This window comes from Litoribrevibacter euphylliae (assembly GCF_042646085.1).
Taxonomy (GTDB): Bacteria; Pseudomonadota; Gammaproteobacteria; order Pseudomonadales; family Litoribrevibacteraceae; genus Litoribrevibacter; species Litoribrevibacter euphylliae.
Genome location: NZ_JBHRSZ010000002.1, coordinates 1 through 115,343 on the forward strand (window position 1 = coordinate 1; position 115,343 = coordinate 115,343).

The window sequence follows — 115,343 nt, forward strand, 5'->3', positions numbered from 1 at the left end:
TTATCTCCTATGGAATAGCCAGAATGGCTATAGATAAGTGTGAGTTATGAGTGGAGTTTGAGTGAGAAAATCGGACTAGAAAGCTGCCGCGAAGCGGCTTAGTTCAACAGTTAATTCTACGACACGATGTCGCATATCCAATTTAACTTTTTTACCACATTCAATAGTAAAAAAGCTTTTATTTCAATACCTTATACAAGCAGCACTAATTCATGACTTATAGAATGCGACTCAGAGTCGTGTTTCATAGATTTCATTGCTTAATATCATCAATGAATTCAACACGTTAGAGAATTCTTTCTGGATATGCGTCAGCATGTCGTATATCCAGAAGTAATTGACTTTCATACCCTTGCTAAATACTGTTTTTATATACAGCAAGGAAGCATCATGAAAGATATACCAAAACCCATTCCAGAAAAGCCAATTCGCTTTATTGATCAACTTCGTTTCTTTATCAGAAAACGTGGCCTAGCCTATAAAACTGAACAAACCTACATAACCTGGACCTTAAAGTACATTCGTTTCCATAACCGCCAACATCCTGCCCGCCTTAATGAAGCTCACATAGAAATGTACTTAGATCATTTAGCACTCCAACTTCGTGTCGCACCGAATACGCAAAGAACTGCGTTGAATGCTCTGGTATTTCTGTATAGAGAGTTTATGGGCAGAAGTATGGAGAATTTGAACTATCAATACACCCGGCCAAAACGTCGGTTACCCACGGTATTTTCACGTGAGGAGGCGTTAAGCGTTATTGATAATCTGGAAGGCTCTTATAAATTAATGGCGCAGCTGATGTACGGCAGTGGTCTTCGTATTTCAGAGTGTTTACGTCTTCGAGTAAAAGATCTCGATTTTGGTATGAAAACCTTGATTGTCAGAGAAGGTAAAGGAGGAAAAGATCGAACTACTCTCCTACCTGAGGTTTTATACGATGCTCTGAATGATCAAATTGAGAAGGTCAGGCTATTACATGGTGAAGATTTAACAGCAGGTTTCGGAGACGTTTACATGCCGAATAGATTGAGCATTAAATACCCTAGCGGCGCTAAATCCCTTGAATGGCAGTATCTTTTTCCAGCGAATAATCGCTCTAAAGATCCCAGATCCGATAGGATGAGAAGACACCATGTAATTGATCGAACAGTGCAAAGACGAGTTAAACAAGCCATCATCAAAGCAGGCATTCATAAACACGCAAATTGCCATACATTTCGCCACAGTTTTGCAACCTCACTGTTACAGCAAGGTTATGACATTAGAACCATCCAGCAACTTCTGGGACATGCAAGTTTAGAAACCACAGAAATCTATACACACGTAGTTAATCAAGGGGCTTATGGCGTAGTAAGTCCTCTACAAAGATAACTCATAACTTGTATTTTCAAGACACAAAAAACCCCAGCCGAAGCCAGGGTTTCTTTAAAGCAATAACTAATTAATTTCTTTCGAAATTACTTAGCTGCTTTGAACTTCAAGCGGTAAGCGTGAAGTAGAGGCTCGGTGTAACCGCTTGGCTGCTCTTTACCTTTGAAGATAAGGTCAGAAGCTGCCTGGAATGCGATACCGTCGAAGTTAGGCGCCATGTTGATGTACGCTGGGTCACCAGCATTCTGACCATCAACGACTGCAGCCATACGCTTCAAGCTTTCTTCAACTTGCTCTTGAGTACAAACACCGTGCTCTAACCAGTTAGCAACGTGCTGAGAAGAGATACGCAGAGTTGCACGGTCTTCCATCAAGCCAACGTTGTTGATGTCAGGTACTTTAGAACAACCAACACCTTGGTCAACCCAACGAACAACGTAACCCAGGATACCCTGACAGTTGTTGTCAATTTCGTTTTGGATTTGCTCAGGTGTCAACGCCTTAACTTCTTCCTCGGTCATTAGAGGAATCGTTAGGATGTCGTCTACGTTTGCGTGCTCGCGAGACTTAAGCTCGTTCTGAACAGCAAATACGTCAACCATGTGATAGTGAATCGCGTGAAGCGTCGCAGCCGTTGGAGACGGAGTCCAAGCAGTGTTAGCACCTGCTTTAGGATGGCCGATTTTCTGCTCCATCATCATGCCCATTTCATCAGGGATAGGCCACATACCTTTACCGATTTGAGCACGACCTTGAAGTGCAGTTTCAAGACCAGTATCTACGTTCCAGTCTTCGTATGCGTTGATCCAAGTTTGCTGCTTCATCACAGTCTTAGGAACGAACGGACCAGCCAACATAGAAGTGTGAATCTCGTCACCAGTACGGTCTAGGAAACCAGTGTTGATGAATACAACACGGTCTTTCGCAGCACGGATACACTCTTTCAAGTTAACGGTAGTACGACGCTCTTCGTCCATGATACCCATTTTCATGGTGAACTCAGGAAGACCTAGCGCCTTCTCAACACGACCGAACAGCTCGTTAGAGAACGCAACTTCTTCAGGGCCATGCATCTTAGGCTTAACGATGTTTACAGAACCAGTGGTTGAGTTCTTGAATGGGCTGTTGCCTTTCAAGTCATGGATCGCAATCAAGGTAGTAACCATGCCGTCCATGATGCCTTCTGGGATTTCAGAACCATCTTCAAGAAGGATCGCAGGGTTAGTCATCAAGTGACCAACGTTACGAACGAATAGCATTGAACGACCTTTCAAAGAGAAAGTGTTGCCGTCAAGGCCAGTGAACTCACGATCCGGGTTCATAACACGAGTGAACGTCTTGCCGCCTTTAGAAACTTCTTCAGCAAGGTCACCTTTCATTAGACCTAACCAGTTACCATACGTGATCACTTTATCTTCAGCGTCAACAGCAGCAACAGAGTCTTCACAGTCCATGATGGTAGTCAATGCAGATTCCATCACTACGTCTTTAACGCCAGCAGCGTCAGTAGAACCAACAGGACTGTTTGCATCAAATTGAATTTCTAGGTGTAGACCGTTGTTTTTAAGAAGGATAGACGTTGGCGCTGTAACATCACCAGTGTAACCCACTAGCTTCTCTTCTTCTTTCAGGCCTGAAGTAGAACCGTCAGCCAAAGTAACAACCAACTTACCAGCTTCGATTGCGTACTTGGTAGAACCAACGTGTGAACCGTTCGCTAGAGGAGCTGCAGTGTCTAGAACGCCACGAGCGTAAGCGATAACTTTGTCACCACGTACTTTGTTATAACCTTTACCTTTCTCAGCACCGTCTTCTTCAGAGATAACAGTGGTGCCGTATAGAGCATCGTATAGAGAACCCCAACGAGCGTTAGATGCATTCAATGCGAAACGCGCGTTCATTACAGGTACTACAAGCTGAGGACCCGCCATTTCAGCAATTTCAGGTTCAACGTTTGCAGTCGTTGCGTCGAAGTCTTCACCCGCTTCTACAAGGTAACCGATCTCTTGTAGGAACGCTTTGTATTCAGCGAAGTTAAGAGGCTGACCTTTACGCTCAGTGTGGTATGCGTCGATTTTCGCTTGAAGATCATCACGCTTTGCTAGAAGTGCTTTATTCTTTGGAGCCAATTCGTTAGCAATTGCACTGAACTCTGCCCAGAATTTTTCTTGGTCAACGCCAGTTCCTGGAATCGCTTTTTCGTTTACGAAATCATAAAGCTCTTTAGCGACTTGAAGGCCGCCAACCTGGATACGATCAGTCATGTTTCCCTATACCTTTAGAGTTAATTCGATGAACCGCGCAGAACGGAATCTTTATTCACACACACGATTAAATCGTCATCTGTGTCAAAAAAGCATCGTTTTAAGTAGTAATGAAATATTTTGAATTCAAAACCACGGAAAAATGGTGCGGCGTATTCTACGTGATTTTTTCAGCTTTTTCATGTGTTGTTTGAGATCAATTCGCCGCTTAATCAAGTATGATAGGCCTCTGAACCACAATTTCGCAGTAGGTAAGCTCGTTTTGACAGATACTTCCCCACAAACACCGACCTCTGAAACACTTCGATACGGTCATCAAGATACCTCTTATAAAGCAGCCGGTGAATTTGAAGGCATCAAACAACTGGTTGACCACTTTTACGATGCCATGGAAACCCTACCGGAAGCCAAAACCATTCGTGAAATGCATCCAGTAGATTTGACAGAATCCCGTGACAAGCTGACACGTTTTCTATGCGGTTGGCTAGGCGGGCCAAAACTATTCAGTGAAAAATACGGGTCTATTCGAATTCCGGTCGCGCATCGCCATCTAGAAATCGGCCCTGCAGAGCGTGATGCCTGGTTGCTTTGCATGAAAGTCGCTGCCGACAAACAAGACTATGCCAAAGACTTTAAAGACTATCTCTTAAAGCAACTGTACGTCCCTGCAGAGCGCAGCAGGAATCGAGACTGATTCCTGCGTTTCTTACAGCACTCATCAAAGCACTTCTTAGAACTCTTTTTAAAGTACGTCTTAAAACACATCTTAAAGCACTTCTCAAAACACCCCTTAAAACTTAAGCAAAGCACGTTTCACTCCCCCAACCTCCAAGCGTTTTTACCATAAATTCGTGTCTCTGAGCACAAACACCAAAATTTTTTAGAGTAAACATTCTACTTAACATTCAATAAGTTAGGGATTATTAGGGATTATTAATTAGGTTTTTAAGCCTCCCTCCACCACCATCACCCTCATCGCAAAAACACGACCTCAACTCACAAACAGGTCTCCGGCTTTTGCACACAAATACCTGATTTGTTTTGACGTCAGAACAAGGGCTGACTGGCAAAGCAAATCTTTCATTTTTTGATTAATAAAGGAACGTCGGGAATGGTAAAACAACCTAAAAATAACCTATCTCAAGTTTTTACCGCGTTAAGACAAAAGCGAGTAAACAGCAAACAGAACACAAAACTAAAACTGTTTGCAGCATTAGGGCTACCTATGGTGGCTTTGTTTGGCTGCTCAGACGACTCATCCAGCTCAGGCGGTTCGGATGGCGTTGTTGAAGAAACATTTGTTCCTTATGAAGTCTCTGCCTTACCGATGCCAAATGACGGTTATGGTTATGACTACGATGGCACCATCTCACTTCCAAGCGAGCGAACCATTGATCAACCGTCAGCAGAAGAATTTGAGAAATACTACCAAAGCTATGAGACATCGGTAGGTGCCTTAGATGGCTGGGGCATGTCAAACGTCATCAAGGTGCCTATTGCCAACCGCAATACTGAAGAGCGCTACCCGCTTGATCAGAACTCGTTGAAAAACAACGTCATGCTGATCAAAGAAGACGGGACGAATCAAGCAAATGAGCCCGTCGAGATCGAAGTCATTTCTACCGGAAGCGAGATCGAAATCAAACCATTAGCTGCTTTGGATGATGAAAGCGTTTACTTCATTGCCGTCAGCGACCGAGTTTTAACGCAAGACGGACTGCCACTAGAAGCAGACAGTAACTTCACACGCATTCGCGTAGCTGATGCAAACGAGCTACCTGAAAAAGAACAAGCTATTCAGCAACAAATTTTGGCCGCTGAGAACGCCTTTAATACGGCAGGAGGTGTCGGCAGCCTGGTTTATGCAACGCAGTTCACCACACAAAGTGTGCACCCGATCCTGCAAGCCATGCGCAATAACATCAGCGAATCCACCGTTCAAATGGTAGGTGCAAGCTACGGAGAACTGCAAAATTTATCCGACAGCAAAACCAAATACGACACCTACAGCACGACGCTAAAATTACCTTCCTATGTTCCCTTTGTGGATTCTCTGGATGGAGAAGACGACAACGGAGTTAAAGAAAGCTGCAACATTGATCCTTACGATCCAATCCCGAATTGTCCAGATCTCTATAAATGGATGCAATCCAGCGACGGAGAGCATCTGACAAAAGACAACCCAATGCCAGCTGAAGTTGCGTCTATTGAAGTCCCTGTTCTCATATATTCTCCCGCAAATTGGGCAGGAGAGCCTTTGCCTGTCGCCATGTTTGTTCACGGCATCACAGGTAAAAAAGAAAATGCCAGCACTATGGCAAAAGACTTTGCCAAGAAAGGTTACTTGGTGGTCGCCATTGACCAAATCTATCACGGTGAGCGTGCGCTAAAAGCAGAGAATAAAGATGCAGAAGGTAATGACATTATCATCAGTGCTGCAACTGACAGCTCATACTTTGTGAACATTACATCGCCATTAACACTGCGCAGCAATCTACATCAGGCCATTATTGATCAGTTGAGTTTGCGCTATGCACTTGAAAATACAGAATGGGCGAACACTAGTGATTATGGTGTGCATTTAATTGGCCAATCATTAGGCGGCATTATGTCTGTTATGGTCGGCGAGCAATCTCAGGATTTTGGTGAAGGTAACGAAGGATTTGCCTTTGAAACTGTTAACTACGTGGTTCCGGGTCAAGGCTTAACCGGCATTATGTTGGAATCCAATCATCTGGGTGAAGAAACCAAGCATAAGATCAAGAAATCACCGGACGTTCAGCGCGGCATTGCAGAAAGCGTCATACCTGAGCAATGTACCACCGAATCTACCAACGAAGAATGCATTACCGCATTGAATGAGTTTGTTGAAGTCGAGCAAAATGCCGAACTGGTCGCCATGCTGGAAGATGAAATCTACAGCCTGATTCTGCCTGGTTTAATCCAAGGCGTACAAACCACCATCGACAGTGGTGACCCAGCAAACCACACGCAACAACAGCGTGAAAATCAACAACTCACCTCTCTGATTCAAGCTAAAGGTACGTGTGGCGACGATGGCTGCCAAGTAGGCGAGTACATGCCAGACTTCGTAATCCCCAATAGCAGCCCTAACAATCCATTGGTCGGGACGGAACCACTTATTAAAGCGCTAGGCCTGACAAAGATTGTTCCTGAAACACAGACAGATAATGAAAACATTGCCGCGCCAGCGGGTGAACCAGGCATACGTGGTTACATTAATGCCACGGTTGGCGGCCACGGGACTTATCTATTCCCATACGAAGGTCCTATGGATGAAAACGGAGCCCCATCCATCCCAACAGGTGACACCATGGATCACGTATGGAGCGCAACGGATACTCAACAATCTGCAGTAGCTGAAATGGTCGATAGCCACGGTCAAAACGTCATTATCAAAGATCCAACCACAGTTGAGGGAGGTGAATAATCATGAACAAATTTAAGTTATCACTGGGTTATTTCTCAATCTCCAGCGCTATGCTACTGGCGTCACAACAAGGTATGGCCGCAGGCTTTCAGTTGAACGCCCAATCCGCCACCGGTTTGGGCCGCGCCTTCGCGGGGGATGCAATCATCGCGGATAACGCTTCGGTCATATCAAGAAATGCGGCGGCCATGTCGCTATTTGATAGCGCTGAAGTATCATTCGGTGGTGTCTATATTGATTCCAGCGTAGATGTGCCTGAAGCCACCTACACGCCTATCTCAGGAAATTCAGTAGAAACCAGTGCGGAAGATATCGGCGGAAGCTCTATTATCCCCAATTTCTACTATGTACAGCCGTTGGAAGGTACGAACTGGACCGTAGGCGCTGCGGCTTACTCAAACTTCGGTACCGATGTGAGTTTTGACAGTGATTTCATGGCCCCTGAATTTGGCGGAGACACCAGCTTAAGCAGCGTTAACCTGGGTTTTTCCGCCGCCTATCGTATCAATGATCAACTCAGCGTGGGTGCAGGTCTGGACATCATTCACGGCTCTGGTGAGATCTACCGGGGTGATGGCTTACTGGATATCGAAGCCGATGGTGAAGCACTTGGTTTTAACGTTGGCCTGGCGTATGAATTCGATGAGAACAACCGCATCGGTCTGTCTTACCGGTTCAGCCCGGAGCTAGAAGCCAATGGCGACGTTAACATGGGTGGAGACACTGCCGATAGCGTTAACATTCCACTTCCAGACATGATCGAGCTGTCTGGTTACCACAGACTGCAACCTGAGTTTGCCCTACACTACAGCTTGCAATACGTGCGCTGGTCGGAGTTTGATGCCCTAACGTCCGACGGTTTGGATTCCAGCATTAAGGAATACCAATGGCAAGATGCAGGACATGTCTCCGTGGGTGGTACCTACTATATAGACCCTAAATGGGAACTTAGAGCAGGCTACATGTACGACATGGCACCAACGGATGAACTGACGTCGCTGTCCATTCCGGATTCAGATCGTCATTGGATTTCTGCCGGGGTAAGCTATCTTCCGACAGAAAATTCTACGATTGATTTGGGTGTGAGCTATATTGTGGGTGAAGACGGTGACATCAATGAAACCATGGAAATCATAGATGGCGCTCCGGCACACATGCGAGCCACTACAGAGGTTTCTGCTACCACCGTTGGTTTACAGTACAGCTATAAGTTCTAACCACTAGATTCTAATCGTACAAAAATCGAATTTATAGAAGGTTAAAACGTGCCCGTGATGCGAGTTGCGGGCACAAACACACTGTTTGGATCACTGAAAACCACAACACCTTTCAAAGCGCCTTCTGGTGAAGTCAACAAAGTCATGCTGGTATATGGCTGCTCTCCAAAGGTTCGATTCGGGGTTTTGATTTTTTCCGCATCATACACCGCCAAACTGCCCTTCATTTCGACATCAATGTCCATTTCTACAGGCACTAAAAGAATTCGATCAAAGAGTTTTATGTATAGCGCCTTGGTATCGATCTTGTATCGTTCCTCGCCCTTTTCCAGCCGAGTCTTAGACAGGTAAACACCACCTTCACACATAGCGAAGGAATTGGATTTCGGAAAAGTGATTTCAAACTCGCAGGAATATGAATCCCAGGCAACCCACGAAACAAAGGTCGCCATCACCAGAGAAAACACAATAACGGCAGAGAGTAATTTATTAATCATTTGATAATCTCCCCGTCTTCTGAATACGCTTTGACTCTTCCCTCTTTATCTATCAACACCAGCCAGGCACTCTTTTTAGACAAACTTGTTTTCAACGAGCTTTCTTTCAAGGAACCTTCTTTCAACAAGCTCAACTGCTTAAGTGCTTTTCGCTCGCTGATTTCTGACCAACACATTTGATCTACTGATACCGCAAGCCCCAGCTCTTTTTGTTCTTCTTCGCTCAGGCTTCTGCATTGTGTGAAATGGTATGCCCAGTTGAGATAAAGAGCGGCACCCAATGAAAGGCAAATCAAAAACACCAACAATCCAATTTTTAGATAGTGCTGTCTGGAAGAGGCTCTTTGATCAAACTCTGAAGCTTGATCCACCTTCTCCCAATCCAACTCGTCTTCAGCAGGATTTTGAAGTTCTTGTAAGGCAGTTCGTTCTTCCGGAGACAGGAGCTCTTCTTTAGAAGAAATCCCTCGTTCTGAATTAACCTCAGCAGAGTCATTCGATGACGCCTCGCCGATGGAAACCGCACTCACCTCTGGCGCTAATGCCAAACGATAGCCGACGCCCTTTGCGGTAATGATTTCAATATCGGTCTCGCTGACTAATTTAAGAAGCTTTCTCAGCTTGGCAATCGTAACACTGATGGCACTTTCGCTGATCACAGGTCGCTGCCAAACCTGTTCTGTGATGGTGTTTTTATCAACCACATCAGGCGCCTTGTTAAGCAACAAGCGTAGCAGCTCGTTTTCTTTATGCCCAAGCGTATGTTTGCTTCCATCAGCAGCAGTGATTTCAGCCTTGATCAGATTAATGCTGCCACCAGAAGCAAATGAGAAAATATCCATAAGACCCTTGCTGAAGTTTTCCTCTGAAGTTCTAAAGAGCTCCAGATCCATTTAATTATTATTAGCGTTCTTCAAACATCAAAATTTCGAAAAAGTTCATTTCGTGAACCTATTCTTCAATAACACACTCACTAGCGAGGTTAAGCATCTTCAACTTTGAAGCCGTCACTAAACAAAAAATAGAGGCCACGATAATCGAAGGCAGAATGGTGATTAGAATGTGCTGCGTACCTATCCACCAATGCACTGTTACTAAAAAAACAGCCACCGCAATCGCTGTAATAAAAGATGGAAGAACGACTTTTAACCAGCCCGACACCTTGATTGTTTGGTAAAGAAACGTCACAGCAATAACAATAGATAATGTAAGAAAGAAGCTCGAAACTCCTTGAGCGAACGCTGAATTAAGCCCGTCAGACCACTCATCACCAGAGTTAATATAATAGGCCCAACTGCCATAGATAAAACACGCAAGCAGCGCAGAAATAAGCTTGTACTGAAGACTGGTCTGTTTCATTTGAATTTTTATTCTGTTTAACAACCGATTAATAAAACTGCCCAAGATTACATCACAAATAATCTAGCTGCACCAATGAGTTGCAATGGACGCACTACAAGAATGCATATTCCCAACAAGCCGGTAAAATTTGTCTATAATCACTTCAATATATCAATCTCATTGCAACAATTCTTCTGATATACTGTTGCGCGCAAACAAAAAGACGTAAAGAAAGAAAAGGCTCTATGAGAATGGAATGGCCACAAGCCGTTCATCTATTGAGCTCCCTGATTTCTCAGCCATAAGCAATTCAGGACGAAGAATGACAAACGAAAATTCGAAAATCATATATACAAAAACGGATGAAGCTCCGGCTCTCGCAACTTACTCCCTTCTACCAATTATCCAAGCGTTTACTCAAGCCGCTGGTGTTAAAGTAGAAACGAGAGACATCTCTCTAGCAGGACGCATCATCGCAGCCTTCCCCGAAAATCTTACCAAAGACCAAATTCAAAGCGACGATCTAGCAGAATTAGGCGAGTTAGCAAAAACACCAGACGCTAACATTATTAAGTTGCCTAATATCTCTGCTTCAATTCCGCAGTTGATCGCAGCTATTAAAGAACTTCAAGCACAAGGCTATGACATTCCTGATTATCCGAAAGAAGTGGAATCAGAGTCAGAGAAAGAAACCCAGGCACGCTACAAAAAAATCCTTGGTAGTGCGGTAAACCCGGTATTACGTGAAGGTAATTCAGACCGTCGCGTTGCTGCGCCTGTTAAGCAATACGCTAAGACTCACCCTCACTCAATGGGTGCTTGGAGTGCAGATTCAAAATCACACGTTGCGCACATGGATGCAGATGACTTCTACGGAAGTGAGCAGTCTGTCATCATGCCTGCAGAAGACGATGTAAAAATTGAATTCGTCGCTCAAGACGGTTCCGTGAAGGTTCTTAAAGAGTCAACGCCACTACAAGCTGGCGAAGTGATTGACTCTTCACGTATGAGCGCCAAAGCGTTGCGTGCGTTCTACGAGAAAGAAATCGACGCTGCGAAAGAAGAAGGCGTTCTTTTATCACTTCACTTGAAAGCAACCATGATGAAAGTTTCAGACCCTGTGATGTTTGGTCACGCGGTATCTGTTTACTACAAAGACGTGTTTGCTAAATACGCTGAGCTGTTTGATGACTTGGGTGTTGATCCAAGCAACGGCATTGGCGATGTGTACGCAAAAATCAAAGACTTGTCTTCCGAAAAGCAGAAGGCAATCAAAGCAGACATCAAAGCGGTTTATAAGGTTCGCCCTGAGCTTGCAATGGTTGATTCAGACCGTGGCATCACCAACCTTCACGTTCCGAATGACGTAATCGTTGATGCCTCTATGCCTGCATGTATTCGCTCATCTGGTCGTATGTGGGGCCCAGACGGTGGTCTGCAAGACACGAAAGCAATGATTCCTGATCGTTGTTATTCGCGCATTTTTGAAGAAACCATTCAATTCTGTAAAGAAAACGGTGCTTTCAACGTTCAAACCATGGGTAACGTATCTAACGTTGGTTTGATGGCTCAGAAAGCGGAAGAATACGGTTCACACGATAAGACCTTCATTCTTGAAGAAGCCGGTCAAATCCGTGTTGTAAATAAAGCCGGTGAAACCTTGATGTCCCACGACGTTGAACAAGGTGACATCTGGCGTATGTGTCAGACTAAAGACGCTCCGATTCAAGATTGGGTGAAGTTAGCGGTTAACCGTGCGAAAGCAACCGGCCAGCCTGCGATCTTCTGGTTAGATGAAAACCGTGCACACGACGCAAACCTAATCAAGCTGGTTAACCAATACCTGCAAGACCACGACACCAACGGTCTGGACATTCAAATCAAGTCACCGGTTGAAGCCATTCGCTACACTCTTCAACGCGTTAAAGATGGTGAAGACACGATCTCCGTAACAGGTAACGTACTTCGTGACTATCTGACAGACTTGTTCCCTATTCTTGAGCTGGGCACCAGTGCCAAGATGCTTTCTATCGTTCCTCTTCTTGCAGGCGGTGGCTTGTACGAAACAGGTGCGGGTGGTTCAGCACCTAAACACGCGCAACAATTGGCGGAAGAAGGTCACCTTCGTTGGGATTCCTTGGGTGAATTCCTGGCCCTTGCTGTATCACTGGAAGACCTTGGTCGTAAAACCGGTAACCAGAAAGCCGTCGTTCTAGCTGAAACGCTAACGAATGCAACCAGCCACTTCCTTGAGCGTGACAAATCACCTCAGCGTGAAGTTGGTGGTCTGGATAACCGTGGCAGTCATTTCTACCTTTGCTTGTATTGGGCTCAAGAACTTGCTCGCCAAGAGAATGACTCTGAGCTGAAAGCTGTGTTTGAAGAAATGAAAGAAAAGCTGACTGATGACCGTGAAGACATCGTTCAGGAATTCAGTAAAGCACAAGGCAAATCGGTTGAACTTTACGGCTACTATCATCCAGATGATTATGTAGCGGCTAAAGTGATGCGTCCAAGCCCTAGCTTTAATAAGATCATCAACGCGATGATTAACAGCTAATCTGTTATTTCAGATGTGCTTTTAAGAAGTAAACAAAGCCGGCTTAGTTGCCGGCTTTTTTATGTCGCCTACGGCTAAATTGCGCCTTGAGAAGTAAAGGCAAGCCTACAAAAATTAGTCTTCTTTATTCTCCCAGGTAATGCCGATTCTCTTAAAATAGCTATCCACAAAATCTGCCACGTTTATCTTCTGAAGCCCTTCGTTAAATATCTTGAGAAGCCTTTCCCCTTACTCTGTCTTCTGGAAGCAAATATACAGCTTTTTATTCTCTAGCAATTGCGAGTTCATCTGAACGTCGTTCCGATAGAACCGCAAAGATTCGTCAGTCAGCAATAAATAATCAAAAACAAAAGGATCGATCACGGCGAGCGGAATCCGCTTCCCCGCAACTTTACGAATATTCTGCGCATCACTGGTTACTTCCTGGGCTGGCTGATTACCTTCAGCAATGGCGGTATCCAACGCTTGTGTATTGACGTAATCCCGAACCACACCCAGAGAGTATGCTTGTAAATCTTCAAGACGCTGCCATTCAACAGGATTACTGACATGCTCTATGAGCCCAAGCGGGCTGTCTCCGATCTCATTACTGAAATACAGCGTGTCCGCCAACTTTGGCGAATAATATTCCGGGAAATAACCGGCGTAGCGGCTGTTTTTATTAGTGCCGTTATAGACAGCACGTGACCATGGGTAAAAGTCGACAATCAACTCATAGCCCATATGTTTGAACGCTTGCTTGGCAAGCGCAATAGAAGCACCGCCATCAGGTAACTGTTCCCCTGAATATGGCGGCCACTCTAAAGACGTAAGATGAACGAGTTTCTCATTGGAATCAGTGGTTTTAGTGTCAGAATTCACAAACCCAGAGAACAAAAGCACGCCAACAAACAGCGTATAGAAAACAGCGTTGCTTCTGATCATAAGCTTGCACTCCACTTCAACTCCTAAAACAGCTCATCCATGCGTTTAGGTTTTCAAGTATGTACAAGTCGCTAAAAACTACAACATTTTAATGCGACTGCGATCATCCAGAGAAAAAGCAGCAATCAAAGAATATTGTAAGAAAGGCAAGCAGGTAGTTAGGTAATCACGAATAAACGCCTGTAGGTCTTCCAGAAAGTCTTCGGACAGTTCTCCACGAAATGCCGGCAAGACCACCGTCACTCGGTGTTTACCTTCCTGTGTTTTGGTTTCATCGGTTACTACAATGGTCAAGCTGGCCTCTTCGGCCTTCCATTCAAATAAACAGAACATGGAAGAATCCAACACAGTGTCGTTAAACATGGAAAAGGCTTTATCAGCACATTGAACAACCGCGCTCTTAAATGCATCAAACCCTTCATCTTGAATTACCAAGGTATGCTGCTGTTGTTCGTTCTCAAGTTGATCAATTGTCCAGTTCACAAAAACTCCTGTGCATATCACTGTCTATAAAATCGTGTAGTAAAAGTCATATTGAATACAGCGAGGCCCTTTAGCTAACACGATCAGTTAGTCATTCGAAATCAAACGCGGAGTGTACTAATAATTGTCAAAAATTGCTTGTGAATGTCTGGAACAAACTAAAGAAACCGCTAAAAGCGGATAAATAGAAACCAAGATCCCAAAAGGCAGAAGAGAACGAAAGCCAGCCTAGTAGGTAGAAGACTCACACTACTTAGCAAGCAAACGCTGATACACTTCAAAAATGGTCGGATCTACTTCATTACTAAAGCAGCGGGTATGAACAAACTCACCATCTTTTTCATAGATACTTGAATTAAAAATAATGTGTTTGATGCCGTTTTTTCCCTTCACCTTATAGGGGTAGTTTTCCAACGTAGACATAGAGTTCAGAAAAAACATCAGCTGTTGAAGACTCCCCTCATCCACCTCAAACTCCGACACATGATGACCAATATATTCATCACGTTGATAACCAAGCGTCTCTAATTCCTGAGCATTGGCATAAATGATATAGCCATTGTTATCGACACAATGAATACCTACATTGGCATTTCCAACAAGAGCTTCGAAGTCTTCAAACTGAGCCATTACCTAGTTTCCCAAAAAGCAGAATTAAGGAACCTCCGAACCATAAAGTGATCAGATATAAGGTAATAGTAGTTCATATTCCATGGCGGTTACCTGTCGTTCAAACAAACGAACCTCAGACCATTTGCAGGTCTGATACATATCGACAAACTCTTCACCAAACCAATCCGTCACCCGAGGATCTGCCGCCATCGCTCGCAATGCGTCTCGTTGATTATCTGCAATATGGGCATGGGACTGATCATAGGCATTTCCCGTGACTGCTTCAGGCGGGGTCATGCTTTTCCGGATGCCTTCTACGGTACCCGCCAACACGGTCGTCACAGCCAAATATGGGTTGGTATCGGCACCCGAAATACGATGTTCAATACGGGTAGATTCTTTACCGCCAGACGGAATGCGAATAGCAACCGTACGGTTATCCAGCCCCCAAGTTTTAGAGGTTGGAGCAAAGGCTTCCGGCGCTAAACGACGATAGCTGTTCACGTTGGGGCACAACAATGCTTGCGTTGAATCCGCCATATCTAACAGTCCAGCAACCGCATTCTGCAATAGCGTATTCGTTGTGGGATCATAGGCCGCAAAGACATTGTTTCCATCCGCATCCATCAAGCTCAAATGAATATGAAGGCCATTTCCAGACTCTTCTATGTATGGCTTGGCCATGAAAGATGCTTGCATCCCGTATTTCTTCGCCACACATGAAATCACGCGTTTCAATAGCACGGCCTGATCTGTCGCTGCCAGAATGTCTTCGCCGTAATTTAGATTCACTTCAAATTGGCCCGGCGCATATTCAGCAATCACAGTATCAGCAGGAATGTTTTGAATCTGTGCCGTGGCGATGACATCACGAATAAAGAAGTCATAATCGTCCAAATCATCCACCGAATAGACTTGTTTAGAGCTCATCCGACGATCCGTGCCAGGAATTAAAGGCGGCTGCACCTGACCTTTTTCATTGGTTTGAGGATCAATCAGATAAAACTCAAGTTCCAACGCAATACCTGGCGTATAACCTAGCTCTTCAAAACGTTTCACCGCGTTCACTAGCACTTGCCTTGGATCGGCAAAAAACGGCGTGCCATCCGTTTCATACATAGAACACAATACTTGAGCGCGATCTCCGGTTTCATGCCACGGCACAATACATAAGGTATTTGGTACGGGGAAACAAAGCCGATCGCAATCGCCTACATCCATGCCCAAACCGCTCTCTTCTACAGTGGTTCCGGTAGCATCCAAGGCCATTACAGAGCCCGGAAGATAAAAGCCTTTTTCATACACTTTGGATAACAGACTTCGCTCAATGCGTTTTCCGCGAATTACACCGTTAAGATCCGCAATGAGCAATTCAATCGTTTCAACCTCTGGATGCTTTAATAGAAACTCCATCGCTTCATCGGATGCAGATGACGCGCCCTCTTGTAGAACCGTCTGTGCACTTTCCTGAAAATCTTCTTGTGAACCTTCTTGAGAACGACTCATTACATCTAACCCCATTCAGTGAGTTGTGCTTATACACTTTAAAGCCTTTACGTAATGGCTTATGCCCTTACGCTTCTGAAATATTCTGACTCAGTAGAAATTATGGCAAGCCAGAGACCTCTGATTTATGCCAAACCACCCATACACAAATACTTCACTTCCAAGTACTCGTCCAAACCATACTTACTGCCTTCACGACCCATGCCCGATTCTTTCATACCACCAAAAGGCGCAAGCTCTGTCGAGATAATGCCTTCATTAATACCGATCATGCCGTAATCCAACGCAGTAGCCACTTGCCATACTCGTGCTATGTTTTGGCTATAAAAATAGGCAGCCAATCCATAAGGCGTGCTGTTCGCAATCTCAATAGCCTCTTGATCCGTACTGAACTTAAAGATTGGACAAACAGGGCCAAAGATTTCTTCCTGAGCGATGGACATCTCTTGATTCAACTCAGTCAGTACGGTTGGTTGATAGAAAGAGCCGCCTAATGGATGAGGCTTACCACCAGTAAGAACATGCGCGCCCTTCTCCACTGCATCACTTACTAAGCTTTGAACCTTATCGACTGCCGCTTGATTGATGAGCGGGCCTTGTTGAACACCGTCATCCATACCATTGCCAACGACCATTGCCGCAGACCGTTCCGCCAAACGTTGTGCGAATTCATCATAAACATCTTCATGAACAATAAAGCGATTCGCACAGACACAGGTTTGACCGGTATTTCGATATTTGGATGCCATGGCACCCTCAATGGCTTTGTCCATGTCCGCATCGTCAAACACAATAAACGGCGCATTGCCTCCCAGCTCCATCGACACACGTTTCACCGTATCGGCACTTTGTTTCAGCAACAGCTTGCCAACCCCTGTCGACCCAGTGAAGGAAATCTTACGAATAAGAGGATGTGTACTCAGTACTTCGCCAACCTCTTTTCCTTGAGATGCCGTCACAACATTAAACACACCACTTGGCATGCCTGCCTGCTCCGCCAATTCAGCTAACGCCAAAGCCGTTAATGGCGTCGCTTCGGCAGGTTTGACCACCACAGTACAACCTGCGGCGATGGCCGGAGCACATTTACGAGTAATCATCGCTAACGGGAAATTCCAAGGCGTAATGGCACTGCATACACCCACGGGTTGCTTCTGAACCAGAATTTTTCGGTCAGCGAAGGGCGCGGGGATCAAATCGCCATACGCTCGCTTCGCTTCTTCGGAGAACCACTCCACAAAAGACGCACCATAATTGACCTCACCCACCGACTCCGCCAATGGCTTGCCACATTCTTTTGTCATTAACTCGGCAATGGCTTGCTGATGATCAATGATCAGGTCAAACCACTTTCTCAAAATTTGGCTTCTCTGTTTCACTGTGGTTTGAGACCAGCCTTGAAACGCCTGATGCGCTTTTAAAACGGCCTGTTCAGTATCTTGAGCACCGCAATCTGGTACCTCAGCTATCACTTCCCCCGACGCAGGATTCAGCACCTGATAACGTTTGCCTGAAATCGCTTGCGTCCAGCAACCATCAACATAACAAGCCTCTTTAAATAGCAAATCGTGATCTTGAGAAGTTGGCACGGTAATGGCTCCTATAACGGGTTAATCAAGCTAGAGATGTTCAATTATTCAGTTCATTTTTAGATGATTTGTACAGAATTTTGAACTACATTTGTAAAATATTTTGCAAAAAAGCGTTTGAAATATTTTATATCACTGTAGTATAAGTTAAACAATCCTTAAACAAAGATAAGCATTTAAGGGTTACAAAAATCATACGTCTGAGACCAAGTAAAAGCGTTGTGAGCGCAGGTTAGACAAGCGCGTTAGTTTTTACACAGTCTCGAATTGAGGCTTTATGAGTGACTATAAAAACGATCAAAAATTAAAACCGTTAGTGGGCGTTGTCAGTGATGTTCAAATCATTGGCCCACATATGTTTCATACCTCGGGCGACAAATACCTTCGTGCGCTCTCCCAAGCAGCTGACGTCATTCCCGTCATCATTCCTTGTCTTCAAGATGATCAAGATATCAAACAGTGGACTCAACGCCTCGATGGTGTTTTTCTGACTGGTGCCTACTCTATGGTCGATCCGAAACACTATGGCGAAGACAAAATCGATAAGCCGTACGATTACGATTCACAACGCGATGCATTAAGTTTCCAGTTGATTCGTTCCATCATTGAAGCAAACCTGCCTTTACTGGGAGTTTGTCGAGGTCTTCAAGACATCAACGTCACCATGGGCGGTTCTTTGTATCAAGCCGTTCAGGAAGTCCCGGGTAACAACGATCATCGTGAAGATAAAGAGCAGCCGTTAGAGGTGCAATACAGTGACGTCCACAACGTCAATGTCACTCAAAATGGTTTGCTGCATAAGATTACCGGCCGTACGCAGATCAAAGTTAATTCCCTTCACTCACAAGGCATTCATCAGGTTGGTGAAGGGTTAACCGTCGAAGCAAGAGCCGATGATAATTTAGTCGAAGCAATCAGTATTGATCAGATGAAGTTCGGGCTTGCAGTGCAATGGCATCCTGAATGGAAAGTAGCTGAGAACCCAATTCAACGAACGATTTTTGAAGCCTTTGGCAAAGCGTGCCGCGCACAGTAGCCAATAAGAGGTATAAAGAGTACTCGCATGAAAAACATAACGAAGTGGCTTAACGACAATAAAATAACAGAAGTTGAGTGTATTACCTCGGATCAAACGGGAATCGCCCGAGGAAAGATCATGCCAACGTCGAAGTTCATTGCAGAAGGCGGTATTCGTCTGCCGGAAAGCGTATTATTACAAACCGCAACCGGTGACTACCCAGACGAAGAGCTCTATTACAGCCTACTCGACCCCGCTGACATCGACATGGTATTGAAGCCCGATGAAAACGCCATGTTTACTGTACCTTGGGCACAGGAACCTTCCGCTCAGGCTATCCATGATTGTTATGACGCCATGGGCAATCTGATTGAGCTGGCGCCTCGTGCGGTGCTGAAAAAAGTCCTTTCTTTATATAGCGCCAAAGGCTGGCAACCGATTGTTGCGCCAGAAGTTGAGTTCTATCTGACAAAACGTTGTACCGATCCAGACTTACCACTCGAACCACCGGTGGGTCGTTCCGGTCGTCAAGAAAGCGGACGCCAATCTTTCAGCATTGATGCCGCAAACGAATTCGACCCGATCATTGAAGACATCTATGACTGGTGTGAAGACATGGGGCTCGACATTGATACCGTGATTCATGAAGAAGGTGCGGCACAATTAGAGTTTAACTTCCGACACGGCGATGCACTCAAACTTGCGGATCAGGTCTTTGTCTTTAAACGCACCGTCCGCGAAGCGGCATTGAAGCATAAGATAGGCGCCACCTTTATGGCCAAACCTATCTCCGGTGAACCAGGCAGCTCAATGCACATTCACCAATCGCTGACTGACCTTAAAACCGGTAACAACCTCTTCTCTAATTCTGACGGCTCCGCATCTACTCTCTTCTTAAATTACATCGCCGGTCTTCAAACCTACATTCCACAGATGATGCCGATCTTCGCGCCAAACGTGAACAGCTATCGACGCTACCTTCCGGGAGCGGATGGCAATGCGCCAGTAAACATTGATTGGGGTGAAGAAAACCGAACGGTTGGGTTACGCGTGCCTTCGGCAGCGCCCAATGCGCGACGCGTGGAGAATCGTTTACCGGGTGCCGACACCAACCCGTATCTGGTATTGGCAGGCAACCTTCTGTGCGGTTACCTAGGCATCGTGAATGACCTAAAACCAAGAAAACCGGTGCAAGGTCGTTCAGGCAACGAAGCAGACGACAGCATGCCATTTAACTTGGAAGCAGCACTGGATGCGATGGACGAATGTCAGGAAATCCGCGAAATACTCGGCGACCAATTCGTCGATGGTTTCATCGGTACTCGTCGCGCCGAATACGAAGGCTTTAAGCGAGTGATCAGTTCTTGGGAACGTGAGTACCTGTTAAGTGCAGTGTGATGAGTTTTTAAACTCAGCACATCGCTCCCCGAACCGAAATAAACATAACAATTCATAAACCGAGCAGTGAGTTAAAAGTGATAGCATGAACTCAGTAAATGAATCAGTGAAAAACGACGCCACGACCGACCAAGCGTCGGCTCAGAACTCAGTGGAAGGTCAATCTCAGATTCAACAGGATGCCAGTAATCACATTCTTCATCCCTTTGTTGATAATCACGCCCTGAAAAACAAGGGGGCGCGGATTATGTCCAAAGCGGATGGGGTTTACGTGTGGGACGATCAAGGAAAACGCTATTTGGATGCCTTCGCAGGCCTATGGTGCGTCAACTTAGGTTACGGACGAAAAGAGCTGATTGACGCCGCCTCCAAGCAAATGGCCACCCTTCCTTACTACAACTTATTCTTTAACACGTCGACCCCATCAACAGTACAGCTTGCTAAAGCCATTGCCGAAATCGCACCCGATCACATGAACAATGTGTTCTTTACGGGATCTGGCAGCGAAGCCAACGATACTGTGTTCCGCATGGTTCGTCGTTATTGGGATGTCAAAGGTCAGCCGAACAAGAAGATCTTCATCGGTCGACACAATGGCTATCACGGCTCCACCGTTGCCGGCACCAGTTTAGGCGGCATGAAGCCCATGCACAAACAAGGCGACCTTCCGATCCAAGGCATTGAACACATTCGTCAACCTTATTGGTTCGATGAAGGTGGCGATCTGTCCCCGGATACCTTTGGTTTAATTGCTGCAAACGCACTCGAAGAAAAGATTCTCGAAGTGGGCGCTGACAATGTCGCGGCCTTTATCGCTGAACCGATTCAAGGTGCTGGAGGAGTGATCATTCCACCCGCGACTTATTGGCCTGAAATCCAGCGCATCACCAACAAATACGACATTCTGCTGGTCGTCGACGAAGTGATTTGTGGCTTTGGTCGAACAGGCAATTGGTTTGGTTGTGACACGCTCAAGATCAAGGCCGACTTGATGCCAATCGCTAAAGGCTTATCTTCTGGCTATTTACCCATTGGTGGCGTGATCATTTCTGATCGCGTGGCGGATGTATTGAAGTCGGAAGAAAGCGGTGACTTCCTGCACGGTTTCACCTATTCCGGTCATCCAACCTGCGCTGCCGTAGCGCTGGAAAATATTCGAATCCTGAAAGATGAAAAAGTCATCGAGAACATTCAACAACAAACCGGCCCTTATTTGGCGGAACAACTTCAAACGCTGGCGGATCATCCGCTGGTAGGTGAAGTAAGAACGCTGGGCATGCTCGGTGCCATTGAATTGGTTCAAGACAAAGCCACACGTACGCGTTATCCGGGCGATGGCAAAGTCGGCGGCATCTGCCGCGATCACGCCTTAGATCAAGGTCTGATCCTAAGAGCGACCGGCGATACCATGCTGTTATCTCCTCCATTAGTCATTACCAAAGAAGAAATCGATAAAGTCATCGAAATGACTAAAAATGCACTGGATAAGACATTGAAAGATATGCAATAAATAGCGTTATTGATATAACACGTTTTAAATCCTTCAAAGGCTGTCACCACCAGCCTTTGATAACAATAAAAAAAGCGATCACTACAATTATTTCCATTAGGAAGAGGAATCACCATGAAAGTAATAACCAACACACTTAAAGGAGCAGCACTGGCAACCGCCGTAGCAGGTACGCTATCAGCTACCAGTGCCTTTGCCGCAGAAAAAACCGTCAAGATCTACAACTGGTCGGACTACATTGCGGAAGATACGATTCCTAAATTCCAGGAATCAACGTCGATTAAAGTCAGCTACGACGTATTCGATTCCAACGAAGTTCTGGAAGCCAAAGTGCTTTCCGGTCAATCGGGTTATGACATTGTGGTACCAACCTCAGATTATTTGGCTCGCCACATCAAAGCTGGCGCTTACCAGAAACTGGACAAGTCCAAGATTCCTAATTGGAAAAACCTTGATCCAGAGCTCATGAAAAACCTCGAAAACTACGATCCAAGTAATGAATACGGCGTTCCTTATCAGTGGGGCACCACAGGTATCGGTTACAACGTCGCCAAAGTGACCGAAGTATTAGGTGAAGACGCCCCTGTCGACAGTTGGGATTTACTGTTCGACCCTAAACACACTGCAAAACTAAAGTCGTGTGGCATTGCCATTCTTGATTCAGGAAGTGAAGTATTGCCTCTGGCCCTTCAGTATCTAGGCCTGGATCCGAACAGTAAAAAAGCGGGTGACTATAAAAAAGCACAAGAGTTGATGCTCAAAATCCGTGACGATGTCACCTACTTCCACAGCTCTCGCTATATTTCTGATCTCGCCAATGGCGACATCTGTGTGGCAATCGGTTGGTCCGGCGATGTTTTCCAAGCTGCAGCCCGTGCGGAAGAAGCTGAAAACGGCGTTGAAGTTGGCTACAGCATTCCAAAAGAAGGCACGGCAATGTGGGCTGACATGATGGCCATTCCCAAAGATTCAAACAATGTCGAAGAAGCCCATGCCTGGATCAACTATGTTTTGGAACCTAAACCTGGGGCCGACATTACTAACTACGTTTGGTATGGCAGCCCTAACCTAGCCTCGAAAGAATTCATCGACCCTGAAATTCTGGAACACCCAGGTATCTACCCACCAGCCGGTACGAAACTGTTCACCTTCGAAGTTCTGCCTCAGAAAATCGAGCGTGTGATGAACCGTACTTGGACGGCAATCAAAACCGGAAGTTAATAAGACTTGAGTGAAACTGTATCCCTCATCAGCCTCACTCACGCTTATGATTAGTTATTAATTCGCGCTGCCTGGATCATTGAAGTCTCCCGGTAGCGCAGATTCAAAGACTTCACCAAATTCCTCACAACGATACACGAGGCATTTATGTCTTCTGCGGTAGATACGAACAACTCAAACGGAGCGAATGGCAATCACAGCCACACGAATGGAAGCGTGTCTCCAAACGGTAATGGCAAAGCAGGTAATGGAAAGACACCTCGCTCAACGCAGGAAGTATTGCTTTCCATTAAGAACATCACTAAATACTACGAAGAAGCCCTGGCGGTTGATAACGTCAGCCTAGACATTTATAAGGGCGAGATTTTTGCTTTATTAGGTGCGTCTGGTTCGGGTAAATCCACATTACTCAGAATGTTGTCCGGTTTTGAAAAACCGACGTCAGGACAAATTTGTTTAGGCAATGACGACATCAGTTTCATGCCGCCCAATGAGCGTCCATTTAATATGATGTTCCAGTCCTATGCCCTGTTCCCTCATATGAGTGTTGAAAAGAACATTGCCTTTGGTTTGAAACAAGATGGTATGCCCAAAGGTGAAATCGCTGATCGTGTCAGCGAAATGCTGAAACTGGTGCACATGGAAAAGTTTGCGCATCGCAAGCCGCATCAGCTGTCGGGCGGTCAGCGCCAACGTGTTGCCCTCGCTCGTTCGTTGGCAAAACATCCAAAGCTATTGCTATTAGATGAACCCATGGGCGCTCTGGATAAAAAGCTCCGTACCGAAATGCAGTTGGAAGTGGTCGACATCATCGAACGTGTGGGTGTGACCTGCGTGATGGTAACGCACGATCAAGAAGAAGCCATGACCATGGCCGATCGCATCGCCATTATGGACGAAGGTTTCATTCAGCAAATTGGTTCGCCCATCGATGTTTACGAAAGTCCGCAAAATCGTATGGTGGCCGAGTTCATTGGTTCGGTGAACATCTTTGAATCTGACATTGTGGTGGACGAAGAAGACCACATGAAGCTGTGTTCTCCGTCTCTCGACTCACAAATCTATGTGGGACGTGGTGTGTCTACGGGCATCGACGAAAAGACCATGTTGTTTGCTCTTCGCCCGGAAAAAACCTTCTTATCAAAGGCCAAACCAAGCCAGGAATGCAACTGGTCGTGCGGCCGTGTGGATGACATCGCCTATCTGGGTGGTCATACGGTTTACTATGTGGAACTGAAAGACGGCAAAGTCATTCAATGCTTCTTAGCGAACACCGAACGTCGTGCTGAACGCCCTCAGTGGAACGACCAAGTCTATGTCTACTGGACCGAAGATGCGGGCATGGTGATGCGCTTATGAACATCAAACAATCCATCCAAAGGCTTCCACAAAAGCTGCCTAAAGGTCGGCACTGGGTAATCTCAGCGCCTTATTTATGGTTGTTAATCTTCTTCATTTTGCCTTTCTTTTTCGTGGGCAAAATTTCGGTCTCTGAGGCGGAATTAGCCATTCCTCCTTACACTCCGATGTTTTCGTGGGAAGAAAACCAACTCAACGTGACCTTCAATTTTGGTAACTACCTTTGGTTACTCGAAGACCCGATTTACGTTCAAGCCTATTGGAACTCCATCAAGATGGCGTTCTGGTCGACCGTATTTTGTCTCTTGATTGGCTTTCCGATGGCCTACGCCATTGCCAAAGCGCCGAAAGAACAACAAGCAGTGTGGTTGCTGTTGGTGCTTTTACCAAGCTGGACATCCTTCCTGATCCGAGTGTACGCCTGGATGGGGTTACTCAAGAACAATGGTCTGATTAACAGCGGTTTAATGTGGCTGGGCATCATCGACGATCCGATTCAGATGATTAATACCAACTTTGCGGTGTATCTCGGCATTGTCTATTCCTATCTGCCATTTATGGTGCTTCCGCTCTATGCAAACTTGGTGAAGCATGACGATACGCTATTGGAAGCGGCCAGTGATTTGGGCGCAAACAAGCTGACCTGTTTCTTCAAGATCACGCTGCCTTTGTCATTCAACGGCATTGTCGCGGGTTCCATGTTGGTGTTCATTCCTGTTGTCGGTGAATACGTGATTCCTGAATTACTTGGCGGTACGGAAACCATCATGATCGGTAAAGTGCTCTGGCAGGAATTCTTCAATAATCGTGACTGGCCTGTGGCCTCGGCATTAGCTGTAATCATGATTGCGATTCTGATCATACCGATTACCTTATTCCACCGTTATCAGAATAAGGAGGTGGGCCAATGACAACCTCAACTGACAAGCGCGGGTCATTTAGCTTTAGTTCGTTTAGCTTCACGACCTTTAGTTTCACGAAATTCATGTTCTGGGCTGGCATCGCCTTCCTGTATCTGCCGATGCTGGTACTGGTGGTGTACTCCTTCAATGAAAGCCGTTTGGTAACGGTGTGGGCAGGATTCTCCACCAAGTGGTACTTCGAACTGTTTGAAGATCAGCAGATCATGAATGCGGTTTGGCGTTCCGTTGAAATCGCTTTCTTCTCTGCTACTGCAGCCGTTGCCTTGGCGATCTTTGCGTCTATCGTGATGGTTCGCATTAAACAATTCCGAACCCGAACTTTGTTCACCGGTTCCATTACCGCACCTTTGGTAATGCCCGATGTGATTATCGGTTTGTCGATGCTGCTATTGTTCGTCGCCATGGGCCAGCACATTGGTTGGCCTGCGGAGCGAGGCATGCTTACCGTTTGGATTGCGCACACGACCTTCTGTTTGGCCTATTCGACTGTGGTGATCAGCTCCCGTTTGATGGAAATGGATCGCAGCATCGAAGAAGCCGCGTTGGACTTAGGAGCCAACCAGCTTGAAGCCTTTGTCAAAATCACCTTGCCGATCATCTTCCCTGCAATCTTATCGGCCTGGCTACTCTCCTTCACCTTGTCACTGGACGACGTGGTGATTGCCAGCTTCGTGACTGGCCCTGGTGCTACGACCTTGCCGATTGAAGTGTTCAGCTCGGTTCGCCTGGGTGTCACACCGAAAATCAATGCGTTAGCGACACTAATTATTCTTGCGGTGATCATCGTATCTCTCGCCACTTGGTTTGCCACCAAGCGCATTAATGATCGAATGAAGCAATCAATGGCCAACTAACAGCTAATGGCCCACTAACAACGAATGGGCCACTAAGGAAAGGGAGTGAAACTGATCTACTTGTGAGGTTTTCACTCCCCTTTCCTGTCTGGGATTTAGTCTTGTGCCTCAACCAGTTCAAACGCAGTAGGTGACATATGAGTTCCGATTTTGATCAATACAGTAATGGTGATCTCGCGTTCACACGCGAATCGCCCTACGGCACGGTCATTGAAGCCATGTATTCCGGCGCCACCAGTTTCATGCGCCGTAAATACACCCGAGATTTAACCGGTGTGGATGTTGCGGTGGTCGGTATTCCATATGACTTAGCAACCTCCAACCGCCCTGGTGCGAGATTTGGGCCTCGTGCCGTTCGAGCCGCGTCTACTCAGCTTTCTTGGGCCAGACCTTGGCCCTGGACGTTCGACCCGTTTAACCGTTTACACGTCATTGACTATGGCGATTGCGTGTTCGATCCCGGCAGGCCGGAAGACGTGGCGGTGGACATCGAACGCTTCATCAGTCGTTTGGTCGATAACAATGTGATTCCGTTGAGTCTCGGCGGTGACCACTTTGTGGCCTACCCCATCTTGAAAGCCTTGCATAAAAAACACGGGCCAATCTCTTTGATTCACTTTGACGCCCACACGGATACCTGGGCTGATGAAAAAGGCCGTATCGACCACGGCACCATGTTCTATCACGCCGCCAAAGAAGGCATTGTTAGTCCGTCTCATTCTGTGCAAATGGGGATTCGGACCCAGAACATGCAAACCCATGGCTACAACGTGTTTGATGCCTTGTGGCTGCATAAGCATGGCGCGGACGAAGCCGTTGCCCGCATTCAGGAAATTGTCGGTAATAATCCCTGTTACATTACCTTCGATATTGATTTCTTAGACCCAAGTTATGCTCCTGGCACAGGGACACCCGTGTGTGGCGGATTTGATACGGCCACCGCGATCAAGATTCTTTATGGCTTAACCGGTCTGAATCTGATCGGCTGTGACGTCGTGGAAGTGGCACCACCGTATGATCACGCAGAAGTCACAGCGTTGGCGGCAGCAACCATCGCCACCAACTTACTGTGCTTATTAGCGGAAGGAAAAGAAGACCGCGTGTAGTGGTTGCTAATATAAGTTAATGATAAGAATTGAGGATCAAGGCACACTTAGTCCATGTCCTCGATCCTTAGCCCCGATCCTTAACCCGCATACGCACTCAATGCTACAGCGTTATTAGCACTTCGCTCAAACGGATCAACCATGCCTCCTTCTTTGAAGGTTAATCCTTCAGCAGACACTTTTTGAGCTTGCTTAGACGAGCTCAACAACCATTCGCCGGCCATCTGCTCACTCATACCACTGTCAATCTTCTGAGCCCACTCTTGAGTCAGTCGGTATAACTCTTTGAACATGTAAAAGTTCTGAGTTTGAACCAGCCCTTGCTGAAGATCTCTATCCTCTTTAAACAGCTGCTCAATCTTTTCTTTATCAGGATGATCGTTCTTAACGTAAACATTACCTTCATAATCAAAGGCCAGATCTATTTCCTGGGACGTATCAATGCCTGCTTTTGCAAACGCATTGGCAAGTTTCTCTTCGTACTCGGCTACATCATCCGCATTAAATAGCTCGATCGACGGAAGTCCGTTCAGTGTATTGCTAGTCGTTTCCTCTTCCTCTTGAGGAGCAACAACGGTTGAATACACTCGCGTCATATCTTCATATTTGGCAACCGCACGCGCTTGAGCTGATGTTTGGTCAGTTGCATTGGCAGATAAAGACACTTTGTCTTCTGCAACTTGGGCAGCAGTATTAACGTGTTCCTGCTGACCTGTTGCTCCCTGATTTTGCCCCGTTTGAGTAACGCTGTTTACTTGCGAAGCTTGCTGAGATGTCTGAACTCCATTCTGAATCTGCATGGCACCCTCGATATGGTTAATATGGTTATTGGATACGTAAGTTTTAAAGGATGTAAGCAATAAGCAAACAAGGCACCAAAACCGAAAAAACCTAATCGTTTTAGTATGGTACGGAAGATTTGAATGCTAAAAACAGAAGATAACGGAAAGGAATCGGAGGGATATTGCCACCCTGAAAGCGGCAACTAAATATCTGAATTCAGGTGTTAATTCTAAACAAGAAGAACAAAAACCGATGGCGACCACCCGCCATCGGCTTTTACTTAAGAAGCACAATTACAAATCTGATCTCCGTAGTAATCATTACTGTAATTGCACTCTTTTTGTTGATTTGATGTTTGAGAATCCTGGGGCATCGCTGGCTACCTCAATTAGTACATAGGGTTTACAAGAGCTTGTTAAGAGCCTTTTTTAAGAGCTATCGCTTTCTTAAAAAACAAGACTAAATGACACCATCTAAAGAATAAAATTAATTATCATTCTTTACTTTATAGTAAAAAGCTATGACAAAAAGGACGTTGTACAAACGCCCTTCTATTCACATCGAACGGTTTGAAGGGTTGCAGGCTGTCTGCTTAGAAATTCGCGGGTGTGGTCACAGAGACCAGACGACATTCCTCATCGAACGGGTTGTCAAATTTGTGCGGGCGAGATGACTCAAAATAATAGCCCTGACCGGGTTCTAGAACGTAGGTTTCACCATCCACCGTCAGCTCAACCTTGCCGCTGATGATGTATCCAGCTTCTTCACCTTCATGAGTGTATGGGTCGTCCCCGGTATTAGCGCCTGGTGGGATACATTCAACCAGCACCGTCATTGCACGGTTAGGAAAGCTCTTCCCGATCAATTTCCAATCCATTTTATCCACCGATGAATCCAGAAACTCATCTTGGGTGTAGACCACGGGAATATCGGTTTTGGAGGCTTCTTCAGAATCGAAGAATTCTAATAAAGAAATAGGAATACCTGACAGTACCTTTTTAAGAGAACTCACACTGGGGCTGACGCTGTTTTTCTCAATCATGGAAATGGTTGAATTAGTCACACCGGCACGCTTGGCCAGCTCACGTTGCGACAAGCCTGCTTTGGCTCGAACTTCTCTTAAACGGCTACCTACATCCAATGGTGTATTCCTCTCTTCATCAATGCTAAGCGCTGCGATTGAAAGACTGCGTTTTCACGTACGGATATCATCCACTCAATCCTAATCGCAAAATTACTTTATTTAATAGCCGCGTAGTATATCAGCTTGGCCATAGCGAGTAATCAAAATACAAAACGGTTTGTACGATATTTTGATCAGCATCATCCTCTGCCTCTCTTTTTGAGACTAGACAGCAAAGTCGAAGTTGTAAAATATTAAAAACAGTTTGATTAATATATAAAACAAACTTATGGTTAGAACTATCAATAAAATTACGAAAAACACCTTACTTTGTTCGTAGGTCAGTTATGCTCAACCCTAAAACGCACAGCACCGAACATCCAGACTCTTATTACTTTGCCAGTGCCAAGTACCCTAACCGCTATCCACAACTGACAGAACACATTAAAACCGATGTCTGCGTCATTGGTGGTGGCTTTAGTGGTGTTAACACGGCACTGGAGTTAGCCGAACGAGGCTACAAAGTTGCGCTGATCGAAGCCTATCGCATTGGTTGGGGTGCTTCCGGGAGAAATGGTGGGCAACTGATTCGCGGCATTGGGCATGGTCTTGATCAATTCAAAAACAGTATCGGCCAGGAAGGCATCGACGCCATTAATCAGATGGGTTTTGAAGCCGTAGAAATCGCTAAAGCGCGAGTCAAAAAGTACGACATTCAGTGCGATCTAAAAATGGGTTACTGCGATCTGGCCAACAAACCAGCCCATCTTAAAGATTTTAAAGAAGACAAAGCCTGGTTAGATGAAATCAACTACCCCTACGAAACACGCTTGTTATCCAAAGACGAAATGCACGAGGTGGTCGGTTCAGACAACTACATCGGCGGCTTAATTGATATGGGCAGCGGTCATGTTCATCCATTAAATCTCGTCACGGGTGAAGCCGATGCGGCCTTAAAATTAGGCGTTCAAATCTTTGAACAGTCGCCAGTCACGGAAGTCATCAAGGGCTTCCCGAACGTAGTTAAAACAGAATCCGGCCAAATCACTGCCGATCTTCTAGTAATCTGTGGTAACGCCTATGTGGCAGGTCTGGATAATACTCTGGAAGGCCAAGTGTTACCGGCGGGCAGTTATGTGCTGGCAACGGAACCCTTGTCTGAAGAAATGTGGCGCAAAGTCCTTCCCCAAGACATGGCGGTTTGTGATCAACGCGTCGATCTGGACTACTACCGTTTGAGTGCCGATAAACGACTCTTATTCGGAGGGCTTTGCACTTACTCCGGCCGCGATCCAAAATCCATTCAAAGCAAGCTTGGCCCGCACATCACTAAAGTCTTTCCGTATCTGGAAGGCATCAAAATTGATTATGAATGGGGTGGCATGATTGGCATCGGCGCCAACCGTTTACCACAAATTGGCCGCCTGGCCCCAAACGTTTACTACGCGCAGGCGTATTCCGGTCATGGAGTGAATGCCACGCACATGGCAGCCAAGCTGATTGCCGAAAGCATTCATCAGGAAAGCAATCGTATTGAAGTGTTCGAGAAGGTGAAGCATATGCGCTTCCCCGGTGGCCGACGATTCCGCTCGCCAATGTTGGCGATGGGGATGCTGTATCACCGAATGATGGATCTGTTTTAAGATCCATCACTGCTCTAGGGAACCCCTTACATCTGAACCGAATGAAAACTAATGCACTTGCTTAGCGTCTTGCGGTGGTAACCACTGCAAGAGATTCGTTGATGCGACTTGGTGAGCAATGTCTTCTGGCAGCGCATCAAGGAAAGGCCGGAATTTATCCATATACTTGTTCAAGTTATTAAAACGCCCTACAACATCGGACCCAATCACAAATCGGTCGGGGTACGCTTTAACAACATCCAGCCATACCTTTTTCGGCGCGCCTTTCTCATCGTACAAGTAATCCACCAACGTCCAGGACAGCAAGATGTTGAGATTTTCGTACTCGCCTAACAAGTCATTAACCAACTCAGGCACTCCCTTGAGAGTTTGACGACGATCTATGGCGGCACTCACACCCGCGTGAGCCCAAATAAATGTAGTATCCGGGCTAGACTCCAAGGCATCTTTCAACTCTGGTAGGAATATAAAGTCGGGCTCACGAGTGGACGTTAAATTACTGTGCAATAACACCGGTAAATCATGCTTTGCCGCTAACGCATAGACTCTTAATAATGCCGTATGATTCGCTAATGGTTTCTCGCCGTCAGTCAAAGAGGTTAACTCATCATGACGGGTAAACACCTCACCTATCCCTTTCCAAAAACCAGGATCACGCTTCAACAAACGTTCGATGTGCTCCACCGCATTAAGATCAGTCGGGTTAAACCCGGTGATGAACGGATAAAATCGCTTTTGATCTTTCTCAGAAACAGACTTCACCGCATCATAGACCAACATATCGGTGGCGGAATACCAATAGACAGATGCATCATCACTGGCGTAGAAACGAGGTCGCTTAGGTTCATTGCCTGCCCACTTTTTGGTTACTGCAAACCCGGTTAACAACGCACTCCCTATGTTTGCCTCATCCATATTCTTCAATAATAAAGCCATTCCATCGCTCCGCTGCTGAGGGTCGAAGTAATGAAGCTCTGCATCCAAAAACTGATAGTCACGCGCTTGAGCAGGCTCCCATAACAGCGTCACAGACAATAAGCCTGCAACCACACTGGCAGCCAACGACTTACAAAGAAAATACTTAGACGAAAAGAACTTACTCACAACACCTTCCATGTTAACCCTCTATGAATAACTTACTGCACTGCTCTTGCAGAAAGGTACTTTGCTCTAACAGCACACCAATGAAATGCTACTTTGTGACAGGCAACCACTGTAAAAAGTTCGTCGACGCTACTTGATGAGCAACGTCTTCTGGCAACGCATCAAGGAAAGGCCTGAATTTATCCATATAGGCTTTCAGTAAGCTAAACCCACCAACCACATCGGAACCAATCGCAAATCGATCCGGGTATGCTTTCACTACGTCAAGCCATGCGTCATTAGGCGCACCCTCTTCATCATAAAGCTGATCCACCACCGTCCAGGACAGCAGGATATTAAGATTCTTATGCTCACCCAACAACTTAGTCACTAGCTCAGGAAGACCTTCCACTTTTTGGCGTAAATCAATGGCGCTGCTCATACCCGCGTGAGCCCAGATAAAGGTCGTATCGGGATTCGAGCGCAACGACAATGTTAACTCAGGTAAATAAATAAACTCTTTCACATAAGGCGAAGTGATGTTGCTGTGCAGCAACACTGGTAAATCGTATTGAGCGGCCAATTTATACACCCTCATCAATGCTGGGTGATGAGCTATCGGACGCTCCCCTTCAATCATGGCCGACAACAAATCATGGCGGGTAAAGACCTCACCGATTCCTTTCCAGAAACCAGGGTCTCGTTTCAATAAACGTTCGATGTGATCTACGGCGTTTAAATCCGTCGGATTAAACCCGGTAATAAATGGGTAAAAGCGAGATTGTTCGCTCTCAGGTAACGACTTTACGGCATCATAAACCAGCATATCGGTAGCGGAATACCAATACACTGGCGAGTCGTCTGAACCGTAAGCCAAAGGCCGACGAGGTGAAGAGGAAGCCCACTTCTTGGTCACAGCAAAGCCGGTGATCATGGCTTTTTCAATGCTCGCTTTTTCCATATTCTCCAGCAGAAAATCCATGCCATCGGTCGCTTGCTTGGCGTCCTGGTAATGAATCTCGGCATCAAAGAATTGATAGTCTCGCGCCTGAGCTTTCTCACTTAACAAAGGCATAGCTAATAAAGATGCAGCCAATAGACCACCAACTAAGTTAAGACTCAGAGAGTTGCGAAAACCATACTTAAAAGAAAATGACTTACTCACGAAACATTCCATGTAGATTCTTAAAAAGAACTTACTCTACTGAGCCTACAGAGATTTGTCACTGTCAGGGGGCCATTCTCCGGGTTTTGGCGTTCACGCTTTACAGGTTAAGCCCTCGAATATTTAGTCCTCGAACGTTTAACCCTCGAACACTTAATTTTCGCTTAATACTGAAATCCGAGCTGAATCCGTACTGGGGAAATCAGGGTCCACATAGATAAACATGCGGTTAATCAAGCCACCCGAGAATTCAAACACACTGCAAAAGCGCCCTTGAGATACCTTGCCATCCGGCCATACGGTTCCGTCAGCCATCACCCCGGATTCCTGCCCTTCCACCACCAACATATTCCCAGCTTCGATAAAATTGAAGTTGGCAATGTCATGTTGAATCTGACTCAACGACGACCCTATTCGTTCACCGAAACGAATCAAACTCTGCTTCCCTTGATGAGTGCCAAACTTCGGAAAAAAGAAACGAACATCCTCTGAAAACAACGCCAAGTAACTCTCATCACCTGCATCAATTTTTTCAAAATATTCAATCGCACGTTGAACATTGGGGCTTAGCTTTTCTTGTTCCATCATGGTTCTCTCCTTATTACATACAAGACAAATGCCGAACAAATACAAAGTAAATAGTATGGAGAGATCTAAAGTGCATAAGTTCCAATTTAAACTAACTAGCTGCCCTAAAGTTTGCCGTATGACCAATATCTTCCAGCCATAAGCTATTCCTTGATACCATACTGCCCTTACGCAGAAGGAATCCTTTGCAGCAAGCGCATAGAAGTTAATATCAAGTCTTCTAAGCAGGCTCGATTCTTCAAAACACAAACACGTATATTCTGAGGTTGTTATGTCTGATCTGATTCCTGTTATCCTTGCCGGTGGATCAGGCACTCGTCTATGGCCCCTTTCTCGTAAGAGTTATCCGAAACAATTTCAGCGTTTACTCTCTGAACATTCCCTGCTTCAAACCACACTTGCCAGAGCATCTGCACTGACACAGCAAGCGCCAATCGTGGTTTGCCATGAAGACCACAGATTCACCACCGCTGAACAACTCCGAGAAGTAAACCTGGAACACCAAGGCATACTTTTGGAACCCGAAGGGCGTAACACTGCACCTGCCATTGCAGTCGCTGCACTTCACGCCTTGAGCTTGACCGATGACCCAACCTTACTTGTTATGCCTGCTGATCATCACATTGAGTCTATTGACGCCTTTACTGAGTCAGCGCAATTGGCCGCACACCTAGCTCAAAATGACCGTTTGGTTTGTTTAGGCGCCCGCGCCACCAAAGCGCACACCGGCTATGGCTATATTGAACTGGGAGAGCAAATTCAAGACTCGGCCTTTACCATAAACCGATTTGTTGAAAAGCCCGATCAAACCGCCGCAGAATCCTACCTGGAGCAAAGTAACTTCCTTTGGAATTGTGGCATTTTCGTATTCAAGGCAAAGGCGTATTTAGACGCACTTAAAGAACTGGCACCAGACGTTTTAGCCTCAAGCCAGAGTGCCTATCAACAAGCACAGCATGACTTGGATTTCATTCGATTAGACCAACACGCCTTTCAGAGCAGCCCGAATATCTCCATCGATTACGCAGTGATGGAACACACCTCCGTTCCTACCAACACGTTGAGAGGCGCAGTTGTTCAGCTGGACACAGCTTGGAGTGATATTGGTGACTGGAACGAACTCTGGCAAACCAGCGATAAAAACGAAGATGGCAATGCCCTGTTCGGTGACGTAACCGCGCAACAGACTCAAGATTCACTGATCCACGCACATCACCGCCTTGTGACCACAATCGGCGTCAAAGACCTGATCATCATCGAAACCAGCGATGCCGTTTTGATTGCTGATAAAGCCTTTACTCAACAACTCAAGACGCTGATTGAACAACTAGAAGACGATCAAAGAACCGAGCTATTGGCGCACAGCGAAGTCTCTCGCCCTTGGGGCAAATACGACGTGGTAGATCTCGGCCACGGCTATCAAGTGAAGCGCATCACCGTAAACCCACAACAACGCATCAGTATGCAACGGCATCAGCACCGTGCCGAACACTGGGTGGTGGTCTCCGGCACCGCCAAAGTCACGTTAGAAAATAAGGTCTATACGATCAACAAAAACGAATCCACCTTCATCCCGGTTGGTGCTATCCATTGCCTGGAAAACCCAACGGACACCCCGCTTGAACTTATCGAAATTCAATCCGGGGAGTATTTGGGAGAAGATGATATTGAGCGGTTTGAGCACAAAATATAAGCTGCCTATGCGGCAGTGAATTGTCGGACTTTTGGACCTCTTGACTAGCCTATTTTCTAAGCTGCCTGTTCGGCAGTGAAGTTCCTCACCAGCTTTTTAATTGTTTCGTCCACTTTCTAAGCTGCCTGCTCGGCAGTGAACTTTTTCGACCAAAAGTCCGGTGTCGGACTTTTTTTCTAAGCTGCCTGTTCGGCAGTGAAGGTCGCCGTGAGGTTGAGTCCACGGTAAATACTTTTCTAAGCTGCCTGTTCGGCAGTGAACATAACATTCGAAATGGGCGACTCCGATGCGCTTTTCTAAGCTGCCTGTTCGGCAGTGAAGACACCAAGACCCAAATGATATGCACCATAATATTTCTAAGCTGCCTGTTCGGCAGTGAACTTTGGCAGTTTGATACGGTGCAGCATTACCCTTTTCTAAGCTGCCTGTTCGGCAGTGAAGCCTGGGCGGTGGTTGCTGGCGCATCATAATCATTTCTAAGCTGCCTGTTCGGCAGTGAAGAGCGAAGAGTTATGCGAAGGACTAAGAATCCATTTCTAAGCTGCCTGTTCGGCAGTGAAGGATTGGATCACATTGAAGAGGTGCTAAAGAATTTTCTAAGCTGCCTGTTCGGCAGTGAAGCCTGCCTGCAATTTGGCAAACGCGATCCATTCTTTCTAAGCTGCCTGTTCGGCAGTGAAGCCGCCATAGCAACGCCCCCGGCAACTAACAATTTTCTAAGCTGCCTGTTCGGCAGTGAAGTGGGGATTGACGACTGATCAGCTGCTAGGTGATTTCTAAGCTGCCTGTTCGGCAGTGAAGTTACCGAATCTCTGAAGAATCAGGTTCTTGAATTTCTAAGCTGCCTGTTCGGCAGTGAAGGTTTGACGGTGTACCGTCATCAATACGCCCCTTTTCTAAGCTGCCTGTTCGGCAGTGAAGCCCCCTAATCCAACAAAAGGGGCCGCAATTAATTTCTAAGCTGCCTGTTCGGCAGTGAAGATGATGTGCTTGCGTTGCTTAACGGTCAAATATTTCTAAGCTGCCTGTTCGGCAGTGAAGGCCACCGTGGAGACGGGCAAGCCGATCTATAATTTCTAAGCTGCCTGTTCGGCAGTGAAGGCCACCGTGGAGACGGGCAAGCCGATCTATAATTTCTAAGCTGCCTGTTCGGCAGTGAAGTTCTGCAATGCTTGCTCCATCCTCCCTTACTCTTTCTAAGCTGCCTGTTCGGCAGTGAAGTTGGTGCCGTGCATGTACAGCAAGGTCGGCAATTTCTAAGCTGCCTATTCGGCAGTGAAGGCAAATAGGTGTTAATTAGGTTATTAAACACGTTTCTAAGCTGCCTATTCGGCAGTGAAGATCAATTGAATGATAAGCGGGACACCCTGTTATTTCTAAGCTGCCTATTCGGCAGTGAAGTCATTACGAGACTTAATAACTCCATCTAACTCTTTCTAAGCTGCCTATTCGGCAGTGAAGTGTATCGTGCGGGTGAATCCTCTTACTGCTTTTTTCTAAGCTGCCTATTCGGCAGTGAAGGTGTCCGGTACGGTTGGTAGTGCTTTTACTGATTTCTAAGCTGCCTATTCGGCAGTGAAGCCGCCGAACATACGAATTACCTGATCTTCCGTTTTCTAAGCTGCCTATTCGGCAGTGAAGTCTGATTATGCAATCGCCCGTGGTGCTGCTACTTTCTAAGCTGCCTATTCGGCAGTGAAGCTTGTGTGTTTACTTCCTGCCGTGTCGGGGTGTTTCTAAGCTGCCTATTCGGCAGTGAAGCTGGCGGTATGGCGACACTACGTTGTCCTATCTTTCTAAGCTGCCTATTCGGCAGTGAAGTTGAGTACTACTCGCCTCAGTTTTTGGCCGAATTTCTAAGCTGCCTATTCGGCAGTGAAGAAATCCTAGTGTTTGATCCGATGCAATCCAAATTTCTAAGCTGCCTATTCGGCAGTGAAGGTAGCGTCTTCAAACTGGATTTTCCTGAAAACTTTCTAAGCTGCCTATTCGGCAGTGAAGTGTAGTTTAGAGCAAAAAAATTTAGCTACAACAATTAACTAGGTAGTTTTCATCAAAAACACCAAAAAATCACTCAAGCTGTAACTATCTGTATTTACTGAATTTTTAAAGAGCTTCAAATTTTTGGTATTTTTTAGGTCAAAGTTTCATTTACCCAATCTTCAATGATTAAGGAATCAACCCGCTTAAACTCTCTAATATTGTTGGTCACTAAGATGCAGCCAGCCGCTAAAGCGTGGCCTGCAATAGCAATGTCGTTATTACCAATGGGCGTACCAACCTCATTAAGTTGTTTTTTAACCTGCGCTGATTGATCGACGGCTTCAGAATCCCATGGAAGAATTGCATCTAACCGTTTAACAAATTCATCGATCCACTGCGTATGTTTGGGAGAGGCTTTCTTACTAACTGCGCCATAGCGCATTTCTGAATAAGTAATTGCTGAAATAACAACTCGATGCTTTTCAGATACCTGTTGCAGCTTTCTAAGAACTTCAATTGGGTGCTCCCGCATTATGAAACTGCAAATACAGGTATCCAGCATGTAGGTTAGTTTCATCTAGAATCGTCCTTGATCTTCGATTATATCTTCACGCTCAACCAGAAAATCTTCATCGGCTTTCTCTGTTTCAGCAAGAGAAATCCAACTTGGTTTTGAAGGTCGAAGGGTAATCGTATCCCCTTCTTTGATGATTTCCAGGTCACTTACACCTTCATATTCCATATCTTTAGGAAGGCGCACCGCCTGGTTTTTACCATTTTTAAATATGGACACCGTTCTCATGATCATCCTCCTGTTCCCGCGCAGCCAATTGTTCAATATTTAGACTACGCCCAATAAAGGCATATGTAAAGCATATGCAAAAAAGCAAACCCGTCTAAGATGACGGGTTATAGGGTCACTAGATTGAATGTTTAGAACCAGGGAACGGTCGCGACCAACTCATCCTGCTTGGAACTCAAACCATAGCAATTGAATGTTCCAAGGACAGGAGCTTTTGCATCAACTTTCTCGATAAAGAGAGGAAATCGACCGCTTGTTTCCGGGGTTCGCTTTTTTGTTTGCTGACTTTCAAGCCAAATGAAGGGCAGCTTGGAGTCTGCCTTATCTGAAATTGCTTTAAGCTTCTCCAGGCATTCTTCAAAATCCAAGCCAAACTTTTCAGACTGATGTTGAGCTTTATTTATCAAGGATGAAGCACGGCGCCCCTCACCTTTAACGTGTTTACGCTGAAAACTCACATAGCTTTCGATATCTTCAGGCACACTTTTAACAGACGTTACATGTGCATAGTCTGTATAGCGAGATAACCAGTCAGAGATATTAAGTTGTTCTAACTGCCCAGATGAAGAAGCCAACAGACGGAGTTTATTGCCTAACGGAAAGGGTTTTGCTCCATACCCTGGAATGGAAAGCGCCACAGCGGATTCGTTTTCTCCTGTTTTATGCTCCACCAGCACCAGGTGTATCTGCTGATACACCTTTTGCCAAAGGAAGCCGAGGCTGATTTCGGCGTCGGGTAGAAGGGTTATGTCTATGTAATATTTCATAGTGCCACCTACTCAGATTTCTCACCATACACACCACCTCGGATAAGGTTGGCAATCACATAATGTTGTTGATCCAGCTCTGGTTCTTGGGCCTTCAACACCCAATTATCCAATAAGGTATAGAAATCCATCTTTTGCTTTGGCTGTCTGTAGGCTTTGCCCTGGCTTGTAACAGAGCCGAATGGCTCAACAGAGATTGCTCCGACATGTTCAGCCTCAGGGAACCAAGTATCGATGGTTCGGATGGCATTGCCTATTTTCTGAGAGTGCATCGCTGCCGTTTCATTTACTTGATACAAGGTTTTACTCTTTTTGTCTTTCGCGGTTCCACTGTCCAGCACCAACTCTTGAGACGGAAAGACTTCTTGCCCCTGACCTAATTTCACAAAAGCTTTCACGGTTACCAAAGAGAAGTCCTGACCTGACAACCCCTTTTCAATAACGCTGCTAACTGCATCCAAATCAGATGAAGACTGATCAAACGCCGAAAGTTTGAAGTCATACCCATTAAACTTCCATGCATTTCCAGACTCAGCTTCGTTTATATGAACTTGAATGGACTCTGCACCCACACGGTTACGCCATAAAAAACGACCATTTGCTAAGTTCGTTGCATACCGCTTAGCCAGTTCTGAAAAGCCTTGCTGTTCAATGTAGTTGTTTACTGTTGTTTCTAGGGCTAAACGATAGTCCTGGCTGTTACAGGTTGATGGCTGTTGCACACTTCCCAATACGCGCAAAGTAAACTCCACTTTCAACGTATCGTGCTCGAATGGCAAAGCAGCACTATCCACTTTCTGTAGATTCGGCTTTTGAACTTCCTGATCCAGCTTGGCAGGGTCAGACATGATCGCGTTTTTTTGTCGATTGGAAATGGTGCCTCGCACCGACTTTTCCTGAATCGAAATCCCTTGCCAATTGGCTTCATTCTTAATGTCATTCCAGTTCCCCGAAAACATTAAAGCGTCCGAATTAGAAAGTTTGCGTTCGAATGCTAATACTGAAGCGGTTTTTAAGTTGCTCATGGTCATAATCCTTTATTAAACGTTAGGCAATTTCAGTTAAGTTTGAATCTTGAGATGTATAGTCGTTCTGGCATAAGTACCACCCTTCTTCAGGCTCAGTACTGTAATACCAAAGCAACTCATTTAAATCGTTAATGCGATGAGGGCTTAGCCACTCACCCAAGGTATAGACATACTCGACAAATCGAACCGGTGTTTCTTCATCACGGCTGCGAGCAACGCTTCCCGCTTGATAAAGAGGCGACATGGCTTTGTAACCGACAGGTATTGGTTTAATCCAACCTTTATACGGCCGCTGCAAGGGTTGCCCTTCTCCATCAAAGTGGAGCATTGAGTTACCCAGCCACGTAGAAAAAGCAGGATCAGAATCCCCAGCAAAATGCTGTTGTTGGTCAACCAACAAATCAGTGCGAGCGACCAGTGCAAAGCCTGGCAAGAAGGTACGCAACCAGAAGTTCACTTGCTCTTGCCGTTTTTCCTGTTTTTCATGAAGAGAAACGACACGGCTTGCAGCAAGTTGTTTAATTGTGCCGCCCGCCAAACGCTGAGACAAAACAATGTTCTTAATAGCTTGTTCAAGCGCTTTATACTCAGACTCATTCATTGGCGGCAGTTCTTCTATGCCAATGATTAGACTTACCGTCATATGGGCACGCCCTTCTTCCACAAAAGAAGGTGTTTTGGCTTCTTTGGTCAACGGATTCCGGGTTAAAGAAAATACATGTTCTGAATATGTAGCAGCTTGTGTCGTCTGTGGCGACAGATCGTGACATATCACTGCACAACCACTTAGACGAAGTGGAATTTCCAAATCTAAGCGCTCAGATACCTTTCGCTCTAGAGAGTGCATGAATCCAAGAAAATGAGTGATCGCTGGAAAACCCCAGGTTTGGCCAGCAACAGCATTGGCATTTTCCACCTCTATATTGCGAAGTGCGATAAATCCATCCATTAGAAATACTCCTTCCTAGCACGTTCCGTCAGCCGCAGCTCCTGAGCCACATACACCTTCCATTGGGCATGTTCCACATCCCCTGGATTTAATGTTGAACTTCGCAATGTATTGTTGAGCCAAGTTGCAAACTTATGAGCCACTTGGTCATGCCACTTTTTAGCCTCCATATCTTGACGAAATTTTTCATCGTAAGCGGCTCTACCTGGATCTAACCAAAGTTGCTCATCCAGAGAAAGCTTACACTCAGGGTGATCTGTCCACCCGGCTGGTTGACTATGTAAGTTTGCAGCAAACAGCAAAAGAATATCGACGATCTCTTCAACGCCCGCTTGCCGTGCTTGTCGAATATCAAAAGTAGATGGATTTAAAAACACTTTTTCCAGGTAGGCTTTTAGACGATGAGCTGCTTTGGCTTTTTTGTAGGCTCTACGTGGGAAAGCCGATTTAAAAACGGATTCGGTGTTATAGGGTAACTTTTCAATCTCCGCCCACAAGGGTGGGCGGTTATCTAACAAGTAGTTTTTGCCATAGCGCTGAGAGTTTAATTGGGAGATATTTTGAGGCTTTGTGCCGCCGTAGGTCTGAACAGCAAGATGAGGGAATCGGCTATGCCCATTTGCTTTAAGTTCTTCATCCTTACTGAACTGAACTTCTCTTAGTTCACGACGCACATCATATACTTTTTGAGCAAACGCACTGGCAAACAAAGGGGAAAGTAAGTGATATTGGTGTGAATGATCACTATCGGATTCACCTGTATTAATAGGCCAATAGACTTGTTTCGCCAACTTGTGGGAACTGAGTTCTTTAGAAGCAACGGCGTTTTTGAGCCCTGCTAACCAAGATTCTGCCTGATCCTGATCGACGGCTATGGAAAGAAATGGAGTAACGTTACCAGCCAGTACACAGTCGACTAATTTATTGCCTTCATGGTCCAACATAAGCAGCTTCCCAACATCAAGGGCCGCAGCATTCCCCACAATATCGAGCGCTGGGGTCTTGATTGAAGCAGTAGACACATAGCCTGTACGGGTATGTCTATACTCTTCAGCCAAGTACACATTACTACCCTTGGCATCGCTATGTAAGAACTTAATGGCATGTGTAACAAACTGAATTTGCCCCGCACGATTAGCTGCATCCGTTAGCCAGTTCACGGGTTTGAATTTTTCTTTCTCATCCCTCAGTTTATCTTCTAATGCTTCCAATTTGCTTTGATCGGCACTATCTGAAGCCTGAAGTTTACTAATATCCTTCTCCAGCTTTTCCAACTTATCGTTGGCCCGACTTTGGATATAGTCGAGTATCTTTTCGGTTAGCCCTTGAGCTTCCATTCTCACCTCGTTATTTATTTCAAATTTATTTGTGATTACCACACACCAAATTGCTTGAGCATAATTAGAAGCCCAATAACTGTACTGACCCCAACCACTTGAACTGCAACTGCCCAGCTCTTTTCACCTGCCTCAAGGCTAACTTTTACACCTAAAACATCAGATCTTTTCTTTTCCATGACCCAAAGTACCCAATCGCGTTTTTGGTTATAATACAACCAACCACACCCCCTATCAACACATACATACACTTCATACTAAATAGGTTAAATAAAAAGTCAGATAATTTTTAGTTGATTTTGATTCTCTCATCACATACCTTCCTGAAAACTGCCACACAGGCAGCTTAGAAATATTTAGCATGTAGCGTATGCTACTCTTTACTGCCGCGTAGGCAGCATAGACACCAGAGCCCTTCTTTAAAGGCTCTGGTGTACTCCATATCTCTCTGAATACTGCCATTGTTTCGTATCTTTTAAATTTCGTAGACTAATCGCGCCAAAGGTCATGCAATTTATTAAGCGGTCTTTTTCCTGAGCATCGTTACCTATGCGCTGCTCAATCAAAATTGAATAACTGTTGGTTGCCCAGAAAGACACGCTAGATAAAGCCCTCCCTTCTTCCAAATCAAATGCCATATCAAAAAGCGCCCCCGATGGTTTATGCTCACCGCTGGTATGCCATGCATGAAAAACAGGCTGATCACTCTCATCCTCCAAATTAAGAAAGTAATCCGTTGATGGCATCGAAACACGAAACCGGGTTTGCCCCTGTAACAGATAGGTATGATGACAAGGCTTCTCCCACCAAATACTGGCACCAAGAGAATCACGCCGATTAATGAGTACTTCATTCAAACGCTGATGCTCCAAATCCACTAGGCGGTTGTGAATATCCAGCTCTTCGCTTTTATTGATCCGAGGAATTGAGCGAATTGTTTCGTAATGCTCTGGTAGTAAAACGGCATTGAGATCGTGACTGCTCAGTTTTAATGTTTCTTTCTCAAACCCTGGCCGACAAAATGCAACGTCACCGGGTTTGTTCAGCGCTCGGTAATTGGTATTCAAAAGAACAAGGTTGGCTTCAGTCGCTGGTATACGTCGATGACGATTAATTCGGCCAGCAAACTGAATAATCGACCGCATGGAGCTGGGTTCTGCAATTCCCCAGGAGGCATCCCAGTCCCGCCCCACTTCCATCACGCTCGTACCTAACACAATAAAAATATGATGCTGAGCATCAGAATGTTTCAAAGCCTGATGAATCTCAGAATGCTCCCACAACGCCTCTGGGTTATGACGATCAAAAACTCGATCTAATACATGTTCCATCGAAGAACGGACAATCAATGGTTGTTGCCCATGATAAACACATAAGTGAAGCTGATACCCTTTCTTGACTGGTTGCTGAGCAATATACTTTGCTAACGCCACCAACGGGTTAATATTCGCCATTCGCACCAATCCCAAACTAAGGCTCTTCGTACCCTCGTTATTGCTTTCCTTATGGATATCGTGCAACTGATAAATACAGTCTAAAACCGTATTCCCCATTGACCGAATAACGTCACTGGCTTCAGTGGTAGTAATCGGAACATTGACCAACTTGGATCGCTGGGTCACTTCCGCTTTTAATAACTCTTGAACACGGTCATCGATAAACTCTTGATGACAAGACTTGAACGTTTCTGACGATGAAACGTTTGAGCCTGTGCTTTGAAACTCATCAAACCACGCACAACAGACTTGATCCGTTTGTTTGCCCCTTGCTTGATTAAAATGCTGACGCCCTTCTCTGTAACTATCAAACAAGGCATGTACAGTATCGGGCGGCAAAGTAGCGGAGGATAACAACACTCGCGCACCTAGCATTCCAGCCCAGTTCACCATGCGTGTTAACGCCCAAGTATCTTCAACATCAAAATCATCAGGCTCATCCAGAATCAGATCAGACGTCAATAAGCGCAACATAGGAGCAATCTGTTTGCCACCGCGCTGAGCCTCAGTAGCCGGCATTAGATGATCTATTGTGCTAACCAAAATTGGCGCGTTGAGTAATTTCTGTAATTTAGGGCGATTAGCTAACCAAGGCTCTAGCGGGCCATCAGATTGGTAGCCGTTATAGATCACATTTTGGTTAAGCTGCAAGATATCCGTTTCTGACTCTGAACCCGTATCAATAGCTTTGTCTTGAACATATTCCGCCTGATTTTCATCATACAATTGCTTAACCGCTTGAGAGCCTATCAATACTGCAAGCTCCTCATCAGTCACTCTAAGCCGAGATTTTAACGCCTCGCCTGTTTGTAGAGTTAACGCTCTTAAACCCAGAGCAATACTGAATCGGCACCCTGCCTTACGTGATGACAGCCCATACATAATTTTGGCATTAGCCAGCGTTTTGCCCTTGCCAGTAGAAGCCATGTTTACACCAAAGAAACCGTTTTCTTCAGACTCTTCAGCCAGTGACACAGCTAAATCAGATGCTTTGTTCTGCCACTTAAATGGTTTTGCCTTACTTCGCTCTTCTAAGGCACGTACCTTATTCAGCGAAGGCAAACTTACTTTCAAGTCTGGCAAGGCATTAACAAACTTGAGTGTATTTCTCTGAACACCAATCAAATGTTCATCTAACTTTTGTTTAAACTGCCCTGTGTCTCTATCCGTGTTCGCATAGATAGAGTAATTCTTATCCTGATCCTCTGGGTTAGCATCCTGCGAAGAATAATGGTGATCGGCCAACATCAATGATAAGCGAGACAAGTGCAAAGTGAACTTGTCATTCAGATAATTAGCATCGGCAGTCAAAATCAAATACCGCAACGTCCTGTCGGAGATCTTTCTGGCCTGAACACACCAATTTAAGCTTTTAATTGGCGAACGATTGTTAACATCCCACACCTGTTTAAAGTCCGACTTTCTCCAGCCTTCTTTTTCACATTGGGGCGAGTTCCAGCTCGATTTCAAATACTTAGTAAGATGAAAGTCTGTATGTTTAAACGGAACAGATGATTCTTTCCTAGTATCTTTACGTTGCGGTAATTTATGGTGAGTCAGAATTAACCATGCAACCGTTTGAGCCATCGGAGGTAATGTTTTAAATGGGCTTGGCTGTGCTTCCTCAGACGAATCCTGAATCAGCTTATTCCAAATACCCTTTTCATCCGACGGCTGAATCAGACTTAGCTTTTCTAACCAACATCGATCATTCAAACTGTCGCCTTTCTTAGACGACATCACAAAGGCTTCAAACATCCTCAATGAAACCCACTCATGACGATAAGGTTCTGACACTGGCGTTTTTTGAGTAGCGTCGATCTTCTTCTGGAATAACTTATTTGCCTTTCCAAAGTCATGAAACAACGCAGCAATTGAACTAAGTAACCGAATAGCCTCCAAGGTATGCCATTGACTTTCTACTGGGTGAACTTCTTTGTCTGTTGTGTTTACAGGCACTCGGCCTACCTCATCAAATTTGTCTCTCTTCCCCACCACCCACAGCAAATCACTTCTCGAACGCGACCGAACCCAATGGCAGCTCACCGCTGTACTTTTACTGGCCGTTTTTCTCAATAGTTTCTTAACCGCATCCAAGCCTTCTTGGGTAATCACCGTTTGCCAGGTGTTATCACCAATTCGATCAGCGAAGGCATCCAATACTCTGCGGGTTTTCTTGAGTGCATTCTTTTCGCATTGAGAAACGAAGATCACCATCATGGTTTAATTTTCCCTTTTAAATATGGAAAATTCGCCATAGTTAAACCCAAATACTTACAATTAGTCATAACACAACATCCTCTTCTGGCTCGCCCAGCAAAGCCAACTCTTTAACTTGATCGAACATGTATTCGAGGGATTTATGTTGAGTAAAAGCCAATAAGCATTGCTGCCGGAATTCTTGTTCTGTGGCGTTTTCTTTAGCACAGATGAAGGCCCAAGGCAGAACAATGGCATCTTTAATCAGATCGGCAATATCGAAGACCAAGGCACCGCGTCGGGTTTTTCCGTGCATAACCGCAAAGCCATGAGGAATACCCAACACCCAGAGTGTGGTTGCGGCTAAACCGTAAGCTAAGTAATTCCCGTGGTTCAAGAAAACGTTGGCTTTGTCAGTGCTTTCACGCTGACGTTTGAAATCACCAAAGTCGATGGTATTAACGATGTATTTATAAAGTGATTTGGTAAGCTCAGCTTCTGTTAGTAGGAGGTCAGCATGTTTCGTGGCAGCCCCCAGGCGATCTTGATAACGAATCAACGCGCTTTGGAGATCAGAGTCTTCCAAACAGAAACCTTCGTTTTTCAGGTCACGATCTTTACTCCACACCATTTGTAAGTATTCAATTCGGGCCTGTTGAATGTGTACTCCTGCCGCAAAGCGTTCTTTTTCATCGAACCAAAAGCTTAACCAGCCTTGCAGATACTGAGTGGGTCGATACTCACTTTGCGGTGTCATCCATTCAATTTCTGTCGCCATAAGAAGCGGTGTTCCGCCGCCACCACAAAAGCCGACCAATACACCCGCTTGTGCCAGCATTCTCATCGCAGCCTGAGTAATGGAGGTTCCGGTGCCAAGTAGAATGACCGTGGTATTAGCAATGGGGATGTTGTAATAGAGGTTTTGTTTGGTGGCTTCGGTGAGATACAAAACACGGCCATCTTTCTGCATTACCCGACAGTGCTCCAGGTAGTAAAGATTGGCGCGATGGGAATGAAGAATGGCTTTGAGATCAGTCAGCTGATCCATCAGAAAATCCTTTTAGTATTGTTCTTAGAGGCTCACAATTCCGTGTGAACTTAATCAACACTACCATACTCGATTGGCTTGTACATACTACATAGTAACCGACTTAAATTACTCTGTGCTAAATCAAGACCTGGCTTTTAAAATCTACTTACATGTGTTTTTGTGAGCCTTTAACAGCTTTTTTCTAGGGAAAGGGAAATCATGAGAAAGGCATCAGCCCTAACGCTATGCATTGTTTCCATAGCGTCAATTCTCGTAACTAAAGCCTATTTAACGTTTATTTTTCAGAAGTTTATATTGTCTGGCCACAGCATTGGTGTGTACGGCATTTATATGTACCTAGCCGTACTTTTGGTGACTGCGCTGTTGTGGTGGGTATCATTCAGAAATTACAAGAATCGAGTAATGGCGATTGTTTATTGGGTTGTTGCATTAGCACTTATGCCCGTTGTTATCTTCCAACCGACTTGGTGGGCGGCTCCCTATTAGGGAATCCCCTACCCCGCCCTCATCTTTAAGATCTCACCAACATCAATTTCATTCTGATACTGCACAAACTCACGCACCTTGGATTCCATCGCCAGAATCGACATGCGGTCAGCCAGTTCATTGCCTTCAACCCCCACATGGCCGTTTACATGAAGGATTTGAATTTTGTCTTTGAGGGTTAAATAGAGCGCATAGATGGTTTGAATGAGTTCGAGGTTTTTGATCTCGCCACCGGATTTCTTCCAGCCTTTGGCTTTCCAGCCCGGAGCCCATTGGGTGATGCATTGAATGGAGTATTTGGAATCGCAGAAGATGGCGACACTGTGTTCTTGTGCTACTTCTTGCTCTGCCATGATCAAGGCTTGATGTAAGGCATTGAGTTCAGCAGTGTTGTTGGTGCCCATGGGGTTGTACAAGCCATACCACAATTCAGCGATTTGGTTGGCTCGATAGACTGCAATGCCTGACCCTGCCTCACCTGGGTTGGGCTCACAGCCGCCATCGGTAAAGATCTTGGTATGAGCCGCCACAGCTTCAACTTCTTGGGCAGAATAGGTTTTCACTGAGGATTTATGACTATTTCCAGCGGGTTTCTTTGCGCTGGATGATGACGAAGACACAGAAGATCCTCCTTTGTAGGCGGCTTCCGCTTCGCCTTTTGTTTTGAAGGATTTGTATCGGGCGCCAGGAAATTGATCAACCTGCGCTTTGCAGCTGTTCCAATCAGTGTAAATACCTGGCTTTCGGCCCTTCCAGACCACATAAAACTTGGATGCCATCCAGAGAAACCTCGTTTTGGATTATTAGCGAGTGAAATTAGGTTGGGGAGTTATTGAGGCAACGACGATGGTTAACCTTGTCGTTGCCGGGTCGAGCTTCCATTCGAGCTGTTGAAAGCCAACAACTAAAGCTGACTTAGAAGTTCTTGCTTACTGCTTTCAGTTAAGTTTTTACAGAAGCGGTTAGCAGAACTCACACGGCATTGCTTGAGCAAATCTTCAGAGTAAAGATTATATCGTGCAATGGTGCCTTTATGATGTTTCAAACACAAAAAACGGTAGCCGCGGTACGTCAGGGCTGAGCCCTGTTCATGCAGTTTCGAGCCGGTTGAGAAACAGCCTTCCACTGCATAATCACCGGTTTCGTCGATATAGGCTTTGCGTCTCTTTTTGCTGATATCCGTCAATGACGTTTGAACCTTATAGATATGATTAAACTCTTCCGTAGACAAGCCTTTTCGCTTGTTCTTTTTGAGTAATTCATTTTCACAAGGCACATTGCTGATATAGAGTTTCCCCTTATCATCTTTACAGCCATAAGAAGCCGCCATTGCATTTACTGAAACAAAACTGCCTGCCGCTATTATTATCCCTGCGGTCATCATACGTTTTAACAACATTGACTAGTCCCTTAGTTTTCTCTTCGTATAATTATCGATTTATTCTGAATTATTTGTTTGGATCATCAAATGCCGATTTCGCTTTTTTATAGTCTACAGCTTGAACGGCTTTTGTTTTATCCACTGATTCGTAAGCTTTTTTAGTATCAACTCCGTCTTCAGAAACCGACTCTTGCAATTTCTTTTGATCAACGGATTGAACCGCCTTTTTAGAATCCACCGAATCAGATAGTTTACCGAAATCCAACGCGGTAGCGCTCATTGAAACACAAATCAGAGCCACTAATGAAACCATTTTATTCATGAGACTTCACCTCTAATACGCATTCAAACGCAGATAGTGAAAGTAAGTGTAAGCACAGATCACGTGTTCAGCTAGGTAGCTCAGACGGGTAAGCAGGTGCAATCCGACAAAGGGACAGATGATCACTCTCGCCAACCAAGTCGAGCGCCCACGCCATTTTTACTCGCGCACAGTCTGGGCTACTCTGTTTCACACTCGGGCTGTTGAACCATGAACGTTATCCGATGAAATTTCTATGGAGCGTCTTAATCTATTCAACATCCTCAAAGACTCACAATTCGAATAAGGAACGGCTATGACCGAGTCTGTTTATATTTTTGATGCGGTGCGAACTCCTCGCGGAAAAGGCAAGAAAGGTGGCGCACTCTATTCCATGAAACCTGTCTCTTTAATGGCAAGCGTTCTGAATGCACTCAAAGACAGAAATAATCTGGACACCGATCAAGTAGACGACATCGTACTTGGCTGTGTAACACCGGTTGGCGAGCAAGGAGCCAACATCGCGAAAACAGCGGCATTAATGGCAGACTGGTCTGAGCGTCCTGCTGGCGTTCAAATCAACCGTTTCTGTGCGTCGGGCTTGGAAGCCGTAAACCTAGCGGCTCAGAAAATCGCATCCGGTTGGGAAGATCTGGTGGTTGCAGGCGGTGTGGAAGTGATGTCCCGCGTACCTATGGGGTCAGACGGTGGTCCGATGGCGATGGACCCCCAAACCAGCTTCGATACCTACTTCGTTCCACAAGGCATAGGTGCCGATACCATTGCCACCATTGAAGGGTTCAGCCGTGAAGACGTCGACGCCTTCGCACTGAATTCTCAAAAGAAAGCAGCAGCTGCCTGGGCAGCAGGCGCCTTTGATAAATCCGTTGTGCCGGTGAAAGATCAAAACGGTGTGGTTCTTCTGGAAAAAGACGAGTTGGTTCGCCCGGATGCGTCATTGGAAGCTTTCGCTAACTTAAAACCGTCTTTCGCAATGATGGGCCAGATGGGCTTTGACTCCACGGCCCTTCGTAAGTACTCCTTCTTGGAAGAAATCAATCACGTTCATACACCGGGGAATTCATCCGGCATTGTTGATGGTGCAACCGCCATCCTGATGGGCAATGAAGCCAAAGGGAAAGAACTGGGCTTAACTGCTCGCGGCCGTATCGTCGCAACAGCCGTCACATCGACCGACCCAACCATCATGCTGACTGGCCCTACCCCGGCTACGGTTAAAGTGCTTGAAAAAGCAGGTATGACAGTAGATCAAATTGATCTGTTTGAAGTGAACGAAGCCTTTGCTTCTGTGGTGATGAAATTCCAAAAAGACTTGGGCGTACCGGATGAAAAAGTGAACGTAAACGGTGGTTCAATTGCTATGGGTCACCCGCTGGGTGCAACAGGTGCCATCATTCTGGGCACAGTGTTGGATGAACTGGAACGTCGTAACCTTCGCTACGGCCTATGCACGCTGTGCGTTGGTGGTGGTATGGGTATCGCAACCATCGTAGAAAATGTTGCCGTTGCAGATAAATCATCAAATTAATTGAGTGACGATTAAAGCGCTATTTTGGGAGAAACAATTATGACAACTGAAGCTATCCGTTATGAGATCGACGGAGATAACATCGTCACCTTAACCATGGACATGCCAGGCCAATCCGCCAACACCATGAATGCCGCTTACCGCGCAGCAATGGATGAAACCGTTGAGCGTCTGCTTAACGAGCAAGATAAGATTGCAGGCATCATCCTAACCTCGGCGAAAAAGACCTTCTTTGCCGGTGGTGATTTGAACGAGCTGATTCAAGTGACTGAGGAAAATGCCCCTGAATTCCATAACATGGTTGAAGGCTTAAAACGTCAATTACGTGCCATCGAAACTCTGGGCAAACCTGTAGTCGCAGCCATTAATGGCGCTGCGCTAGGCGGCGGTTGGGAAATCGCACTGGCTTGTCATCATCGAATCTGTCTGGCCGATGAACGCATCCAACTGGGCTTACCGGAAGTGACCTTAGGTTTATTACCTGGCGGGGGCGGTATCGCTCGTACGGTGCGCATGCTGGGTCTTGAGAAAGCTTTCCCACTGTTGATTGAAGGCAAGAAACTACGCCCGTCTGCGGCATTAAAAATGGGATTAATCCAGGACACCGCAGATTCCATTGACGAGATGATCAGTAAAGCCAAAGCGTGGATCAAGGCCAACCCTAAGAGCCAACAACCGTTCGACGTGAAAGGCTATAAAATCCCTGGTGGCAATGCCAACAACCCTAAAACCGCACAGATGCTTGCCATCGCACCGTCGATGGTGACCGACAAAACCAAAGGCTGTTATCCAGCCCCGGAAGCCATTGTGGCAGCCGCTGCGGAAGGCGCTCTCGTAGACTTTGAAACGGCGTGTACGATCGAAAGCCGCTACTTCACACAGTTAGCGAAAGGCCAAGTTGCCAAGAACATGATCGGCACTTTCTTCTTCCAATTAAATGACGTGAACGCTGGTAAGTCTCGCCCTCAAGGCATCGAGAAAACCACCTTCAAGAAAGTCGGCGTTATCGGTGCAGGCATGATGGGTGCAGGCATCGCCTACTCTTCGGCCATTCGTGGTTTAGAGGTCGTGTTGAAAGACGTTTCTCAAGAAGCAGCGGACAAAGGCAAAGCCTACTCTGACAAGCTTCTGACCAAACAAGTGTCTCGTAAGCGTAAGACCGAAGAACAGAAGCAAGAGATTCTTAACCGCATCACAGCAACCGCAGATCATAATGACTTTGCGGGCTGCGATTTAATCATTGAAGCGGTATTCGAAGATCGTGGGCTGAAAGCCAAGGTGACTCAAGAAGCGGAAAGCGTGTTACCAGAAGGCACCATTATTTCTTCAAATACCTCTACGTTACCAATCACTGGATTGGCTGAAGCGGTTGGCGACCCGACTAAGTTTGTGGGTCTGCACTTCTTCTCACCAGTCGATAAAATGCCGTTGGTAGAAATCATCAAAGGCGAACAAACCAGTGATGAAACGCTGGCTCACGCTTTCGACTTTGTTCAGCAAATCAAGAAGACACCGATTGTAGTGAATGACAGCCGTGGCTTCTTCACGTCTCGTGTATTCGCGACCTATGTGACCGAAGGCGCTGCGCTGGTCGGTGAAGGCGTAAATCCTCGTCGAATCGATATGGAAGCCACCAAAGCCGGTATGCCGGTTGGGCCATTAACTGTGACTGACGAAGTAACATTGACGCTGATGCAGCACATCCGTAACCAAGCCAAAGCAGATATGGAAGCCGGTGAGGGTGACGACATCATTTCATTGGATCACCCTGGCTTCTATGTGGTTGATCAGATGGTAAATGAGTTTGATCGTAAAGGTCGTGCCTCTGGTGCCGGTTTCTACGATTATCCGGAAAAAGGCAATAAACACCTATGGCCTGGTTTGAAAGCGCATTTCTACAAAGAGCAGGGCGATGCGGAGATTTCAAATCAAGACATTCAGGATCGTTTGCTGTACATCCAAGCCATCGAAACCCTGCGCTGCCTGGATGAAAACGTACTGACCAACATCGCCGACGGCAATATTGGTTCGATCTTTGGTTTAGGCTTCTCACCCGCCATGGGTGGTGCATTGCAGTTCATCAACCACGTGGGCACTCGTAAATTTACGGAACGTGCGCGTGAATTGACTAAACGCTTCGGTGAACGCTTTGAGCCACCCGCCTCTTTAGTGAAACTGGCAGAAACGGATGAGCCGTTAGTTTAGACGGGAGACCGTATACGGGAGACGCTGTAAGTTTATAGTGTTTCCCGTCACGCCATCAGCACGAATTATTTCTCGAAACTCAACACGCAAAAAACACGTATCTCAAAAAGCGAATTGCTTTATCTGAATGGTTCCTGCTTACAATACATCTCACTGTTCATCAAAACGCCTTCCCTACTCTTTCCAATTGTCAATACCAATTCTTACGCCCGCCAGTCAATTTTTGTAATGATAATACTTCTCATATAGATTATTATTGCGCTCCTTAGCAATCTGCCTACAACAAAAATCTATTCAAAAGGAGCGTAACGTGAGTAGTGAGGCTAACGCTGTATTAGATACTGACGTTATTGACCGGCCTGTAACAGACACGCCGAAAACGAAGACAAAAGCCAAGCGCAGAAAGAAGAAGATGACGACGCACCGAGCCGCATTTCTGGTGCACAGTTTCATCGGTCTTAAACTGTCTCTGCTGTTCAGTATTGTGCTTATCACTGGTGCCATTGCCGTATTTGCAGAAGAAATCGACTGGCTGTTTTACAGTGAAGTTCGCGTCTCTCCTGTCGGAGAGAAATTGAACGAAGGGGAAGTCTTCGACAAACTTAAGGCCGCAATGCCGGATGTTGGTTTAAGCAACTATATTACGGCCAATGATCGTGAATACTCCGCAGCTCAAGCCTTGATGACGCTTCCTGAAGGCGGCTTCAAAAAAGTGTGGATTGACCCTTACACCGGTGAGGTACAGGGTGTCACTAACTTCCTAACGGTTGGCGAGTTCTTCTCTATCCTTCATAAAAACCTGTTCATGCCACTGATTGGTCGCGCTTTAGTAAACGTTTTTGGCGTGCTTTGTTTAATCGGTTTGATCTCCGGCCTGCTAAGTTACCGGAAATTCTGGCGTGAATTTTTTAAGATGCCTCGTACCAATCGCAATCTACGAGTGTTCTTAGGCGACTTACATAAACTGATTGGCCTATGGTCACTATGGTTTGTGTTAATTATCGGGGTATCTGGGAGCTGGTGGTTCTATCAAAACCCACTGGTTCGTTACGATCTTGCCCCTCAGTTCCTGCCAGACCGTGTTATTGAGCCTCAATTAACACAGCAAGATCTTGAAAAACTGGGGTCAGGAATTCCAACGCCACTAAGTTCGAAAGAGATTGTTGAAGCAGTCAAAGAACACGATCCTGACTTCGTTCCGCACCTGTTGAACCCACCACAACACAATGGCCAGGCATATACTGTACGCGGTACTAAGCATGACTTATTAGTGTCTAAGTGGAGCAGCAGCTACTACGTTCACCCGTATACAGGTGAAATCATTGGTAAACGTCTGGCGGAAGACTACCCTGCTATCAGTCGCGTTGATTGGTCCATGATCCCCCTTCATTACGGTACCTGGGGTTATGATGGCATCGGTGATTTCCTGGTTAAGCTGGTTTGGTGCGTATTTGGGTTTGCCATGTCGTTTTTAGCTATCTCCGGCATGATTATTTTCTATAAGCGCACAAAATCTGCCACTCAGAAATTGCTACCAAAGCAAGGCTTTAAACGAACAGCCAAAAGAAGCTGGTTTGTGATGCGTCCTTGGGGCGGCCCTATGGGTGCCTTCAAATACCTGAACTGGTTATTCATCGCTGTCATTCTGATCGGTATCAGTATTGGCTTTAAGCTGCAGTCGGAAGGTACGTCAGGCTCAGGCTATCAATACAACACCAAGACCATCGGTAACTGGACACTGTCCATGAACGCCACCTTAGGTTTGCTTGAAAAAGACCTCGACCCTATTCAACCAGGCCGCTCAACCACCATCAACGTGTTCATCAAAGAAGGTGATCCGTCCGCGATTAAGTTCATGTACATGAAGACACGTAAGCCGCGTACTATGCGAGCTCCGGGTTCAGTGGTGCATGGGACTGTGGGTAATCAAAATGCCAACTTACCGGTTCCTAAAAAACTGAAAGATAACGCTAAGCTCTGGGTCACTATTGAAGACTGGGATGGCAATTTTTATCAAGCATCCTGGCCGCTTATGCCAGACGGCAAAGAAACCGTGGATCTACGAACTTTCAATAAAACGGACAGTTAACCAAACACCGAGCAAGAATCCCAACACCTATGTAAAAAGGCACGCCAACGTTCTGGTGTGCCCTTTTTGATAAGAGACAAACACAAATTTGCTAAAGGGATGCACTATGAAACCCACCATCAAAACACTAGCAACTTTAATCACGATGTTGACCGTCAGCAGCGTAAGTTATGGCCACTACCCGCTTTTAGATTGCCAGTACACCACTGATCAGCAAACCGAGAGTGAAGTCGTGCTTTGCGAAGCCGGTTTCTCCGACCGTTCAAAAGCTCCGAATGTGGTAATGGAAGTCTTTTCAGAAGACGATGAAGTCTTATCTCAAGGTCACACCGATGATAAAGCCATGTATCAGTTTGATCGTCCGGAAGGCGCGTTCTTTGTGATTATGGATGCAGGGCCTGGTCACGTCTTAGAAATCTCTGACGAAGACATCATCGAGTAACTGAACGAGATACTACATGAGCGACCGCAACACCCAAGCATCACCGACTTCTTCAGCAGTATGCGTTGAAGAAGTTACCCCCTGGAATGGGAAACTGGAAAATAGATTTGTTTTTCTGACCTTGTGTCTTATGTTCTCGTTGGCCGTTATTTTATTGCACTGGCTATACCCGTCTAAAAATACTGAACGGGTTAAAATTCCCAACGAAATACGACAGCAGCTCACCTCATTGAGTAATGCGGCTGAAGAAATTTTATTGCTTAAGGAGCTGGAAGGCACTCAGCCCAGCTTGCAAAGTTTGCAAGATATGGGAATAGCCCCTTTCAGCCAGATTCAGTTGGCTTCGATGGCTGAGCTAGAGTGGTTTCAGAAACCGAATTGCTTTATCGGGTTTGGCCAATTAAACAAAGATGACAACCAATTTCCCGAAAAGTATTTTCAACTGCAGTTGTCGTTCAAACAAAGCCCTGCCAACTTAACTTCAGCAACGCATGGTCATGACCATAACCAAGCATCTAGCACTGAACAATCTGTTCAGCCTTATTACACCAGCTGGCGTTTCTTAGAATCCACTGAATTTAAGTCGGTCTTTGAAAATACCGCAAACTCTGAGTGCCATTCGCAAAGCGATGCAGAACCGTGGCATGTATTTTCTCTTATGACTGAACAACACTAAGGACACCCCGTGAAACACCTTGCGTTTGATAAACTCTTTCTGATTCCGTTGATGTTGTTGCTGTCACTCTCTTCATCTTCTTATGCGAAACAGCTCAATATCGGCATCACCCTTCACCCTTACTACAGTTATGTAAAAAACATCGTAGGGGATAAAGCCACCGTAACCCCTCTTATTGAAGCGGGTTTTAACCCTCATTCGTACAAGTTGTCACCTGCAGATTTAAGCCGTTTAAAAGCCATGGACGCCATTGTGGTGAACGGGATTGGTCATGATGAATTCGCGATTGAAGTCATCAAAAAACTCAATCTACCTGATCTTACAGTTATCCAATCTAATAATGCCGTTCCGTTAATCGGTAACCCTCAAGGCACTAAATTTAACCCACACACCTTTGTAGCGGTTGATGCGGCCATTCGCCAGATTTACACCATTGCCCGTGAACTGGCTAAATTAGACCCGGAAAATGGCAAGTTCTTTCAAAGAAACGCATTAAAGTACGCGCGTGAACTCAGAGTATTAAAAACCAAAGCGCAACAACAGTTGGCTCAACTGGATTTATCCCATGTCCGTATTGCCAGTACCCATAACGCTTATGGTTATCTGCTTCAGGAGTTTGGCATGACGGTATCCGCCGTTATTGAACCAGCTCATGGGGTTTCTCCAAACGCCTCTCAGTTGCAATCGACCATCGACAAAATCCGTGATGCGAATGTTCAAATTCTTTTCACCGAGTTGAATATGGCAAACCAATACGTGGATGTGATTGAACGTGAAACCAATACTCAACTGTTCCACTTTTCTCATATGACGTATGGCCAGTACCGCCCCGAGTTAGTGGTGGAGGACATGAGCCACAATTTGGAAACCTTGGTTAAAGCCGTTCAATACGCGGCCAGTAATTAGTCAGGAGAGCCAAGCAAATGATCCCTTCTCTCATCTCAGGCCCAAGCCTTACCTTAGACAATGTTTCCTTAACCATAGGCAGTCAACGCTTACTGGATGCCATTCACTGTGAATTTGAATCCGGCCAGTGGCACGCAGTGCTCGGGCCAAATGGGGGTGGCAAAAGTACGCTACTGAAAACCATTCTTGGCCTGACGCCACACAGCGGCTCAATCAAAGTTAACTGGCCGAAAGAGGCATTAACAGGCGCTAAGTCAAAACGTGGCAACATCGGTTATATTCCTCAATTGATGCCGTTTGATGCCAGTTTGCCTATTTCAGTGCGTGATTATCTCTTGATGTCTTTGTCTTCCCGACCGATCTGGTTCAAACGAAAACTGCCCAAGACCGTCGAAACCGCATTGGAACACATCCAGTTAAAAGATAAATTGGATCGCCGCATCGGAGATCTGTCTGGCGGCGAACGTCAGCGACTCATGCTAACGACTGCCATGCTACAAAACCCAAGTCTGTTAATTCTGGATGAGCCCATGACCGGGCTCGACAAAACAGGGCAACAGGAAACGCTGTCCCTACTTAGTAAGTTCCATCAGGCCGGAGGCACCATCGTCATGGTTGAGCACGATTGGAACATCGTAAAAAACCATTGCGATCAGGTGTATTGGATTGACAGCTCACTCAAACTTAAACAGAGCGCGACTGAATTCTTTGAGCAAGCAGCCAGCTCCAACCAGGAAAAGCAAGGCATCGAGCTGTCACCTTCAATGAGTCAAACAGCGAATCATCCGCTGATTACCAGCTGATCGCTCTGTACTTTTTGATTACTAGAAGAATCACCATAAATGTTTGGTTAATAACACTATGAATTTTGTTTACGACAGTTTTAATCAATGGGTTAACCAAGGTTGGTTACCTGAGATGTTTGGTTACGAGTTTCTAATTAATGCGCTCTTGGCCAGTTTGATGATTGGCCCTCTCTTGGGCTTACTGGGCACGTTGGTGGTGGTAAAGCGTCTTGCATTTCTTTCTGAAGCAGTTGGCCACAGCGTATTGACCGGTGTGAGTATCGGTATTTTATTAGGAGAGCCGGTCGAGTCTCCGTTAATTAGCCTATTCACCTTCTCCATTTTCTTCGCGTTGTTGTTGCAATGGATTAAAGGTCGCTCAACCATTCCTTACGATGCCTTAATTGGTGTATTTCTCTCCTTTGCTCTGGCAATGGGAGCAGCCCTACTGCTTTATGTCGCTAAACACGTCAATGCGCACTTAATTGAACAGGTGATGTTTGGCTCGATCTTAGTCGCCAGTACCAGCGATTTAATCATGCTGGCCATTATCTGCCTAATCGTTGCATTGCTAAGTTATCAATACGGAAACCACGCCTATTTGGTCGCGATTTCACCGGAAGTCGCTCATAGCCAGAGAATTAATACCCGCGCCCACGATTACGCATTTGTGATCTTAATCGCGCTGATTACCGTTGCTTCAGTAAAAATTATTGGTGCCGTTTTAGTAGGCGCCCTGTTGTTGATTCCCGCCGCCAGTGCCCGTTTAGTAGCTACCAATATCAAACAACTGTTGATCTTGTCGGTATTATTTTCCAGCAGTGCCTCGGTGCTAGGTGTTCTGATTCCTATGTACGGCCAATGGCCTGTCTCTGCTGGCCCGGCGATCACCTTATTTGCTTGTGGTTGGTTCCTGATATGTCTGCTAGTACGTCAATTCAGAGGACAAACAGCTTAACGTTATGGAAGGATTTATGAATAAACGATGGTTGCTTTCTACTCTAGTTCCTGCGCTAAAACCTACATTCGCAGCGACAATCATGGCCACTGCCTTGTTATCTTCGGGCTGTCAAAGCCTGACTCAACAGCCTCAACCAGCAAACTCGGTTGAAGCAGAACATCAGCAAGCCAAACAACAGGTCGTGCTGAAAATAGCTACCATTACCCCAGTGGTCGAGAGCATCACTCAATCACTGACCGAGAATACGGAAATAGAACTGGTTTATTTACCTTCTCAGCGTTACAGCATCAAACGTATTCCTGGCTGGTTGAAGAAACAGGATCATAATGCCTTTCCGGAAGTAGATGCGGTGGCAGGGATTTCGTCTGTGTGGTCTGAACTGGATGCTTACCCATCATTTCGTTTGCAGAACATTCAGGTCGTACCAATCGACCTGGCACACGCCTTGGTTCCTGGTGGGGAGCGTGTCGCCATCACTCAGCAAGACAACTCCCTTGAAGCGCAAACACCCAGTTACTTCTGGTTAAACCCATCAAACGCATTAATCATGGTGGGCATTTTAAGCCGGGATCTAAAAGCGTTAATCAACCAGATGCCCTACTCGCCTGAAACCCGAGATACGCTCATCAGCACCATCAATCTGAACCAAGCCAATATCAACACATCGTTGCGTGAGTTTCAGGTCGCCTTAGATCAAACCTTAATGGATCAGGGGTTTATGCAAGTAACGACCGACAAACCAGAGCTGAATGAATTATTAGCCGCAACGCTTCTACCTGACGTATCCTTGGAAGAAGCCAAACAGGGGGACTTCCCGACGCTCCTAATCACCAGCCGAAAGACCTCTCATAAAAGCTACCGAACCCTTCCTTCACACATCAAGGTTTGGAGCATTGATGATTTTGGCAAAGTGAAACCTGGCTCTTTTTCCGAGCGCTGGGCTAATACCTTGAAAAGTCTTAATACGATTTGATAGTGAAAAACTAAAGAGCCTCTGAAGATGCCCGGCATTAGCAGAGACGAATGCGCTGTTGGCTTAGCTCGCTGGACGGGAGACGGGAGACGCTGGAAACTTTTGCAGCATCTTCCTAGGTGATACCAAATTTTTCAGCACCATCAGCACGAATTGTTTCGATACCGCTAGCTAACGCTCTCTAACGTCTTACATCTCCCGTCCAGCATCTAGCGCTTCAATCAACGCTTTCGCCTCTTCCAGCGAAAACTGACTAAACACCTTAATCCCATGTTCAGAAAGCAATTTGGCCGTAATGCCCTGTCCGGGGATTTTTGTGTTTGAGAAATGGCCATCATAAACAAGCGTACTGCCACAGCTTGGGCTGGATTCGGTTAACACCGCAACTTTGATATTGAAACGTTCACACAGAGCCAAGGCGTTTTCTGCACCTTTGAGGAACTCAGACGATACGTCCTCACCGGTATCATCAACAACTCGTCCATCAAGTTGAAGTTCAGCGGGGGGTCTTGGCGTAGGTAATCCGCCGGACACTTCTGGGCAAATACTCACAATTCGCCCCTCTTTAGCCCAAGTATCTAAAATCGCCTGAGCTTGAGTATCTACCTTTTCAGCAACGTTAAGATCCGTTCCATTATATCGAACCGGATTGCCAAGAAAGCAGGCACTGACCAGTACTTTTTCCAAGTGACTTCTCCAATAATCCTGTCCTTGGGATACCCAAGGACAGACTTCGATTATTACTACTGCAATGAACTAATGGTCAATCAACCGTTAGAGCCGCCGGTCACCATAGCGATGAACTCGGCTTCGGTCATATTGTGGGTTTCGTTCCCAAAGTGATAAAACTCTGGTTTACGATCAATGAAAATTTGCTGTTTAAACTCAAACTTCGATTCATCATCAAAGAAGCCAGCAGGCACTATGTATTCGTTGCTTTGTTTCACTCGATAATACAAGTGCGTGCCACAGTGCTTACAAAAGGCACGTTCACCCCATTCCGAAGAGTTGTACGCGGTGATGTGTTCTTGGCCTTCGAATTTTAGGTTAGGAATACCATCGGTAGCGAAGAACGGACCTCCACCCCAGCGACGACACATGCTGCAATGGCATACGCCCACTTGTGGTTTCATTTGGGTTGTTAGAGAGACATTGCCACACAGACAGTGACCGTGCATTTCCATTGTTTCAGACATTTGAATTCCTCCTTGACGTTCGCAATAAGCGTAAAAGACTAAACTAAATCCTAACTACTTCCATAGGCTTTTATCCGAAAAACATTAGCTCTTATGGCCTTTTCGATAATCCCCTGGCGTTAAGCCCGTCCATTTCTTAAAGGCACGATGGAAGGTACTGGCTTCGGAAAATCCCATTTTCTCCGCAATTTCCTGAATGCTTAATTCAGAACGATCCAAAAAACTAATGGCGGTATCTCTGCGAAGAGAATCTTTGATCTCCTGAAAGTTAGTGCCTTCTTCTCTGAGTTTTCTGCGCAAGGATTGCGGGGCCAAATGCACTTGATCTGCGAGCCAATCAAATTCAGGAAAATCGGCCGTAAAATCTCGACCAAGTAAGCTTCGAACTTTGGCGGTCATGGTATTTCGTTCTTCTGGTCTGGCCAATAGATTAGCGGGCGACACTTGAAGAAACTCTTTCATTTTCGCTTCAGATTGAATCAACGGCAGTTGCAGATATTTCTCATCAAACACAAGCGCCGTCTGTTCGCAGTCAAAGGTCACAGGGCACGCAAACAATTGCCAGTATTCTTTTTCATGCTCAGGGGCTGGATAGGCTAAACGCACTTCTTTTAAAGGAATTCGACGATCGACCAGCCAACTGGAAAAGCGGTGCCAAATCACCAATAGACTTTCACTAAGAAAGCGATCAGGGTCGTATTCAAGATCAATCTTAAAGGCCAATGTTGTTTGTTCACCCTGTTTTCGCAGTTTGATAGCGACACTGCCCTCGAACAAGCTATAAAACTGCCCGGCCCGTCTTAACGCGTGTTCTAGCGTATGACAATGGATGACCGCCTTACACATCATTGAAAAGCAGCCTAGCGGGCTGGAAACTGGTGCCAAGCCCATGTACTCGTCTTTGAGCTTGATCCATAACGAACGAATCAAAATCGCGTATTGAGCAGCGGTAATTCGGAAATGAGGTTCGGTTAAGACTTCGGTAGAAATATTGATGCCTGTCAGGAAGGCATCGAGATCCAAACCTTTATTTTGAGCGCCACGCAAAGCAGCCATCACAAAGTTTCTTGGAATTGTATGATTATTTATTGTCATGGCATCCAGATATTTGTTTTTGGAATTTGAATGAGACTCAATGTAAGTCTCTGAATCATATCGACTCAGAGTAATTATGGAAACCGCTAGAGCGACTTTAGCAAAGTTAAGGAACCTCGGATAAAGATTACTTGGGAATCCGGTACTAAGTAAATGTTCATATTCGTCAACTAAATGGGTCTGAGCGGTCATATTCAGCCCTATTCGCTTGCTCTAGGCTAAAGTAGTCGGTCGTAACATCAATCATCAATAGAAATATATAACTAAGGTTGGCGCCAATGCTCAGTCCACTAAAAGGTTTAAAAATCCTCGACTTTTCAACGCTTTTACCAGGACCTTACGCCACCATGTTAATGGCCGATATGGGCGCATCAGTCACTCGAGTAGCGCATCCGACGAAACCCGATTTGACTGAAACGCTTCCTCCCTACATAGGCGGTACGTCTGCTCTGTCAGCTCAACTCAATCACAAAAAAGACTGTTTAAAGCTGGACCTTAAGCAACCGGAATCCTTAGAAAAGATAAAAAGCATTCTGAGTGAATTTGACGTGGTGATAGAACAGTTTCGTCCCGGCGTCATGGCAAAACTCGGGCTGGACTTTGAATCACTCAAGCAGATCAAGCCTAATCTTATCTATTGCTCAATTACCGGCTACGGACAAACAGGTCCTTATGCTGATCGCGCAGGCCATGACATCAACTACCTCGCTCTTTCCGGCATTGCCAGTTATTCTGGCGATAAGACCCAAGGCCCGTCCTTAAACGGCATTCAGATTGCCGACATGGCTGGCGGTTCGCATCACGCAGTGATGAGTATCCTGGCTGCAGTGATTCATAAGCAAAGCACCGGGGAAGGTCAGTACATTGATGTCAGCATGACCGACTGTGCCTTCAGCATGAACATCATCAGTGGCGCACCAATGCTGGCTGGCGGTCACACTCCTCGACCACAAGGGGAACTGTTAAACGGCGGTTTCTTCTACGACTATTATCCAACCTCAGACGGGCGTTACTTGTCAGTTGGCGGCCTGGAGCCCAAGTTCATAGAGCGCTTGGCAAGCATTCTCGATTATCCGTCATTGACACGGTTTGCGCTCAACCCTGATTTGGCAAAACAAGGCGAGCTCAAACAGCGTTTGTCCGATATCTTCAGCCAAAAAACGTTCGATGAGTGGCGCTCAATTTTTGCTAATGAAGACGTTTGTGTGGAACCGGTATTAACCTTGGAAGAAGCGGCACAGCATCCTCACTTCGTATCACGCCAAAGCATCACGGAAACCGAAATCAAAGGCACCAACATCCAGCAATTGGCCCACCCGGTGAAATACTCACAGTAAAAAATGAGTAGATAGCTTTATTTAAACTCGACCTGAAATCCCAGGTGTGCTTTTCTATTCTTTAGGGAACCTCTAAATAAGTCCCTCTCTGCTCAGGCCTATAAGAGAAATGTCTATTTGAGGCGCGGTTTTGAAGGCATAACGGGTTACGTCAAAAAGCCGCAACAAAAAAGAGGCATTTCTCTTAAGGCCCCGTAGGGCGGGGCTTTAAACACGTTATAACTGCGTTGAGCTTCTTGAAAAGGTCTAGACATTCTCTACGAAACTCGCCTTGTTCTAACGTGTTTCTAGCGCCCGCTGAGCTAGAGCGGACTTGTTCAGAGGTTCCCTAGATATACAAACGCATGACCAACTAAGAATAATTTCAGGGAACCCCATGCAGAACTTCAAAAATAAAGTCGCAGCCATAACAGGTGCCGCCTCCGGCATTGGTGCTGCGTTGGCAGAATCTCTAGCTCGTAAAGGTTGTAACCTGGCACTAGCCGATATCAATGAAGCCAATCTAGAAAACATTGCCAATAAACTGGCCCACACAGGCGTTAAAATTACTCAACACGTATTGGACGTATCTAATCAAAAAGCGGTAGCAAATTTTGCTTCGGACGTGATGAAGCAACACAAAGGTATCAATCTGGTCATCAACAATGCCGGTGTCGCTCTGGCGGAAAATATCGATCAAATGAGTTATGGCAATTTTGAATGGCTCATGAACATCAATTTCTGGGGCGTTGTTTATGGCACCAAAGAGTTCTTACCCTATTTAAAACAATCAACAGATGCACACATAGTTAACGTATCAAGCGTCTTTGGTCTTTATGCGGTGCCCACTCAGTCTGCCTACAATGCTTCAAAATTTGCCGTTCGAGGCTTTACTGAATCCTTACAAGAAGAGTTGAGAATTGAAGGCTCGGACATCCAGTGCACCTGCGTCTTCCCAAGTGGTATCAAAACCAACATTGCCCAGAACGGCCGAATGGGAAATACCGCTGATCTTTATCATGCGGAGGAATTGAGGGATAAATTTGACGATTACGCTCATACAACACCTGAAGAAGCAGCGGAGAATATTCTTACAGCAGTGCTGACCAATAAGGAACGAGCGCTGATTGGTATTGATGCCTATGCGATGGATTTGTTGCAGAGATTACTGCCCAGTCGCTATAAATCCGTCTTCGTCCAGGGCACGAAGCTCGCCAATTGGTGGCGAGCTCGAAAAGAGTCCAAAGCTTAAACCGCGGTAACGCGGTTTCTGCCTTCATCCTTCGATTGATAAACAGCCTGATCGGCTCGATCAAATAGATTGCTGATACCGTCATCTGTCGCTGTTAAAGACGATACTCCAAAGCTCGCGGTCACGTCTATGCCTGCGGGCTTTAAGCTCTCAATACGTTCACGAATTGCATCGGCCTTCTCAATGGCAGACAACAAATCACAGTGCGTCAGAATAAGAACAAACTCCTCTCCTCCGAAACGGCAGGCTACATCTTCTGTGCGGCTTTGTTCTTGTAATAACGTCCCAACTTCTTTGAGAACTATGTCACCGATAGCATGCCCATAATTATCATTGATGGCTTTAAATTTATCGAGATCAACCACCACCATGCTTAATGGCTGCTTATGGCGCTGTGCTTCGTTAATGCGCTGCGGCCCAACTTCCATCAAGAAGTGGCGATTATACAAGCCGGTCAGTTGATCCTTCATCGCCAACTCTCTAAGGGCTTCCCGTTGCTCTTGCACTCGGTCAAACAGTTTCTTCGAGCGCAACAGGTTATGAACTCTAGCCATCAGTTCATCATGCAAAAAAGGTTTTGAAACAAAGTCGTTTACTCCTGATTTCAACAAACTAACTCTTCGCGAAGGATCTTCCATCCCAGAAATAGCTAGAATTGGAATCGTATCTTTACTTTGATCTTGTCGAACCTTCTGAACTAAATGAGAGCCTGTCAGCTCCCCTTCTAAAATAATATCTGTAATAATCAGGTCATAATTTTCTTCGTCAAAAGCCTCTAACGCCGCTTCTGCGGTAGTAAAGTGATCCACCTCCATACCATTCAGTTTCAGCAATGTGCTGATCAGCTGAGCCGTGGATCTTGAGTCTTCAACATATAAGATCTTGCCATAGAGTGTTTTGTACTCCATGACACTCAAAACAAACTGCGTTAAGTAACTATCAAAACCTTCCACATCGTTCTTTTTGAAAATTTCAGTTGCTCCGGCTTTGAATACTTCTAACAAAATACTCTTGTTATCTTCCGAAGTGACCAACACAACTGGCGTGTTGCGCTTTTCTTGATCAAGTTCTCGAACTTGACGACAAATATCAATACCCGTGGAGTCTGGCAATAGGTAAGCCACGCAAACCAAGTCAAATGACTTCTGTTGAATCAACGTCAGCGCGTCTCCTGCCGTTTTGCAGGACTCAACACAAAACCCTTGTTTTTGAAGAATGGAAGAAAACACCTGCTGAACAATAAAAGAAGGTTCAATGAGTAACGCTGACAAAGGTTTCTTTGATGGGGAATCAACCATTATACCGCCTGTTCACTGGATGAATTAATCACTTATAAACAAATAGTTAAACAATACTTTTAAAACACAGTTAACACACTATAGCGAAAAAATGTGCTTCTTTGGGCTCCAAATAAAAATTATCTTCAAACTGTGACTGATCATTCAGGTCAATAAATCCGAGAATAACGGCAATTGTTCAAAAACAAGGAGCTAGCAATACTGGTTAAAACCCATAAGGAGAGCGATATGATTCCTCGCACGTTATTTGATTCAGACCATGAAGCTTTTAGAGATGTTGTTAAGAAGTTTTTGGAACAAGAAGCGGTTCCATATCACGAGCAGTGGGAAAAAGATGGACAGATAGATCGTAACCTTTGGAAGAAAGCCGGGGAATTAGGCATGCTGTGTCCAACCATGCCAGAAGAATACGGCGGTACTGGTTGTGACTTCCGTTACAGCGCAATTGTTATCGAAGAAATTGCTAACTCAGGGTGCAGTGGCATTGGCTTCCCTTTGCATTCAGACATCGTGGCACCCTATATCCTTCATTACGGTAGCGAAGAGTTAAAACAAAAATACATTCCAAAACTGATTAGTGGCGAAATGGTTGGCGCCATTGCCATGACTGAACCGGGTGCAGGTTCAGACCTTCAAGGCGTTAAAACTACCGCTATTGATAAAGGCGATCACTACCTGCTTAATGGCTCGAAAACCTTCATCACTAATGGTCAATTAGCCGATGTGGTTATTGTCGTGGCGAAAACAGACCCGGCTGAAGGCGCCAAAGGCACAAGCCTATTGGTTGTGGAAGCAAACTCAGATGGTTTCGAAAAAGGCCAGAACCTGGATAAAGTAGGCATGAAAGCTCAGGACACCTCCGAGCTGTTCTTCCAGGACGTAAAAGTCCCTAAAGAGAACCTACTGGGCGGTGAAGGCCAAGGGTTCTTCTATTTGATGCAAGAGTTACCACAAGAGCGTCTGTTGGTTGGTTTAACTGCTGTTGCTGCCGCTGAAACCGCCATCAAATGGACCAAAGAATACGTTAAAGAGCGTAAAGCCTTTGGTAAACCCGTGATGACCTTCCAGAACACTCGCTTCAAACTCGCGGAACTGACGGCTGATACGCTAGCTGGTCGATGCTTCCTGGATCGCTGCTTAGAACTGCACTTGGAAGGCAAACTGGACGTTCCAACAGCGGCAGCCTTAAAACAGTGGACCACAGACTTACAATGCAAAGTCATGGATGAGTGTATGCAGCTCTTCGGTGGGTACGGCTATATGTGGGAATACCCAATTGCCAGAGCATGGGCCGATTCTCGTGTACAGAAGATCTATGCAGGTACCAATGAAATCATGAAAGAAATCGTTGCGCGCTCGCTGTAATACGATTTGATGACATCTAAGGAGCCAGAGAGATGCCATTTTTCTGGCTCCTGTTCTACACCTAAGAGAGCGATTATCACACACAGTTTCCAGCGTCTGGAACTATCTTCAAAGTAATTGAAAACACTTAATTCTCTTCATTTTCAGACTTAAAAACGATTTACTTTCTGACAGTAATATCGTCTTTATTCTTAGCCCGATGATAGGCTGTTTCCTACACTTAGTTTCAGTTGAACTCTGAAACTCAACAAGCGTTGAAATACGAGTTTTTGAAATATAAGCAACCCACCAGCGGGAGTCAGGCTATGGACGTATCACGTTATCTCACTTACATGGTAGAAAAAGACGCTTCGGACCTCTTCTTTTCCGCCAACGCCCCAGTTCTACTGAGAGTGAAAAACGAAACTCGTCCAATCAACCCCGATACGGTACTTGATAGCAATGATGTCAAGGAAATGGCCTACTCCTTACTCACAGACAACTTAATCGAGCGCTTTGAAAAGGAACTTGAACTGAATGCAGGCATCACGGTTGATGATATTGGTCGTTTCCGGGTAAGCCTACTTCAACAACGCAGAACTGTATCGGCCGTTATAAGACTCATTCATACCACGCCACCGACCGTGGAAGAGTTGCACTTACCGCCAATTTTAGAAGACTTAGTGGAAGAACGCCGAGGCCTAATTCTGGTCGCAGGAGCCACAGGCTCAGGAAAATCCTCTACGCTTGCGGCCATGCTAAATCATAGAAATGAAAGTGCTCACGGACATATTCTGACGATTGAAGACCCCATTGAATATCTACACGACTACAAGAAATGCATCATTAATCAACGAGAACTGGGCGTGGATACACACTCTTATTCGGAAGCGCTCAAAAATGCGGTTCGAGATGCACCGGATGTCATTCTAATCGGTGAAATTCGTGACGAAGAAACCATGAGAAACGCCATCACGTTCGCTGAAACAGGCCACCTTTGCCTAGCAACCATCCATGCCAGTAATGCGATTGAAACCCTGGACCGCGTTGTTAACTTCTTTCCAGAAAGCTACCACCATCAAGTTCTGATGGATTTATCCCGAAATTTGAATGCCATCATTTGCCAACGCTTAATTCGAGGCAAAGACAGCTTATGGCCAGCGGTCGAACTGATTCAAAACAGCCCTTACATTCAAGATCTCATTCAAAAAGGAGAATTTGATCAAATCAAAGAAGCTATCTCCAGGCGTACTCAAGATCGGGATAAAGCGATCACTTTCGACAATTCCCTCATTCAGCTTTATCTGGAAGGACGCATTTCCAGAGAAGAAGCCATTTGCAGCGCAGACTCAAAGCACAATATGTCGGTACAGCTACGTCTGCTTGATGAACGCTTAGGACGCCGCCATCAAATGTAGACACGGCGGACGGTGGCACAAAGAAAAGAGAAAAGAGAAAACACAAAGTAAAGGTAAGCACAGAAATTAAGACGGTTTTTTGACTAACTCATCTTAAAGACAAACAACACTCCAGAACTCATCAAAAAACCGTCACAAAACCTTAAAAAATGCCTCGATCCCTTACGTCACATCGGCTTCTGCGTTTCATTTCTTATCTTGTCATAATAATTTAACATTCCTGCAATAAGTTCTGCCCCAGTTCGAGCGATAACTGAGTTATTCGTTAGTCGTATGCTGTAGCTAATCAGACTGAGGGTCCAATGAACATAAAAACTCTGACCATCTTTAACACCAGTTGTCTTGCTGCAATCGCTATCGGATTAGCCAGTTTGACGCACTTCGGCTTAGACAGCATCGACAGCCGATTTGAAGAAAACAAAGCCTTTAATCAAATCATCAGTAACTATCGAATCCATGTGCGTTCTGTTGTCTCTCGCTATTTAAGAAGTGGTGATGCCCTGCTCTTATCAGAAGCCGAAGAAACACTGTCGGATGCGATCAGTCAAACGCAGCAATATAAAGACAGCCATGAAGGAACACCTCAGCTGGATGAAGTGTTATTAAGCTCAGATAACCTGCTTAACTTGCTCAAGACCGATGTTCGTGCTGCCGGAAAGATGTCAGGTAATATCGAACTGTTGTTGGATCAAAACGAACGAGAAATTGCCAGCAGCCTCGACAGCCTAAAAGACTTGGCAGAAGACAGCCGAGTAAACCTAGACTCCACTGCTGACTCAGACCTTTCCAACCAGTGGGCCTCCTATACGGCTGAAGCTCAATATGAGTTAGTTAATCTGAGCTTATTACGCCGAAATTACTTTAATGCGCCAACAGATGCAGCCTTCACCGCGATCAACGCCAAGCTCGATGAAATTACGAAGCTCGTTATGCAATTGAATGCTCTTAATCTGTTACCGAATCAAAGTTTCGAATCTGAAGATGATTTTGACTTTTTCGCTGAAGAAGAGGAAGACGAAGAAAACAAAAGCGAAGACATAAGAAACGAACTGGGTTACCTGATTAAGCGTTATCCGGATGAGTTATCTCGAACGCGCAACCAGCAAAAAAGCATTCAAAACACAATGAATCAGGTAAATCACTACCTGGATGAAATTGATAGTCAACTTACTGATATTGCTCAAACTAACCAAGGTTTTCTATCTGATGAGCTAAGGCAGTATGAAATGCGCATGCTCATACTGATCGGCTTCATCATTGTGATTGCGCTGTTAGTCGATCAAATTCAACGACGCGTAGGCGGACGAATTCAAGAGATTACCCCTTACTTTAGCCGATACTCACGCGGCGATTTCACACAAGAGTTTAATGTTTCGGCCATCACCTCCGAACTTCAAAGCCTGATTCGTTCCGGCGGAAGATTACGTGAGTACATGATTGAACTCTTAACTTCGATGCGCAATCAGGCTCACTCCCTGACAAATTTAAGCAACAACATTAGCCATACGTCTGAAAGTATTCATCACCACAGTCAGCAACAACTAGAAGAAGCCACCAGCATTCACGCATCTATGACAGACGTGAATCAAACCTTCCAGCAAGTCGCACAAAATGCGGCCCATGCCGCAGAAGCGACTGTCGAAGCTAATGCTTCCGTGGAACAAGGCCAACAACAATTTAAGGCCATTGAAAGCAATATTGAAGAAATGCTTGCAGGCGTGAATCAAGCCGCTTCAACCATTGAAGATCTCAAACATCAAACTGGTGACATTAATCAGGTACTCACGGTTATCGAGAGCATTGCCGAACAAACCAACTTATTAGCGTTGAATGCAGCCATTGAAGCTGCACGCGCGGGCGAACATGGCCGAGGCTTCTCGGTTGTAGCCGATGAGGTTCGTCAATTATCAGTGCGTACCTCTGAATCGACGCAGGAAATTAAGAACATTATTTCCAACTTACAATCCGTCGCGGCTCAGTCAGTCACTCTTATGCATCAGCAAGTTGGAAAAGCCGAGCAATCACAACAGAGCGCAAGCACGGCGTCCATGGCACTTGCAGACATCGCAAACTCAGTATTGAAGATTAAAGATGTAAACATCAACATTGCATCCACAACCGAAGAACAAGCCGCTATTGTCGACAACATCAACCACAACATTGGTAAGATTCGCAGTTTATCAGAAGAAACCGCAGAATCGATTTCTACCACCTTAACCCAATCCAAAGAACTCAATGGGATTTCTGAAGGCATTCAGGAATCCATGAAACGTTTCCATATTTAAGGAACCTCTGAACACACTAATTCCCCAGAGATACAGAACAAAGTTTCCCATCTCTGGGCTATGTCAGTATGTGGCTGACTCCATCGCTTCTGACTATTCTCAATAGAATCTAAATAATTTCTTTATTAGAAAGATCATGTGTGTTGGGGATCACAATGGATACCAGTAATCATTATGAAATCAGTACTTTGTTTGCACAGCTCGGGCTGGATTCGGACAAAGAAAGCATTAATCAGTTTCTTCAGAATCATCATATCTCAGGCAGCATCCGCTTGGATGAGGCGCCTTTCTGGACTTCATCCCAAGCGGCTTTTTTGCGTGAAGCCATCGAAGATGATTCTGACTGGGCCGAGGCCGTTGATAACCTGGACAGCAAGCTTCGTCACTAGCGGTTGAAAGCTCTAATCCTACGCACTTTAACCCTCAAAAAGCCGAGTTCTGAAAATGAACGTCGGCTTTTTTATTGATTGGAATTTAAAGAATCTCAGAATAAGATCATTCTGACGTAAAAGACGATACTAACTACAATAAAAATCATCTAACCAAGACAAGCAGGCCACTCCCGACATGAAAGCATCTGTTATCCAAATGGTAAGTAAAGCAAACACTGAGGAAAACTTAACCGAAGCTTCAGCGCTTTTACGACAAGCCAAAGCTGACGGCGCCGAGTTAGCGGTCTTACCGGAGATGTTTGCTCACTTTGGGGAGAAAGATGCGTATCAATTTGCCACTGAGCAGGTGCAGCCAGATGGCCCTATTCGAACCTGGTTACGCAGCATTTGCCAAGAACTCCGGCTTTGGGTCGTTGCCGGAACGTTACCTTTGGTCGACAACGAAGTTCAATCTAAACCCACAGCAACTGCCCTGATTGTCGATGCCGATGGCAATGAGTATGCTCGCTACGACAAGATCCACTTATTCGATGTTGATGTAAACGATCAGCAAGGCGCTTATCGAGAGTCTGATTTCTATGAAGCAGGTGGACGCACTTGTGTCACAGCGAGCCCTTTGGGTGCTTTAGGGATTGCCATCTGTTATGACCTGCGCTTCCCGGAATTGTTTCGCAACTTAATTCAGCGAGGCGCTAAAGTGATCGCCATTCCATCGGCTTTCACTTACCAAACAGGGTCAGCCCATTGGTTACCTTTACTGCAAGCCAGAGCAATTGAAAACCAATGTTTTATTCTTGCGGCAAATCAAGGTGGGCAGCACTCACCCAAGCGCAACACCTGGGGGCATAGCTGCATTATTGACCCTTGGGGTAAAGTGTTAGGCCAATTGAACCAAGGTTCCGGCGTATTAACACTGGATCTCATGCTTGAAGAAACAGATTCCGTTCGTTCAAGCATTCCCTGCCTGCAACACAGAATGAACTGGCTCTAATCTTCCTGAAGGTGTACTTGGAGCTGTTGCTTGATGGCCTCAGGAATGGGTGCCGCGGAGTTGGTTTGATAGTCGAAGTGTATCATTGCTGCATGGCCTCTGGCGCAGCACACTCCCTCTTGCCACACCTCTTGTGTCACTTTCATAGAAGAATTACCGATTTTGGATAACCAGGTTTTAACCTCAACCTCATGACGAAATTCCAACTGTGCTAAGAAATCCACCTCGATTCTCGCAATGATCAGATTCCAATCTTCGGGCTTCATGGTGGGAACAAAGAATTCAAACAATGGTTCTCTGCCCTGCTCAAACCACATCGGTACCACAGTATTGTTGATATGACCTAGTGCATCTGTCTCACAAAATCTTGGCTTTATCTTTAATGTATACACGTCTTTTGTTTCCTTATTAACTACGGACTACTCAGAGATTCCCTCGGAACCTTTGCGAGATTATCATTCTACTGATATGTTAGGATTCCATGTTGGGAAGCGCCTAAGGTATGTCAGGTATGACAAAGCATCTCGTTTTGGTTGGTGGTGGTCACTCGCACGCACTCTTACTAAAAAAACTGGTTCGCGCACCAATTCGGGATTTAGAGGTCACGCTTATCTCTCCCGGTCGCTTCGCCCCTTATTCAGGCATGCTCCCTGGCTTTATCTCAGGCCATTATGATTTTCAGGACATTCATATCGACTTAATCAAACTGGCACAATGCAGTCGGTGTCAATTCATTGAGTCCAGAGCTAACGCGTTAAATCCTAAAAAACAACAACTGCTGCTCGAAAATGATCAATGGATTTCTTACGATCTACTTTCGTTTGATACTGGTGCAACGCCAGATCTCAGTGTACCAGGTTCCGCTGAATACACGATTCCGGTCAAACCCATTGAGCAATTCCATAGTCGATGGACAAAGCTACTCAAGGATATTCAGGAATCTAACCCTTCCAGCCCTTTTACACTCTCTATCATAGGCTCAGGAGCTGCCGGTATTGAATTGGCTCTGGCCATTGATTACAAGTTAAAACGCGACATAGAGCGCCCGGTGTCCATTCAGTTATTAAGTCGAACTAAGGATATCCTTACAGGCTACCCTACACGCCTTCAACGTTATATTCACAAACGATTTGCCGAAGCAGGTATTCGTATTCTTCAAGACTGTGATGTCTCACGCGTCACCGCAACGCAATTATTCACAAAAGATGGCGAAATTATCGACTCTTCCGCGCACCTCTGGTGTACGCAAGTAACAGGGGCTGAATGGCTTACGGATACACAGCTCTCGCTGTCACAAGCAGGCTTCATTGAAGTTCGCCCGACGCTGCAAACACTGTCCTACGATAGCATTTTTGCTGTTGGCGATGTTGCCCACCTCATTCATCAACCACTGCCGAAAGCTGGTGTCTATGCCGTTCGCATGGCGGACACACTTTACACTAATTTAAAAGCAGTTAGCGAAAACACCACCTTAAGTGACTATCAACCCCAGCAAGACTTTCTCAGCCTGTTAGCCTGCGGCGATAGAACAGCGGTTGGCTGCAAGCACGGCTTAACGATTAAGGGTCGATGGGTTTGGCGTATGAAAGACAAGATTGACCGCGATTTTATGAACCAGTTTAAAGCGCTTTAGGCTGACAAATTCAATAAATCGTCTGGTTGATCGATGTCTTGCAGTAACCCGGAATCGTCTAAACGAACAGTAATCACTGAAGATTGATGATGTTGGATAACATCTCGTCCACCCTTGTCCTCATCGAGCACAACCAACTCATCGAAAAACTCACGACCAAAAACCACAGGGTTTCCACGCTTGGCTTCACCTGACGCTAACTCAACTTCCGGTATCACAATGGCATTGGGGAGTGAACGAGCTAATAACGCTTGATAACTTTCCGGCTGAATAAAGGGCATGTCGCCAAGCGCAATCATAGCGCCATCCCAAGCGTCCGAAATGTCCTTGATACCTGTAGCTAATGACAAACCGATGCCTTGGCTGGCTTTTGTATTCAGCACATAACTGACATCGCTGGCGATCAAAAAATCAATCAAATCATTCTGAGCTGCATCGGCAACTACGATCAATTGATCTGTAACTTGTCGGATGCTCTCGATTGTCCACCCCAACATCGGCTGTGGATCTCGCTGAGAATCCATTTTTAACGGATACATCAGCTTCTGACTACCAAAGCGACGTGATTGGCCCGCAGCCAACAAGACAACACCAATGTTTTTCATGATTTTTCCCTTAACCATATCCACTGCGATCTGAAACCAGAGTTTAGTCATTAACTATGAAAATAGGGCGACATATTTTTTACGGCCGCCCTATTTCCAAAGTGATGTTAGAGACTAACTGTATCCAGCTTAGTTCCCAGTTACGGTTAATAATTTCTAGGCTATTTCCAAGGGTAACGTCCTGAGCCGCTGCCCTGTAGCACTGAATAACGCATCAGCCAATGCGGGTGCCAACGGTGGAACACCTGGCTCCCCAACACCCGTTGGTGCGTCTGCACTTGAAATAACGTCAACCTCTATCTCTGGCGTTTCGTTCATCCTAAGAATCTGATAATCATGAAAATTACTTTGTTTAATTCGACCGTTTTCGATATCGATTCGGCCATACTTTGCAGCCGTTAACGCAAAGATGATCCCACTTTCCATTTGCTCAGTGACAATTTCAGGGTTAACCACCATGCCACAATCGACAACACAATAGACCTTCTCAACCTGATATTGAGAGCCTTGAACTTTAACTTCTGCAACTTGCGCAACCCAGCTACCAAAGCTCTTGTGTACTGCCAACCCGCGATGAATACCTGCACTTGGCGTGTTTTTCCAGCCAGACAGCTCAACCACTCGATCCAACACCTTTAATGCTTTTGGCTCATTCTTAAGTAAGTTTCTTCGGAACTGATACGGGTCTTGGCCAGCCTCATGAGCCAGCTCATTCATAAAGCTTTCAACTATAAAAGCATTTTGGGAATGACCTACTGAACGCCAATAGCTCACTGGCACACCCGCATCCGCATGAGTATAACGGATATCAATATTCGGCAGCTGATAAGGATACGACTCAGCCCCTTCAAACGGAGAGTGATCTTCAGGTGCTAACACACCCTCACCGGCTAAGCCTGTCTCCGCCAATGTGTTGTACATGAACTTTGGAGCCCAAGGGAACTGGGCTGGTGCAGCATCCCAAACATACCAACTCAAGATTTTTGGACAGACGATCTGATGTTGCCAGCCCGTCAGCTCGCCTTGATCAGACAACACCGCGGCTAATCGATGGAACGACGCCGGACGGTAAATATCATGTTGAGTGTCTTCTTCTCGCGTCCACACTAGTTTGACGGGCAAGCCTGTTTTTGTAGAAATCTCAGCAGCCTCGGCCACAAAGTCTTGAGTCAAGCGTCGTCCAAAGCCGCCACCAATGAAGGTGGTATGGATATGAACTTGATCCAAGGACAAGTCAGTGACTTTTGCAACAGCAACCTGCGCAACATCGGGTGCTTGGGTTGGCGCCCAGATATCACAACGATCTTCAGTTACTCTCGCCACGCAGTTTTGAGGTTCCATCGTGGCATGTGCTAAAAACGGGGCTTCAAACTCGGCAACCACACTGCGTCCTTGGCCAGACTGCGTTAGCGCGTTAAAGTCGCCTTCATCACGACGACTATCGCCTTCATCCTGATCTGCGGCTTCTCGATACTGTCTAAACACGCCTTCAGTTGAAAGGTTAGCATTAGCCCCTTCATCCCAAACAATGTCCAGCAACTCCTTCGCTTTCTTTGCTCGCCAATAACTGTCGGCAACCACAGCAATGCCCGATTCTATTTGAACCACATCTTTAACACCCGGCTGTTGTTTGGCTTTCGTTGCATCAAACGACGTCACACCACCGCCAATCACCGGACAACGGGCGACTGAAGCGAACGCCATTCCTTCAACCTGAGTGTCGATACCAAAGTTTGCTTGGCCTGTCGACTTCAGCGGTGAATCCAGTCGTTTTGAGGTCTTACCTATGTACTTAAACTGACTCGGATCTTTGAGTGGAATGTCCCAAGGCAAAGACTCTTTTACAGCTAGGGAGAGAAGCTTTTCATAAGCAATCTGCTTGTTGCTGCCAGTTAGAATAACTTGACCTTTATTCGTGTCACATTGGCTTATATCTACCTTCCAGATACGCGCAGCGGCTTTTTTCATCAAATAACGTACCGACGCGCCAGTCTCACGAATGGGCTGCCAACTGCTGGAAATGCTGTTGCTTCCACCGGTAAGTTGAAGACCGTAATCCGGGTTACGATATTCCGTCGCCGCTGGCGCAAAAACAACGCGAATGGATTCTGGGTCAACATCCATCTCTTCGGCCAAAAGCGTGGTAATCCCAGTGTAAGTGCCCTGTCCCATTTCAACACGATCTAAGGTAAATTCGACCTGGCCATCATTAAACATCTTAAGCCAAGCATCGGCTTTCCAACTCAAAACACCGGATTCAGGGTCTTGAACCAGTTTGTTGGTACAACCACTCAAATAACCCGCAAGCAACAAACCGCCACCAGATAAGGCAGAGACTTTCATAAAATCTCGTCGGGACAGACCTTTCTTCGAAGTGTTCATAGACTTATCACTCATGACTGAACCTCCGTTGCCAGGTCATAATTAAGAGATTCAGACTTAGTATCAGAAGCAAGTCCGGTACTTTGCATCTTCTCGGCAGCTAGGGAGATCGCTTTTCGAATCTTAGGGTAGGTACCGCAGCGGCAGATATTACCCGACATAAAACTCTTAATATCCTCGTCCGAAGGCATTGGATTCATTGCTAACAACGCAGTGGCCGACATGATTTGACCGGATTGGCAATAACCGCATTGAGGTACGCTTTCCTCAATCCAAGCTTCCTGAACAGGATGAAGGCGGGATTCAGAACCGATCCCTTCGATGGTTGTAATTTTTTGGTCTGCAATGGCGGTAACAGGCATGGAACAGGACCGAATTGCATTGCCATTCATGTGAACAGTACAAGCGCCACACAAGCCTAACCCACACCCGAATTTTGTTCCTGTGTATCCTAAAGTATCTCGCAACACCCACAGTAAAGGCGTATCCGGTTCAATATCTACTTCTACCATCGAACCATTCAGTTCAAATCTAATCACGTATTTTCCCTCTGATTTCCCATTAATTCCGGTCGTGGCGGAGCCAATAACACCACGTAAAACATGAGTCATTATTCTTATTTTGAGGTAGAGTTTATGCTCTAATGAAGCAGAAAGGAAATGAATAAATTTAACACCGGGGCGAAAACAATTGATTCAAGGTTTCGGGGAATCTCTGAATTAGTGACGAGTATCCATTAATTACATCACATCCCTGGCTTTAGAGGTTTTATGAGCATACATGGCTTGATCAGCTTGGCGAAGAATAACATCCATGTTTACACCGTCTTTAGGAACAACTGCGGCACCAATTGAAACCCTCGGCTTGATGATGTGTCCCATTACGTTTACAGGCCGCTCTATATCCATCGCCAAACGCTGTTTAAAGCGTTCAAGTTCTATTTCAGACATGCTGTTAGGAATGATAGATATAAATTCATCACCACCGTAACGACCTATTAATTCATCCTTTCGGAAACACCGCCTGAACCGTTCTCCAAGAACATGAAGAACTTCATCTCCGATCTTGTGACCATGTAAATCATTAATAAGTTTAAAATCATCAAGATCAATAAACAGCAAGGTAAACTCAATACCACTACGATGGTAGTTTGCCTCAAAGCGCTCAATACCTTCATCAACAGCACGTCGATTCGGTAACCCAGTCAAGGCATCCACTCGTGCCAAATCGTTCAATTGATCGGTGGTTCTTTTCATCAAGGTTATATCGTGACTGGAAACCACTACAGCAATTACCTGTTCCTCTTGGTTTAATTCTTTGGAGAAAATAGGATGGTAGCGGACTTCCATAAAGCGCTTACTGGTATACCCAGGAAATTTGAAATCCTGGCGATAAACAACCTCCTCTCCAGAAAAACACTCATCTAACTTTGGCTTAATAATTGAGGCAAACACCTCATCACCAAATACTTCACTGACACTCTTGCCTATAATGTTTTCGCGTGTCGTAGCAAAAGCACGTTCGTAAGCACTATTGACTTGACGATAACAGTAATCCCGCCCAAGAATGGATAAGTGATCTTTAACGCTGTCGAAGATGGTTAGTAGCGCAGTAACGGTATCATTATCAAGAAGGCTTCCTCCTAATTTATTATTAGGTGTGTCATGAAAGCTCACAGTATCTACCTACTCTCTGATTCTATGGAGTGACACTTCAAGTGTAGATCATTTTTTAACCAGAAATAGAATTCCTGACAGAGAGTATGGTAGCTATAAGAAAGAGAAAACAGGAAGGTAAAAACAGATATACATAAAAACTATATTTTCTGACCTAGTAACACTTTTACGGCTCTTTGCATGAAGGATCGAATGCCATCAATCGTAGTTTCTGGTGCGTACACCATCATGGCTACAGTATGGGCACTGCCCATGAAGATCATCGCCAATTCACGTGCAGTTAAATCAACAGAAATTTCACCAGAATCAATGCCCTTTTGAATGGATCGGGCAATTTGATTTACAACTCGGTTATGCAAAACCAAATAGCGCGGCCAAACATCATCTCGTAACGATGAAGTCCACTCCAACCAGACCTTAATATACTCTGGATGCTTTACGGCTTTATCAACAAATTGATCTCCATGAGTCATTAACGCATCCACCGCACCAAAATCTGAATGATGGGCCATATTTGCCACTTCAAGATAAAAACGCTCGACTTCAGCCAACACAGCATCCACCAAGTCTTCACGGGTTCGAAAATAGTTAAATACAGTAGGTACAGAAACATTAGCTAGTTCAGCAACATCGGCATGAACGGCTCTGCCAATACCTTTGTTTGCAAATGCTGTCACAGCACACTTTAATAACTGCGCTTGACGGGTTTCCGGGCTTAGACGAGTACGTTTTGATTTTAACTCTTCGACATCCATAGTAAATCCACGGCCTTTAATTTCTTATCTCTAGATAAAAGCAATATATCAAAGGCTTTTTGAATCGCCTTGTCCTTCATTCACATTCTGTTACACAAATCACACTAAAGACATTTTTTTGACACTTATATGACCATTTAATCAAACAATGCCTCTTGATTAATTACCAAGTAGTTGACACATCAACTAAATTAGCAACAATGAGAGGCTCATAAATATAAGAGAGAGGATGTTCCATGGAGTTTCTTGACGTATTGAATCAGCGCAGAAGTATTCGATCTTTTGCAGATAAAGAAGTCCCAACAGAGCTTCTTGAAACCCTTTTAAAAGAAGCCCTGGAATCACCATCCAGCTCAAACACTCAACCCTATAAAATTGCCGTTGCCACTGGGGGCAGTTGCAAAGCATTAGGACAAGAACTGGTCTCCAAATACCATTCCGCCAATAAAATCAGCAAGCAGCCTCTGCCTTTAAAACTCATTTCAGCTGCCACCAGCAAGGATCTACCTGACAGTGACTTTAAACCCATTTTAGGTAAGTACCCTCCTGTTTTTCAGGAGCGTCGAGTCGCTACGGGAATGGGGTTATATGAAGTGCTTGGCATTGAACGTAATGATCGCAAGTCACGTGATGAACAGATGGCAAAGAACTTCGAGTTCTTTAATGCGCCTGTGGCCATGTTCTTTTTCATCCACCCAGGAATGAAACACACCGCTCTAGTGGATCTTGGCATTTTTATGCAGTCACTTATGCTGGCCGCCACCAATAAAGGCCTGGGAACCTGTGCTCAAGGAGCACTGGGAATGTGGCGCTCACCAGTCGAGAAACGTTTCGAGATTCCTAAAGGGTACAAACTTGTTTGTGGATTAGCCCTGGGCTACCCGGATGATCATCAGGTTAACGAATACCGTCCTGAAAAGATCTCTCTGGACGAGTTACTCATCACTGAAAAATAGCTGACATGTATACGGCTGGTGTTAAGGAAGCGCTGAACAATTCCACTATGCCAGTCGAACCTATTCTGTGATTCCCTGTCATAAAATTCAATTAATCTCAGGCTTCAGGTTCACAGTGTTCAACCAGAAGCTTATGATCTACCTCTTTCATTCTCGATAGCCACCTCTTGGAGTCTTAAATGCGCGAAGAAGTACAGGATTACTACGGCAAAACCCTTCAAAGCAGTGACGACCTTAAAACCGACGCTTGTTGCACTGATACCAACATGCCACGGTTTGTGAAACAAGCATTAGCAAACGTCCATGATGAAGTTCTTACTCGCTATTACGGCTGTGGTTTGGTTGCGCCTGAAAAATTAGAAGGTGCACGTATTCTTGATCTAGGTAGCGGCTCCGGTCGTGACTGCTATGTTTTAGCGCAATTAGTTGGAGAGAATGGCTATGTCGTCGGTGTCGACATGACCGAGGAACAGTTAGACGTTGCCAACCGCCATATAGACTTTCATGCAGACAAGTTTGGGTTCTCTGCTTCCAATGTGGAATTCCGCAAAGGTTATTTGGAAAGCCTGGACGAGCTTGGACTCGAAGAAAACAGCTTTGACATCATTGTTTCCAATTGCGTGATTAACTTGTGTCAGGATAAAGAAGCCGTCCTCAAGCAGGCTTACAAACTGCTTAAGCCAGGCGGCGAAATCTACTTCTCCGATGTTTATTCCGACCGTCGAGTACCTAAAGAGCTAATCAACGACCCTATCCTTTACGGAGAATGTTTGAGTGGTGCCTTGTACTGGAATGACTTCCAAAACCTCGCCAAAACATGTGGTTTCTTAGACCCTCGATTGGTAGAGGATCGTCCGCTTGGCATCAACAACGAGGTGATTAAAGAGAAACTGGGCAACATCCAATTCTTCTCTGCAACCTACCGTTTATTCAAGCTGGATGAGCTAGAACCAGCCTGTGAAGATTACGGACAGGCGGTAATCTATAAAGGCAACATGCCAAATCTTCCTGAAGCCTTCATCTTGGATAAGCATCACTTCATTGAAGCAGGAAAAGTATTCCCAGTGTGTGGAAATACCTGGCGTATGTTGCACGACACACGCTTTAAAGAGCACTTTGAATTTATCGGTAACTGGGACAAACACTACGGCATCTTCGATGGCTGTGGAACATCACTGCCTTACGACACCGAATCTACGACCGCAAGTGAATCCGGTGGTGGTTGCTGTTAGTCAATAGCAGGATTAAGAGCACTCACTAAAAGGGGCTGCATCAACCTCAATGCAGCCCTTCTTCCCTCAACAGTCATGCACTCATCTCTTACGGCATGATGCCATCAAATACTCTTCATCAACGCTTGTTCTATTCTCACCAATAGCAGACATTCCGGTTACTGGCTCATCATACCCACACAACCATGAAATGGGGCTTGTAGGGCTGCCATTTACTGTAGCTGGTCGGAAAGATAGCACTTTGCCTTGAAGCGGTTTCGCGACTTTGTTTCCTAGGGTCACATGTATCGCCCCGTCCTTCACTTCTACCCCAGTGATTCGGTTCGCAATCAATTTGTCTGGGGCAGGAACACCCGCTTGCTGATTGTTTTTCGGAAATTCCAGCCTCTCAACATAATACGCCGTTATGTCTTCCCTAATGTTTGCTGCCATTCCTAAGGCTTCTGTAACTTCACTTCGATGAATGTAAGTGTGATATTGAGGCATCGCCACGGATGCAAGAATACCTATGATGGCAACAACAACCATCAATTCAATTAAGGTAAAACCATGACTCTTCTTCACGAGACATCCCCCATTACAAATAAAGGTGTGTAAGCGCTGACAATGAATTCAAATATGGTGAATACAATTAAAATCGCCACTACAACATAAATACGACGCATATAAGACTCACAATAAGCAATCAGATTCGACAAGTGTTCCCTCATCAAAAGCGACAGGCTCTGGGATACATCAGCGGTAGACATACCGTCAGACTGATAATATTCAATTACCTGATCATTGATGCCATCCTTCACATTCTTGCCAATGAACAATGGCAAGTGCATCAATGAGATTAATTTTTCATACTCTTCCCGCATTCTTTTAGGCAATAGAAAACGGTACACCCAAGAGGATTCCATATCCCTGTCATAATCAAACATATCTTTGATGGTTTTACTGATCAAAAACGCACCGATCAGAATCAAAATAATCACCACTGAAATGATCGCCCAGTTATTCACAAACCACATAAAACGTGCCGGAGTAGGAATATCCATCACTTCAAACATGGCTAAGTTTTGAGGGATCACATAGGTCAAATATATTCCCGATAAAATAAGGTACATGAGGGTTAGAAATCCAATATAGACGCCCACCCGCCGTATACGACTGGGTTTATGGGTTAACACGGACACGTCTAACCCCTTGTATAGATCGAGTGCTTGCTTAGCGCCTTCGTGCGTAAGGTCATCGTTCTTACATGAAGCAATGATCGAAGACGCCAACCCACCAGCCTTGAGTTCAGGCCCAAACTGCGTAGCAATGTCCAGGCTCTCAGCTTGGGCAAATGCAGACTTCACGTCTTCACCCTTTCCGAGCCGTCGGGATGTTTCATTGCAATAAAAATTAAAGCGACTCCAGCTCATAAATACCCTGTACTGTTCTTTGCCAACAAACTTAAAACCGATATTCCAAAATACATCGGCTCGGCTGAAATGATGAGAAATTAAAAATAACAGTAGTAGGTTTTTAGGATACGCTCCACAGATAGCCTGTTGCTATTGCAAACAACTCATTACCCAATTAATGACAAAGTACTAAATAAGAAACTCTTCTCTTTCGTTTTGAGAAATAAGTCAAATTTATACCTTAATCTTTGAAATTATCATTTCCCTTAATTTCTGATTCGAATAGCCTTGCCATACGAAATAATATGGAAATTAAGGACTTCAAATGAAGGGAATGTTCAAACACGCCTCACTCTTAACTTCAGCAATCATAATGTCTACTACCCTTGCTGGCTGCAGTGACTCAGACTCGAAATCTTCTCCTGGTGACGAACAGTCACCGGAATTTACAATTTCGGGTACTGCCAAAGACTTTTACTCAGGCGAAGCCATTGATAACGCGACCGTCAGTGTTGCGGGTGTGGTGAATGGTGAAACTGTCGACTTAGGCGAAGTGACCACAGGAGAAAGCGGTCAATTTACCCTTTCACACAATGCTGTTCCTACTCGTCTAATTGTTTCGGGTGAAGGTGGTGGCTACGGTGAATACTCACTGATCATTAATAATAGCGAACAAGACGACGCCATTAATTCCGTCGACTTATTATTACAAGGCGCTCTAGTAGAAGCCGAATTTGATGCAAGCCAAGACTACGACATTGAAGTCGGAAACACAGCGATCGTATCCATTTCTTCAAATAGCTTAGTCAATGCTGATGGTACTGCTCCAGAAGGTAATGTCTCCACAAGTCTTACCGTAATCGATCCGAGTTCAGATCCATCGCTGATGCCGGGCAACTACCAAACCATAAATGACGAAGGTGACATCAATCTGATTGAATCTTTTGGTGCGATCAGTGCGACGTTTAAAGACCAAAATGGTAACGACCTAAACCTTGCAGAAGGTCAAACAGCTACCATACGTATCCCTCTAGCAGACGGTATTGATCCAAACACAGCTGACGCCACTATTCCCCTGTTCTACTTTGATGAGACCACAGGTTACTGGATTGAAGAAGGTACAGCAGATCTGACCCAACTTGATAACAACAGCTATGTTTATCAAGGCACAGTAAGTCATTTCACCGTATGGAACGCCGACAAAATTTACGAAACCATCAACATCATTGGGTGTGTTGTAGACCACGAAGGACAGCGCCTGCCAAATGTCACGGTCACATCTCAAGGTCGTGATTACATTGGTAGCGCAACCAGTTTCAGTGATGACGAAGGGATTTTTACACTACCGGCGCGCCAATCTTCCGAAGTTCTTATTAGCGCACGAAGCAATACCATCAGTAATACGGAGGAAGTAGATACAGGCATTACCGATCTGAACATCACCGAGACGTGTTTGATTCTTTCTCCTGACGCAGTCAACATCACGCTGACCTGGGGCGAAAACCCAAGCGATCTGGATTCTCACTTATATGGCCCAGCTAACGCCGAAAACACAGAACAATTCCATGTGTATTATGAAAGACAAAAACAAACAGTAGGCGGCGTACCTATTGATCTTGATGTAGATGATACCAATAGCTTTGGTCCTGAAGTGATCAGTATTCCAAGATTCCCATTCCCAGGTACCTATCAATATTATGTAAATCTATTTACCGGTGAAGGAAGCATTCTGGAATCCCCTGCACGTGTTCTAATTAAAACTGGCGATCAAGAAATCATTTATTCACCAACAAACACTACCGGCGGTGCCACTGATAATTGGTCCGTGTTTAATATTGAAGTAGATGAAAACCTGACGCCAACAATTGTCGAAGTTCAGGAATACGTTGCTGCACTCCCTCAAGACCCAGGAGCGGTTGAAGACGACGATGATGGCTTAGCTGAAGCGCAAGCGGTAGGCACTTCAAAAACGAAAAACTACACCCCATCGATCATCCGTCGATTAAAATAAGCTTCATCGTTTTTCTACCACCCTTCCAGTGAAAACCAGATCGTTAATTCGATCTGGTTTTCACTTCATAGGGCAGTTTGCCCACATCCTAATCCAAGAAAAGAAACTGAATAGGCAGTAACACGGCAAATGAATCTTTCTAAATCTGAGTAAGCTATTCTGAGCCAGAAGAAACAAGGCAAATATAGAGCTTTAGAGCGGAGTTTAGTTTTCCTAAATGAGCATCTAAAGCTCTATACTTAACGCAGTTAATTCTGCTCAGAAAGCTTACCCCTCTTAGGCGGCGCGCTCTTCAAGAACATACGTATGCAACCCATTAATATGAATACTGCCAATATACTCCTTCCACTCAAAGCACTTGGCACTGACCATATACTCTTCCTGATCATTCACTGAAAAGCGCCGCCACAATTGCTTCAATTGGGAGTTATCAAAACGATACTGAGGAGCTGTATAAAAGGCGTAAATCTTGGCAAGTTCTCTCGAAACCGCCACTTTATCAGTCAACTTACGGCGCAGTTTGGGCTGGAAGATTCCGCGACAAAAAGCCGCGACCTGAAGCCCTCTCATAAAGCTTTGAAAGGCAAAACTACTGACGGTCTTAAATTTAGCCGCCGGTTTGGCTTTAAAGAGCTTTGGATAATTGAGATAGTTTTGATGAGATTCTTCCATCACCAAATTAATGAAGTCACGCAGCTGAATTGGATTATCTCTGCCACTGCAACACTGATAGATACGATAATTATTTGGATTAGCCAACTGTTCTGCAGCCGAAAGAATAATGCTGTTTGCCACTAAATCAGCAGGAATCACATCCAGAATGCCGTTATCATCACCAGGGAAAAAGCTAAGTTTGCCTCGAGCAAATGCAAAGATAAGCGCATCAGCCACCTTAATACCTTCCAGCCAACCCGCAACAGGATCACATACCGTGCTCTCAATGATGGAAGGGCGAACAATGGTTAAACCAGAACCCTTGAGTTGCTGAATCAGCAATTGTTCACCCATCCACTTGGTGAACGTATAAGTATCATTCCAACCGTTCTTACGCGCTTCTTTAACGCCAAGTTGAATCTTGGCGGCTTCGGCTTCCTCTTTAGAAGAGGAAGAGATGTTAATCTTTTGACATTCCGTCATATATCGCTCGATCAAAGGTCGAACGTGATAGCTACCGTCTTCAAACCCTGAAATCTCATCATTCTTGGGCGGGTAAACATGTTCATCGATATCACCCGTGTTATGGCCATTCACATAACACGTCGAGACTTGAACCATAGGCACACCATTACCGGCATTGATCAAATCTACTAGGTGTTCAACGGACAAGGTATTAATACGGATGGCATTATCCAGCGCCTCACGAAAGTTCACACTCGCTGCGCAATTAATGACAAGATCAATGTCATTAGCTAACGCTTGAAAATCTGAAGCGATCATTCCTAGCCCAGGTCTGGTCAGTTCGCCTTCTACCACAGAAATTTTACTTTCAACGAACTCATCAAACACAGGCCCCATATCCTGTTTTAGACGATCAAAGACCGAGCTTGATAAGACTTCATTTTTTACACGCTCTTTTACCGACTTGTAACGAGCATTTGAACGAGCTAAAAGAGTAATCTGGTAGACATCAGGTACTTTTCTGAGTAGTTTTTCTAGGACAACTTTGCCAAGAAAACCCGTAGTACCTGTAATTAAGATATGTTTACCGGCAAGTTCAGACTGTACCGACAAAAACGCCGAAGGGCTCATGTCGTAACTCCTTATTATTGTTATTAGACGACACTAATTTAATTTTATTAACACACAATATACCTCAAGGTCAGGAAGAGCAAACCCCATGGAACGGTTAAGTTTTGTAGGAAAACGTAAATTTTCAAACGAGTTGGCATTTAGAGTAATTGCTCTTTTCACACTCACTTTTAGTGTCGTGTTTTTACAAGGATGCGAACAAATAGGTTATTACGGCCAGGCAGTACAAGGGCACATAGATATTATGTTCAGCCAGGAATCGATTGATAATTTGATTGATGATCCCAAAACCGACCCAAAATTAAAAAAGCGCCTGAATGAAGTGGTTTCAGCATTGGAGTTTGCCGAACATGAACTTTCAATACCCCAAGCTCAAACCAACTATCGCTCATTTGTTCAGCTTGACCGTCAGTATCCTGTATGGAGTGTTGTTGCCGCTCCTGATGATTCTTTAACGCCCAGGCAATGGTGTTACCCATTCGTAGGCTGCGCGTCTTATCGTGGTTATTACAGCGAGCAAGCGGCTCTGGCTTATGCTCGAGCAATTGCCGACGAAGGAAACATGGATACCCATGTCGGCGGCGCAGACGCTTACTCAACGCTTGGCTGGTTTGACGACCCGGTTCTTTCAACCTTCTTCAGGCGTGATGAGATAGGCTTACATGCTCTAATCTTTCATGAACTTGCTCATCAGGTTTTGTATTTAAAAGGCGACAGCACCTTTAATGAAAGCTTCGCTTCCGCTGTTGAAGAGTCAGGGGTTGAGCTTTGGTTAAAAGATCGTCCGGAACTGATTACGAAATTTCAGGCCCGTCGAGAACGCTCTAAAGGCTTTACTCAATTACTTCGTGCAACACGTACTAAGTTAGACAGCGTCTATCAATCCGACCTATCAAGAAATGAAAAGCTGGAACAAAAAGAGCAGATACTCTCTGAACTCACAGAAAACTATAAGCAATTAAAACACACCCAATGGCAAGACTATGCAGGTTATGACCGTTGGTTTGAAAAACCTGTAAATAATGCACGTTTGGCGCTGGTCAGCACCTATAACCGTTGGGTTCCCGCGTTCAAAGAATGGATTCAACAATGCAACTACGATTTCCCGACGTTTTATGAGGAAGTTAGGAAACTGTCCGAACAAGAAAAAGAAGAACGGGAACGCGTCTTGAATTTGTTTACGTCCCAATCGAGCCGCTCAAATCAGACGGATACGACTAGTCAGACGGATACCCTTCAGTCTCCAAAAGCTTCTGATACAACGGATGCTCAACCACTTCCTTGTAAATATTCGCCGAATAATTGATCGGAGAATGATCCGACAAACGTTTTGGCGGGTCAGTCCAAGCCCTCTCGTGCATCTCGGCACGAGAATCCCCCATTCGGACTCGTCGATCATATTCTATGAACTCGTCATCCGGATTGACATATTTGTTTCCAGAATACGAAAAGTAATGCAGCTCACCCACATGACGAAAACGAAACGGCGAAGTTGAAGGCGGAAGCCAACACACCATGTCGGAGTGATTCACCACACGATAAACCGGTGTACCTAACAGACTGGACGCAAAGCCACTGTCCCCTACTCTGGGGGCACCAAACACATACAAGGCTTTTGGTGAATAATCAGCAGCAGCCAGGGTTGCTAACGCACCTCCTAAACTGTGCCCAGCAAAGAAAATCGGCATGCGCCGAATACGCCGCAAGCGATGTCGAATGGGTTCCCAGATACTGATCAGAGCTTCCAAAAAACCTTGATGAACCAAGCCACCACCAAACCAGGGAGCCAGGCTGGTTTTGAAGTTGTACATCCAATTGGTCGGTTCAGACGAACCTCTGAAAATCAGCACCGCCCAATGAGGTTTCGTTGCCGATACCAGCAAAGACGCCTGCATGCCTCGCTCTTCTACAAAGTACATTTCCCTGAGATTAATCATCTCTAACTCAGGGTGAACCATGCTGGCACTAAACGCAGAGCGATACTGATCACGATCATGACGATAGATCCACCGCGACAGTTCGCTCATCCACAGAGCATTCACCGGGTCATACGAGGTTTTATTGGGGTCAAAGTCCCAACGATGAAAGTTAGGAAAATAATGAGAACTAATATCCGGTCTTAGCAGCGATTGCCACGAATGATCAAACTTCACACACAATCCATCTTCAAATCAAACTCGCCTCTAACTCAACTCATAAATAATAGTATCAGCGAAACTTATGCGCTTTATAAGCTATACATTAACCGCCAAATATGGCGTTTTTCTTAAGAAGCCTCTGAATAAGTACTAGGGAACCTCTGAACAAGTCCCTCTCTGCTCAGGCCTATAAGAGAAATGTCTATTTGAGGCGCGGTTTTGAAGGCATAACGGGTTACGTCAAAAAGCCGCAACAAAAAAGAGACATTTCTCTTAAGGCCCCGAAGGGCGGGGCTTTAAAAACGTTATAACATCGTTGAACTTCTTGAAAAGGTCTAGACATTCTCTACGAAGCTCGCCTTGTTCTAACATTTTTCTAGCGCCCGCTGAGCTAGAGCGGACTTGTTCAGAGGTTCCCTAGAGCCATTGAAATGCTGATTTCAGTTTTTTATGCTGAAACAAAACATTGTCGACAATATTTTAATTTTAGTTCTATCATCCTCATAAATTGTCACATTTAAATACCCATTGTTGACAATAAACCTATCTTGTCTACAATCCGCTCATCTTTTAGAAAGTTTTTCAATAAAATTCTTACACCAAATTGAAGGTCGCAGGAACAAAATCGACCGTCTATGATTTCTATCTATAAGAAAGAACTCATAGCAAATTCAACTGATGAGGGTTATGAATCGTGTTAGAAGCTTATCGCGCACACGTCGCAGAACGTGCTGAACAAGGCGTTCCACCAAAGCCGCTCAACGCAGAGCAAACGGCTGGTCTAGTAGAACTACTAAAAAACCCGCCTGCGGGTGAAGAAGCCATCTTGGTTGATCTTCTTGAAAACCGTATTCCACCAGGTGTTGATGAAGCAGCTTATGTTAAAGCGGCTTTCCTGACTGCTATTACCAAAGGCGAAACCGAATCTCCGCTTGTATCTAAAGAAAAAGCAGTTCAACTACTGGGCATGATGCAAGGTGGTTACAATATCGCTACCTTGGTTGAACTTCTTGACGATGCAAACCTTGCTGAACTGGCAGGTGAGCAACTTAAGAATACCCTTTTGATGTTCGATTCGTTCAATGACGTTAAAGAAAAAATGGACGCGGGCAACCCAGTCGCCAAGGCGGTGATTGAGTCTTGGGCAAACGCTGAGTGGTTCACCAAGAAAAACAAAGTGGCTGAAAGCATCAAAATGTCTGTGTTTAAGGTAACGGGTGAAACCAACACCGATGACCTTTCTCCGGCACCTGATGCATGGTCTCGCCCAGACATCCCTGTTCACGCACGCGCAGCTTACAAAATGACGCGTGACGGTTTAACGCCTGAAGAGCACGGCGTCACTGGCCCGATGGCTCAAATCGAAGAGATCAAAGCGAAAGGCCTTCCTGTTGCTTTCGTTGGTGACGTAGTAGGTACGGGTTCTTCTCGTAAGTCTGCAACGAACTCTGTGCTTTGGTTCTTCGGTGACGACATCCCTGGTGTACCTAACAAACGTACGGGTGGTGTGTGTATCGGCTCTAAAGTGGCACCTATCTTCTTCAACACCATGGAAGACGCTGGCGCACTCGTATTCGAAGCACCAGTAGACAAAATGAACATGGGTGACGTGATCGAGATCTTCCCTTACGAAGGTAAAATCACTAACCAGAACGGCGAAGTAATCTCTGAATTCAAATTCAAATCAGACGTGATTCTGGATGAAGTTCAAGCCGGTGGTCGTATCCCTCTCATCATTGGTCGCGGTTTGACAGAGAAAGCACGTCAAGCGCTAGGCTTAGGCCCTTCAGACGCATTCCGTAAGCCAGTTGATCCAGAAGCAGGCACTAAAGGCTTCACCCTTGCTCAGAAAATGGTGGGTAAAGCATGTGGTGTTGAGGGTGTTCGCCCTGGCCAATACTGTGAGCCTAAGATGACTACGGTAGGATCACAGGACACGACCGGCCCTATGACGCGTGACGAGCTGAAAGACCTTGCCTGTCTTGGTTTCTCTGCAGATCTTGTTATGCAGTCTTTCTGTCACACAGCTGCGTATCCTAAGCCAGTTGACGTTGAGATGCAGCACACCATGCCAGACTTCATCCAAACTCGTGGCGGTGTCGCACTTCGCCCTGGTGACGGTGTCATCCACTCCTGGTTGAACCGCATGCTACTTCCAGACACCGTTGGTACAGGTGGTGACTCTCATACACGTTTCCCAATGGGTATTTCTTTCCCTGCTGGCTCTGGTCTGGTTGCGTTCGCAGCGGCAACGGGGGTTATGCCACTGGACATGCCTGAATCTGTATTAGTTCGCTTCAAAGGTGAAATGCAGCCAGGCATTACTCTACGTGACCTTGTACATGCAATTCCTTACTACGGCATCAAGCAAGGTCTGTTGACGGTAGAAAAAGCCGGTAAGATCAACGAATTCTCTGGTCGCGTACTGGAAATTGAAGGCCTTGATAACCTGACGGTTGAGCAAGCGTTTGAATTGTCTGACGCATCTGCAGAACGTTCTGCAGCGGGCTGTACGATTAAGCTTTCTGAAGACGCCGTTAAAGAATATCTGCAATCTAACATTGTCATGCTGCGCTGGATGATCGCGGAAGGTTACGGCGACCCACGCTCTCTTGAGCGTCGTGCTCAAGCGATGGAAGCTTGGTTGGCTAACCCAGAACTGATGGAAGCGGACGCTGACGCCGAATACGCACACGTAATCGAAATTGATTTGGCAGACATCAAAGAGCCAATCGTATGCTGCCCGAACGACCCGGATGACGCTAAGTTACTTTCTGAAGTGGCTGGCGACACCGTAGACGAAGTATTCATCGGCTCTTGTATGACCAACATCGGTCACTTCCGTGCCGCTGGTCAACTTCTATCTCAACACAAAGGCGGTCTTAAAACTCGTTTCTGGATGACGCCTCCAACCAAGATGGACGCGGTTCAGTTGATGGAAGAAGGTTACTACAACACTTTCGGCACCTCGGGTGTTCGTACTGAAGTTCCGGGTTGTTCACTGTGTATGGGTAACCAGGCTCGTGTTGCTCCTAACACCACGGTACTGTCGACCTCTACTCGTAACTTCCCTAACCGTCTGGGTGATGGCGCAAACGTTTACCTAACGTCTGCGGAACTGGCGTCTGTTGGTGCAATCCTTGGTAAGCTGCCTACTCCGGCTGAATACTTCGAATACGCCAAGTCGCTAGAATCCAAGTCTGACGAAGTATACAACTACCTGAACTTCGACCAGATGGAAGCGTATACATCAAAAGCTGAAACGGCTTCTGTTGAGCTTTGACATATCTGAATTGATAAGTGTCAGGGTTGATTAATACCATAAATAAAAACCGCCATGCGAACGCTGGCGGTTTTTTTGGGCTTCTGATTTAAGAATTGATTGGCTTTAGAACAGTAGCCAATTGGAGTGGCAGGATGATCAATATCCCGCTTCTTTTTGATGTCGTACGGCAATAATCGTCGCGGTTTCACCATTAAAGCGATATATCACGATATAGCCACTACTTCCGAAATCGATAAACCATTCACGAAATTCCGGCTCCATATCTTCAACTGGCCGTCCGACCTCTGGCTGATGCGACAGTATTTTTACACCAGCTCTGATCTCTTTGATCGCTCGGCGAGCAGCAGCTTTATCTTTTGGAGCGAGGAAACGATATAGCCGCTGAACATCCTCTAGAGCTGACGGCGACCAAATCAAACGTGGCACTTAGGCAGCTCCGCATCCTCACCACTTTCAAGCTTAGCCAACCAATCGTCTGCTTCTTCCATCGTCAAATGAAGTCCATTTTGTTGATAAGACTCCCAAGCATGTAATGCATCTTGTTTTAAAGCTTCTCGTTTTTCTTCGCGTTCAACATAATCACGGATTGCTTCACGCATAATCCAATGTGCAGAACGGTTTCGCGCTTCAGCCAAGTTCTGAACTCGACTCTTCAAGTTGTCGTCAAGTTTTACTGATGTCGCCATTGACTTCGCCTCATGAATAAAAGGTAGTACCTTTGAATACTCTAACACAAGTTGAACCAATGATCGCTCAAATTATGAGCACTTAATTAGTCATCCAAGTAGTTTTTCAGGGGATACACTGACTTCATTATTTTCAAAACAAATCCTGTTGTGGGCTAACCAGGCTCACTGTATCACCAATTTTGATTTCACCCGTTTTAATCACCTTACAGCACAGGCCACCATGCCCCATCATCGCGGCTATCCCGCCCTTACCTAGCGCAGCTTCAATGCGTTGGCACGGATGACATAAAGCACCCGCTTCAAATACAGCATCACCAATCTGAAATTGCTGATATCGCAAGGCCGATAGATTGATGTTCTTCACCACCAAATTGCGCCTTAAGGTGTTCGGATACACTGGCTTTCCTCCCAAATAGTGGGAGATCATGTCTATGTATTCCTGACTTATGAGGGTGACCTGTCGACCAGAACCCGGCATCTTCTTAAGCCTGTGATCTCCTTCAAGACCCAAATCTTTATGAGCCATTACCGAAGTCAATTCGTGCATAACGGCTTTGCGTTCAGGGCGCACGCCAATCCATGTAAGTTCACCTGGAGGCAGGGATTTAATAAACCGGGAAAAGAGGCGATGTTGGCTGTTCATGTCGGGACGTATTTAAAATTTTTTGAAGGCGCTTTATATACTGATCAGTATAGGAAACAGATGACAACCAACAGAAATAAATTGGCGCCAAAGTAAGAACAACCAATCCATTAGTGCTTTATATCCTTTGCCAGACGATACCAAGATTTGACTCATGAGCGTTTAAATTGCAGTTATTATTTTGAAAAAGCTGAACGGTGGTCAGTACAGAGGGAGTAGTAACTAATTGAAAGCATTTAGTATTTTCATGGTAAAAAGTGCCTCCTATGACTTTCCCTGTTTGCGGGTGTCTTACTATGCGAGTGAAACTAGTAAGGATCTTGTCTGAAACAATTTTTCCTTTATTCGAGATCACTACAAAACGGGCCAAGTCTTCCTGCCCCTCTACATTCATGACGTAGTTACCACGCCCTTTTTCCCTGAGAATTTCGTTTTGTTCCTCAGTTATCATCTCGGCGGGCCAAAGCCACAAGATAAAGAAAACAATGACCATAATGATCATTGTAATCTCAAGAGTATTTTTTAAATCTGTAGCATCTTGATCAAGCATGTTTTTCCCCATCTTCTTCGCTTCAAGAGCTTAGGATATTTTAGATTAATTTAAGAAATCTATATCCAAATCGTTTTTGTTACCAAAATACTATTGATTAAAACTTGTTCTTACATTTTTCAAACAAAGAGAAAACCTATCATAGCCCCCCCCTGCCTATCACCTCAAAACCATGAATGCCTTCACATCAACTCTCAGTACACACCTACACTCATTAACTTCAGTAAATGTCGAGCACAAAAAAGCCCAAACAATTTTGATTGTTTGGGCTTTTTCAGCTTCAGACGCCAGTCTCCCGACGTCTGACTCCAATCAAATCGTCTTAGCCAACGATTTTAACTGGTTGCGCTTCAACGGCTAGGTCTTCAGAAGGTGGCGCGAAGCTAGTTAGGTTAATACCTTCAACCGCTTGCTTGTACTCTTCTAGAGTTGGGAAACGACCAAGGATAGTTGAAAGAACAACCATTGGCGTAGAACCTAGTAGAGACTCACCTTTCTTCTCAGCAGTATCTTCTACAACACGGCCTTGGAACAAACGAGTAGATGTTGCTAGTACAGTGTCACCAGGAGCAGCTTTCTCTTGGTTACCCATACATAGGTTACATCCTGGGCGCTCTAGATAAAGGATGTTTTCGTAAGAAGTACGTGCCGCTTCTTTCGGGTTCTCGTCGTCGAACGTGAAGCCAGCGTATTTCGCTAGGATGTCCCAGTCGCCTTCTGCTTTAAGCTCGTCAACGATGTTGTATGTTGGTGGAGCAACAACTAGAGGTGCCTTGAACGTGATAGGACCATTCTTCTCTAGGTTACGAAGCATCGCAGCGATGATCTGCATGTCGCCTTTGTGAACCATACAAGAACCAACGAAGCCTAGGTTAACTTCACGGCCATTGTAGTAAGAAGTTGGACGGATCACATCGTGCGTGTAACGCTTAGAGATGTCTTCGTTGTTTACGTCTGGGTCAGCGATCATTGGCTCGTCGATCGCGTCCAGGTCAACAACCAACTCTGCGTAGTACTTAGCGTTGTCGTCTGGAGCAAGCGCAGGTGCTTCACCAGATTTAACTTCAGCGATACGCTTGTCAGCTAGACCGATGAGCTTCTGCAGCATGCCAGCTTCGTTGTCCATACCTTTGTTGATCATGATCTGGATACGAGACTTAGCAAGTTCTAGAGACTTGATTAGTGTTTCGTCAGTAGAGATACAGATAGAAGCTTTCGCTTTCATTTCTGCAGTCCAGTCAGTGAAGGTGAACGCTTGGTCAGCTAGAAGAGTACCGATTTGTACTTCGATTACACGACCTTGGAAAACGTTTTCGCCGTTGAACTTCTTAAGCATTTGAGCTTGAGTCGCGTGTACGATGTCACGGAAGTCCATGTGAGGCTTCATAGCACCTTTAAAGGTAACTTTTACAGACTCTGGGATTGGCATTGCTGCTTCACCAGTCGCAAGAGCGATAGCTACCGTACCAGAGTCAGCACCGAATGCTACACCCTTAGACATACGCGTATGAGAGTCACCACCAATGATGATTGCACGATCATCTACAGTGATGTCGTTCAATACTTTGTGGATTACGTCAGTCATTGAGTGGTAAACGCCTTTCGGGTCACGAGCAGTGATTACGCCGAACGCGTTCATGAATGCCATTAGCTTAGGCGTGTTTGCCTTAGCTTTGTTGTCCCATACAGATGCAGTGTGACAACCTGATTGGAACGCACCGTCAACACTTGGAGAAATAGTAGAAGCAGCCATGGCTTCCAATTCCTGACACGTCATAGGACCAGTGGTGTCCTGAGAACCTACGATGTTCACTTTAACGCGAACGTCAGAACCAGTGTGTAGTGGAGTCTTAGAAGTAACACCAACAGCGTTGCGGTTGAAGATTTTCTCAACAGCCGTTAAGCCTTGGCCTTCGTGAGAGATTTCTTTAGACGCAGCGTAAACAACTGGCGCTTCAACACCTAGCGTTTCAGCAGCGAACGTCTGAATCTTCTTACCGAAAGTTACCGCGTAAGAACCGCCAGCTTTCATGAATTCCACTTTTTGTGGAGTGAAAGCGTCTGCTACGTCAGACAGTACATTGCCTTCGCTATCAAGCAGCTTCTTAGCTTTAGTATCGATAGTAAGAACCGTACCTGTTGCTACAGAGTAAGCTTCTTCTAGTACTGCGTCGCCGTTAGCATCACGAACGATTTCGCCGTTTTCGTCTTTTTTCTGAACCCAGTTTTTAAGGTCAAGACCGATACCACCGGTTACACCAACCGTAGTTAGGAAGATAGGTGCGATACCGTTAGTACCCGCAACAACTGGCTTGTTGTTTACGAATGGAATGTATGGAGAAGTTTTCTCACCAGCCCATAGTGCAACGTTGTTAACACCAGACATACGAGAAGAACCAACACCCATAGTACCTTTTTCAGCGATCAGCATTACTTTAGCATCTGGGTTGTCTTCACCCATCTTCTTAATTTCTTGCTGAGCTTCAGGAGTGATCATGCACTGGCCGTGCAGTTCACGGTCTGCACGTGAGTGAGACTGGTTACCTGGAGAAAGAAGGTCAGTAGAGATGTCACCTTCAGCAGCGATGTAGGTGATTACTTTAATTTTCTCAGGGATATCGTCAAGCTTAGTGAAGAACTCAGCGTTCGCGTAGCTTTCAAGGATGTCTTTAGCGATCGCGTTACCTGCTTTATAAGCGTCCGCTAGACGAGCCGTATCAGCGTCGTATAGGAATACTTGAGTTTTTAGAACTTCGCCAGCGGCTTTAGCTTGAGCATCGTCAGAAAGAGCAATATCAAGAAGAACCTTAACAGAAGGGCCACCCTTCATGTGAGAAAGCTGTTCTAGAGCAAACTCAGGAGAGATTTCTTCAACTTTCTCTTCGCCTAAAACGATGGCTTTTAGGAATTCAGCTTTAACACCTGCAGCAGGAGTGGTACCTGGAAGCGTGTTGTAGATGAAGAAGTTTAGAGACGCTTCGCGCTCAGCATTGCCAGTGTCTTTGATCTGGGCAATGATCTCAGATAGCAATTCCGCGCTATCGATTGGTTTCGGGTTTAAGCCAAGATCCGTTTTACGAACCTCGATCTCTGCTAGGTATTCTGAATACAAGCTCATGTGAATATCTCACTCAATATCAAGTTATTCCGTGACCATTATGTTTTTCCGGTCACTGGCCAGGAGCACACGGGGTCCCCTACAAAAATATCGGCGGAATTATAGGTTAGGTGCCCCTATAAGTTAAAGGCAAGCCTGGGTATTTTTAGCCATAAATGCAGGAAATCTTGATTATATTCGCTATTCATTTCATGAATACAGGTAAAAATGTACAAAGAAAGTGCAGAGATATCCGGTGACTTGCAATGTGCACAATTTTGGGCTTTCTATTCCCCCTGTCTGCAAAAGGATAAATTTGATAGAATGCCGCCCGATTTTTAACCAAGCATTGTTCACGATCATCCTTCAGATCCAATAATTGCTTACATAATGAATAACCAGGTACCGGTATCACTGAATATCATCAATTCGTTACCTGCTAAAAGGGCACAGAATGTTCTCTCTGATTAATAGATATACTCCTGCTAATGCAAAGAACGATTTCCTTTCGGGATTGACCGTTTCTCTTGCACTTGTTCCAGAAGCCGTAGCTTTCGCATTCGTAGCTGGTGTAGAACCTCTGGTAGGTTTGTACGCGGCTTTCTTCGTAGGTTTAATCACCGCTGTTTTTGGTGGTCGTCCAGGCATGATTTCAGGAGCAACCGGTGCACTTGCTGTCGTGATGGTTTCACTCGTAAGCCAACACGGCGTGGAATACCTCTTCGCCACGGTCGTGCTTATGGGAATCATTCAGATTGCCGCCGGGATATTTAAGCTCGGCAAGTTCATCCGCATGGTGCCCCACCCTGTCATGCTCGGGTTTGTGAACGGCCTGGCCATCGTCATCTTCCTGGCTCAGCTTGGTCAGTTCCAGATTGAAAATCCTACGACAGGCAACTCAGAGTGGATGGAAGGCAACATGCTTTATATGATGCTTGGTCTGATTGCTGTCACTATGTTCATCATTCATTTCTTACCTAAGTTGACCACCGCAATCCCTTCTTCTTTGGTTGCCATTATTGTGGTATCTCTGGCGGTTATCGGCCTTGATCTTAATACCAAAACAGTGGGCGACGTAGCCTCTATTGGCGGCGGTTTGCCTGAGTTCCATATTCCTATGGTGCCTCTGAACCTAGAAACTCTGTACATCATCCTCCCATACGCGTTGATTCTTGCCGCTATTGGACTGATCGAAAGCTTACTGACACTTAGCCTGATTGATGAACTGACCGAGACTCGTGGCCGAGGCAATAAAGAGTGTATTGCACAGGGCGCAGCTAACGTTACAACAGGCTTCTTCGGTGGCATGGGCGGTTGTGCCATGATCGGTCAGAGTATGATTAACGTGAACTCCGGTGGTCGTGGTCGCCTGTCTGGCATCACAGGTGCAGTCTTCCTATTGCTTTATATCTTGGTGGCCTCAGATTTGATCGAACAAATCCCTGTCGCTGCTTTGGTGGGCGTGATGTTTATGGTTGTTATCGGCACCTTTGAATGGTCAAGCTTCCGCATTATGAAGAAGATCCCTAAGCAAGACGCATTTGTTATTGTGTTGGTATCTGGTGTTACGGTTGCAACCGACTTGGCCATTGCGGTAATTGTGGGTGTGATTGTTTCTGCTCTAGTATTCGCATGGGAACACGCAAAACACATCAATGTCGTTGCAGAAGATCAAGGCGACAGTCGCATCTATAAGTTACATGGCCCATTATTCTTTGGTTCCGTTGCTAACTTCTTGGAATTATTTGATCCGTCAAAAGATCCGGACGATGTCATCATCGACTTCCAACACTCTAAGGTGTCGGATCATTCAGGCATCGAAGCGTTGGATACGCTTGCTGACCGCTATATCAAAGCAGGTAAAACCTTACATCTTCGTCATCTAAGTTCAGACTGTAAGCTATTACTTGAAAAAGCAGGCGACTTGGTTGAAGTCAACGTAATGGAAGACCCGAACTATCACGTAGCCTCAGACAAACTGGCTTAAGGTTCAATTAGCTTAAGACTAAGGGAGAAGAATCAGCACTTTGTTGATCCTTTTCCCTTTCTTCTCACAGCCGCTTTCAACAACTACTTTCAACGACTACTCCCTTCCCCTCTTCTCTCTCCACAACAGCCTAATCCACAATGCCCCTAGGCCCTTTTTCCGGTTAGTGATTAACCTCTAAGAAATGTTGTAGACTCAAATCTTATGAGTTTGGAACAGTTTTCATGAAAAAGAGCCAATATAAAGAAGAAGTTAAAGCCCTTCGCGCAGAACTAATTCAACTGCAACTCAGCCTCAAAGATGCAGATTTTCCTGTATTGATCGTCATCGGCGGCGATGACAGATCCGGTCGCCATGAAACCTTGAACCTACTCCATGAATGGATGGACCCACGCTTCCTTCAAGCCAATGCCTATGGTTTTCCTACCGAAGAAGAACAACAGAAACCCTTTATGTGGCGCTATTGGAAAGACCTTCCACCAAAAGGCCTTATTGGGTTGTGTCTGAGAGATTGGACGTCTTATAGCATCATCGAACACCTTGTAGATCAACTCAATCAAGAGCAATTGGCCCAACGCATCGAATACAGTAAAAAATTCGAAGAGACCCTCATCTCCCAAGGCATGTTGATCATCAAGATTTGGCTTCACCTTCCTGAAGAGGAACTCAAACAACGCTTAACAGTAGAACGAAAGCAGATTCACAAGACTTGGCAAATTCACCAACGTGATCAGCAAATCTATACAAACTTTGATCACGCGAAAAATGTCATTCGCAACACCCTCAAAGCAACGCACAGCGAAGCAGCGCCGTGGCACATCATAGACTCATCTGACCTCTACGAAAGAAACCTTAATGTCGGCAACCTCATAGCAAAACAGATAAAGGCACGACTAAAGAGTCCTCCTGAAATTCAAAGTGCCAAACTGCATAAAGAACTGTCTGCCTTTAAGGGAAATCATTTAGCCAAAGTTGACCTCTCTCAATCCATTGATAAGAGCGAATACAAGAAAACACTTAAGCATTGGCAAAAAAAAGCAAGCTTGCTCATTCACCAGTTTCAAGAAAAAGATCAGTCCTGCGTTATTGTATTTGAAGGATGGGATGCAGCAGGTAAAGGCGGCTGCATCAGAAGGCTTACCTCGTCTATTGATGCTGGTTTTTATCGGGTAACTCCTATTGCCGCCCCCACAGAAGAAGAGCTATCTCATCATTACCTTTGGCGGTTCTGGCGAAAAATCCCAAGAGCGGGTCGCATGAGCATTTTTGATCGTAGTTGGTATGGTCGAGTATTGGTTGAACGAGTGGAAGGTTTTGCTGAAACCAGGGAATGGCAAGACGCTTATGATGAAATCAACGACTTCGAACAACAACTACACGATAAAGGTACTCCTGTTATTAAATTCTGGCTTCACATAGATAAAGACGAACAGCTCAGCCGATTTCAAGAACGAGAAAACACCCCTTATAAGCATCATAAAATTACTGAAGAAGACTACCGCAATCGTGAGAAATGGGATGACTATGAAATCGCCATTAACGACATGATAGATTACACATCAACGGAATATGCACCTTGGCGACTCATTCCAGCGAACAGCAAGCACTTCGCTAGAATCGAAGTGCTTAAGCATGTATGCGAAGTGTTAGAAGCAACACTCACAAATAACACGGGTGAATAACCTGTGTTATTTGTTAAGCATCACACAATCTGAAGGCCACTCTTCAACAGACGACCGTTATGCTCAGCCAGTTTGAGATAAAAGTCCAAGTCCAGCGTTTCGCCAAGTTGATATTCAAAAATATTCTTGGCTAACATAGGCATAACCGCCAGACTGATCATATTAATACCAATCATATCTGCATCGAGCGCTGAGTCGATTTTACCTTTTTCCTGAAGCTTGGTTATTACCTTACGAAATGAATTACGCATCGGCTCAATGACCTTATCAAGAATAAACTTCCGGCTTGGCCCCTGCCCCATAGTCAAAGTTCGCATCATTAAGATTGGGAACTGATAATCCGGTAACATGGTTTGGTAATAGACCTTAAAGAATGACTCCATGTTAGTGACATCGTCCGAGTGCTGTAGCATGTGAAGGCGCTCAGAAATAGGCACAAACTGGGTACGAATCAACTCTTGGTATAAGCCTTCCTTACTACCAAAATAATAACGGATCATTGCAATGCTGGTATCTGCTTCTGCCGCAATTTTCCTCGTTGATACTTTTTCGTAACTTTCCTCAAGAAAGCATCTTTTTGCCGCTAACAACAACCTATCACGAACATTAGACTGGCCTTCCTTATTTGTCGGACGACCCACAGAAGCTTTTGACATCTCGATTACAACCTAGGATTTATTGTTAATTAAACAAGCGTTCAATCAAATTGGGACTATATTAAAAGCTGTCCGACTAAACAAGTTAAGAAAAGTTCAGTGCTTTTTTGCTTCATTTTGTGAATCAAGACTCCATTAACCTGATAACAGGCCTACAATCCTCCTCATTTGATCAATAAATTCATTACATTGCGTATTCACGCCAATCCTGACACATCGCGACACCTAATGACGTCTGTGATCAAGTTCACAGTGATCAAAAATACTACAGATATACTGCTATAAAAAATAACAATAATAGGCCTATCATGAATCTCATTCGACCTCTAACAGCCTTACTATTAATAGCCGGCCATTCTTCCGCCATGGCCGAGTTGACACCTCTGGATGACTCAAGCCTATCTGAGTACTCTGGCCAAGCCTTCATCACGATTGATAACTATAACGTCACTCAAACCACCGCAGGTTTCAGTGCTGCCCCTGAGGAAGTGAACACCGAATTCTACCGGGTCAATATTGGCGCCGACATGGAAACACACCTATCTATTGACCATCTAGAGTTAGGAAAATTTGATCGATACGAGAATGGTGAGCCCTGCCCAGCTTCTGGCTGTGATCCTAGCCGTATGCAAGAACTTAACGATGCCGACGTTAGTATCAGAGACTTCGCATTAGGTCATTATGAAAAAGAAAGTGATGGCTCAGTCACCAGCCATCCCTTCAAAACTGTTAACCCATACTTTGAACTTGCATTTGAAAACGGCGATAACGGCATGAGAGAAGTTGTGGGTGTTCGTATCGGCTTCGAACAAGCCGGTGGTGTGTTGTCTGGCGATATCGAAAGCATGACAGGTAACATTGATGTTCTGATTAAAGGTACTGAATGGGTGTTTGGTTTTATCCCAGTACAAGTAGAAGGGCAAGCCTATTTACAGTACGGTGAAGAAGGTGACCAAAACGGTGAAAACAGTGGTAGCCTTGACCCGATTCGTGCCAACTACATTGGTATTCTTGATGGAGATGACATCAGTGCCGGTTTAATCCCTGATTCCTACCTTCTAGAAATTACACCGGAGGATTGCCGAACCTCTACAGGTACGGATACCTGTCAGCCTCTTGATAAGTTCCAGTCCTTAGAAGTGGGTAAAGCCAGTGATTCTGGCATGGTAGACAACTTCTTTATTTCATCTCAAACCAAAGATATTGCTTGGGCCATTGACCCTAACGGCAATCTAAACCCATCTTACGGAAACAATGTCAGGACCGGCAATAAAACCATGGTAGTTGATGAAAACTTCACGCAGACCTTCTTGGGTGGTTTCGTTAACATTCCATCTGGTGGTTTAGAACTTAATCCCCATGAAACGGTAGAAGGTTTACCAAGAATGCCAACCCGTTATACCGATGCAGCGCTTGGCTTGTTCTAATTAAATAAAATAAGCACCCACCCAATAAAAAGAGCAGCTTACAGCTGCTCTCTTAAGTCCTTTGGTATCTCTATCTCAAATCGAGTGTATTTTCCTGGTTCTGACATACATTTAATGTGCCCATACAACGCTTGGGTAACGATGTTGTAAGCAATGTGCAGTCCTAAGCCTGCCGTACCACTCATCCGGGAAGACGTGACAAAAGGATCAAAAATTTGATTGATCATGCTGTCATCAATCCCCTTACCTGAATCTTCTACTGCCAACCGTATGCGATCTTCATATGACTCAGCAGAAATAATGACATCACCTAACGCATCCCCCCCATAGCCGTGCTGAAAGGCATTATTAATCAGGATTTCAAGCAACGTTGCCAGTTTCTCAACGTCCTGGAAGGCCTCCACTTCATCAACACACTTAACCTTACACTTCGCTTTTAACTCGGTACTGAGACTTAGATTCTCCGATAACTTACCCAAAAAAGCCTTTAACTCCACCGACGCCCACAGATCAGGCTCTGGCTTGACGGATAACATCTTAAACGTTGAAACCAAGCTAGACGCTTTATTGAGGTTCTTAACGATCAGACCTAGAGATTCAGTGCTGGCAAAAATCATATTTTGAAAGTCAGCCGTAGATAAGCGCCCTTCCGAATAGTTTTGATTTACTTTCGCCATCTGCTCTTCTAAGAAACTCACTGAGGTTAATGCTATTCCCAGTGGGGTATTCATCTCATGAGCAACCCCAGCAACCAGCTGTCCCATGGAAGCCATTTTTCTCGCTTCAACCAAGTCCTGCTGGTTCTTTGATAACTGAGAAACCATTTGATTAAAGTTGAGAGCTAATTCCCGCATCTCATCGCGTGTAGACTCTGGCATATAGGTATCCAAACGGCCATTGGCCACAGACTTTGACTTCTCAACAAAGGACTTGAGCGTCTGATGAACCGACAAATACATGCCCGCATATAAAAAGATAATCAGCGCCAAAAGAAATGCTGTCAAACACATGAATCCAATGAGTTTACCGCTTTCTTCATCCGCCCGGTTTTTGAGTTGCTCTTCTACAATATCCAACAGAGTATCGATGAATTGATACATGGTGTTATGGATGTCCGTCATTTGCAGATAGTAGTCTTGCCACCCCATTGTCCTCTGATCAGCTTCTATGATTTCCCGATACATAGAATCACGCCCTTTAAGGACACCCGTAATCACACGATCAACCCCACGCTGAAGCGGAAGATGAAACTGCTTGTTTTCTGCCACCGCATAACCGAGATTATTACTCAGAAGGTGGAAGCTATCCGTCAAATCGTCGTAAATTTCGTCTAATTCTTTATACGTGTCGTGGTCGATACTCAATTGATTTAAGGCATACGCACCGTAAGCTCGCGCTCGACCTAACTCACGCAAAGCAATCGGCATATCATCGGAAAGCATATTGATTAACAAGAAGGTATTTAGGTTTGGATCGTGGACTAACTTGGTTCGATAGCCAATTACATCCACCAAAACCTGAATTGTGCGGACAAAGCTGTCGTAATATTTGAATTGGATGTGCGGCCCACCTTGGGCGCCTGAAGAATAACTGTTGAGCTGCTTCCAACTAACATGTACTTGCTTTAATTGATGATCAATTTCCGCATCATCAAACTCATCAACCAGCATTTTAAGCTTGTTAAGCATCGACTCCACTTGTTTTTTCTTCGTATCCAACTCATTCCGAATCACTTCTAAATCATTAACTCTAAGGATGATTGAACGATCACGAAATTCTGACGCCTGCTCAATTAATTTAAAGGCTTGAGCCAACATACGGAGCCCTTGCTGCTCAACCTTTGTAATAGCCAAGTTGCGTTGAATCTCAGTAACCAGGCCATATCCCAAAAGCCCTACTGGCAATAAAAACAACGCACTAATCAGCATGAATTTTTTCAGATACGATAAACGATCCATCAAGCTTCGGGCAGGAGAAAACACTGTCTGAAAGAATGTCCTTTTCGGCGGGGACGGCATATCTGAGTCCTTAGCATTTTTTATTATTTATAACGTCAATGAATGGCTACCGAACCCAAGCTACTTATTCAGAGGTTCCCCAGGTTCGGAAGACACCCACTTTATAATATTTCGCTATAAAAATCCGTGAAAAACCTAGGGAATCTTTAAATGAACTAAGATTAAAATCAGAGAAATTGGAACTTAAGCTCTAGAAGACATTTATCCTACCAGCCCAGACATTATCTGACTGATATCAAAGGATAAGAAGATGTTTATTCGAATAGATAACGTACCGTCGGATATCACAGAAGAAGAGATTATGGCGTTGTTTAACAACAGCCCCAGAGTCAAGAATGTGGCTATCAAGAGTATTGCAGGCAACAAGAGTGTCATCATCTGGGTTCGATTAAACGTAGAATCTCGCGCCGTCATCAATGGCATTGCTGATTATATAAACGGTCGTTATGTTCGCGGAACACCCATTAAGGCCTGTGCCCCACTCTTTTTTAACGAACCTGTTTTTAACGATTCGGACTGACCCGCGCTTAAATCTGACGCCAATTCTTAACCGCTACTTTCTCTTTGATCACATCAATGGTCTGCACACTCATATTCCGTGTTAACTGATGTAATTGCGGATTTTCTTCGCTAAAAGTAGAGAGCACTGCGTCCAAAATTGTATCCATATCCGGCTGTTGACCATCCGTTGCAATATCTGAGATCAAGCCATCCATTACCTGCCACACTACATCAGACACCACTCGCTGAATTTCCTGGCTGATTTTATCCCCCACCACAGGCAACTTTTCCAGCGTCTTTAATTCGGTTTGAGACTCAACCGCGACTTCAACACGCTGACGGATATTTGATTCAATCAGATTACGGTTTTTCTGATAATGCTCTGCAATAAAATCTTCGATACCAGAGGCAATCCAGCGAACAAGTTCAGGTTTATTAGGTTTGAACACATTCTCCATGATCTTCTTACCTAACGGATAATCCTGATCAAATTCCGCCTGAACACCATTGAGCACATTAAGCACGACCTTATCGGACACTTCTTCAACCAGAATATCGTGATACTTAACAAATCGACGATAGAAATAATTGTCTTTCAAGTTGATCACGCCCATGCGATGTAAACGCAGCAATACCGAGATTACCCTTAACAAACGCAGCCAACGGAACTCGGCAAGAGGGATACAACCAAGCAAGTCATACCAATGAAACAGCGGGAAAAAGAAGACACCAGGGTACTCTTTGCGTTTAAGGCTAATCCCCCAACGAACACAAAACTCGGTCAGAAAGAAGAGTACAAAAGCACCATCAATATAAACAAAGTTTGGAGTTATGTAATCGAGATACCATTGATGCGCGGGAGCAGACAGGCTCTGCCAAAATGAAGTCAGCACTTCCCAAGTCATTAACCAATCGATCACCAGGAAAGATAGATTAGAGAAAAGCACCAGGATCATGATCACGTCCCAAGCGACGTATTGTCGATCCGTTTTACTGCTTTGTTTAAATTTCTCTAAATGAATATGTTCAGACAACTTATTTCCCCTGTCTTCTGAAACGGGTAGAATTTGCCAGTTCTAACACGGATGAACAGGCATTTAGCTCATGAAGCTGTATTTCAGGCTGCTCCTACTCTGGTTAAACCTTCGTAAAACCAGCAACATAACCGTCGATGATACCTCAGTCTTTCATTCTCGTGTATGGCCAACCGATTTGGATTTCAACGGTCACATGACCAACACGCGCTACGCAAATTTGTTTGATCTCAGCCATATTCAACTGTTCAGCCAACTGGGGTTAATCCCCACATTAAAGCAAAAACGCTGGTCTCCTGTTATCAATGCCAGAACCATCAGTTATTTCAAAGAGCTATCGCCCTTTGAGGCGTTTACCGTCACCTCACGGTTGATCTATTGGGATCGAAACTATTTCTACATGGAGCAGCGGATACTCAATCAAGCAGGAAAAACCTCTGCCATCAGTTACAGCCGGGAACTCCTCGTGGATAAGAGCAATTCTTCCTCAAAAGGCATTGTGTCGTTTAAAGACGCATTAATCGAAGCTCACAAAGTGGGGGGTGTTTCTGTCTCTCAAGCCCGTAAAGACTTTGATTCACACAGCATTTTCGACTCACCTGAAATTCCGGAACACATCAAACACTGGAAGGAAACACTGAGCATTCAGAAAAAGATGGCTAAATCCCAACACGGGTAAAAAGACTGACAGGCTTACACCGAACCAAAGTACTCGTCTTCTGCTGAGCGCTGCTGAAGTATTTTCCACTGCTCGCGAGACAAGATATTACAACTCTCTGCCTCTTCATCAAAAATAATCACGGCCGCTCCTGATCGGAGTTGAGCAACCACATCCTGCTTTTTGTCTTCCAACGAGCGCTCTATTTCACCGTAATCTGTGCCTTCTCTCGAGATAAAAGATTCGATCAGCCCTTCTAGAGCGTCTTGTGATAATTGTTGCCAAGGTACTTCGATGGCCATCTAGATTTAATTCCGAAAAGCGTATTTAAAAATTAAAGAAAGGTCCTACTAAACCAACCCCGATCCAAATCGGCTTTACAGGTTTTGTATTGTCTAAGGTATTGTGAAGCTCGTCGTTGGACTTTATCCGACACTTTCAACAACCATTTCTTTTTGTTGTAAGTGCGTCGTGAATAGCCTCCATGCCCTTCATGGTAAGCAAGATAGAGGTGCTTGGCGTTCCACTTAGAAATGCCATTTCTCTTATGACTGGTGTAGTTATACCAACCGATAAAATCGACGGCATCGTCAAAATCATCCCGATCCGCACCGTAGTTTTTGGTCTTACTAATGTAGTGATCCCAGGTTTCATCAAGTGCTTGCGCATAACCATAGGCACTGGAAGGTCGAGGCCCTGGAAAGATCCAAAGAAACGTAGAACGAGGCGGTTTGGCGTCACTGACAAACTTTGATTCTTGATGAATAAAGGCCATGGTCACATGAATCGGCACGCCCCATTTTTTTTGAACATCTGACGCGGCTTCGTACCAATCGTAGTTTTCATCAAACATCGAACAGACATTGTTGATATTTTTGGGCTGAGAAGAGCATCCCATCACCAAAAAAGACAAGCCTAAAACCATCAATAACGCCCGTTGATTCATTTCAACACCCAGCTTCTACTTTTACCATTCCACTCATGATATGCGTGGTTGTTTCTTCACATGATTGCGTCAAGTATTTAACGTCTCCGAATGAAGTTCAAGCCATATCATCTCGAAATCATTCCACCGAAATACCGTGTTGCTGAAGTAAAGCAATAAAGGCTTCTTCGTCCATCACTTCAACACCTAAGTCCTGAGCTTTGGTGAGCTTCGAACCGGCACCTGGACCAGCGACAACACAATGAGTCTTTTTCGAAACACTGCCCGCGACCTTAGCACCAAGGCGTTGAAGTTTCTCTTTACCCTCAGTACGAGACATCCGCTCTAACGTTCCGGTTAACACCCACGTCTGATCGTTCAATGGCAGATCCTCGGCATTCACGACTTCAATGTCATCCCAGCAAAGCCCTTGCTCAATCAAATCTGCAACCACAGCGCGATTGGCTTCATTTTCAAAGAAATGACGAATATGCTCAGCAACAATAGGCCCGATATCGTCTACTTCAGTTAACCGTTCAATAGAGGCATCCATAATAGACTCAAGGTTTCCGAACGCTTTCGCCAAGTTTTGCGCGGTTGCCTCGCCTACTTCACGGATGCCCAGAGAATATAGAAACTTAGGCAACGTTGTTTGTTTACTTTCAGACAGAGAACGTATCAGGTTCTCAGCCGATTTTTCACCCATGCGTTCCAACGCTGCCACATCGTCGACTTGTAAACGGAACAAATCCCCCAACTGAGTGACCATCTCTTTGTCGACGAAGACCTCAATCAGCTTCTCGCCCAAACCATCAATGTCCATCGCTTTTCGGGACGCAAAGTGGATAAAGGCTTGCTTACGCTGAGCCGCACAAATCAAACCACCCGTACAGCGAGCAACGGCTTCCCCCTCAACGCGTTCAATTTCTGAATGACAAACAGGGCAATCATCAGGTAATACAACCTTTTCGGCGCCTTCAGGACGGCGTTCTTCAACAACTTTCACTACTTGTGGAATCACATCTCCGGCACGTCGAACAATAACTGAATCACCAATCATCACCCCCAAACGTTCGACTTCATCCATGTTATGAAGGGTTACGTTTGACACGGTTACACCGCCCACAAAGACAGGTTCTAAACGTCCCACTGGCGTAATGGCGCCAGTACGCCCGACCTGAAACTCTACACCCTGCAATACAGTGATCTTCTCTTGCGCTGGGAACTTATGAGCCACCGCCCAACGAGGTGCTCGTGAGACAAACCCTAAACGCTTCTGAAGATCAAAGCGGTTAACCTTGAATACGATGCCATCGATCTCATACGCTAGATGATCACGCTTCGCCTCAAGCCCTTTGTAATATTCCAAACATGCATCGATCCCCTGAACACATGCCATTTCTTTGTTAGTCAAAAAGCCCCAGGCTTTAAACTGATTCAGAACCGCATAATGACTTTCAGGAAGTGCACCACCTTCAACAATACCTGCGGAGTAACAACAAAACTCCAGTGGTCGCTTCGCCGTGAGTTTAGGGTCGAGCTGTCGCAAGCTACCTGCTGCTGCATTTCGAGGATTCACAAACGCTTTCTCACCAGCTGCCTTGGCGGTTTCATTCAAACGATGAAAGCCTTTCTTTGGCATGTAAACTTCACCGCGCACTTCCAAACGCTTTGGATAGCCATCGCCAGTAAGTTTCAAAGGAATCGACGGAATTGTACGAACATTTAATGTGATGTCTTCGCCCTGAGAACCGTCTCCACGGGTCGCTCCTCTTACCAGCAAACCATCTTCATACAGCAGACTCACTGCAATACCATCCAGCTTAGGTTCACAGGCGAACTCGACGGTGTCCTGTTCGGTAAGCCCTAAAAGCTTCTTAATTCGCTGATCGAACGCTCTAAACTCGGTCTCATCAAACACATTATCCAGAGACAACATCGGCATTTCGTGCGTAACGGTCGTAAAGGCAGCAAGCGGCTTATCACCCACACGCTGAGTTGGAGAATCAGGCGAAATGAATTCAGGATGCTCGGATTCAATGTTCTTGAGTTCCTGGAACAGTTGGTCGTATTCGCTGTCAGGAACACTTGGATCATCCAGTACATAGTATTGGTAGTTGTACTTATGAAGCGTCTCATGGAGCTCTGTTACTCGAGCAGCCACATCATTAGCCTGTGAACTATTAGTATTCGAGTTGCCTTGATCGGATTCACCAAACAAACCGATTTGCTCAGACATATCTATTTACCTTACAACCTACAAATTACTGAAAAGAAAAAGGCTCCGATTGGAGCCTGATAAACAAATTATTGAAATGTCGTGTTAACCTGCGTTCTGCGACAATCTGCGCTTACGCTCATAGTCCAGAATTTCCTGGCGAATATGTTCAGCCGTTTGCGTCGTCATAACACTGTGCTGTTCATCTCGTACTTCACCGTTCATATTCTTGGCAATCACTTTTGCCATTTCATACATGTAGTCAAATGCCTGGATATTATTGGTTGGACCTGGAAGACTCATAAAGAAAGTCACACCCGGTGTCCATTGATCATCCACTTTATCAAGATCAAAACTGCCAGGATTCACAGAGCTGACCATGCTGAATTGAACTTTGCCTTGTCCATTGTCTTCTTGATGACGATGGAAGATATCCATCTTGCCGTGACGTAGACCACAAGCCATCGCAACATCAACCAGTCGACCACAATTGAAGCCCTGTTCTTCGTCCTTCGCCGCAACATGTAACATAAATACGCGATCCGGATCTTCGGTCGGGCCGAGATGATCTTCTGCTAATCGACACTTTTCTAACTGCTGACGTCGAACAGACATGACTGGTTCTTCAGGTGCAGCAGTATAGGATTCAGGAGAGCGCATCAACACATCTTCTGATTGCTCACTGATTTCAGATAGACCGACAGGTTCTGGTTTGTCTTGACTATCTGTGGAGATTTGCTGCTCAGAGTTCAACGTTGGTTGAACTTCGTCAGAATCTGAATCATCAAGCTCGTTGGATGAAAAATCCAAACTGCCCTGCGACGAACGATCTAATGGCTCTTCTGACACAGAGACAGAATCCATTAACACAGGAACCACGGTATCCTGACGATCATGAGAGTCCGATACATCAACGAAGTCTTGATCAAACGTCGGTTCGTTACGCTCTTCGCCGTTACGAATACGAGCTCCGCCATTAGGCAACTCACCATTACAATCATCTGAGTGAGGTATGTTACTGAACTCTGACGTGGTATCTAGCTTATGACGACGCATATGTAGATAACCATGAACAAGGATTGCTGCGACAACAAGCAACCCCACTAAAATCAACCATTCACGTAAACTGATATCCATGAATTCCTTATCCTAAAAAAATATGACGGTCGTACCCATACTGAACAATGACTAATCACCTAATTCAGCGACCGAAAGCAAAATAAAAAGTAACAATGAAGATTAGTATTTTCATACTAGCTGAACGGGGCACATTGTACCCCGTTAAATGCAGTATTTTCTAGGGTCGCAAAGAATAAATCATGCCCCTTTTAAACCTATATTTTAGGCATCAATCATAGCTGCAGCTTCTTCTACATCAACAGACACCAGACGAGAACAGCCTGGCTCTTGCATGGTCACACCTAACAACTGCTCGGCTTTTTCCATCGCAATTTTATTGTGGGTGATATAGATAAACTGAACCTTACTCGACATTTCCTTTACCAAACGCGCATAACGACCAACGTTGGCATCATCCAAAGGCGCATCAACCTCATCCAGCATACAGAAAGGCGCAGGGTTTAATTGGAAAATGGAGAATACCATTGCAATCGCGGTCAGGGCTTTTTCACCACCGGATAATAAGTGAATGGTGCTGTTTTTCTTCCCTGGTGGACGAGCCATAATGGCAACACCTGTCGTTAGCAAATCATCATCCGTAAGTTCCAGATACGCATGACCACCACCGAAAACTTTCGGGAACAACTCACCCATTCCTGCATTGATCTTGTCGAAGGTATCCTTAAAACGGGCCTTGGTTTCACGATCAATCTTACGAATCGCACCTTCCAGAGTTTCTAACGCATCATTCAGATCATCGTTCTGCATGTCCAAATAACGTTTCCGCTCTGATTGCGCTTGATATTCATCGATGGCAGCCAAGTTAATAGCCCCCAAACGTTGAATACGAGCTTGAATCAACCTAAGCTCTTCTTCCCATTCCGCTTCATTAATACCTTCCGGCAGAAGCGTTAATTGCTCGTCAAGATTTACCTTAAGTTCTTCGAGCTGCTCTCTCATACCATTTCGACGAACCTGGAAACCCTGCCATTCCATTCGATGGTTTTCTAACGTTGAGCGGACGCCTTGCGAAGACTGTTCGGCTTCATTTCGCAGTTTTTCAAGATCACGAACTTGGTGATCTAAGGTTTCCATCCTAGTTCTAGCGTCCGCCAGCTCTTCTTCCACGGTAAAACGCTGCTCGACTAACTCTTCGAGCTGAAGACGTAAATCTTCACCCGGATCAGTCGACTCTTCCAGCTCCATAGTCAGCATTTCATTGCGTTCACGAAGGCGATCGATTTGTTGATCCATACGACTGATTGAGGTTTGAACCGACTGGCTCTGAGTTCTCAAAGATTCCACTTTTAAACGGATATCCTGATAGCCCTGGCTAGAGCTCTGAACTCGCGCTCGAACGCTTTCTAACTGAACTCGTGTTTCTTCGTTCTCTTTTTCCAGTCGTTCACGAACTACGATATTACTCTCAGCTTGCTCTAACGCTTCCTGCCAACGAATGCGTGAATCTTCAAGATTTTCCCGGTCCAATTCAATCTGTTCGTTGATCTCTTGGATTTCAGAATCTATACGCTCTTTCCGAACCAAAATTTGTTCAACACGAACGCGCTTGGTATTTAAATCTGACTGAAGCTCGCTCAGCTGACGCTCCAAACGCATCAACTCTTTCTGAGAAAAGTCTTTATTCTGCTCTTTCGATTTAAGTGCGAGTCTGGAGCTTTCGAGATCAATTTCGGTATCTTCAACGGAAATATCCAGTTCATCGATACGCTCTTCAAGCACTTCCAATTCTTTTTGCCGACCAATGACACCGCTTTGATCTGCGTCGGCTTTCGCAACTCGCAACCAGTTCGGCCCAAGCCAGATGCCATCACGTGTAATTAAGGAATAACCTGCAGGAATTTTTGGTTGAATGTGAAGACCTTGAACCAGATCTTCCACCAGATAAATATGATCCAACACACCTGTTAGATCGATACCTTGAGTTGCAGACACCACCGATTTGATTGGTGTTAATTTAGCTATGTCTTCTGGAATAGAAGCATTGTTGGCTTGATTGGCCTGAGCCTGTGTAAAGACCGCCAACGCCCCCTGCTCGACAGCTTCACCCAAGAAAGAGGCTAATTGCTGCTCTACCGTTTGAGTGCCTGTCGGCACCGCTTGCAGGAAATCCCCCAATACTGTTTCGACGGCTTTATCCCAACCGTCTGAAACCGTCATACACTGAGCCAAACGAGGCTTATCAAACAACCCATGATTCTTCAACCAGCGCTCAATAACCTCATTACCGTCACCTAACGCAGACTGCTGCAAGGCTTCTAATGAAGCAAAACGGCCTTTGGCACTTTGCAGCTCAGCTTGTTGCTGCGCAACCCGACGACGAAGACCCTCAATACGCTCTTGCTCTGCGGCAATGGCTTCAGAAGAAGAGTAAATGGATTGTTGATGCTGTTCGATTCGATCTTCTTGTATCAGAACATCGTCTTTAAGCGATTCAATTTCAGCTTCTACGCTGCCAATCACTAGCTCTTCTTGCTCTTCCGTTAACCGGCGTTGCTTCTTAATCTGACGATCGATATTGTCTTCAAGCTGACGAATTTTAGACTGCTCGACTTCCGCCTCTTTCTCTGGCTGAGAGGCTTCTGCTAAATATTGATTCCACTTTTCCTGCCAGTTATGACGCGCTTCTTCCGCTTCTTCAAGCAATAACTGAGACTCTTCTCGCTCCTGGGTGAGCATTTCTAATTCAGGCTCCAACTCATCCAGTTCGTCCTGGATCATGGCACGCTGTTCTTTCTCTTGCTCCAACTCTCGAAGGGCTTCTGCCAACTGAAGTTTTACTTCATCGAGATCACGCCTCAATTTCTGTGAACGTTCTTGCTGGTGCTCGATGGACTGTTCAGTACGAGCAATTTGAGAACCCAACTGATAAAAATGACCTTGCACTTCGTTGAACTTATCAGAAGCTTCTGTATGCGCTAAGCGCTTCTCTTCAATGTCTGTATCGAAAGAGCGTTGACCAGCCAAAGCCGCTTCAAACTTAATTTCCAAATCTCGAATCAACTGCTCTTTTTCACGCACTTGTTGATCCAGTACTTGCCAACGAAGCGTCAGTAATTCGGTTTTGGTTTTACGCTCTTGAGCTTTGAAACCTTTGTACTTTTCCGCAGATTCCGCTTGCTTTTTCAGATGCTCAAGCTGGCGCTCCAATTCCTCTCGTAAATCCGTCAAACGCTCAAGGTTTTCATGCGTTCGACGCATACGGTTTTCTGTTTCACGACGACGGTCTTTGTACTTGGAAATACCCGCCGCTTCTTCGATGAAAGAACGTAGTTCTTCTGGTTTTGCTTCAATGAAACGCGAAATCATGCCCTGTTCAACAATGGCATAACTTCTTGGACCAAGACCTGTTCCCATGAACAAGTCGGTAATATCACGACGACGACACTTAGTACCGTTAAGAAAATATTGAGATTGACCGTCGCGAGTTACACGACGCTTTACAGAGATTTCAGAGTAACGACCATACTCGCCAATTAAGGTGCCATCAGAATTATCAAAAACCAATTCGACAAAGGCCTGATTGACCGGCTTACGGGTATTCGAACCGTTAAAAATAACGTCGGTCATCGAATCACCACGAAGGTTCTTCGCAGACGACTCCCCCATCACCCATTTCACAGCATCAATGGTATTGGACTTACCACAGCCATTCGGCCCGACAATGCCACACATATTGCTCGGAAAAGGAATGGTTGTCGCATCCACAAAGGATTTAAACCCTGCCAATTTGATGCACTTGAGTCTCATGACATTATTTCTCTGCGTCGTTCTCTAAATTTGGTGGGATAAACTACTAACCGTTCTATGAATTATTTTCGGCTGCATTAGAGTCCAGCGTGCTAAGAACTTCGTGCATTTGTTGTAAAACATATGCCTTGACCAGCTCACCGGCTCTGTCTTCTTCACGCTTGATGACGGCATCCATCAAAGAAGCAAAAAAGACAATATTATCTTGTAAATCCCCTGACTGACTCTGTAACGCCATGTAGTAAGTGCGTTGAATCATCGGTTTAAAGTTGATGAGCGTTTCAGATAAGAAGGGATTACCGACAATGGAGAACGC

96 protein-coding genes, 1 pseudogene and 1 CRISPR repeat array (1 of these 98 running past the window's edge) are annotated in these 115,343 nt (G+C 45.3%); of the genes and pseudogenes, 43 read left to right on the forward strand and 54 right to left on the reverse strand.

All coding sequences use genetic code 11. The features are described from left to right. Positions 1-390: 390 nt before the first annotated feature. Positions 391-1,374, forward strand: coding sequence for an integron integrase (locus tag ACFOEK_RS01775; protein ID WP_386715274.1), 984 nt, complete (start codon positions 391-393; stop codon positions 1,372-1,374). Between the two features lie 86 nt (positions 1,375-1,460). Here ACFOEK_RS01775 and ACFOEK_RS01780 read toward each other — a convergent pair whose 3' ends face one another. Beyond that, a complete protein-coding gene (locus tag ACFOEK_RS01780; protein WP_386715277.1) occupies positions 1,461-3,638 on the reverse strand; it encodes a malate synthase G in 2,178 nt (725 codons plus the stop codon). A 262-nt stretch (positions 3,639-3,900) separates the two neighbouring features. Here ACFOEK_RS01780 and ACFOEK_RS01785 point away from each other — a divergent pair, with 262 nt between their 5' ends. From ACFOEK_RS01785 to ACFOEK_RS01795, 3 genes are all read left to right on the forward strand, one after another. Continuing rightward, entirely contained in the window at positions 3,901-4,332 is a 432-nt protein-coding gene (locus ACFOEK_RS01785) for a group II truncated hemoglobin (protein WP_386715280.1), read from the forward strand. A gap of 417 nt (positions 4,333-4,749) precedes the next feature. Then, a complete protein-coding gene (locus tag ACFOEK_RS01790; protein WP_386715283.1) occupies positions 4,750-7,089 on the forward strand; it encodes a hypothetical protein in 2,340 nt (779 codons plus the stop codon). 2 nt (positions 7,090-7,091) lie between these two features. Next, positions 7,092-8,306, forward strand: coding sequence for an outer membrane protein transport protein (locus ACFOEK_RS01795; protein WP_386715286.1), 1,215 nt, complete (start codon positions 7,092-7,094; stop codon positions 8,304-8,306). Between the two features lie 41 nt (positions 8,307-8,347). Here the strand turns inward: ACFOEK_RS01795 and ACFOEK_RS01800 are convergent, their stop codons facing one another. The 3 genes from ACFOEK_RS01800 to ACFOEK_RS01810 form a co-directional block, all read right to left on the reverse strand. Continuing rightward, positions 8,348-8,803, reverse strand: a complete 456-nt coding sequence (locus ACFOEK_RS01800) for a hypothetical protein (RefSeq protein WP_386715289.1) — start codon at positions 8,801-8,803, stop codon at positions 8,348-8,350. Then, positions 8,800-9,645 (reverse strand): winged helix-turn-helix domain-containing protein, encoded by an 846-nt coding sequence (locus tag ACFOEK_RS01805; RefSeq protein WP_386715292.1) that lies wholly within the window; start codon positions 9,643-9,645, stop codon positions 8,800-8,802. Before ACFOEK_RS01805 ends, ACFOEK_RS01800 begins: the two co-directional genes overlap by 4 nt. A gap of 109 nt (positions 9,646-9,754) precedes the next feature. Next, the gene (locus tag ACFOEK_RS01810; protein ID WP_386715295.1) at positions 9,755-10,162 is read right to left on the reverse strand and encodes a hypothetical protein; all 408 of its coding nucleotides are present in this window, start codon (positions 10,160-10,162) and stop codon (positions 9,755-9,757) included. Positions 10,163-10,466: 304 nt separating this feature from the next. Between ACFOEK_RS01810 and ACFOEK_RS01815 the strand changes: the two genes are divergently transcribed. Continuing rightward, on the forward strand, positions 10,467-12,704 hold the full coding sequence (locus ACFOEK_RS01815; RefSeq protein ID WP_386715298.1) for an NADP-dependent isocitrate dehydrogenase: 2,238 nt from the start codon (positions 10,467-10,469) through the stop codon (positions 12,702-12,704). A 228-nt stretch (positions 12,705-12,932) separates the two neighbouring features. On the opposite strand, the gene ACFOEK_RS01820 is transcribed toward ACFOEK_RS01815, so the two are convergent. The 5 genes from ACFOEK_RS01820 to ACFOEK_RS01840 form a co-directional block, all read right to left on the reverse strand. Continuing rightward, positions 12,933-13,628 carry a substrate-binding periplasmic protein gene (locus ACFOEK_RS01820; protein ID WP_386715301.1) on the reverse strand — a complete coding sequence of 232 codons (696 nt, stop codon included), beginning with the start codon at positions 13,626-13,628 and terminating at the stop codon, positions 12,933-12,935. A 78-nt stretch (positions 13,629-13,706) separates the two neighbouring features. Then, positions 13,707-14,111, reverse strand: coding sequence for a hypothetical protein (locus ACFOEK_RS01825; RefSeq protein WP_386715304.1), 405 nt, complete (start codon positions 14,109-14,111; stop codon positions 13,707-13,709). A gap of 249 nt (positions 14,112-14,360) precedes the next feature. Further along, the gene (locus ACFOEK_RS01830; RefSeq protein WP_386715307.1) at positions 14,361-14,741 is read right to left on the reverse strand and encodes a PAS domain-containing protein; all 381 of its coding nucleotides are present in this window, start codon (positions 14,739-14,741) and stop codon (positions 14,361-14,363) included. A 51-nt stretch (positions 14,742-14,792) separates the two neighbouring features. Continuing rightward, positions 14,793-16,229, reverse strand: coding sequence for a glutamine synthetase family protein (locus tag ACFOEK_RS01835; RefSeq protein WP_386715310.1), 1,437 nt, complete (start codon positions 16,227-16,229; stop codon positions 14,793-14,795). 125 nt (positions 16,230-16,354) lie between these two features. Continuing rightward, entirely contained in the window at positions 16,355-17,818 is a 1,464-nt protein-coding gene (locus ACFOEK_RS01840; protein ID WP_386715313.1) for an NAD-dependent succinate-semialdehyde dehydrogenase, read from the reverse strand. 277 nt (positions 17,819-18,095) lie between these two features. On the opposite strand from ACFOEK_RS01840, the gene ACFOEK_RS01845 reads away from it, so the two are divergent. The 8 genes from ACFOEK_RS01845 (at position 18,096) to speB (ending at position 27,207) form a co-directional block, all read left to right on the forward strand. Then, positions 18,096-18,854: a gamma-glutamyl-gamma-aminobutyrate hydrolase family protein gene (locus ACFOEK_RS01845; protein ID WP_386715316.1), complete on the forward strand. Its 759-nt coding sequence runs from the start codon at positions 18,096-18,098 to the stop codon at positions 18,852-18,854. 27 nt (positions 18,855-18,881) lie between these two features. Continuing rightward, the gene (locus ACFOEK_RS01850; protein ID WP_386715319.1) at positions 18,882-20,234 is read left to right on the forward strand and encodes a glutamine synthetase family protein; all 1,353 of its coding nucleotides are present in this window, start codon (positions 18,882-18,884) and stop codon (positions 20,232-20,234) included. A gap of 85 nt (positions 20,235-20,319) precedes the next feature. Further along, positions 20,320-21,744, forward strand: coding sequence for an aspartate aminotransferase family protein (locus tag ACFOEK_RS01855; protein ID WP_386715322.1), 1,425 nt, complete (start codon positions 20,320-20,322; stop codon positions 21,742-21,744). 114 nt (positions 21,745-21,858) lie between these two features. Beyond that, the gene (locus tag ACFOEK_RS01860) at positions 21,859-22,965 is read left to right on the forward strand and encodes a polyamine ABC transporter substrate-binding protein (protein WP_386715324.1); all 1,107 of its coding nucleotides are present in this window, start codon (positions 21,859-21,861) and stop codon (positions 22,963-22,965) included. A 147-nt stretch (positions 22,966-23,112) separates the two neighbouring features. Next, positions 23,113-24,324 carry a polyamine ABC transporter ATP-binding protein gene (gene potA, locus ACFOEK_RS01865; protein ID WP_386715327.1) on the forward strand — a complete coding sequence of 404 codons (1,212 nt, stop codon included), beginning with the start codon at positions 23,113-23,115 and terminating at the stop codon, positions 24,322-24,324. Next, positions 24,321-25,235 carry an ABC transporter permease subunit gene (locus ACFOEK_RS01870; protein ID WP_386715330.1) on the forward strand — a complete coding sequence of 305 codons (915 nt, stop codon included), beginning with the start codon at positions 24,321-24,323 and terminating at the stop codon, positions 25,233-25,235. The genes potA and ACFOEK_RS01870 overlap by 4 nt, the downstream gene beginning before the upstream one ends. A gap of 74 nt (positions 25,236-25,309) precedes the next feature. Further along, positions 25,310-26,101: an ABC transporter permease subunit gene (locus tag ACFOEK_RS01875; protein ID WP_386718506.1), complete on the forward strand. Its 792-nt coding sequence runs from the start codon at positions 25,310-25,312 to the stop codon at positions 26,099-26,101. Positions 26,102-26,238: 137 nt separating this feature from the next. Then, positions 26,239-27,207, forward strand: a complete 969-nt coding sequence (speB, locus tag ACFOEK_RS01880; protein ID WP_386715333.1) for an agmatinase — start codon at positions 26,239-26,241, stop codon at positions 27,205-27,207. A gap of 80 nt (positions 27,208-27,287) precedes the next feature. Here the strand turns inward: speB and ACFOEK_RS01885 are convergent, their stop codons facing one another. Beyond that, a complete protein-coding gene (locus ACFOEK_RS01885) occupies positions 27,288-28,007 on the reverse strand; it encodes a hypothetical protein (protein ID WP_386715336.1) in 720 nt (239 codons plus the stop codon). 575 nt (positions 28,008-28,582) lie between these two features. Beyond that, the gene (locus ACFOEK_RS01890; protein ID WP_386715339.1) at positions 28,583-29,131 is read right to left on the reverse strand and encodes a cupin domain-containing protein; all 549 of its coding nucleotides are present in this window, start codon (positions 29,129-29,131) and stop codon (positions 28,583-28,585) included. A 329-nt stretch (positions 29,132-29,460) separates the two neighbouring features. Here ACFOEK_RS01890 and ACFOEK_RS01895 point away from each other — a divergent pair, with 329 nt between their 5' ends. Continuing rightward, the gene (locus ACFOEK_RS01895) at positions 29,461-30,756 is read left to right on the forward strand and encodes an NAD(P)/FAD-dependent oxidoreductase (RefSeq protein WP_386715342.1); all 1,296 of its coding nucleotides are present in this window, start codon (positions 29,461-29,463) and stop codon (positions 30,754-30,756) included. Positions 30,757-30,804: 48 nt separating this feature from the next. Here the strand turns inward: ACFOEK_RS01895 and ACFOEK_RS01900 are convergent, their stop codons facing one another. The 3 genes from ACFOEK_RS01900 to ACFOEK_RS01910 form a co-directional block, all read right to left on the reverse strand. Further along, positions 30,805-31,860, reverse strand: coding sequence for an amidohydrolase family protein (locus ACFOEK_RS01900; protein WP_386715345.1), 1,056 nt, complete (start codon positions 31,858-31,860; stop codon positions 30,805-30,807). Between the two features lie 88 nt (positions 31,861-31,948). Further along, complete coding sequence (locus ACFOEK_RS01905; RefSeq protein ID WP_386715348.1) at positions 31,949-33,004, reverse strand: amidohydrolase family protein; 1,056 nt, start codon at positions 33,002-33,004, stop codon at positions 31,949-31,951. 153 nt (positions 33,005-33,157) lie between these two features. After that, complete coding sequence (locus ACFOEK_RS01910) at positions 33,158-33,592, reverse strand: nuclear transport factor 2 family protein (protein ID WP_386715355.1); 435 nt, start codon at positions 33,590-33,592, stop codon at positions 33,158-33,160. A gap of 271 nt (positions 33,593-33,863) precedes the next feature. Between ACFOEK_RS01910 and ACFOEK_RS01915 the strand changes: the two are divergent. Continuing rightward, positions 33,864-35,261, forward strand: a pseudogene (locus tag ACFOEK_RS01915) (mannose-1-phosphate guanylyltransferase/mannose-6-phosphate isomerase); the annotation flags it as partial. Positions 35,262-35,278: 17 nt separating this feature from the next. After that, positions 35,279-37,286: direct repeats of the CRISPR family, unit length 28 nt; unit sequence TTTCTAAGCTGCCTATTCGGCAGTGAAG. 133 nt (positions 37,287-37,419) lie between these two features. Here the strand turns inward: ACFOEK_RS01915 and ACFOEK_RS01920 are convergent. From ACFOEK_RS01920 to cas1f, 9 genes are all read right to left on the reverse strand, one after another. After that, positions 37,420-37,845 carry a type II toxin-antitoxin system VapC family toxin gene (locus tag ACFOEK_RS01920; RefSeq protein WP_386715358.1) on the reverse strand — a complete coding sequence of 142 codons (426 nt, stop codon included), beginning with the start codon at positions 37,843-37,845 and terminating at the stop codon, positions 37,420-37,422. Next, positions 37,846-38,070, reverse strand: coding sequence for a type II toxin-antitoxin system VapB family antitoxin (gene vapB / locus ACFOEK_RS01925; protein WP_386715361.1), 225 nt, complete (start codon positions 38,068-38,070; stop codon positions 37,846-37,848). Between the two features lie 131 nt (positions 38,071-38,201). Beyond that, complete coding sequence (gene cas6f, locus ACFOEK_RS01930) at positions 38,202-38,837, reverse strand: type I-F CRISPR-associated endoribonuclease Cas6/Csy4 (protein WP_386715364.1); 636 nt, start codon at positions 38,835-38,837, stop codon at positions 38,202-38,204. 8 nt (positions 38,838-38,845) lie between these two features. Beyond that, entirely contained in the window at positions 38,846-39,862 is a 1,017-nt protein-coding gene (gene csy3, locus ACFOEK_RS01935; protein WP_386715367.1) for a type I-F CRISPR-associated protein Csy3, read from the reverse strand. A gap of 22 nt (positions 39,863-39,884) precedes the next feature. After that, positions 39,885-40,814, reverse strand: coding sequence for a type I-F CRISPR-associated protein Csy2 (csy2, locus tag ACFOEK_RS01940; RefSeq protein WP_386715370.1), 930 nt, complete (start codon positions 40,812-40,814; stop codon positions 39,885-39,887). Beyond that, positions 40,814-42,151 (reverse strand): type I-F CRISPR-associated protein Csy1, encoded by a 1,338-nt coding sequence (gene csy1, locus ACFOEK_RS01945; RefSeq protein WP_386715373.1) that lies wholly within the window; start codon positions 42,149-42,151, stop codon positions 40,814-40,816. Before csy1 ends, csy2 begins: the two co-directional genes overlap by 1 nt. Before the next feature lie 35 nt (positions 42,152-42,186). Beyond that, positions 42,187-42,330: a hypothetical protein gene (locus ACFOEK_RS01950; protein ID WP_386715376.1), complete on the reverse strand. Its 144-nt coding sequence runs from the start codon at positions 42,328-42,330 to the stop codon at positions 42,187-42,189. A 240-nt stretch (positions 42,331-42,570) separates the two neighbouring features. Continuing rightward, a complete protein-coding gene (cas3f, locus tag ACFOEK_RS01955) occupies positions 42,571-45,867 on the reverse strand; it encodes a type I-F CRISPR-associated helicase Cas3f (RefSeq protein ID WP_386715379.1) in 3,297 nt (1,098 codons plus the stop codon). A 64-nt stretch (positions 45,868-45,931) separates the two neighbouring features. Beyond that, positions 45,932-46,894, reverse strand: a complete 963-nt coding sequence (gene cas1f / locus ACFOEK_RS01960; RefSeq protein WP_386715382.1) for a type I-F CRISPR-associated endonuclease Cas1f — start codon at positions 46,892-46,894, stop codon at positions 45,932-45,934. 201 nt (positions 46,895-47,095) lie between these two features. Between cas1f and ACFOEK_RS01965 the strand changes: the two genes are divergently transcribed. Further along, on the forward strand, positions 47,096-47,383 hold the full coding sequence (locus ACFOEK_RS01965) for a hypothetical protein (RefSeq protein ID WP_386715385.1): 288 nt from the start codon (positions 47,096-47,098) through the stop codon (positions 47,381-47,383). 8 nt (positions 47,384-47,391) lie between these two features. On the opposite strand, the gene ACFOEK_RS01970 is transcribed toward ACFOEK_RS01965, so the two are convergent. The 3 genes from ACFOEK_RS01970 to ACFOEK_RS01980 all read right to left on the reverse strand — a co-directional run bounded on the left by ACFOEK_RS01970 (position 47,392) and on the right by ACFOEK_RS01980 (position 49,086). Continuing rightward, positions 47,392-48,162 carry a ribonuclease H1 domain-containing protein gene (locus tag ACFOEK_RS01970; protein ID WP_386715388.1) on the reverse strand — a complete coding sequence of 257 codons (771 nt, stop codon included), beginning with the start codon at positions 48,160-48,162 and terminating at the stop codon, positions 47,392-47,394. A gap of 125 nt (positions 48,163-48,287) precedes the next feature. Next, positions 48,288-48,782 carry a hypothetical protein gene (locus ACFOEK_RS01975; RefSeq protein WP_386715391.1) on the reverse strand — a complete coding sequence of 165 codons (495 nt, stop codon included), beginning with the start codon at positions 48,780-48,782 and terminating at the stop codon, positions 48,288-48,290. Between the two features lie 49 nt (positions 48,783-48,831). Further along, entirely contained in the window at positions 48,832-49,086 is a 255-nt protein-coding gene (locus ACFOEK_RS01980) for a hypothetical protein (protein WP_386715394.1), read from the reverse strand. 295 nt (positions 49,087-49,381) lie between these two features. On the opposite strand from ACFOEK_RS01980, the gene ACFOEK_RS01985 reads away from it, so the two are divergent. From ACFOEK_RS01985 to ACFOEK_RS02025, 9 genes are all read left to right on the forward strand, one after another. Further along, positions 49,382-50,614 (forward strand): acetyl-CoA C-acetyltransferase, encoded by a 1,233-nt coding sequence (locus tag ACFOEK_RS01985; protein ID WP_386715396.1) that lies wholly within the window; start codon positions 49,382-49,384, stop codon positions 50,612-50,614. Between the two features lie 39 nt (positions 50,615-50,653). Beyond that, positions 50,654-52,819, forward strand: coding sequence for a 3-hydroxyacyl-CoA dehydrogenase NAD-binding domain-containing protein (locus ACFOEK_RS01990; RefSeq protein WP_386715399.1), 2,166 nt, complete (start codon positions 50,654-50,656; stop codon positions 52,817-52,819). 310 nt (positions 52,820-53,129) lie between these two features. Continuing rightward, positions 53,130-54,908 (forward strand): PepSY-associated TM helix domain-containing protein, encoded by a 1,779-nt coding sequence (locus ACFOEK_RS01995; protein ID WP_386715402.1) that lies wholly within the window; start codon positions 53,130-53,132, stop codon positions 54,906-54,908. Positions 54,909-55,014: 106 nt separating this feature from the next. Next, positions 55,015-55,350 carry a hypothetical protein gene (locus tag ACFOEK_RS02000; RefSeq protein ID WP_386715405.1) on the forward strand — a complete coding sequence of 112 codons (336 nt, stop codon included), beginning with the start codon at positions 55,015-55,017 and terminating at the stop codon, positions 55,348-55,350. A 16-nt stretch (positions 55,351-55,366) separates the two neighbouring features. Then, positions 55,367-56,026, forward strand: a complete 660-nt coding sequence (locus tag ACFOEK_RS02005; protein WP_386715408.1) for a hypothetical protein — start codon at positions 55,367-55,369, stop codon at positions 56,024-56,026. A gap of 9 nt (positions 56,027-56,035) precedes the next feature. Then, positions 56,036-56,932 (forward strand): metal ABC transporter solute-binding protein, Zn/Mn family, encoded by an 897-nt coding sequence (locus ACFOEK_RS02010; protein WP_386715409.1) that lies wholly within the window; start codon positions 56,036-56,038, stop codon positions 56,930-56,932. A gap of 17 nt (positions 56,933-56,949) precedes the next feature. Then, positions 56,950-57,735 (forward strand): metal ABC transporter ATP-binding protein, encoded by a 786-nt coding sequence (locus tag ACFOEK_RS02015; protein WP_386715411.1) that lies wholly within the window; start codon positions 56,950-56,952, stop codon positions 57,733-57,735. Between the two features lie 58 nt (positions 57,736-57,793). Then, on the forward strand, positions 57,794-58,675 hold the full coding sequence (locus tag ACFOEK_RS02020) for a metal ABC transporter permease (protein ID WP_386715414.1): 882 nt from the start codon (positions 57,794-57,796) through the stop codon (positions 58,673-58,675). 16 nt (positions 58,676-58,691) lie between these two features. After that, positions 58,692-59,651: a hypothetical protein gene (locus tag ACFOEK_RS02025; RefSeq protein WP_386715417.1), complete on the forward strand. Its 960-nt coding sequence runs from the start codon at positions 58,692-58,694 to the stop codon at positions 59,649-59,651. A 189-nt stretch (positions 59,652-59,840) separates the two neighbouring features. Here the strand turns inward: ACFOEK_RS02025 and ACFOEK_RS02030 are convergent, their stop codons facing one another. The 3 genes from ACFOEK_RS02030 to ACFOEK_RS02040 form a co-directional block, all read right to left on the reverse strand. Continuing rightward, entirely contained in the window at positions 59,841-60,338 is a 498-nt protein-coding gene (locus tag ACFOEK_RS02030) for a DUF523 domain-containing protein (protein ID WP_386715420.1), read from the reverse strand. 80 nt (positions 60,339-60,418) lie between these two features. Further along, positions 60,419-60,847, reverse strand: coding sequence for a GFA family protein (locus ACFOEK_RS02035; protein ID WP_386715423.1), 429 nt, complete (start codon positions 60,845-60,847; stop codon positions 60,419-60,421). 84 nt (positions 60,848-60,931) lie between these two features. Next, positions 60,932-62,134, reverse strand: a complete 1,203-nt coding sequence (locus ACFOEK_RS02040) for an AraC family transcriptional regulator (RefSeq protein WP_386715426.1) — start codon at positions 62,132-62,134, stop codon at positions 60,932-60,934. Between the two features lie 86 nt (positions 62,135-62,220). On the opposite strand from ACFOEK_RS02040, the gene ACFOEK_RS02045 reads away from it, so the two are divergent. Both ACFOEK_RS02045 and ACFOEK_RS02050 read left to right on the forward strand, forming a co-directional pair. Further along, complete coding sequence (locus ACFOEK_RS02045) at positions 62,221-63,279, forward strand: CaiB/BaiF CoA transferase family protein (protein WP_386715429.1); 1,059 nt, start codon at positions 62,221-62,223, stop codon at positions 63,277-63,279. 376 nt (positions 63,280-63,655) lie between these two features. Further along, entirely contained in the window at positions 63,656-64,510 is an 855-nt protein-coding gene (locus tag ACFOEK_RS02050; RefSeq protein ID WP_386715432.1) for an SDR family NAD(P)-dependent oxidoreductase, read from the forward strand. Here the strand turns inward: ACFOEK_RS02050 and ACFOEK_RS02055 are convergent. Beyond that, positions 64,507-65,808 carry a diguanylate cyclase gene (locus tag ACFOEK_RS02055; protein WP_386715435.1) on the reverse strand — a complete coding sequence of 434 codons (1,302 nt, stop codon included), beginning with the start codon at positions 65,806-65,808 and terminating at the stop codon, positions 64,507-64,509. The two genes, ACFOEK_RS02050 and ACFOEK_RS02055, sit on opposite strands and share 4 nt — an antisense overlap. A gap of 228 nt (positions 65,809-66,036) precedes the next feature. On the opposite strand from ACFOEK_RS02055, the gene ACFOEK_RS02060 reads away from it, so the two are divergent. The 5 genes from ACFOEK_RS02060 (at position 66,037) to ACFOEK_RS02080 (ending at position 72,238) form a co-directional block, all read left to right on the forward strand. Continuing rightward, positions 66,037-67,173 (forward strand): acyl-CoA dehydrogenase family protein, encoded by a 1,137-nt coding sequence (locus tag ACFOEK_RS02060; RefSeq protein WP_386715438.1) that lies wholly within the window; start codon positions 66,037-66,039, stop codon positions 67,171-67,173. Positions 67,174-67,478: 305 nt separating this feature from the next. Next, complete coding sequence (locus tag ACFOEK_RS02065) at positions 67,479-68,570, forward strand: PilT/PilU family type 4a pilus ATPase (protein ID WP_386715441.1); 1,092 nt, start codon at positions 67,479-67,481, stop codon at positions 68,568-68,570. 302 nt (positions 68,571-68,872) lie between these two features. Continuing rightward, positions 68,873-70,855 (forward strand): methyl-accepting chemotaxis protein, encoded by a 1,983-nt coding sequence (locus ACFOEK_RS02070; protein WP_386715444.1) that lies wholly within the window; start codon positions 68,873-68,875, stop codon positions 70,853-70,855. A gap of 155 nt (positions 70,856-71,010) precedes the next feature. Continuing rightward, entirely contained in the window at positions 71,011-71,244 is a 234-nt protein-coding gene (locus tag ACFOEK_RS02075; RefSeq protein WP_386715447.1) for a DUF2789 domain-containing protein, read from the forward strand. Between the two features lie 178 nt (positions 71,245-71,422). Beyond that, positions 71,423-72,238, forward strand: a complete 816-nt coding sequence (locus ACFOEK_RS02080; protein WP_386715450.1) for a carbon-nitrogen hydrolase family protein — start codon at positions 71,423-71,425, stop codon at positions 72,236-72,238. Here the strand turns inward: ACFOEK_RS02080 and ACFOEK_RS02085 are convergent. Continuing rightward, the gene (locus ACFOEK_RS02085; protein WP_386715453.1) at positions 72,235-72,630 is read right to left on the reverse strand and encodes an acyl-CoA thioesterase; all 396 of its coding nucleotides are present in this window, start codon (positions 72,628-72,630) and stop codon (positions 72,235-72,237) included. The two genes, ACFOEK_RS02080 and ACFOEK_RS02085, sit on opposite strands and share 4 nt — an antisense overlap. Before the next feature lie 119 nt (positions 72,631-72,749). On the opposite strand from ACFOEK_RS02085, the gene ACFOEK_RS02090 reads away from it, so the two are divergent. Then, positions 72,750-73,871, forward strand: coding sequence for an FAD-dependent oxidoreductase (locus tag ACFOEK_RS02090; protein ID WP_386715456.1), 1,122 nt, complete (start codon positions 72,750-72,752; stop codon positions 73,869-73,871). Here ACFOEK_RS02090 and ACFOEK_RS02095 read toward each other — a convergent pair. From ACFOEK_RS02095 to ACFOEK_RS02115, 5 genes are all read right to left on the reverse strand, one after another. Then, entirely contained in the window at positions 73,868-74,476 is a 609-nt protein-coding gene (locus tag ACFOEK_RS02095; RefSeq protein ID WP_386715459.1) for a nucleotidyltransferase family protein, read from the reverse strand. The genes ACFOEK_RS02090 and ACFOEK_RS02095 overlap by 4 nt on opposite strands. Positions 74,477-74,632: 156 nt before the next feature. Beyond that, positions 74,633-76,873, reverse strand: a complete 2,241-nt coding sequence (locus tag ACFOEK_RS02100) for a xanthine dehydrogenase family protein molybdopterin-binding subunit (RefSeq protein ID WP_386715462.1) — start codon at positions 76,871-76,873, stop codon at positions 74,633-74,635. Further along, complete coding sequence (locus ACFOEK_RS02105; RefSeq protein WP_386715465.1) at positions 76,870-77,397, reverse strand: (2Fe-2S)-binding protein; 528 nt, start codon at positions 77,395-77,397, stop codon at positions 76,870-76,872. The genes ACFOEK_RS02100 and ACFOEK_RS02105 overlap by 4 nt, the downstream gene beginning before the upstream one ends. 201 nt (positions 77,398-77,598) lie before the next feature. Next, on the reverse strand, positions 77,599-78,534 hold the full coding sequence (locus tag ACFOEK_RS02110) for a diguanylate cyclase domain-containing protein (RefSeq protein ID WP_386715468.1): 936 nt from the start codon (positions 78,532-78,534) through the stop codon (positions 77,599-77,601). Between the two features lie 140 nt (positions 78,535-78,674). Further along, positions 78,675-79,289, reverse strand: a complete 615-nt coding sequence (locus tag ACFOEK_RS02115; protein ID WP_386715471.1) for a TetR/AcrR family transcriptional regulator — start codon at positions 79,287-79,289, stop codon at positions 78,675-78,677. 236 nt (positions 79,290-79,525) lie between these two features. On the opposite strand from ACFOEK_RS02115, the gene ACFOEK_RS02120 reads away from it, so the two are divergent. Together ACFOEK_RS02120 and ACFOEK_RS02125 are read left to right on the forward strand one after the other, a co-directional pair. Beyond that, positions 79,526-80,245: a nitroreductase gene (locus ACFOEK_RS02120; protein ID WP_386715474.1), complete on the forward strand. Its 720-nt coding sequence runs from the start codon at positions 79,526-79,528 to the stop codon at positions 80,243-80,245. A 179-nt stretch (positions 80,246-80,424) separates the two neighbouring features. Next, positions 80,425-81,477 (forward strand): methyltransferase domain-containing protein, encoded by a 1,053-nt coding sequence (locus ACFOEK_RS02125; protein WP_386715477.1) that lies wholly within the window; start codon positions 80,425-80,427, stop codon positions 81,475-81,477. Between the two features lie 81 nt (positions 81,478-81,558). On the opposite strand, the gene ACFOEK_RS02130 is transcribed toward ACFOEK_RS02125, so the two are convergent. Both ACFOEK_RS02130 and ACFOEK_RS02135 read right to left on the reverse strand, forming a co-directional pair. After that, a complete protein-coding gene (locus ACFOEK_RS02130; protein ID WP_386715480.1) occupies positions 81,559-82,041 on the reverse strand; it encodes a pilin in 483 nt (160 codons plus the stop codon). After that, positions 82,038-82,823 carry a hypothetical protein gene (locus ACFOEK_RS02135; protein WP_386715483.1) on the reverse strand — a complete coding sequence of 262 codons (786 nt, stop codon included), beginning with the start codon at positions 82,821-82,823 and terminating at the stop codon, positions 82,038-82,040. Before ACFOEK_RS02135 ends, ACFOEK_RS02130 begins: the two co-directional genes overlap by 4 nt. 421 nt (positions 82,824-83,244) lie before the next feature. On the opposite strand from ACFOEK_RS02135, the gene ACFOEK_RS02140 reads away from it, so the two are divergent. Next, positions 83,245-84,882, forward strand: a complete 1,638-nt coding sequence (locus ACFOEK_RS02140; protein WP_386715485.1) for a hypothetical protein — start codon at positions 83,245-83,247, stop codon at positions 84,880-84,882. 276 nt (positions 84,883-85,158) lie between these two features. On the opposite strand, the gene ACFOEK_RS02145 is transcribed toward ACFOEK_RS02140, so the two are convergent. Next, on the reverse strand, positions 85,159-86,631 hold the full coding sequence (locus ACFOEK_RS02145; protein WP_386715488.1) for an SDR family oxidoreductase: 1,473 nt from the start codon (positions 86,629-86,631) through the stop codon (positions 85,159-85,161). 88 nt (positions 86,632-86,719) lie between these two features. On the opposite strand from ACFOEK_RS02145, the gene ACFOEK_RS02150 reads away from it, so the two are divergent. After that, on the forward strand, positions 86,720-87,937 hold the full coding sequence (locus ACFOEK_RS02150) for an aminopeptidase (protein ID WP_386715492.1): 1,218 nt from the start codon (positions 86,720-86,722) through the stop codon (positions 87,935-87,937). Here ACFOEK_RS02150 and ACFOEK_RS02155 read toward each other — a convergent pair. Continuing rightward, positions 87,849-88,784 (reverse strand): lipase family protein, encoded by a 936-nt coding sequence (locus tag ACFOEK_RS02155; protein ID WP_386715495.1) that lies wholly within the window; start codon positions 88,782-88,784, stop codon positions 87,849-87,851. The genes ACFOEK_RS02150 and ACFOEK_RS02155 overlap by 89 nt on opposite strands. A 679-nt stretch (positions 88,785-89,463) precedes the next feature. Here ACFOEK_RS02155 and acnB point away from each other — a divergent pair. Beyond that, positions 89,464-92,052, forward strand: a complete 2,589-nt coding sequence (gene acnB / locus ACFOEK_RS02160; protein ID WP_386715498.1) for a bifunctional aconitate hydratase 2/2-methylisocitrate dehydratase — start codon at positions 89,464-89,466, stop codon at positions 92,050-92,052. 138 nt (positions 92,053-92,190) lie between these two features. Here the strand turns inward: acnB and ACFOEK_RS02165 are convergent, their stop codons facing one another. The 5 genes from ACFOEK_RS02165 to ACFOEK_RS02185 all read right to left on the reverse strand — a co-directional run bounded on the left by ACFOEK_RS02165 (position 92,191) and on the right by ACFOEK_RS02185 (position 97,055). Continuing rightward, a complete protein-coding gene (locus tag ACFOEK_RS02165; protein WP_386715501.1) occupies positions 92,191-92,481 on the reverse strand; it encodes a type II toxin-antitoxin system RelE/ParE family toxin in 291 nt (96 codons plus the stop codon). After that, entirely contained in the window at positions 92,469-92,741 is a 273-nt protein-coding gene (locus ACFOEK_RS02170) for a CopG family ribbon-helix-helix protein (RefSeq protein WP_386715504.1), read from the reverse strand. The genes ACFOEK_RS02165 and ACFOEK_RS02170 overlap by 13 nt, the downstream gene beginning before the upstream one ends. Before the next feature lie 133 nt (positions 92,742-92,874). Next, positions 92,875-93,387 (reverse strand): MOSC domain-containing protein, encoded by a 513-nt coding sequence (locus tag ACFOEK_RS02175; protein WP_386715507.1) that lies wholly within the window; start codon positions 93,385-93,387, stop codon positions 92,875-92,877. Between the two features lie 118 nt (positions 93,388-93,505). Next, positions 93,506-93,937: a hypothetical protein gene (locus ACFOEK_RS02180; protein WP_386715510.1), complete on the reverse strand. Its 432-nt coding sequence runs from the start codon at positions 93,935-93,937 to the stop codon at positions 93,506-93,508. A 322-nt stretch (positions 93,938-94,259) separates the two neighbouring features. Further along, complete coding sequence (locus ACFOEK_RS02185; RefSeq protein WP_386715513.1) at positions 94,260-97,055, reverse strand: bifunctional aconitate hydratase 2/2-methylisocitrate dehydratase; 2,796 nt, start codon at positions 97,053-97,055, stop codon at positions 94,260-94,262. Positions 97,056-97,488: 433 nt separating this feature from the next. Here ACFOEK_RS02185 and ACFOEK_RS02190 point away from each other — a divergent pair, with 433 nt between their 5' ends. Next, positions 97,489-99,021, forward strand: coding sequence for a SulP family inorganic anion transporter (locus tag ACFOEK_RS02190; protein WP_386715516.1), 1,533 nt, complete (start codon positions 97,489-97,491; stop codon positions 99,019-99,021). Positions 99,022-99,245: 224 nt separating this feature from the next. Further along, positions 99,246-100,703 carry a polyphosphate:AMP phosphotransferase gene (pap, locus tag ACFOEK_RS02195; protein WP_386715519.1) on the forward strand — a complete coding sequence of 486 codons (1,458 nt, stop codon included), beginning with the start codon at positions 99,246-99,248 and terminating at the stop codon, positions 100,701-100,703. Between the two features lie 20 nt (positions 100,704-100,723). Here the strand turns inward: pap and ACFOEK_RS02200 are convergent, their stop codons facing one another. Then, positions 100,724-101,359: a TetR/AcrR family transcriptional regulator gene (locus tag ACFOEK_RS02200; RefSeq protein WP_386715521.1), complete on the reverse strand. Its 636-nt coding sequence runs from the start codon at positions 101,357-101,359 to the stop codon at positions 100,724-100,726. 308 nt (positions 101,360-101,667) lie between these two features. Between ACFOEK_RS02200 and ACFOEK_RS02205 the strand changes: the two genes are divergently transcribed. Beyond that, positions 101,668-102,786: a DUF6160 family protein gene (locus tag ACFOEK_RS02205; protein ID WP_386715524.1), complete on the forward strand. Its 1,119-nt coding sequence runs from the start codon at positions 101,668-101,670 to the stop codon at positions 102,784-102,786. Between the two features lie 38 nt (positions 102,787-102,824). Here ACFOEK_RS02205 and ACFOEK_RS02210 read toward each other — a convergent pair whose 3' ends face one another. Next, a complete protein-coding gene (locus ACFOEK_RS02210) occupies positions 102,825-104,804 on the reverse strand; it encodes an ATP-binding protein (protein WP_386715527.1) in 1,980 nt (659 codons plus the stop codon). Positions 104,805-105,054: 250 nt separating this feature from the next. Between ACFOEK_RS02210 and ACFOEK_RS02215 the strand changes: the two genes are divergently transcribed. Beyond that, a complete protein-coding gene (locus tag ACFOEK_RS02215; RefSeq protein ID WP_386715530.1) occupies positions 105,055-105,324 on the forward strand; it encodes a hypothetical protein in 270 nt (89 codons plus the stop codon). 7 nt (positions 105,325-105,331) lie between these two features. Here ACFOEK_RS02215 and ACFOEK_RS02220 read toward each other — a convergent pair whose 3' ends face one another. After that, on the reverse strand, positions 105,332-106,339 hold the full coding sequence (locus ACFOEK_RS02220) for a hypothetical protein (RefSeq protein ID WP_386715533.1): 1,008 nt from the start codon (positions 106,337-106,339) through the stop codon (positions 105,332-105,334). A gap of 70 nt (positions 106,340-106,409) precedes the next feature. On the opposite strand from ACFOEK_RS02220, the gene ACFOEK_RS02225 reads away from it, so the two are divergent. Next, complete coding sequence (locus ACFOEK_RS02225) at positions 106,410-107,018, forward strand: thioesterase family protein (RefSeq protein ID WP_386715536.1); 609 nt, start codon at positions 106,410-106,412, stop codon at positions 107,016-107,018. A 14-nt stretch (positions 107,019-107,032) separates the two neighbouring features. Here the strand turns inward: ACFOEK_RS02225 and ACFOEK_RS02230 are convergent, their stop codons facing one another. From ACFOEK_RS02230 to ACFOEK_RS02255, 6 genes are all read right to left on the reverse strand, one after another. Next, complete coding sequence (locus tag ACFOEK_RS02230; RefSeq protein WP_386715539.1) at positions 107,033-107,299, reverse strand: YheU family protein; 267 nt, start codon at positions 107,297-107,299, stop codon at positions 107,033-107,035. A gap of 32 nt (positions 107,300-107,331) precedes the next feature. Next, positions 107,332-107,943, reverse strand: a complete 612-nt coding sequence (locus tag ACFOEK_RS02235) for a transglycosylase SLT domain-containing protein (RefSeq protein WP_386715542.1) — start codon at positions 107,941-107,943, stop codon at positions 107,332-107,334. A gap of 118 nt (positions 107,944-108,061) precedes the next feature. Further along, on the reverse strand, positions 108,062-110,161 hold the full coding sequence (gene ligA, locus ACFOEK_RS02240; protein WP_386715544.1) for an NAD-dependent DNA ligase LigA: 2,100 nt from the start codon (positions 110,159-110,161) through the stop codon (positions 108,062-108,064). 84 nt (positions 110,162-110,245) lie between these two features. Next, positions 110,246-111,277 carry a cell division protein ZipA gene (zipA, locus tag ACFOEK_RS02245; protein ID WP_386715547.1) on the reverse strand — a complete coding sequence of 344 codons (1,032 nt, stop codon included), beginning with the start codon at positions 111,275-111,277 and terminating at the stop codon, positions 110,246-110,248. A gap of 204 nt (positions 111,278-111,481) precedes the next feature. Beyond that, complete coding sequence (gene smc / locus ACFOEK_RS02250) at positions 111,482-115,027, reverse strand: chromosome segregation protein SMC (protein ID WP_386715550.1); 3,546 nt, start codon at positions 115,025-115,027, stop codon at positions 111,482-111,484. Positions 115,028-115,082: 55 nt separating this feature from the next. Further along, a protein-coding gene (locus ACFOEK_RS02255; protein WP_386715553.1) for a GntR family transcriptional regulator crosses the window boundary here: on the reverse strand, positions 115,083-115,343 show its 3' portion. The gene runs 417 nt beyond the window's last position; only the last 261 of its 678 coding nucleotides appear in the window; its start codon lies off the right edge, out of view; it ends in the stop codon at positions 115,083-115,085.

Coding starts and splice junctions, on each gene's coding strand:
- ACFOEK_RS01775 (WP_386715274.1), top strand. CDS start 391: ATGAAAGATATACCAAAACCCATTCCAGAAAAGCCAATTCGCTTTATT.
- ACFOEK_RS01780 (WP_386715277.1), bottom strand. CDS start 3,638: ATGACTGATCGTATCCAGGTTGGCGGCCTTCAAGTCGCTAAAGAGCTT.
- ACFOEK_RS01790 (WP_386715283.1), top strand. CDS start 4,750: ATGGTAAAACAACCTAAAAATAACCTATCTCAAGTTTTTACCGCGTTA.
- ACFOEK_RS01795 (WP_386715286.1), top strand. CDS start 7,092: ATGAACAAATTTAAGTTATCACTGGGTTATTTCTCAATCTCCAGCGCT.
- ACFOEK_RS01800 (WP_386715289.1), bottom strand. CDS start 8,803: ATGATTAATAAATTACTCTCTGCCGTTATTGTGTTTTCTCTGGTGATG.
- ACFOEK_RS01805 (WP_386715292.1), bottom strand. CDS start 9,645: ATGGATATTTTCTCATTTGCTTCTGGTGGCAGCATTAATCTGATCAAG.
- ACFOEK_RS01810 (WP_386715295.1), bottom strand. CDS start 10,162: ATGAAACAGACCAGTCTTCAGTACAAGCTTATTTCTGCGCTGCTTGCG.
- ACFOEK_RS01815 (WP_386715298.1), top strand. CDS start 10,467: ATGACAAACGAAAATTCGAAAATCATATATACAAAAACGGATGAAGCT.
- ACFOEK_RS01820 (WP_386715301.1), bottom strand. CDS start 13,628: ATGATCAGAAGCAACGCTGTTTTCTATACGCTGTTTGTTGGCGTGCTT.
- ACFOEK_RS01830 (WP_386715307.1), bottom strand. CDS start 14,741: ATGGCTCAGTTTGAAGACTTCGAAGCTCTTGTTGGAAATGCCAATGTA.
- ACFOEK_RS01835 (WP_386715310.1), bottom strand. CDS start 16,229: ATGAGTCGTTCTCAAGAAGGTTCACAAGAAGATTTTCAGGAAAGTGCA.
- ACFOEK_RS01845 (WP_386715316.1), top strand. CDS start 18,096: ATGAGTGACTATAAAAACGATCAAAAATTAAAACCGTTAGTGGGCGTT.
- ACFOEK_RS01850 (WP_386715319.1), top strand. CDS start 18,882: ATGAAAAACATAACGAAGTGGCTTAACGACAATAAAATAACAGAAGTT.
- ACFOEK_RS01855 (WP_386715322.1), top strand. CDS start 20,320: ATGAACTCAGTAAATGAATCAGTGAAAAACGACGCCACGACCGACCAA.
- ACFOEK_RS01860 (WP_386715324.1), top strand. CDS start 21,859: ATGAAAGTAATAACCAACACACTTAAAGGAGCAGCACTGGCAACCGCC.
- potA (WP_386715327.1), top strand. CDS start 23,113: ATGTCTTCTGCGGTAGATACGAACAACTCAAACGGAGCGAATGGCAAT.
- ACFOEK_RS01870 (WP_386715330.1), top strand. CDS start 24,321: ATGAACATCAAACAATCCATCCAAAGGCTTCCACAAAAGCTGCCTAAA.
- ACFOEK_RS01875 (WP_386718506.1), top strand. CDS start 25,310: ATGTTCTGGGCTGGCATCGCCTTCCTGTATCTGCCGATGCTGGTACTG.
- speB (WP_386715333.1), top strand. CDS start 26,239: ATGAGTTCCGATTTTGATCAATACAGTAATGGTGATCTCGCGTTCACA.
- ACFOEK_RS01885 (WP_386715336.1), bottom strand. CDS start 28,007: ATGCAGATTCAGAATGGAGTTCAGACATCTCAGCAAGCTTCGCAAGTA.
- ACFOEK_RS01895 (WP_386715342.1), top strand. CDS start 29,461: ATGCTCAACCCTAAAACGCACAGCACCGAACATCCAGACTCTTATTAC.
- ACFOEK_RS01910 (WP_386715355.1), bottom strand. CDS start 33,592: ATGATGGAACAAGAAAAGCTAAGCCCCAATGTTCAACGTGCGATTGAA.
- ACFOEK_RS01920 (WP_386715358.1), bottom strand. CDS start 37,845: ATGAAACTAACCTACATGCTGGATACCTGTATTTGCAGTTTCATAATG.
- vapB (WP_386715361.1), bottom strand. CDS start 38,070: ATGAGAACGGTGTCCATATTTAAAAATGGTAAAAACCAGGCGGTGCGC.
- cas6f (WP_386715364.1), bottom strand. CDS start 38,837: ATGAAATATTACATAGACATAACCCTTCTACCCGACGCCGAAATCAGC.
- csy3 (WP_386715367.1), bottom strand. CDS start 39,862: ATGAGCAACTTAAAAACCGCTTCAGTATTAGCATTCGAACGCAAACTT.
- csy2 (WP_386715370.1), bottom strand. CDS start 40,814: ATGGATGGATTTATCGCACTTCGCAATATAGAGGTGGAAAATGCCAAT.
- csy1 (WP_386715373.1), bottom strand. CDS start 42,151: ATGGAAGCTCAAGGGCTAACCGAAAAGATACTCGACTATATCCAAAGT.
- ACFOEK_RS01950 (WP_386715376.1), bottom strand. CDS start 42,330: ATGGAAAAGAAAAGATCTGATGTTTTAGGTGTAAAAGTTAGCCTTGAG.
- cas3f (WP_386715379.1), bottom strand. CDS start 45,867: ATGATGGTGATCTTCGTTTCTCAATGCGAAAAGAATGCACTCAAGAAA.
- cas1f (WP_386715382.1), bottom strand. CDS start 46,894: ATGGATCAGCTGACTGATCTCAAAGCCATTCTTCATTCCCATCGCGCC.
- ACFOEK_RS01965 (WP_386715385.1), top strand. CDS start 47,096: ATGAGAAAGGCATCAGCCCTAACGCTATGCATTGTTTCCATAGCGTCA.
- ACFOEK_RS01970 (WP_386715388.1), bottom strand. CDS start 48,162: ATGGCATCCAAGTTTTATGTGGTCTGGAAGGGCCGAAAGCCAGGTATT.
- ACFOEK_RS01975 (WP_386715391.1), bottom strand. CDS start 48,782: ATGTTGTTAAAACGTATGATGACCGCAGGGATAATAATAGCGGCAGGC.
- ACFOEK_RS01980 (WP_386715394.1), bottom strand. CDS start 49,086: ATGAATAAAATGGTTTCATTAGTGGCTCTGATTTGTGTTTCAATGAGC.
- ACFOEK_RS01985 (WP_386715396.1), top strand. CDS start 49,382: ATGACCGAGTCTGTTTATATTTTTGATGCGGTGCGAACTCCTCGCGGA.
- ACFOEK_RS01990 (WP_386715399.1), top strand. CDS start 50,654: ATGACAACTGAAGCTATCCGTTATGAGATCGACGGAGATAACATCGTC.
- ACFOEK_RS02000 (WP_386715405.1), top strand. CDS start 55,015: ATGAAACCCACCATCAAAACACTAGCAACTTTAATCACGATGTTGACC.
- ACFOEK_RS02005 (WP_386715408.1), top strand. CDS start 55,367: ATGAGCGACCGCAACACCCAAGCATCACCGACTTCTTCAGCAGTATGC.
- ACFOEK_RS02015 (WP_386715411.1), top strand. CDS start 56,950: ATGATCCCTTCTCTCATCTCAGGCCCAAGCCTTACCTTAGACAATGTT.
- ACFOEK_RS02020 (WP_386715414.1), top strand. CDS start 57,794: ATGAATTTTGTTTACGACAGTTTTAATCAATGGGTTAACCAAGGTTGG.
- ACFOEK_RS02025 (WP_386715417.1), top strand. CDS start 58,692: ATGAATAAACGATGGTTGCTTTCTACTCTAGTTCCTGCGCTAAAACCT.
- ACFOEK_RS02035 (WP_386715423.1), bottom strand. CDS start 60,847: ATGTCTGAAACAATGGAAATGCACGGTCACTGTCTGTGTGGCAATGTC.
- ACFOEK_RS02040 (WP_386715426.1), bottom strand. CDS start 62,134: ATGACCGCTCAGACCCATTTAGTTGACGAATATGAACATTTACTTAGT.
- ACFOEK_RS02045 (WP_386715429.1), top strand. CDS start 62,221: ATGCTCAGTCCACTAAAAGGTTTAAAAATCCTCGACTTTTCAACGCTT.
- ACFOEK_RS02050 (WP_386715432.1), top strand. CDS start 63,656: ATGCAGAACTTCAAAAATAAAGTCGCAGCCATAACAGGTGCCGCCTCC.
- ACFOEK_RS02055 (WP_386715435.1), bottom strand. CDS start 65,808: ATGGTTGATTCCCCATCAAAGAAACCTTTGTCAGCGTTACTCATTGAA.
- ACFOEK_RS02060 (WP_386715438.1), top strand. CDS start 66,037: ATGATTCCTCGCACGTTATTTGATTCAGACCATGAAGCTTTTAGAGAT.
- ACFOEK_RS02065 (WP_386715441.1), top strand. CDS start 67,479: ATGGACGTATCACGTTATCTCACTTACATGGTAGAAAAAGACGCTTCG.
- ACFOEK_RS02070 (WP_386715444.1), top strand. CDS start 68,873: ATGAACATAAAAACTCTGACCATCTTTAACACCAGTTGTCTTGCTGCA.
- ACFOEK_RS02075 (WP_386715447.1), top strand. CDS start 71,011: ATGGATACCAGTAATCATTATGAAATCAGTACTTTGTTTGCACAGCTC.
- ACFOEK_RS02080 (WP_386715450.1), top strand. CDS start 71,423: ATGAAAGCATCTGTTATCCAAATGGTAAGTAAAGCAAACACTGAGGAA.
- ACFOEK_RS02090 (WP_386715456.1), top strand. CDS start 72,750: ATGACAAAGCATCTCGTTTTGGTTGGTGGTGGTCACTCGCACGCACTC.
- ACFOEK_RS02095 (WP_386715459.1), bottom strand. CDS start 74,476: ATGAAAAACATTGGTGTTGTCTTGTTGGCTGCGGGCCAATCACGTCGC.
- ACFOEK_RS02100 (WP_386715462.1), bottom strand. CDS start 76,873: ATGAGTGATAAGTCTATGAACACTTCGAAGAAAGGTCTGTCCCGACGA.
- ACFOEK_RS02115 (WP_386715471.1), bottom strand. CDS start 79,289: ATGGATGTCGAAGAGTTAAAATCAAAACGTACTCGTCTAAGCCCGGAA.
- ACFOEK_RS02120 (WP_386715474.1), top strand. CDS start 79,526: ATGGAGTTTCTTGACGTATTGAATCAGCGCAGAAGTATTCGATCTTTT.
- ACFOEK_RS02125 (WP_386715477.1), top strand. CDS start 80,425: ATGCGCGAAGAAGTACAGGATTACTACGGCAAAACCCTTCAAAGCAGT.
- ACFOEK_RS02140 (WP_386715485.1), top strand. CDS start 83,245: ATGTCTACTACCCTTGCTGGCTGCAGTGACTCAGACTCGAAATCTTCT.
- ACFOEK_RS02145 (WP_386715488.1), bottom strand. CDS start 86,631: ATGAGCCCTTCGGCGTTTTTGTCGGTACAGTCTGAACTTGCCGGTAAA.
- ACFOEK_RS02150 (WP_386715492.1), top strand. CDS start 86,720: ATGGAACGGTTAAGTTTTGTAGGAAAACGTAAATTTTCAAACGAGTTG.
- ACFOEK_RS02170 (WP_386715504.1), bottom strand. CDS start 92,741: ATGGCGACATCAGTAAAACTTGACGACAACTTGAAGAGTCGAGTTCAG.
- ACFOEK_RS02175 (WP_386715507.1), bottom strand. CDS start 93,387: ATGAACAGCCAACATCGCCTCTTTTCCCGGTTTATTAAATCCCTGCCT.
- ACFOEK_RS02180 (WP_386715510.1), bottom strand. CDS start 93,937: ATGCTTGATCAAGATGCTACAGATTTAAAAAATACTCTTGAGATTACA.
- ACFOEK_RS02185 (WP_386715513.1), bottom strand. CDS start 97,055: ATGAGCTTGTATTCAGAATACCTAGCAGAGATCGAGGTTCGTAAAACG.
- ACFOEK_RS02190 (WP_386715516.1), top strand. CDS start 97,489: ATGTTCTCTCTGATTAATAGATATACTCCTGCTAATGCAAAGAACGAT.
- pap (WP_386715519.1), top strand. CDS start 99,246: ATGAAAAAGAGCCAATATAAAGAAGAAGTTAAAGCCCTTCGCGCAGAA.
- ACFOEK_RS02200 (WP_386715521.1), bottom strand. CDS start 101,359: ATGTCAAAAGCTTCTGTGGGTCGTCCGACAAATAAGGAAGGCCAGTCT.
- ACFOEK_RS02205 (WP_386715524.1), top strand. CDS start 101,668: ATGAATCTCATTCGACCTCTAACAGCCTTACTATTAATAGCCGGCCAT.
- ACFOEK_RS02210 (WP_386715527.1), bottom strand. CDS start 104,804: ATGCCGTCCCCGCCGAAAAGGACATTCTTTCAGACAGTGTTTTCTCCT.
- ACFOEK_RS02215 (WP_386715530.1), top strand. CDS start 105,055: ATGTTTATTCGAATAGATAACGTACCGTCGGATATCACAGAAGAAGAG.
- ACFOEK_RS02225 (WP_386715536.1), top strand. CDS start 106,410: ATGAAGCTGTATTTCAGGCTGCTCCTACTCTGGTTAAACCTTCGTAAA.
- ACFOEK_RS02230 (WP_386715539.1), bottom strand. CDS start 107,299: ATGGCCATCGAAGTACCTTGGCAACAATTATCACAAGACGCTCTAGAA.
- ACFOEK_RS02235 (WP_386715542.1), bottom strand. CDS start 107,943: ATGAATCAACGGGCGTTATTGATGGTTTTAGGCTTGTCTTTTTTGGTG.
- ligA (WP_386715544.1), bottom strand. CDS start 110,161: ATGTCTGAGCAAATCGGTTTGTTTGGTGAATCCGATCAAGGCAACTCG.
- zipA (WP_386715547.1), bottom strand. CDS start 111,277: ATGGATATCAGTTTACGTGAATGGTTGATTTTAGTGGGGTTGCTTGTT.
- smc (WP_386715550.1), bottom strand. CDS start 115,027: ATGAGACTCAAGTGCATCAAATTGGCAGGGTTTAAATCCTTTGTGGAT.